The 115,343-nt window shown below is 62.6% G+C and carries 97 protein-coding genes, 3 tRNA genes and 2 riboswitches (1 of these 102 running past the window's edge); of the genes, 55 read left to right on the plus strand and 45 right to left on the minus strand.

What is annotated here, in order from left to right; genetic code table 11:
• Positions 1-219 precede the first annotated feature (219 nt).
• The 6 genes from CAG34_RS21140 to CAG34_RS21165 form a co-directional block, all read right to left on the minus strand.
• Positions 220-1,392: an MFS transporter gene (locus CAG34_RS21140; RefSeq protein WP_085592195.1), complete on the minus strand. Its 1,173-nt coding sequence runs from the start codon at positions 1,390-1,392 to the stop codon at positions 220-222.
• Positions 1,389-1,733, minus strand: coding sequence for an adenylate cyclase (locus CAG34_RS21145; RefSeq protein ID WP_085592197.1), 345 nt, complete (start codon positions 1,731-1,733; stop codon positions 1,389-1,391). Before CAG34_RS21145 ends, CAG34_RS21140 begins: the two co-directional genes overlap by 4 nt.
• Entirely contained in the window at positions 1,730-2,683 is a 954-nt protein-coding gene (locus CAG34_RS21150; protein WP_085592199.1) for a TIGR03571 family LLM class oxidoreductase, read from the minus strand. Before CAG34_RS21150 ends, CAG34_RS21145 begins: the two co-directional genes overlap by 4 nt.
• 4 nt (positions 2,684-2,687) lie before the next feature.
• The gene (gene dkgB, locus CAG34_RS21155) at positions 2,688-3,491 is read right to left on the minus strand and encodes a 2,5-didehydrogluconate reductase DkgB (RefSeq protein WP_085592201.1); all 804 of its coding nucleotides are present in this window, start codon (positions 3,489-3,491) and stop codon (positions 2,688-2,690) included.
• 354 nt (positions 3,492-3,845) lie between these two features.
• On the minus strand, positions 3,846-4,340 hold the full coding sequence (locus CAG34_RS21160; RefSeq protein ID WP_075044637.1) for a DUF934 domain-containing protein: 495 nt from the start codon (positions 4,338-4,340) through the stop codon (positions 3,846-3,848).
• The gene (locus CAG34_RS21165; RefSeq protein ID WP_025338481.1) at positions 4,324-5,976 is read right to left on the minus strand and encodes a nitrite/sulfite reductase; all 1,653 of its coding nucleotides are present in this window, start codon (positions 5,974-5,976) and stop codon (positions 4,324-4,326) included. The genes CAG34_RS21160 and CAG34_RS21165 overlap by 17 nt, the downstream gene beginning before the upstream one ends.
• A gap of 213 nt (positions 5,977-6,189) precedes the next feature.
• Between CAG34_RS21165 and CAG34_RS21170 the strand changes: the two genes are divergently transcribed.
• Positions 6,190-7,266, plus strand: coding sequence for an ABC transporter substrate-binding protein (locus CAG34_RS21170; RefSeq protein WP_085592203.1), 1,077 nt, complete (start codon positions 6,190-6,192; stop codon positions 7,264-7,266).
• A gap of 263 nt (positions 7,267-7,529) precedes the next feature.
• On the opposite strand, the gene CAG34_RS21175 is transcribed toward CAG34_RS21170, so the two are convergent.
• Positions 7,530-7,745, minus strand: coding sequence for a DUF2970 domain-containing protein (locus CAG34_RS21175; RefSeq protein WP_003256398.1), 216 nt, complete (start codon positions 7,743-7,745; stop codon positions 7,530-7,532).
• 171 nt (positions 7,746-7,916) lie between these two features.
• The gene (gene metH / locus CAG34_RS21180; RefSeq protein ID WP_085592205.1) at positions 7,917-11,624 is read right to left on the minus strand and encodes a methionine synthase; all 3,708 of its coding nucleotides are present in this window, start codon (positions 11,622-11,624) and stop codon (positions 7,917-7,919) included.
• A 183-nt stretch (positions 11,625-11,807) separates the two neighbouring features.
• On the opposite strand from metH, the gene CAG34_RS21190 reads away from it, so the two are divergent.
• The 5 genes from CAG34_RS21190 to CAG34_RS21210 all read left to right on the plus strand — a co-directional run bounded on the left by CAG34_RS21190 (position 11,808) and on the right by CAG34_RS21210 (position 17,426).
• Positions 11,808-14,108, plus strand: coding sequence for a fatty acid cis/trans isomerase (locus CAG34_RS21190; protein ID WP_085592207.1), 2,301 nt, complete (start codon positions 11,808-11,810; stop codon positions 14,106-14,108).
• A gap of 208 nt (positions 14,109-14,316) precedes the next feature.
• Positions 14,317-15,351, plus strand: a complete 1,035-nt coding sequence (locus tag CAG34_RS21195; RefSeq protein WP_085592209.1) for an acyltransferase — start codon at positions 14,317-14,319, stop codon at positions 15,349-15,351.
• Between the two features lie 58 nt (positions 15,352-15,409).
• On the plus strand, positions 15,410-15,994 hold the full coding sequence (gene nfuA / locus CAG34_RS21200) for a Fe-S biogenesis protein NfuA (protein ID WP_003250416.1): 585 nt from the start codon (positions 15,410-15,412) through the stop codon (positions 15,992-15,994).
• Between the two features lie 340 nt (positions 15,995-16,334).
• Positions 16,335-16,943, plus strand: coding sequence for an SCO family protein (locus CAG34_RS21205; RefSeq protein WP_024086651.1), 609 nt, complete (start codon positions 16,335-16,337; stop codon positions 16,941-16,943).
• Positions 16,944-17,426, plus strand: coding sequence for a copper chaperone PCu(A)C (locus tag CAG34_RS21210; protein ID WP_085592211.1), 483 nt, complete (start codon positions 16,944-16,946; stop codon positions 17,424-17,426).
• Positions 17,427-17,553: 127 nt separating this feature from the next.
• Here CAG34_RS21210 and CAG34_RS21215 read toward each other — a convergent pair whose 3' ends face one another.
• The 8 genes from CAG34_RS21215 to CAG34_RS21250 form a co-directional block, all read right to left on the minus strand.
• On the minus strand, positions 17,554-17,781 hold the full coding sequence (locus tag CAG34_RS21215) for a hypothetical protein (protein WP_003260451.1): 228 nt from the start codon (positions 17,779-17,781) through the stop codon (positions 17,554-17,556).
• 72 nt (positions 17,782-17,853) lie between these two features.
• Complete coding sequence (locus CAG34_RS21220; protein ID WP_025338486.1) at positions 17,854-18,687, minus strand: AraC family transcriptional regulator; 834 nt, start codon at positions 18,685-18,687, stop codon at positions 17,854-17,856.
• Complete coding sequence (locus CAG34_RS21225; RefSeq protein WP_046615691.1) at positions 18,684-18,998, minus strand: AzlD domain-containing protein; 315 nt, start codon at positions 18,996-18,998, stop codon at positions 18,684-18,686. The genes CAG34_RS21220 and CAG34_RS21225 overlap by 4 nt, the downstream gene beginning before the upstream one ends.
• Positions 18,995-19,687: an AzlC family ABC transporter permease gene (locus CAG34_RS21230; RefSeq protein WP_025338488.1), complete on the minus strand. Its 693-nt coding sequence runs from the start codon at positions 19,685-19,687 to the stop codon at positions 18,995-18,997. Before CAG34_RS21230 ends, CAG34_RS21225 begins: the two co-directional genes overlap by 4 nt.
• Positions 19,688-19,996: 309 nt before the next feature.
• The gene (locus tag CAG34_RS21235; protein WP_075044645.1) at positions 19,997-20,692 is read right to left on the minus strand and encodes a sel1 repeat family protein; all 696 of its coding nucleotides are present in this window, start codon (positions 20,690-20,692) and stop codon (positions 19,997-19,999) included.
• A gap of 138 nt (positions 20,693-20,830) precedes the next feature.
• Positions 20,831-21,913: a hypothetical protein gene (locus CAG34_RS21240; protein ID WP_085592213.1), complete on the minus strand. Its 1,083-nt coding sequence runs from the start codon at positions 21,911-21,913 to the stop codon at positions 20,831-20,833.
• 39 nt (positions 21,914-21,952) lie between these two features.
• Entirely contained in the window at positions 21,953-22,579 is a 627-nt protein-coding gene (locus tag CAG34_RS21245; protein WP_025338491.1) for a LysE family translocator, read from the minus strand.
• Between the two features lie 2 nt (positions 22,580-22,581).
• Entirely contained in the window at positions 22,582-23,370 is a 789-nt protein-coding gene (locus tag CAG34_RS21250; RefSeq protein WP_025338492.1) for a YqcI/YcgG family protein, read from the minus strand.
• A gap of 159 nt (positions 23,371-23,529) precedes the next feature.
• Here CAG34_RS21250 and CAG34_RS21255 point away from each other — a divergent pair, with 159 nt between their 5' ends.
• The 7 genes from CAG34_RS21255 (at position 23,530) to CAG34_RS21285 (ending at position 34,558) form a co-directional block, all read left to right on the plus strand.
• The gene (locus CAG34_RS21255; protein ID WP_085592215.1) at positions 23,530-24,450 is read left to right on the plus strand and encodes a LysR substrate-binding domain-containing protein; all 921 of its coding nucleotides are present in this window, start codon (positions 23,530-23,532) and stop codon (positions 24,448-24,450) included.
• 153 nt (positions 24,451-24,603) lie between these two features.
• Positions 24,604-26,964 (plus strand): DNA polymerase II, encoded by a 2,361-nt coding sequence (locus CAG34_RS21260; RefSeq protein ID WP_085592217.1) that lies wholly within the window; start codon positions 24,604-24,606, stop codon positions 26,962-26,964.
• 81 nt (positions 26,965-27,045) lie between these two features.
• Positions 27,046-31,533 carry an NEL-type E3 ubiquitin ligase domain-containing protein gene (locus CAG34_RS21265; protein WP_085592219.1) on the plus strand — a complete coding sequence of 1,496 codons (4,488 nt, stop codon included), beginning with the start codon at positions 27,046-27,048 and terminating at the stop codon, positions 31,531-31,533.
• A 199-nt stretch (positions 31,534-31,732) separates the two neighbouring features.
• On the plus strand, positions 31,733-32,287 hold the full coding sequence (locus CAG34_RS21270) for a DUF4174 domain-containing protein (RefSeq protein WP_085592221.1): 555 nt from the start codon (positions 31,733-31,735) through the stop codon (positions 32,285-32,287).
• Positions 32,288-32,450: 163 nt separating this feature from the next.
• Complete coding sequence (locus CAG34_RS21275) at positions 32,451-32,942, plus strand: hypothetical protein (protein WP_013971966.1); 492 nt, start codon at positions 32,451-32,453, stop codon at positions 32,940-32,942.
• Between the two features lie 76 nt (positions 32,943-33,018).
• Positions 33,019-33,867, plus strand: coding sequence for a DUF692 domain-containing protein (locus CAG34_RS21280; protein WP_085592223.1), 849 nt, complete (start codon positions 33,019-33,021; stop codon positions 33,865-33,867).
• Positions 33,860-34,558 (plus strand): DUF2063 domain-containing protein, encoded by a 699-nt coding sequence (locus CAG34_RS21285; protein WP_085592225.1) that lies wholly within the window; start codon positions 33,860-33,862, stop codon positions 34,556-34,558. The genes CAG34_RS21280 and CAG34_RS21285 overlap by 8 nt, the downstream gene beginning before the upstream one ends.
• 165 nt (positions 34,559-34,723) lie before the next feature.
• Here the strand turns inward: CAG34_RS21285 and CAG34_RS21290 are convergent, their stop codons facing one another.
• From CAG34_RS21290 to CAG34_RS21305, 4 genes are all read right to left on the minus strand, one after another.
• Positions 34,724-35,212: a DoxX family protein gene (locus CAG34_RS21290; protein ID WP_085592227.1), complete on the minus strand. Its 489-nt coding sequence runs from the start codon at positions 35,210-35,212 to the stop codon at positions 34,724-34,726.
• Between the two features lie 14 nt (positions 35,213-35,226).
• Positions 35,227-35,844 carry a ferric reductase-like transmembrane domain-containing protein gene (locus CAG34_RS21295; RefSeq protein WP_085592229.1) on the minus strand — a complete coding sequence of 206 codons (618 nt, stop codon included), beginning with the start codon at positions 35,842-35,844 and terminating at the stop codon, positions 35,227-35,229.
• Positions 35,845-36,083: 239 nt separating this feature from the next.
• Positions 36,084-37,370, minus strand: a complete 1,287-nt coding sequence (locus tag CAG34_RS21300; RefSeq protein WP_085592231.1) for a HAMP domain-containing sensor histidine kinase — start codon at positions 37,368-37,370, stop codon at positions 36,084-36,086.
• Complete coding sequence (locus tag CAG34_RS21305) at positions 37,367-38,107, minus strand: response regulator (protein ID WP_003250463.1); 741 nt, start codon at positions 38,105-38,107, stop codon at positions 37,367-37,369. The genes CAG34_RS21300 and CAG34_RS21305 overlap by 4 nt, the downstream gene beginning before the upstream one ends.
• 220 nt (positions 38,108-38,327) lie before the next feature.
• Here CAG34_RS21305 and CAG34_RS21310 point away from each other — a divergent pair, with 220 nt between their 5' ends.
• Both CAG34_RS21310 and CAG34_RS21315 read left to right on the plus strand, forming a co-directional pair.
• A complete protein-coding gene (locus CAG34_RS21310) occupies positions 38,328-38,603 on the plus strand; it encodes a DUF2790 domain-containing protein (protein WP_025338502.1) in 276 nt (91 codons plus the stop codon).
• Positions 38,593-39,129, plus strand: coding sequence for a thioredoxin family protein (locus CAG34_RS21315; protein WP_256573570.1), 537 nt, complete (start codon positions 38,593-38,595; stop codon positions 39,127-39,129). Before CAG34_RS21310 ends, CAG34_RS21315 begins: the two co-directional genes overlap by 11 nt.
• 119 nt (positions 39,130-39,248) lie before the next feature.
• Here CAG34_RS21315 and CAG34_RS21320 read toward each other — a convergent pair whose 3' ends face one another.
• Both CAG34_RS21320 and aroQ read right to left on the minus strand, forming a co-directional pair.
• The gene (locus CAG34_RS21320) at positions 39,249-40,097 is read right to left on the minus strand and encodes a shikimate dehydrogenase (protein WP_025338504.1); all 849 of its coding nucleotides are present in this window, start codon (positions 40,095-40,097) and stop codon (positions 39,249-39,251) included.
• Positions 40,094-40,543, minus strand: a complete 450-nt coding sequence (gene aroQ / locus CAG34_RS21325; RefSeq protein WP_085592233.1) for a type II 3-dehydroquinate dehydratase — start codon at positions 40,541-40,543, stop codon at positions 40,094-40,096. Before aroQ ends, CAG34_RS21320 begins: the two co-directional genes overlap by 4 nt.
• 282 nt (positions 40,544-40,825) lie before the next feature.
• Here aroQ and CAG34_RS21330 point away from each other — a divergent pair, with 282 nt between their 5' ends.
• Genes CAG34_RS21330 through CAG34_RS21340 form a run of 3 tightly spaced genes read left to right on the plus strand, consistent with a single transcriptional unit; the run spans position 40,826 to position 46,419 of the window.
• Entirely contained in the window at positions 40,826-42,079 is a 1,254-nt protein-coding gene (locus CAG34_RS21330; protein WP_085592235.1) for a TolC family protein, read from the plus strand.
• Positions 42,072-43,271 (plus strand): efflux RND transporter periplasmic adaptor subunit, encoded by a 1,200-nt coding sequence (locus tag CAG34_RS21335; protein ID WP_085592237.1) that lies wholly within the window; start codon positions 42,072-42,074, stop codon positions 43,269-43,271. The genes CAG34_RS21330 and CAG34_RS21335 overlap by 8 nt, the downstream gene beginning before the upstream one ends.
• A 16-nt stretch (positions 43,272-43,287) precedes the next feature.
• Positions 43,288-46,419, plus strand: a complete 3,132-nt coding sequence (locus CAG34_RS21340) for an efflux RND transporter permease subunit (protein ID WP_085592239.1) — start codon at positions 43,288-43,290, stop codon at positions 46,417-46,419.
• On the opposite strand, the gene CAG34_RS21345 is transcribed toward CAG34_RS21340, so the two are convergent.
• The 13 genes from CAG34_RS21345 to nhaR form a co-directional block, all read right to left on the minus strand.
• Complete coding sequence (locus CAG34_RS21345) at positions 46,416-47,753, minus strand: MFS transporter (RefSeq protein ID WP_085592241.1); 1,338 nt, start codon at positions 47,751-47,753, stop codon at positions 46,416-46,418. The genes CAG34_RS21340 and CAG34_RS21345 overlap by 4 nt on opposite strands.
• Before the next feature lie 263 nt (positions 47,754-48,016).
• The gene (locus CAG34_RS21350) at positions 48,017-50,167 is read right to left on the minus strand and encodes a TonB-dependent siderophore receptor (RefSeq protein ID WP_085592243.1); all 2,151 of its coding nucleotides are present in this window, start codon (positions 50,165-50,167) and stop codon (positions 48,017-48,019) included.
• Between the two features lie 70 nt (positions 50,168-50,237).
• Positions 50,238-50,648, minus strand: coding sequence for a DUF2946 family protein (locus CAG34_RS21355; RefSeq protein ID WP_085592246.1), 411 nt, complete (start codon positions 50,646-50,648; stop codon positions 50,238-50,240).
• Positions 50,649-50,782: 134 nt separating this feature from the next.
• Positions 50,783-51,559, minus strand: coding sequence for a ParA family protein (locus CAG34_RS21360; RefSeq protein WP_085592248.1), 777 nt, complete (start codon positions 51,557-51,559; stop codon positions 50,783-50,785).
• A 228-nt stretch (positions 51,560-51,787) separates the two neighbouring features.
• Positions 51,788-53,359 (minus strand): sensor domain-containing diguanylate cyclase, encoded by a 1,572-nt coding sequence (locus tag CAG34_RS21365; RefSeq protein WP_085592250.1) that lies wholly within the window; start codon positions 53,357-53,359, stop codon positions 51,788-51,790.
• 78 nt (positions 53,360-53,437) lie between these two features.
• On the minus strand, positions 53,438-53,917 hold the full coding sequence (locus tag CAG34_RS21370) for a hypothetical protein (protein WP_085592252.1): 480 nt from the start codon (positions 53,915-53,917) through the stop codon (positions 53,438-53,440).
• Positions 53,918-54,125: 208 nt separating this feature from the next.
• A complete protein-coding gene (locus CAG34_RS21375; protein WP_085592254.1) occupies positions 54,126-55,466 on the minus strand; it encodes an OprD family porin in 1,341 nt (446 codons plus the stop codon).
• A 16-nt stretch (positions 55,467-55,482) separates the two neighbouring features.
• Positions 55,483-56,271: an ABC transporter ATP-binding protein gene (locus tag CAG34_RS21380; protein WP_085592256.1), complete on the minus strand. Its 789-nt coding sequence runs from the start codon at positions 56,269-56,271 to the stop codon at positions 55,483-55,485.
• Complete coding sequence (locus CAG34_RS21385) at positions 56,268-57,284, minus strand: iron ABC transporter permease (RefSeq protein ID WP_085592258.1); 1,017 nt, start codon at positions 57,282-57,284, stop codon at positions 56,268-56,270. The genes CAG34_RS21380 and CAG34_RS21385 overlap by 4 nt, the downstream gene beginning before the upstream one ends.
• The gene (locus tag CAG34_RS21390; protein ID WP_085592260.1) at positions 57,284-58,294 is read right to left on the minus strand and encodes an ABC transporter substrate-binding protein; all 1,011 of its coding nucleotides are present in this window, start codon (positions 58,292-58,294) and stop codon (positions 57,284-57,286) included. Before CAG34_RS21390 ends, CAG34_RS21385 begins: the two co-directional genes overlap by 1 nt.
• Before the next feature lie 110 nt (positions 58,295-58,404).
• A riboswitch (cobalamin riboswitch) is annotated at positions 58,405-58,603 on the minus strand.
• Positions 58,604-58,631: 28 nt separating this feature from the next.
• Positions 58,632-59,798, minus strand: coding sequence for a DUF1624 domain-containing protein (locus CAG34_RS21395; protein WP_085592262.1), 1,167 nt, complete (start codon positions 59,796-59,798; stop codon positions 58,632-58,634).
• Positions 59,799-60,001: 203 nt separating this feature from the next.
• Positions 60,002-62,128: a TonB-dependent siderophore receptor gene (locus CAG34_RS21405; RefSeq protein WP_085592264.1), complete on the minus strand. Its 2,127-nt coding sequence runs from the start codon at positions 62,126-62,128 to the stop codon at positions 60,002-60,004.
• Positions 62,129-62,236: 108 nt separating this feature from the next.
• A riboswitch (cobalamin riboswitch) is annotated at positions 62,237-62,445 on the minus strand.
• 34 nt (positions 62,446-62,479) lie between these two features.
• A complete protein-coding gene (gene nhaR, locus CAG34_RS21410) occupies positions 62,480-63,373 on the minus strand; it encodes a transcriptional activator NhaR (protein ID WP_085592266.1) in 894 nt (297 codons plus the stop codon).
• 135 nt (positions 63,374-63,508) lie between these two features.
• Between nhaR and CAG34_RS21415 the strand changes: the two genes are divergently transcribed.
• Both CAG34_RS21415 and CAG34_RS21420 read left to right on the plus strand, forming a co-directional pair.
• The gene (locus tag CAG34_RS21415) at positions 63,509-63,748 is read left to right on the plus strand and encodes a hypothetical protein (protein WP_025338519.1); all 240 of its coding nucleotides are present in this window, start codon (positions 63,509-63,511) and stop codon (positions 63,746-63,748) included.
• Between the two features lie 29 nt (positions 63,749-63,777).
• Positions 63,778-64,530 (plus strand): TerC family protein, encoded by a 753-nt coding sequence (locus CAG34_RS21420; protein WP_003260907.1) that lies wholly within the window; start codon positions 63,778-63,780, stop codon positions 64,528-64,530.
• A 132-nt stretch (positions 64,531-64,662) separates the two neighbouring features.
• Here the strand turns inward: CAG34_RS21420 and CAG34_RS29040 are convergent, their stop codons facing one another.
• Entirely contained in the window at positions 64,663-64,839 is a 177-nt protein-coding gene (locus CAG34_RS29040; RefSeq protein WP_167506588.1) for a hypothetical protein, read from the minus strand.
• Positions 64,840-65,004: 165 nt separating this feature from the next.
• On the opposite strand from CAG34_RS29040, the gene CAG34_RS21425 reads away from it, so the two are divergent.
• Positions 65,005-65,739, plus strand: a complete 735-nt coding sequence (locus tag CAG34_RS21425; RefSeq protein WP_025338520.1) for a peptidase C39 family protein — start codon at positions 65,005-65,007, stop codon at positions 65,737-65,739.
• Positions 65,740-65,850: 111 nt separating this feature from the next.
• Here the strand turns inward: CAG34_RS21425 and CAG34_RS21430 are convergent, their stop codons facing one another.
• Entirely contained in the window at positions 65,851-67,134 is a 1,284-nt protein-coding gene (locus tag CAG34_RS21430; RefSeq protein WP_025338521.1) for an FAD-binding oxidoreductase, read from the minus strand.
• A 203-nt stretch (positions 67,135-67,337) separates the two neighbouring features.
• Between CAG34_RS21430 and CAG34_RS21435 the strand changes: the two genes are divergently transcribed.
• From CAG34_RS21435 to CAG34_RS21465, 7 genes are all read left to right on the plus strand, one after another.
• Positions 67,338-67,414: transfer RNA gene (locus tag CAG34_RS21435), tRNA-Val, on the plus strand.
• A gap of 202 nt (positions 67,415-67,616) precedes the next feature.
• Positions 67,617-67,693 (plus strand) — tRNA-Val (locus tag CAG34_RS21440).
• 168 nt (positions 67,694-67,861) lie between these two features.
• On the plus strand, positions 67,862-69,232 hold the full coding sequence (locus CAG34_RS21445) for an oligosaccharide flippase family protein (RefSeq protein ID WP_085592269.1): 1,371 nt from the start codon (positions 67,862-67,864) through the stop codon (positions 69,230-69,232).
• Positions 69,233-69,588: 356 nt separating this feature from the next.
• A complete protein-coding gene (locus tag CAG34_RS21450; protein WP_085592271.1) occupies positions 69,589-70,731 on the plus strand; it encodes a hypothetical protein in 1,143 nt (380 codons plus the stop codon).
• A gap of 33 nt (positions 70,732-70,764) precedes the next feature.
• Positions 70,765-71,880 carry a glycosyltransferase 61 family protein gene (locus CAG34_RS21455; protein ID WP_085592273.1) on the plus strand — a complete coding sequence of 372 codons (1,116 nt, stop codon included), beginning with the start codon at positions 70,765-70,767 and terminating at the stop codon, positions 71,878-71,880.
• Between the two features lie 126 nt (positions 71,881-72,006).
• Complete coding sequence (locus CAG34_RS21460; RefSeq protein ID WP_025338525.1) at positions 72,007-72,576, plus strand: SPOR domain-containing protein; 570 nt, start codon at positions 72,007-72,009, stop codon at positions 72,574-72,576.
• Positions 72,577-72,833: 257 nt separating this feature from the next.
• Entirely contained in the window at positions 72,834-73,259 is a 426-nt protein-coding gene (locus tag CAG34_RS21465) for an HD domain-containing protein (RefSeq protein WP_085592275.1), read from the plus strand.
• A gap of 14 nt (positions 73,260-73,273) precedes the next feature.
• On the opposite strand, the gene CAG34_RS21470 is transcribed toward CAG34_RS21465, so the two are convergent.
• Both CAG34_RS21470 and CAG34_RS21475 read right to left on the minus strand, forming a co-directional pair.
• Positions 73,274-73,516, minus strand: coding sequence for a DUF1654 domain-containing protein (locus tag CAG34_RS21470; RefSeq protein ID WP_075044724.1), 243 nt, complete (start codon positions 73,514-73,516; stop codon positions 73,274-73,276).
• Positions 73,517-73,600: 84 nt separating this feature from the next.
• Positions 73,601-74,518: a LysR substrate-binding domain-containing protein gene (locus CAG34_RS21475; protein WP_075044725.1), complete on the minus strand. Its 918-nt coding sequence runs from the start codon at positions 74,516-74,518 to the stop codon at positions 73,601-73,603.
• Positions 74,519-74,744: 226 nt separating this feature from the next.
• Here CAG34_RS21475 and CAG34_RS21480 point away from each other — a divergent pair, with 226 nt between their 5' ends.
• The 5 genes from CAG34_RS21480 to CAG34_RS21505 all read left to right on the plus strand — a co-directional run bounded on the left by CAG34_RS21480 (position 74,745) and on the right by CAG34_RS21505 (position 81,403).
• The gene (locus CAG34_RS21480; protein WP_025338528.1) at positions 74,745-76,031 is read left to right on the plus strand and encodes a dicarboxylate/amino acid:cation symporter; all 1,287 of its coding nucleotides are present in this window, start codon (positions 74,745-74,747) and stop codon (positions 76,029-76,031) included.
• A gap of 11 nt (positions 76,032-76,042) precedes the next feature.
• Positions 76,043-77,509, plus strand: coding sequence for an aspartate/glutamate racemase family protein (locus CAG34_RS21485; protein WP_085592277.1), 1,467 nt, complete (start codon positions 76,043-76,045; stop codon positions 77,507-77,509).
• Positions 77,510-77,967: 458 nt separating this feature from the next.
• Positions 77,968-79,350, plus strand: a complete 1,383-nt coding sequence (locus tag CAG34_RS21495; RefSeq protein WP_085592281.1) for an FAD-binding oxidoreductase — start codon at positions 77,968-77,970, stop codon at positions 79,348-79,350.
• 13 nt (positions 79,351-79,363) lie between these two features.
• On the plus strand, positions 79,364-79,714 hold the full coding sequence (locus CAG34_RS21500) for a cupin domain-containing protein (RefSeq protein WP_025338531.1): 351 nt from the start codon (positions 79,364-79,366) through the stop codon (positions 79,712-79,714).
• 177 nt (positions 79,715-79,891) lie between these two features.
• The gene (locus CAG34_RS21505; protein WP_085592283.1) at positions 79,892-81,403 is read left to right on the plus strand and encodes a CoA-acylating methylmalonate-semialdehyde dehydrogenase; all 1,512 of its coding nucleotides are present in this window, start codon (positions 79,892-79,894) and stop codon (positions 81,401-81,403) included.
• A gap of 74 nt (positions 81,404-81,477) precedes the next feature.
• Here CAG34_RS21505 and CAG34_RS21510 read toward each other — a convergent pair whose 3' ends face one another.
• On the minus strand, positions 81,478-82,566 hold the full coding sequence (locus CAG34_RS21510) for an asparaginase (protein WP_085592285.1): 1,089 nt from the start codon (positions 82,564-82,566) through the stop codon (positions 81,478-81,480).
• 406 nt (positions 82,567-82,972) lie between these two features.
• Between CAG34_RS21510 and CAG34_RS21520 the strand changes: the two genes are divergently transcribed.
• The 7 genes from CAG34_RS21520 (at position 82,973) to CAG34_RS21550 (ending at position 90,000) form a co-directional block, all read left to right on the plus strand.
• Positions 82,973-83,929 (plus strand): sugar ABC transporter substrate-binding protein, encoded by a 957-nt coding sequence (locus tag CAG34_RS21520; protein ID WP_085592289.1) that lies wholly within the window; start codon positions 82,973-82,975, stop codon positions 83,927-83,929.
• Between the two features lie 21 nt (positions 83,930-83,950).
• On the plus strand, positions 83,951-85,504 hold the full coding sequence (locus CAG34_RS21525) for a sugar ABC transporter ATP-binding protein (protein WP_025338535.1): 1,554 nt from the start codon (positions 83,951-83,953) through the stop codon (positions 85,502-85,504).
• On the plus strand, positions 85,501-86,496 hold the full coding sequence (locus tag CAG34_RS21530; RefSeq protein WP_015269786.1) for an ABC transporter permease: 996 nt from the start codon (positions 85,501-85,503) through the stop codon (positions 86,494-86,496). Before CAG34_RS21525 ends, CAG34_RS21530 begins: the two co-directional genes overlap by 4 nt.
• 4 nt (positions 86,497-86,500) lie before the next feature.
• On the plus strand, positions 86,501-87,523 hold the full coding sequence (locus CAG34_RS21535; RefSeq protein WP_085592291.1) for a LacI family DNA-binding transcriptional regulator: 1,023 nt from the start codon (positions 86,501-86,503) through the stop codon (positions 87,521-87,523).
• Positions 87,524-87,538: 15 nt separating this feature from the next.
• Complete coding sequence (rbsK, locus tag CAG34_RS21540) at positions 87,539-88,447, plus strand: ribokinase (RefSeq protein WP_085592293.1); 909 nt, start codon at positions 87,539-87,541, stop codon at positions 88,445-88,447.
• Positions 88,444-88,842 (plus strand): D-ribose pyranase, encoded by a 399-nt coding sequence (gene rbsD / locus CAG34_RS21545; protein ID WP_085592295.1) that lies wholly within the window; start codon positions 88,444-88,446, stop codon positions 88,840-88,842. Before rbsK ends, rbsD begins: the two co-directional genes overlap by 4 nt.
• 156 nt (positions 88,843-88,998) lie before the next feature.
• The gene (locus tag CAG34_RS21550) at positions 88,999-90,000 is read left to right on the plus strand and encodes a nucleoside hydrolase (RefSeq protein WP_085592297.1); all 1,002 of its coding nucleotides are present in this window, start codon (positions 88,999-89,001) and stop codon (positions 89,998-90,000) included.
• Here the strand turns inward: CAG34_RS21550 and CAG34_RS21555 are convergent.
• The gene (locus CAG34_RS21555) at positions 89,972-90,184 is read right to left on the minus strand and encodes a hypothetical protein (protein WP_003260960.1); all 213 of its coding nucleotides are present in this window, start codon (positions 90,182-90,184) and stop codon (positions 89,972-89,974) included. The two genes, CAG34_RS21550 and CAG34_RS21555, sit on opposite strands and share 29 nt — an antisense overlap.
• Before the next feature lie 276 nt (positions 90,185-90,460).
• Here CAG34_RS21555 and CAG34_RS21560 point away from each other — a divergent pair, with 276 nt between their 5' ends.
• Positions 90,461-90,781 (plus strand): I78 family peptidase inhibitor, encoded by a 321-nt coding sequence (locus CAG34_RS21560; protein ID WP_003260961.1) that lies wholly within the window; start codon positions 90,461-90,463, stop codon positions 90,779-90,781.
• Positions 90,782-90,947: 166 nt separating this feature from the next.
• On the opposite strand, the gene CAG34_RS21565 is transcribed toward CAG34_RS21560, so the two are convergent.
• On the minus strand, positions 90,948-91,160 hold the full coding sequence (locus tag CAG34_RS21565; protein WP_003250656.1) for a cold-shock protein: 213 nt from the start codon (positions 91,158-91,160) through the stop codon (positions 90,948-90,950).
• 162 nt (positions 91,161-91,322) lie between these two features.
• Positions 91,323-91,628, minus strand: coding sequence for a hypothetical protein (locus tag CAG34_RS21570; protein ID WP_025338540.1), 306 nt, complete (start codon positions 91,626-91,628; stop codon positions 91,323-91,325).
• Between the two features lie 338 nt (positions 91,629-91,966).
• On the opposite strand from CAG34_RS21570, the gene thrS reads away from it, so the two are divergent.
• From thrS to CAG34_RS21645, 14 genes are all read left to right on the plus strand, one after another.
• Entirely contained in the window at positions 91,967-93,889 is a 1,923-nt protein-coding gene (gene thrS / locus CAG34_RS21580; protein WP_013972004.1) for a threonine--tRNA ligase, read from the plus strand.
• Positions 93,889-94,440, plus strand: a complete 552-nt coding sequence (gene infC, locus CAG34_RS21585) for a translation initiation factor IF-3 (RefSeq protein WP_013972005.1) — start codon at positions 93,889-93,891, stop codon at positions 94,438-94,440. The genes thrS and infC overlap by 1 nt, the downstream gene beginning before the upstream one ends.
• A gap of 61 nt (positions 94,441-94,501) precedes the next feature.
• The gene (rpmI, locus tag CAG34_RS21590) at positions 94,502-94,696 is read left to right on the plus strand and encodes a 50S ribosomal protein L35 (protein WP_003250667.1); all 195 of its coding nucleotides are present in this window, start codon (positions 94,502-94,504) and stop codon (positions 94,694-94,696) included.
• Between the two features lie 27 nt (positions 94,697-94,723).
• The gene (gene rplT / locus CAG34_RS21595) at positions 94,724-95,080 is read left to right on the plus strand and encodes a 50S ribosomal protein L20 (protein ID WP_003250671.1); all 357 of its coding nucleotides are present in this window, start codon (positions 94,724-94,726) and stop codon (positions 95,078-95,080) included.
• A 109-nt stretch (positions 95,081-95,189) separates the two neighbouring features.
• Entirely contained in the window at positions 95,190-96,206 is a 1,017-nt protein-coding gene (gene pheS, locus CAG34_RS21600) for a phenylalanine--tRNA ligase subunit alpha (protein ID WP_013972006.1), read from the plus strand.
• 31 nt (positions 96,207-96,237) lie between these two features.
• Entirely contained in the window at positions 96,238-98,631 is a 2,394-nt protein-coding gene (gene pheT / locus CAG34_RS21605) for a phenylalanine--tRNA ligase subunit beta (protein ID WP_085592299.1), read from the plus strand.
• 4 nt (positions 98,632-98,635) lie between these two features.
• The gene (gene ihfA, locus CAG34_RS21610) at positions 98,636-98,938 is read left to right on the plus strand and encodes an integration host factor subunit alpha (protein WP_003250679.1); all 303 of its coding nucleotides are present in this window, start codon (positions 98,636-98,638) and stop codon (positions 98,936-98,938) included.
• Positions 98,919-99,275 carry a MerR family transcriptional regulator gene (locus CAG34_RS21615; RefSeq protein ID WP_003250681.1) on the plus strand — a complete coding sequence of 119 codons (357 nt, stop codon included), beginning with the start codon at positions 98,919-98,921 and terminating at the stop codon, positions 99,273-99,275. The genes ihfA and CAG34_RS21615 overlap by 20 nt, the downstream gene beginning before the upstream one ends.
• A gap of 114 nt (positions 99,276-99,389) precedes the next feature.
• Positions 99,390-99,466 (plus strand) — tRNA-Pro (locus CAG34_RS21620).
• Between the two features lie 721 nt (positions 99,467-100,187).
• Positions 100,188-103,721, plus strand: coding sequence for a helicase-related protein (locus CAG34_RS21625; RefSeq protein WP_085592301.1), 3,534 nt, complete (start codon positions 100,188-100,190; stop codon positions 103,719-103,721).
• A 192-nt stretch (positions 103,722-103,913) separates the two neighbouring features.
• Complete coding sequence (locus CAG34_RS21630) at positions 103,914-106,808, plus strand: DUF1156 domain-containing protein (RefSeq protein ID WP_085592303.1); 2,895 nt, start codon at positions 103,914-103,916, stop codon at positions 106,806-106,808.
• Between the two features lie 12 nt (positions 106,809-106,820).
• Positions 106,821-107,858 carry an ATP/GTP-binding protein gene (locus tag CAG34_RS21635; protein ID WP_085592305.1) on the plus strand — a complete coding sequence of 346 codons (1,038 nt, stop codon included), beginning with the start codon at positions 106,821-106,823 and terminating at the stop codon, positions 107,856-107,858.
• A gap of 3 nt (positions 107,859-107,861) precedes the next feature.
• Positions 107,862-108,383 carry a hypothetical protein gene (locus tag CAG34_RS21640; protein ID WP_256573571.1) on the plus strand — a complete coding sequence of 174 codons (522 nt, stop codon included), beginning with the start codon at positions 107,862-107,864 and terminating at the stop codon, positions 108,381-108,383.
• Between the two features lie 7 nt (positions 108,384-108,390).
• The gene (locus CAG34_RS21645) at positions 108,391-111,216 is read left to right on the plus strand and encodes an ATP-binding protein (protein WP_085592307.1); all 2,826 of its coding nucleotides are present in this window, start codon (positions 108,391-108,393) and stop codon (positions 111,214-111,216) included.
• 37 nt (positions 111,217-111,253) lie between these two features.
• Here the strand turns inward: CAG34_RS21645 and CAG34_RS21650 are convergent, their stop codons facing one another.
• Positions 111,254-111,556 carry a hypothetical protein gene (locus tag CAG34_RS21650; RefSeq protein WP_085592309.1) on the minus strand — a complete coding sequence of 101 codons (303 nt, stop codon included), beginning with the start codon at positions 111,554-111,556 and terminating at the stop codon, positions 111,254-111,256.
• A gap of 491 nt (positions 111,557-112,047) precedes the next feature.
• On the minus strand, positions 112,048-115,343 hold the 3' portion of the coding sequence (locus CAG34_RS21655) for an AAA domain-containing protein (RefSeq protein ID WP_085592312.1). Its footprint extends 949 nt past the window's final position; only the last 3,296 of its 4,245 coding nucleotides appear in the window; its start codon lies beyond the right edge, outside the window; its stop codon occupies positions 112,048-112,050.

Raw genomic sequence — 115,343 nt, forward strand, 5'->3', positions numbered from 1 at the left:
TTTGTGTTCTTTCGAATAAGATTTTCGCACTGATTTTGCCTCCAATTGGGCGCCATCATAGCGCCCGAAGAAGGTGTCCAAAATCATTAGGCCAGTTCACCTTGTGTCGCGAAAGGGCTGCATCGCAGCCCCGGCAACCTATGCATCACAGCTGAAATCCCGGGGCCGCGTTGCGGCCCTTTCGCGACACAAGGCCGCTCCCCACAGGGGGAGGCTCTATCAGGCTGCGTCGGCTGCGGTTTTCCCGGCAGCCTTGCTACGCCCGCCCAGCCACACCAGCAGCAGCCCGGCAGCCGCCAGCACGCCACCTGCCATCGGCACTGCCGCATAGCCCAGGTCCAGGCTGATCACCGCACCACCCAGCGCCGCGCCCACGGCATTGCCCAGGTTGAACGCGCCGACGTTGATCGACGAGGCCAGCCCCGGTGCTTCGATGGCGGCGATCATCACCCGCATCTGCAGCGGCGGTACCACGGCAAAGGTGAACATGCCCCACACCAGCAAGGCGATGGCGGCGCCGATGTGGCTGCCCAGCACCAGCGGCATCAGCAGCATGATCACCGCCAGTGCCGCGAGGAAGATCCGCGCCGCCCCATCCAGCGACCAGTCGGCCAGGCGGCCACCCAGGCTGTTGCCCAGGGTGAAGCCCACACCGATCAGCACCAGGCCGAGGGTGACGAAGCTGTCCGAGGCGCCGGTCAGTTCGGCCAGTACCGGTGCCACGTAGGTGTACAAGGTGAACATGGCGCCGGCACCGAGCACGGTGGTGGCCATTGCCAGCAGCACGCTGGGGCGGGCGATGACCGCCAGCTCCTTGCGCACGTGCGGCACGCTGCCGCGTTCACCCTTGGGCAGGGCATACCACAGCGCGGCCATGGCCAGCAGGCCCAGCACGGCGGTACCGGCAAAGGCCATGCGCCAGCCGACCTGCTGGCCGATCCAGGTGGCGGCCGGCACGCCGCCGATGTTGGCGATGGTCAGGCCCATGAACATGGTGGCCACGGCACTGGCCTGTTTCTCCTTGGGCACCACGCTGGCGGCCACTACCGCGCCAAGGCCGAAGAACGCGCCGTGGTTGAGGCTGGTGACCAGGCGCGAGGCGAGCAGGGTGTAGTAGTCCGGTGACAGCGACGACAGCAGGTTGCCGAGGGTGAAGATGGCCATCAGCGCCATCAGCGCGGCGCGCTTGCCGAAACGGCTGAAAAGCAAGGTCATGATCGGCGCACCGACCATCACCCCGATGGCATAGGCGGTAATCAGCATGCCAGCGCTGGGGATGCTGACATCGACACCTTGGGCGATCACCGGCAGCAGGCCCATCGGGGTGAACTCGGTGGTGCCGATGCCGAAGGCGCCGATGGCCAGGGCAAACAGGACGTGCCCGGCTTTCATTGCGCAGGCTCCTGCGTGTCCAGTTCGGTCAATGGCCCTTGCATACGGTAGAAGGTCAGGTCGCTGGCGGTGAAGAAGGCCTGCGAATGGCCGTTGGCGAAGTCATCGACATGCACCACGGTGGCGCCGTCGGCTTCCTGCCAGGAGATCACGTAGACCCCTTCGGCAATCTGCCGCCACTGGCATTCGGCTTCGCCGCTGGCGCCAGCGTAAGGGCCGGAAACGATGGCGTAGCTTACGCGGCGGCCATCGGCGGAATAGATGTTGTGCGCGGCCAGGCCGGGGTATTCGACCTGGAAGCTGCGGCCTGCGAAGGCCGGCAGTGGGGTTGGGGTGCTCATGGGGTGGCCTCCGTCAGTTGGGCTTTTGTCTCATGGAATTGTGGCAATACGTATTCGGCGATTTCGCGCAGGGTTTCGTCCAGCGGCCGCACGTTACGCCGCAGGTGCAGGCCGATATGGTCGACGCCCGCCGCACGCAGGGCGCCGAGCTCGGCCGCCAGCGCCTTGCGGCCGCCGCGGAAACCGAAGCGCCAGCGTTGCAGCGGTTCGTCGGGGTTGTCCGCCAGGTCCAGGTGGATGAAGCTGCTGTAGGGCTTGTTACCCGCCACCGCGCGCCAGGCGGCGACCCGCTGCCGGTGGTCGTCCGCTGTGCCGGGGTAGGCCAGGCAGCCGTCCAGGTTGCTGCCGATCCATGCCGGGCTCTGCTGGGCCAGGCCGGCTACCAGCAACGGTAGCGGCGAAGCGGTGCTGGGTAGCACGGCCATCCCTTCGGGCAGGTGGCCGTTGGCACCATCACGCAACAGCGCGACCTGTTCGCGGAAGGTGTTGCCACGCCCCTCGAAATCCCGACCGAACAGTGGGTACTCCACCGGCCGGTCACCACTGGCCACGCCCAGCAGCAGGCGGTTGCCACTGAGGTGCTGCACGCTGTTGGCCGATTTCAGGGTCAGCAGCGGTTCGCGAATCGGCAGTACCACGGCAGCCGTGCCAAGCAGGATGTCGCGGGTTACCCCGGCCAGGTAGCCGAGGTAGGCAAACACCTCGAACACCTGGGCGGCGTCGCCGAACGACGGGTCGTACAGCGGCACATCGCGGACCCACAGGGCGCGGTAGCCCAGGCGGTCGGCCAGTTGTGCCAGTTCTGCGTGGCGGGCCAGGTCCGGCTCGCCGAACTGGCGGCCATCGCGGCGCCGCGCCTGGTCGCCGGCGGGCGTCCAGTCGTGGTCCAGCGGTGCTTCCAGGCCGATGCTGAAGCCGCCAGCGGTCAGGCGTTCGAGGGGCGTGGTCATGGTATCAATCCCAGATTGGCGCCAGGCCGTCAGGGCTGACTTCGCGGCCATTGCGTTCGAGCTTGGCGATGCGTGCCATGTCGTCGGCGTCCAGCTTCAGGTCACGGGCGAGCAGGTTGCTGGCCAGGTTTTCGCGCTTGGTCGACGACGGGATCACCGCGTAGCCCAGCTGCAGGGCCCAGGCCAGGGCAACCTGGGCGACGGTGGCCTTGTGCTTGGCGGCGATGTCGGCCAGAACCGGGTCCTTCAGCACCTTGCCGTAGGCCAGGGTCATGTACGAGGTGACGGTGACGCCTTGTTCCTTGAGGAACGCGGTCAGCTTGCTGTTCTGCAGGTACGGGCTGAGTTCGATCTGGTTGGTGGCGATTTCGCCTTTGCCGACCACTTCGATGGCCTGGCGGGTCAGTTCGATGTTGAAGTTGGACACACCGATCTGGCGGGTCAGGCCCAGCTTCTTGGCTTCGGCCAGGGCGGCCATGTACTCGGGCAGCTCAACGCCGTTGCCTGGGGCAGGCCAGTGGATCAGCAGCAGGTCGACGTAGTCGGTGCGCAGTTTCTGCAGGCTGTCGCGCAGGCTGGGGATCAGCTTGTCGGCGGCGTAGTTTTCGACCCAGATCTTGGTGGTGATGAACAGCTCGTCGCGCTTGACGCCGCTTTCGGCGATGGCCTGGCCGACGTCGGCTTCGTTCTGGTAGATCTGCGCGGTGTCGATGACCCGGTAGCCCAGTTCCAGGGCCGACTTGACCGAATCGATGACGGCTTGGCCGGTGAGGCGGAAGGTGCCGAGGCCGAAGGATGGAATGCTCATGGATCTGCTCCTGGTGAGTGAGGGGTGAGCCGAATCGAGCCTGGTCGCTCGGGTTCGATCGCTCTTCGTGTGGGGAGCAGTGTGCGGCTTTGAGGGGGATTGATTAAGGTGGGGCGGGGCCAAGGTCATTTGATTCACAGTCAAGAATCAGCGGCAAAGTCGTGACTGTGTTGCTGGAATAGCAGATTCTTCCTGTACCGGCCTCTTCGCGGGCTTGCCCGCTCCCACAGGAATGCCACAGTCCTTGAAGCCTGCGGTGTACCTGTGGGAGCGGGCAAGCCCGCGAAGAGGCCGGTACAGGAAAACGAAACGGCCCGCCATATAGGCGGGCCGTCTGGCATTGCAAGGTGACGATCAGCGGCGGCGGAACAGCGGCAGCGGCTCGTCGGTGGCGGCCTGGTAGGTCACCGAGAAGTCCTTCAGGCTTTGCAGCGCGTCTTCCGGGTCCTTGTCGGCACGGATGGCGAACGCGTCAAAACCGCAACGGGCCATGAAGAACAGCTGGTCGCGCAGCACGTCGCCAATGGCGCGCAGCTCGCCCTTGAACTTGTAGCGGTCACGCAGCAGGCGCGCATTGGAGTAGTTGCGCCCGTCGGTGAACGCCGGGAAGTTCAGTGCGATGACCTGGAAGTGCTGCACGTCCTCGCCGATTTCTTCCGCTTGCTCGTCGCTGTCCAGCCACACGCCCAGGCCGCCGTCGCGGGCCTTGAGTACGTGGGCATGGTCGCGCCACATCTGCAGCGGGACGATGTAGTCGTCGCAGTTGGTCAGCTCGTCAAAGGACGTTTCCTTGGGCAGCAGATGCCAGGTTTCGTCGACGATCTGGTTGTTCTTAATGATTCGCTGCATAGACGCGTTCCTTGAAGGGGTCGATGCCGATACGCTGGTAGGTGTCGATGAAACGCTCTTCCTCGGTACGTTGCTCGACGTACACGGCGATCAGCTTCTCGATCACATCGGCCATGTCATCCTGTGCGAAGGACGGGCCGAGGATCTTGCCCAGGCTCGCGCCACGCGCGGCATTGCCGCCCAGCGACACCTGGTAGAACTCCTCGCCCTTCTTGTCCACGCCGAGGATGCCGATGTGGCCCACGTGGTGGTGGCCGCAGGCATTCATGCAGCCGGAGATGTTCAGGTCGATCTCGCCGATGTCGAACAGGTAGTCCAGGTCGTCGAAGCGGCGCTGGATGGATTCGGCGATCGGGATCGACTTGGCGTTGGCCAGCGAGCAGTAGTCACCACCCGGGCAGCAGATGATGTCGGTCAGCAGGCCGATGTTCGGGGTGGCGAAGCCGCTTTCGCGCAGTTCCAGCCACAGGGCGTGCAGCTGGCGCTGCTCGACGTCGGCGAGGATGATGTTCTGCTCGTGCGAGGTGCGCAGGAAGCCGAAGCTGTAGCGCTCGGCCAGGTCGGCCACGGCGTCCAGCTGCTTGTCGGTCAGGTCGCCCGGGGCAACGCCGGTGGGCTTCAGCGACAGGGTCACGGCCACGTAGCCAGGGCGCTTGTGGGCGCGGGTGTTGCGCGAGCGCCAGCGGGCGAAGCCTGGGTACTCGGCGTCCTGGGCGGCGTAGTCGACGTTGTCCAGGGCCAGGTAGGCCGGGTCGACGAAGTGGCGCGATACACGCTGCACTTCGGCTTCGGTCAGCGTGGTGCTGCCGCCACGCAGGTGGACCATTTCGGCCTCGACCTTCTCGGCGAACACTTCCGGGGTAAGGGCCTTGACCAGGATCTTGATCCGCGCCTTGTACTTGTTGTCACGGCGACCGTAACGGTTGTACACGCGCAGGATGGCGTCGAGGTAGCTGATCAGGTCCTGCCACGGCAGGAACTCGTTGATGAACGAGCCCACCACCGGGGTACGGCCCAGGCCGCCACCGACCAGCACACGGAAGCCCAGCTCGCCAGCGGCATTGCGCACCGGCTCCAGGCCGATGTCGTGCACTTCGATGGCGGCGCGGTCTTCCTGCGAGCCGTTGATGGCAATCTTGAACTTGCGCGGCAGGTAGGCGAATTCCGGGTGGAAGGTGGTCCACTGGCGGACGATTTCGCACCACGGGCGCGGGTCGACGATTTCGTCTGCGGCTACACCGGCGAACTGGTCGGTGGTGGTGTTGCGCAGGCAGTTGCCGCTGGTCTGGATCGCGTGCATCTGCACGGTGGCCAGTTCGGCGAGGATGTCCGGGATGTCTTCCAGTGCCGGCCAGTTGTACTGCACGTTCTGGCGGGTGGAGATGTGGGCGTAGCCCTTGTCGTAGTCGCGGGCGATCCTGGCCAGGGTGCGGACCTGGGTGGCGTTCAGCTGGCCGTACGGCACGGCGACGCGCAGCATCGGTGCGAAACGTTGGATGTAAAGGCCGTTCTGCAGGCGCAGAGGGCGGAATTCTTCTTCGCTCAGCTCACCGGCCAGATAGCGGCGGGTCTGATCACGGAACTGCTTGACGCGGTCCTCGATGATCCGCTGATCGTACTCGTCGTATACGTACATAAAAGTCCTGTCTCAGGCATGCAGCTATTCGCGCGCACGGCCGCGCACTCCGCTTCGGAGCCGGGGAACGATAGCAGGTTGCGTTTATGCGCTAAAGTGATGTTTTTGCATATGAAAAGAACCAAATGGACTATGTGAGACTGACTGCCATTTGTGCGTTGGGCGTGGCCTGGCGTTTATAATCCGATGTTTGCTTCGCAGGGATGTCAGCCCATGCTCAAGGCATTGTGCCAAAGCTTGTGTCTTGCCTTGCCGCTGGCGGCGAGCGCGCAGCCGGCTTCGGTGGTTTTCCTCAATCCGGGGCTGTCCACCGAGACGTTCTGGACCAGTTATACGCGCTTCATGCAGGCCGCCGCGGACGAGCTGGGCATGACCCTGCGCGTGGAGTACGGCGAACGCCGCGCCGACCTGGCGCTGACCCAGGCCAGGGCGATCCTGGGCGGGGCGCAGCGCCCGGATTACCTGGTACTGGTCAACGAGCAGTACGTGGCGCCGGAGATCATCCGCCTGTCGCGCGGCAGCGGGGTCAAGCTGTTCCTGGTCAACAACGGCCTGACTGCCAGCCAGGCCCGCAGCATCGAGGCCCAGCCCGACAAGTATGCCGAGCTGCTGGGCACCTTGACGGCCAACGACGAGCAGGCGGGCTTCCAGATGTTGCACCAGATGGTCGCGCAATTGCCCCGTGACAGCGGGCCGGTGGACCTGCTGGCGTTTGCCGGGGTCAAGACCACCCCGGCCTCGCAACTGCGCGAGGAAGGCATGCGCCGGGCCCTGGCCGACTTCCCCCAGGTGCGCCTGCGCCAGGTGGTATATGGCGGCTGGAGCCGCCAGCGCGCCTACGAGCAGGCGCAGCAACTGCTGGAGCGCTACCCGGCCACCCGCCTGGTGTGGTCGGCCAACGACGAAATGGCCTTTGGTGCCATGCAGGCGTTCGAGGAGGCGGGGCGCAAGCCGGGGCGCGATGTGCTGTTCAGCGCCATCAACAGCTCGCCAGAGGCCCTGCACGCACGTATCGACGGGCGCCTGAGCGTGCTGATGGGCGGGCATTTCACCCTCGGCGGCTGGGCCATGGTGATGCTGCACGATGATGCCCAGGGGCTGGCGGTGAACCGTGACGGCCTGCGCGAGCATCGCGTGCCGGTGTTGCAGCCGATCGACCAGGCCAAGGCAACCCGTTGGCTGAAACTGCTGGAACGGCCGGACTACGGCATCGATTTCCAGCATTACAGTGCCGAAGGGCGGCCGCCCGACTACCAGTACCCGTTTCTGACATCACCGATCAATTATTGAAAGACCCTGCTTGAGGGAAGGGCATTGCTCGTCTTAACTGCTGGTGGTGAAGTGCATTCCCATAACCACTACAAGAGGCAATGCAATGGGAAACTCAACCAAGGTCCGCAAAGCTGACAGCAGCGTCGATGCCTGGGCGATCCTCTGCCTGATCGTTCTGGTGGTGGTCACTGCCGTGTATTGGGTCAGCCACCAGTAGACTTGTATTCAAGACCGTGATGCAGCCAGAGCGCCTGCGGGAGGGAGTCCCGCAGGCGTTTTTGCTAGCGCGCAAGGTGCAGGGCCAACTGCACCAGGCCGATCAGCACGGCAATGAAAACCAGGGTGAACAGCGTCCCCAGCGCAATGAAATGGCTGGCCTTGCCGTGTGTGAAGTCGCGGGCGCGGTTCTTGCCGCTTTGCACGCCGAAGGCGGCAGCGAGGATGCTGTGCAACATCTGCCAGAAGGTAGGGGGCTTGCCCTGGCTGGAATCGTCCATGGTGGCTCCTGAGGAAATCAGAGGCAATCAGGGACAGTGTAGGCAATGAGGCTGAGGTTGGCCTTGCCGGCCTCTTCGCGGGCTTGCCCGCTCCCACAGATACTGCGCAACCCGGAAGAGCAGTGCGGTCCCTGTGGGAGCGGGCGAGCCCGCGAAGACGCCAACGCCGATTTAGCTGTCGTAACCCAGGTTAGGCGCCAACCAGCGCTCGCTGACACTCACATCCTGGCCCTTGCGCGCGCTGTAGCGCTCGATCTGGTCCTTGTCGACCTTGCCCACGGCAAAGTACTGCGCCTGTGGGTGGGCAAAGTACCAGCCGCTGACCGCCGCCGCCGGGAACATCGCGAAGTGATCGGTGAGGAACACGCCGCTCGGCCCGGTCTCGCCGATGGCAGTGCCGTCAAGCAGGCGGAACAGGGTTTCCTTCTCGGTGTGGTCCGGGCAGGCCGGGTAGCCGGGGGCCGGGCGAATGCCGCGGTACTGCTCCTTGATCAGCGCCTCGTTGTCCAGGTGTTCGTCGCGGGCATAACCCCAGTGTTCTTTACGCACCTGCTCGTGCAACCATTCGGCACAGGCCTCGGCCAGGCGGTCGGCCAGGGCCTTGACCATGATCGAGCTGTAGTCGTCGCCCTTGTCCTGGTAGGCCTTGGCCACTTCCTCGGCACCGATGCCGGCGGTGGTGATGAAACCGCCCACGTAGTCGGTAACGCCACTGGCCTTCGGCGCGACGAAGTCGGCCAGCGACCAGTTGGGCTTGCCGTCCGGCTTGATGGTCTGCTGGCGCAGGTGGTGCAGGGTAGCCAGGGCCTGGCCGTCCTCGCCGTACACCTCGATATCGTCATCGGCCACCTGGTTGGCCGGCCAGAAGCCGAACACCGCGCGGGCGCTGATGAGCTTTTCGTCGATCAGCTTGTCGAGCATCTCGCGGGCATCCTTGTACAGCGCCGTGGCCGCCTCGCCGACCACTTCGTCGGTGAGGATGCGCGGGAACTTGCCGGCCAGGTCCCAGGAAATGAAGAACGGGGTCCAGTCGATGTACTCGGCCAAGGTGCGCAGGTCGATGTCTTCCAGCACCTTGACGCCGGTGAAGGAGGGCACCGCTGGCTGGTAGCCAGCCCAGTCGTACTGCGGCTTGGCGGCGATAGCCTGGGCATAGCTCAGGCGCTCGGTGCGGGCACTGCGGTTGGCGGTGCGCTCGCGTACTTCTTCGTATTCCTGGCGGGTCTTCTCGACGAAGCCGGCTTTCAGCTCCTTGGACAGCAACTGGGTGGCAACGCCCACCGCGCGCGAGGCGTCGGTGACGTAGACCACGGCGTCGTTGCTGTACTTGGGCTCGATCTTGACCGCGGTATGCGCCTTGGAGGTGGTGGCGCCGCCGATCATCAGCGGCAACTGGAAGCCCTGGCGCTGCATTTCGCGGGCAACGTGGACCATCTCGTCCAGCGACGGCGTGATCAGGCCGGACAGGCCAATGATGTCGCACTTCTCGTCGCGGGCGGTTTGCAGGATCTTCTCGGCCGGCACCATCACGCCGAGGTCGACGATGTCGTAGCCGTTGCAGCCCAGCACCACGCCGACGATGTTCTTGCCGATGTCGTGCACGTCGCCTTTTACCGTGGCCATCAGGATCTTGCCCTTGGCTTCCGGCTTGTCGCCTTTCTCGGCTTCGATGAACGGGATCAGGTGTGCTACCGCCTGTTTCATCACGCGGGCCGACTTGACTACTTGGGGCAGGAACATCTTGCCCGCGCCGAACAGGTCGCCGACCACGTTCATGCCATTCATCAGCGGGCCTTCGATCACTTCGATCGGGCGTGCGCACTGCTGGCGGCATTCTTCGGTGTCTTCGACGATGAACGCGGTGATGCCCTTGACCAGCGCGTGCTCCAGGCGTTTTTCCACCGGCAGCGAGCGCCACTCTTCGTTTTCCACTTCCTTGGTTGCGCCGCCGCCCTTGTAGTCGTCGGCGATGGCCAGCAGGGCGTCGGTGCCATGCGGGGTACGGTTGAGCACCACGTCCTCGACCTTTTCACGCAGGGCAGCCGGGATCTCGTCATAGATCTCCAGCTGGCCGGCGTTGACGATACCCATGGTCAGGCCGTTCTGGATCGCGTGGTACAGGAACACCGAGTGGATGGCTTCACGCACCGGGTTGTTGCCACGGAACGAGAACGACACGTTGGACACACCGCCCGAACTCAGGGCGTGCGGCAGGTGGTCGCGGATGTAGGCACAGGCCTCGATGAAATCGACGGCGTAGTTGTTGTGCTCTTCGATGCCGGTGGCGACGGCGAAGATGTTCGGGTCGAAGATGATGTCTTCCGGCGGGAAGCCCACTTCATTGACCAGGATGTCGTAGCTGCGCTGGCAGATTTCCTTCTTGCGCGCGGCAGTGTCGGCCTGGCCGACTTCGTCGAAGGCCATCACCACCACGGCAGCGCCATAGCGCTTGCACAGGCGGGCGTGGTGCTTGAACTGCTCGACGCCTTCCTTCATGGAAATGGAGTTGACGATGCCCTTGCCCTGGATGCACTTGAGGCCCGCTTCGATCACTTCCCACTTGGACGAGTCGATCATGATCGGCACGCGCGAGATGTCCGGCTCGCCGGCGATCAGGTTGAGGAAGCGGACCATGGCGGCCTGGGAGTCGAGCATCCCTTCGTCCATGTTGATGTCGATCACCTGGGCGCCGGCCTCGACCTGCTGCAGGGCGACTTCCAGGGCTTCGGTGTAGTTCTCTTCACGGATCAGCCGGGCGAACTTGGCGGAGCCGGTGATGTTGGTGCGCTCGCCGACGTTGACGAACAGCGACTGGCGGTCGATGGTGAACGGCTCCAGGCCCGAAAGGCGGCAGGCCTTGGCGATTTCCGGAATCTCGCGCGGCTTGTACTTGGCCACGGCCTCGGCGATGGCCTGGATGTGGCCCGGGGTGGTGCCGCAGCAGCCGCCGATGATGTTGAGGAAGCCGCTGGCGGCGAATTCCTCGACCACCACGGCCATTTCCGCCGGGGTTTCGTCGTATTCACCAAAGGCGTTCGGCAGGCCGGCGTTGGGGTGGGCCGAGACATGGGTGTCGGCCTTGGTCGCCAGCTCTTCCAGGTAGGGGCGCAGGTCCTTGGCGCCGAGGGCGCAGTTCAGGCCCACGGAAATCGGCTTGGCGTGGCGTACCGAGTTCCAGAACGCTTCGGTGGTCTGGCCCGACAGGGTACGGCCCGAGGCGTCGGTGATGGTGCCGGAGATCATGATCGGCAGTTCGATGCCGTCTTCCTCGAACACCTGCTGCACGGCGAAGATCGCCGCCTTGGCGTTGAGGGTGTCGAAGATGGTCTCGATCAGCAGCAGGTCGGCGCCGCCCTCGATCAGGCCGCGGGTGGCCTCGATGTAGTTCGTTACCAGCTCATCGAAAGTGACGTTGCGGTAGCCGGGGTCGTTGACGTCCGGGGAAATCGAGCAGGTGCGGCTGGTAGGGCCGAGCACGCCGGCGACGAAGCGCGGCTTGTGCGGGGTTTCCAGGGTCTTGGCATCGGCCACCTGGCGGGCGATGCGCGCGCCCTCGACGTTCAGCTCGTAGACCAGCGACTCCATGCCGTAGTCGGCCTGGGAAATCTGCGTGGCGTTGAAGGTGTTGGTTTCGAGGATATCGGCGCCGGCATCCAGGTAGGCCTTTTCGATGGCGGCGATCACATCCGGGCGGCTGAGCAGCAACAGGTCGTTGTTACCCTTGACATCGCTTGGCCAATCGGCGAAACGCGTGCCACGATAGTCGTGTTCCTCGAGCCGGTAGCTTTGGATCATAGTACCCATGCCGCCGTCGAGGATCAGGATGCGCTCTTTGAGTGCGTTCTGGAGTGCTTGGAGACGAGCGCTGCGGTCGGACATAGGAACTACCTGGTCGGGCAAATTTCAGAAGGTGCAGAATCATAACAAAGCTGCGCGGTTTTTAGGCGCATCGCCCATTTGCATGAAAATGGCTCATGTTGGGCGGGCGTCGGCGAAGCAGGGCACCCAAGGACGACCAGGCAACAAATCGTGATGGCTTTCAATACCCAGGACTTTCCGCACATGGTGCATCGTATTCTTGCCGGCGTTTTCGCCCTGCTCATCAGCAGTGTGGCGTTCGGGCAAGCCCCCCAGTCGAGCCCGGCTATTTCCTACACCCGGGACATTCAACCGATCTTCACCGAGAAATGCGTGGCCTGCCACGCCTGCAACGACGCCGCCTGCCAGCTGAAGCTGGAAAGCCCCGAAGGTGCGGTGCGCGGCGCCACCAAGGTTCCGGTGTACCAGGGCGAGCGCAGCAAGGCAGTGCCCACCACGCGGCTGTTCTACGACGCCCACAGCGAGGGCGAGTGGCGCAAGAAGGGCTTCTACTCCGTGCTCGACAACCAGGGCAGCCAGGCTGCGTTGATGGCGCGCATGCTCGAGCTGGGGCACAAGACCCCGCTCACGCCCAACGCCAAGCTGCCCGAGGAAATCGTCCTGGGCCTGAACCGCAACAACATGTGCCCGTTGCCGCATGAGTTCGATGCCTATGCCGGCGCCCACCCCAAGGAAGGCATGCCACTGGCGGTGACCGGCCTGACCGACAAGGAATACGACACCATGCGCCGCTGGCTGGCCGCCGGTGCGCCAGTCGAGTACCAGCCGATCAAGCCAAGCGCGGCCGAAGCCAAGCAGATTGCCGACTGGGAAGAGCTGCTCAACCGCCCGGGTTCCACCGAGGCGCTGGTCGGCCGCTGGCTGTACGAGCACCTGTTCCTGGCGCACATCTACTTCGTCGGTGGCGAGCAGGGCCACTTCTTCCAGTGGGTACGTTCGCGTACACCGAGCGGCCAGCCGGTCGACCTGATCGCCACGCGCCGCCCCAACGACCCGCCGGGCACCGACTTCTACTACCGGTTGATCCCGGTGCAGGGCGTGATCGTGCACAAGACGCACATCACCTACCCGATGGGGCCGCAGAAGCTCAAGCGGGTCAAGCAACTGTTCTACGCCGGCGACTGGCATGCCACTGCGCTGCCAGGCTACGGCCCGCGCCACCGGGCGAACCCGTTCGAAACCTTCGAAGCGATCCCGGCAGTGGCGCGCTACCAGTTCATGCTGGATAACGCCGAGTACTTCGTGCGCACCTTCATCCGTGGCCCGGTATGCCGTGGGCAGATTGCCACCGACGTGATCCGCGACAACTTCTGGGCGTTGTTCCAGGAGCCGGCCCACGACCGCTACGTCACCGATGCCAAGTACCGTGGCGAGGCCACGCCGCTGCTGGCCATGCCTGGGCAGATCGATGACGTGGGCAGCGTGCTGAGCCTGTGGCACGCCTACCGTGACAAGCGCAACGAGTACGAAAAACTGCGCCGCGAAGCCTATGCCGAAATGCCGGCCCCGGGCTGGGCGACGCTGTGGGCCGGTAACGACAACGCGTTGCTGAGCATTTTCCGCCACTTCGACAGCGCCTCGGTGACCAAGGGCCTGATCGGTGATGTGCCGCTGACGGTGTGGCTGTTCGACTACCCGTTGTTCGAGCGCACCTATTACCAGCTGGCGGTCAACTTCGATGTGTTCGGCAACGTCTCGCACCAGTTGCAGACGCGCCTGTACTTCGACCTGATCCGCAACGGCGCCGAGGTCAACTTCCTGCGCCTGATGCCGGCCGACCAGCGCAAGGCGATCCTCGGCGACTGGTACCAGAACAGCGGCAAGGTGAAGATGTGGATGGATTATGAAGACATCGACACCGACACCCCGAGCGGCATCCAGCTCGACCCGCGCAACCCCAAGCGCGACTTCGGCCTGAAGCTGTTGCAGCGTACCGGCAGCCTGAATGCCGCGCCTGACCCGATCAACCGCTGCCAGGGCGCATTCTGCTCGCGACCGCAGGTGAGCGAAGAGTTCCGCAATGCCGAGCAGTCGCTCAGCCGCCTGGTGTCGCGCCCGGCTGCCGGGTTGAGGGTGATCAACCAGCTGCCCGAAGCGACCATGCTGCGCATCGAAGGGCAGGGCGGCCAGCGCCAGGTGTACAGCCTGCTGCGCAACCGCGCGCACAGCAACGTGGCGTTCCTGCTGGGCGAGGCGTACCGCTACCAGCCGGGGCTGGATACCCTGACGCTGTACCCGGGCGTGCTCAGCAGCTACCCCAACTTCATCTTCAACATCCCGACCAAGGATGTGCCGGAGTTCGTCGAGGACATGGAGTATGCGAAAGATGACCCGGCCAGGTTCGAGCGCATCGTCATGCGTTGGGGTGTGCGTCGCAGTCACCCAGAGTTCTGGCGCTATTTCCATGACCTGAACAGCTTCATCAAGGAGACCGAACCGGTCGAGGCGGGCGTGCTGGACATGAACCGCTACGAGAACCTCTGATCGGTTGGGCTGACCTTTCCGATTACCCTGTGGTCGGACTTGCTGGGTGGTCCGGGGGCTGCTTTGCAGCCCAATCGCCGGCAAGCCAGCTCCCACAGGGGCCGCACATGCCTGAAGGCTGCGCAGTACTTGTGGGAGCTGGCTTGCCGGCGATGGAGCGCAACGCGCTCCCAAAGGCCTCAATGCACCGGCAATTGCAGGGTTCTCCATGCTGTATTCGCTTCAGGCACTGCGGGCGTTCGCCGCCTGGGTGGTGGTCTGCCACCATTTCATGCAGATCTTCTTCGACTTCCAAGCCTCCGGCCCCATCGGCCAACTGCTCACCGACCGCGGCGCCGCAGGCGTCGACATCTTCTTCGTCATCAGCGGGCTGGTCATCTACCTGTCGACTTGCGACAAGGCCATCGAGCCTCGCCAGTTCCTGCTCAACCGGGCGCTGCGTATCGTCCCGGCCTATTGGTTCTACACGGCGCTGATGGCAACCCTGCTGCTGGCCTTCAGCCAATGGATGCCGCACCAGGCATTCACCTGGCACCACCTGCTGCTGTCGATGCTGTTCATTCCGGCGGAAAACCCCGGTGGCTACGGCCTGTACCCGACCCTGAACGTGGGCTGGACGCTGAACTTCGAGATGTTCTTCTACCTGCTGTTCGGCCTGGCCTTCCTGGTGCGCCAGCGTCATCACCAGTTGCTGGTCACCGCCGCGCTGCTGCTGGCCAGCGAGATACTGGGCCGGCTGGGTGTGCTCAGCCGCTTCTACAGCAACGACATCATCTACGAATTCCTGCTCGGCATCGGCCTGGGCGTGCTGCACCGTCGCGGGCTGATCCACCAGGGCCGCTGGCTGCCGTTGGCGTTGCTGGCGGTGGCAGGCCTTGCCATCTACCACCTGGACGCTTCCCGGCGCTTGCTGCACTGGGGCGTGCCGAGCGCAATGATCGTGCTGGCCTTCGTCGCCCTGGAGCCGGTGTTCCGCGGCAACCGGCTGCTCAAGGCGCTGGGCGACTGTTCGTATTCGGTGTACCTGGTCCATGTGCTGGTGCTGTACGCAGGCTGGTTCGCCAGCCAGCGCCTGCAGTTGAACCCGTACCTGGTGTTCGCCCTGTGCGTGCCGTCCATTGGACTAATGTCGTGGTTCAGCTACCAGTGGCTGGAGCGCGGCCTGTACCGGCGCATGCAGGCCTGGCTGGCGGCGCCACGGGGGCAGGCCCCTGAATATGCGCTTTCCCGAGTCAAATACTAGGACTTTGTTCGAAGGCCGGGTTGGCGTACACTTGGCCGCAAGTCTGTGAGGAACCTACATGAGCGCTATAACCATTACCGACGCCGCCCATGACTACCTGGCCGATCTGCTCTCCAAGCAGAACACGCCTGGCATCGGCATTCGCATTTTCATCACCCAGCCGGGCACCCAGTACGCCGAAACCTGCATCGCCTACTGCAAGCCGGGCGAAGAAAAGCCTGACGACACCGCCGTGGGTCTGAAGAGCTTCACCGCTTACCTGGACGCGGTCAGCGTGCCGTTCCTGGAAGACGCACTGGTCGACTATGCCACCGACCGCATGGGTGGCCAGCTGACCATCAAGGCGCCGAATGCCAAGGTGCCGATGGTCAACGAAGACAGCCCGATCAACGAGCGCATCAACTATTACCTGCAGACCGAGATCAACCCCGGCCTGGCCAGCCACGGCGGCCAGGTGAGCCTGGTGGATGTGGTCGACGACGGTATTGCCGTGCTGCAGTTCGGTGGTGGTTGCCAAGGCTGTGGCCAGGCCGACGTGACCCTGAAGGAAGGCATCGAGCGTACCCTGCTCGAGCGTATTCCCGAGCTGAAGGGCGTGCGTGACGTGACTGACCACAGCCAGAAAGAGAACGCCTACTACTGAGGCTGACGCGCTCTGTCGAGTGTAGGAGCGGCCTTGCGTCGCGAAAGGGCTGCGGAGCGGCCCCGGGATATTGGCGGCGAAGCTGATATTGCCGGGGCCGCCTCGCGGCCCTTTCGCGACACAAGGCCGCTCCTACAGGGATCGCGTTGAACCCGCTTCCTTAGCAACAAAGTGTTACTGTTTCAACCCCTGCGACAACAGGCCGCAGCCCGTATTCAAAGGGCTGCAGCCGATCCTTGCCTTCGTCGGGTAGAACCCCTCGGGGTGTCGTGCCAGAATGCCCCGGTTTTTCGACCGGCCCGTCCCGAGGGCCGGCACCTTCCCTGTAAAGGATGGTTTCATGAATGATCTATATACCCGGCGCGCAGTTGTCGCCGGGATGGGCGTTCTCGGGCTTGGCCTGCTCGCAGGCTGCAGCCCGGCCCGGGGGCTCGAGTTCAAGTACGGCAAGAACATGAGCAACGAAATCCTTGGGCGCAAGTTCAGCCTCAAGGACACCCAAGGCAATGTGCGCACCCTGTCGAGCTTCTACGGCAGCATGCCGATGATCTTCTTCGGCTTCACCCAGTGCCCGGCCGTGTGCCCGACCACCCTGGCGCGCGCCGCGCAAATCCGCAAGCTGCTGCGCGGCCGCGATCGCGACCTGTTCCAGGTGGTGTTGATTACCCTGGACCCGGAGCGCGACACCCCCGAAGTGCTCGATGCCTACGTGAAGGCGTTCGACCCGTCGTTCACCGCGCTGACCGGCACCCCTGAGGAAATCGCCGCGGTGGCCAAGGAATTCAAGGTGTTCTACGAGAAAGTCCCGGCCGGTGATACCTATACCGTCTCTCACTCGTCCACCAGCTACGTCTACGATACGCGTGGCACCCTGCGCCTGAGCCTGGGCCATTCCCTGACCGCCCAGGAATGCGCCGAAGACCTGGTCACCCTGATGGAGATCTGCTGAATGTCGATGCAACCGATCAAGCAGGGCCTGGCTGCCCTGGTCCTGATGGGCCTGGCGCTGCCGGCCCTGGCCCAGACCACCGTGAGCGACGCCTGGGTGCGGGCGACCGTGCCGCACCAGCAGTCCACCGGTGCCTTCATGACCCTGACCGCCAGCAGCGACAGCAAGCTGGTGGGCGTGGCTTCGCCTGTGGCCAAGACCGTGCAGGTGCACGAGATGACCATGAACGGTGATGTGATGGGCATGCGTGAAGTCAAGGCGGTCGAGTTGCCGGCCGGCAAGGCCGTGACTCTCGACCCGAACAGCCTGCATGTGATGCTGATGGGCCTGAACAATCAGGTGAAGGAAGGCGAGAAAGTGCCGCTGACCCTGACCATCGAAGATGCCAAGGGGGCCAAGGAAACCCTGGACGTACAGGCCGAAGTGCGTGCGCTCAACGCGGAGGCGGGCGGTGGGCATGATCACATGCACATGAAGCACTGATCAGGCTGAACCCTTTGGGGGCGCTTTGCGCCCCATCGCGACACAAGGCCGCTCCCACAGGAGAACGCGTATCCCCTGTGGGAACGGCCTTGTGTCGCGATGGGCTGCCAGGCAGCCCCCGGTTCAATCAGCTGCGAAACTTGGGCAGCGGCCTGTCGAGGGTCAGCGAGGTCAAGGTCTTGCGGACCTGGGCCTCATCGGCCTCCAGGGCCTTGAGACTTGCGCGGATCTTGCCGGCGGCGGGCACGTCGCCCTGCCGGTCGATCCAGTCGGCTATCTCCTTGCAGGCACTGCTCAGGCAGGCCTGGCGCTGGTTCATCAGCGACAGGAGGGTGGTGAGCTCTCTTTCGGACATGGCAGGATCCTCCATTCAGCCTTGTCAGTGTAGCAGTGGCTGGCCGGCCTGCCTGAGGCCGGCTGTCGCAGCTCAGCCTTGCAGGCAGGCGCTGCGATAAGCCCCTGGCGTTACCCCATAGGCCTGCTTGAACTGCCGGCTCAAATGGCTCTGGTCGGCAAAGCCCAGGTCGAACGCCACCTCCGAGGCAGCCCAGCCACGCTTGAGCATTTCCCGCGCACGGGCCAGGCGCCGCTGCTTCAACCAGGCATGTGGCGGCAGGCCGGTGGCCTGGCGGAACACCCGGGCGAAATGGAATGGTGACAAGTTGACCGCCGCCGCCAGGGCCTCGAGCGAGGGCGGGTCGGCCAGTTGGCTTTCCAGCAGCTCACGGGCGCGGGCCACTGCCAGCGGTTCGTGGCCAGGCGCGGCTGGTTCGGCGCATTGCCCGTGCCGTTGCACCAGGGCCAGCACCGCCTGGCGCCAGGCGGTCTGCTGCTGCAGGGCGCTGGCGCCGGCTTCGGACAGCTGGTGCAACTGGCTGAAGGCAAGCGCCAGGGCCGGGTCGTGGATCACGCTGTCCTTGAAGCTGGGCATGCCGTGGCGGCCCAGTTCCAGTTCGTCGAGCACCCCGGTTACCCGTTCATGTTCCGGGTAGAACCCTCGGTAGCGCCAGCCCGCTTCGTGGGCGGTGGCCCCGGTGTGCAGTTCGTCGGGGTTGATCAACACCATGCTGCCGACCGGCGCCAGGTGCTCGCTGCCGCGATGCCAGAAGCGCTGGGCGCCCGACTCGATCACGGTGAACACATAGCCTTCATGCACATGCGGGGCGAAACGCTGCTGGAAATAGCGCGCGTGCAGCATCTCGACGTCGCCCAGTGCCGGCGCCTGCCAAAGGTGTGTCTGCTCGCGCAGAGGCGTGCTCATGCCAGCCAGCTGCGCAGGAGGAAGAAGATCAACATGCTCACCAGCATGCTCAGCAACACGCTGCGGGTCAACAGCACCAGGGCGATGGCCACCAGCGAACCCAGCAGGTAGGGGTTGAGCAGGCTCAGGTTCAACTGGTGCTCGGGCATGAAGATGATCGGGCCGCAGATTGCGGTGAGCATGCCCGGCACGGCAAAGCCGAGGAACTGCCGGGCGTTGGAGCTCAGGCGCAAGGGCAGGCGCGGCTCCAGGAACGCATAGCGGTTGAGGAACACGATGGCGCCCATGGCAAGAATCAGGACCCAGGTCATGCGCGGGCTCCGGTGAATTTCTGGCAGACGAAACCGGCGCTCATGCCCAGCAGGCCTGCGGCCACCAGGGCGGTTTCCCAGTGCCAGTAGCTGAACAGCACCGAACAGAACAGCGACACCGCCACGCACACCAGCGTGGCCAGGTTGCGCACCAGCGGCGCGATCAGGGCGACGAAGGTGGCGACAATGGAAAAGTCCAGGCCGAGCTGGTCCAGGTGCGGAATGTTCTGCCCCAGCAGGATGCCGGCCAGGGTGAACAGGTTCCAGGCGACGTAGAAGGTCAGGCCCACGCCCAGGGCGTACCAGCGGTTGAACTGCTGCTGGTCGTACTGGCTGGTCAGGGCGAAGAACTCGTCAGTGAGCAGGAAGCCCAGGCCCAGGCGCCAGCGCAGCGGCTGGCTGGACAGCACCGGGCGCATCGTCAGGCCATACAGCAGGTGCTGCGAGGTCAGCAGCAGGGTGGTCAGCAGGATCGACGCCAGGTTGGCGCCGCCCTTGAGCATGCCGATCGCCACCAGTTGCGCGGCACCGGCGAAGACGATGGCCGACAGCCCTTGTCCCTCCCAGGCGCTGAGGTTGGCCTCGATGGCCATGGAACCGGCCAGCAGGCCCCAGGGGGCGACGGCCAGGGACAACGGGAGAATGGCGATGGCGCCGTGGAGAAAGGCTTGGCGGGCGATGTGGGGCATGGTGGCTGCAGTGCGTGTACGTTGGCAGGCCAGCATGCCAGACAGGGCGGGGGATGGCTTGAACGATCTTGCTGGTCTCCACCTTGTGGGGGCAACTGTCTTGCTCAAAATTTCAAGGCACACGCGGTCACTGTGGGAGCGGGCATGCCCGCGAACACCGGCGCAGCCGGTGCCATGCACCGCGTTGGATGCTTCGCGGGCACGCCCGCTCCCACACAGGCCGCGTCGCGCTTGCGAATTGAGTTCTCTACGCGCCAGCGCAGCCCAAAGGCTGGGCCATCTCCCACAAAGGATCGCGACTGCTGATGGTCAGGGACGGCTGGTCAGGTGCTGCTGCGCTGTCACGCAGCCGTTGGTATCCACGGCCTTCTGCAGCAGGCTCTGGCGGTGCTGCGGGTCGAGGTCGCCGAGCAGGCGGTATACCTCGGCCTGGTAGTCACGCTGGCGCCCCCACTGCATTTCCAGGCCTTGTGGCCGGTTGCGGTTGCAGGCCAGGCGCGTGGCCGGTTGCGGGTAGTAGGGCGCATACACGGTGGCCATGTTGGGGATGGCCTCCAGCGCAGTACGGTACTCGCTGCTGACGTTATAGGGCGGGCACCAGGTGGCGATGGCCGGCGCCGGTGCGGCAAAGCCCTGTCTGAGGCTGGCTTCGAGCAGCGGGCAGGCGGCATCCGGGATTTGCGCGGCGGGCAGGTAGGTCATGTAGTACAGCGCCAGGCGGTACTGTGCGACCGGGTGGCCCAGCTCCACGGACTTTTTCAGCAAGGCGACGGCTGTCGGCAGGGTGTGGGCCATGGCCTGGCCCTGGCGGCTGAGCTCCGGGTCGCCGCCGATGGCCGTGCGCAGCGTGCTGGCGCCGTCATCCTGGCTGTCGGCCTGCTCCAGCAGGGGCAAGGCCTGGCGGTAGAGCAGGTCGGCATGAGGGTCGATGCGCACTTCCAGCGCGTGCGCGGCCAGCGGCATCAGGGCGATCAGCAGTGGGGGCAAGCGAAGCATGCGGCTCACAGGCAAGCCCCATGGGGTGCCAGGTACTGATGGATGGCTTCGATGTTCATGGCGGTCAAGCGTGCGCCTCGGGCAGATCGGAACGACGGCCTATTCTAGCCACCCAAGGGGCCTGGCCGGAAGACCACCTGGCAACTGTCAGACGAGCTTGATCGGCGTGACCTTGCGCTGGGCATGTTTTTCCTGGGCCAGGCCAAGCTTGGCGGTAATGACCTTGGCCAGGGCATTGTTGCCCAGGTCGTTCAGGTGCAGGCGATCGATGAACAGGTCGGCGCCGAACACCGGCGAGCTGCTGAGCATGCAGTTCATGTCATAGCAGGGCACCGGGTCGGCCTGGCTCTTGATGCGACGGAAGAAGGCCGAGTGCAACTGGCTGTCGAACGCGCCGTCCAGCAGCCGGTCGAAATTCGCCGGTCGTCGCTGCAGCGCCTCCAGCATGGCCTGCTCGCCAGCGGGCAGGCTATCCCGGCACCAGGGCAGCAATGGCTGCAGGATGAAGGTGAGGGTGGAATGGCTGTCTGCCAGCAGCCGGTCCCATTGGCGCAAGGTCCGGCCAATGCTATCGGCGGCACGGGCCAGGCGCTTTTCCGGGGGTGACAGCGGCCAGGTGGCAGGTGTTGCGACCGAGGGCGTGGCCAACGCCTGGCCGATGCGCCGCCACAGCGATTGCCGGCGGGGAGCCGCCGTGGGCTGCATGCCTTCGCTGAAACTGTTGAGAAAATCCTGGTAGGCCTTGGCGTGCCGCGGGTCGCTCAGGCTGGCGAGGACTTCGCAGAGGGCTTCGTGGGCCAGGGTGTTGAGGCCGCTGAGCACCACCACATGGCCGAGCTGGCCAAGGCGGTGCTGGTGGGTCAGGAACATCAGCAGCTCCTGGCTGGCATTGAGCCCGCAGCCAGCCAGGCTCAGCCAGACTTCGCCAGTCAGCATCGACAGGTGCGAGGCCACCGTGTGTTCGTCGGAGCTGGCACCGATGCCCAAGGCGGTGGAGCCGCCGACCAGCAAGTTGATGCGTGACGCACCACCGCGCTCGGCTGCCGAAAAGCGCTTGCCGGCAAAATGGCTGTAGCGCAGGCCCAGGGCATCGGTGTTGATGGTGCCGGAGCGGTAGCCGGTTTCGTGCACATGCACGGTGTGCGGGGCACGCCGGCTGCCCAGCAGCAGAAAGCGCTGGTAGTCCTGTTGCAACGGCGAAGGCGACGGGGTCGTGTCAGTCGCAGTCATGGGTTCTCCTTCTGTTGCAGCGGGCACCTTGCGTCACGTTCAGGCCGCCAGCTCCTTGACGTTGTACAGCAGGCCGCCGGCGGCGATCAGCAGCAGGGCGACCCCCGAGGCCAGGCTGATCATGCGGTTGCTGCGCTGCGAGGCGATCTTGCCGATGGCGAAGATGTACAGGCTGAGCACGGCAAAATCGATGGCCACCCACAGCATCGACAGCACCACCATGCTCTTGCCGAACGACTCGGTGATCTGGATGAACTGCGGGAAGAAGGCGATGAAGAAGATGATGTCCTTCGGGTTGGAAATGCCCACCATGAAACCTTGCAGCAGCCCGCCGCGGCCAGGCTTGGCGAGCTCGCCCGGTGCCTCGGCTGCTGGCGCCTGCAGGGCGTCCCGCAGCGTGCCGACGGCAATGTAGCCGATGAACAGGCAACCCAGCAGGCTCATGGCGCTGAGCCAGGCCTTGTCGATGGCGGCGCTGGTGAGGATGATCCAGGCCGCCGCGCCGATCAGCACCAGTGATGCCCAGTTGGTGCCCACAGCCGTGAACATGGCCTTGCGTGAGCCGGAGGCGGCCGCGGTGTTGACGATCAGTGCCACCACCGGGCCGGGGGTGGCGATCAGTAGCAGGACAGTAAGGGCGTAGGTAGCGGTGAGTGCGGTATTCACGGTCAGGTCTCGATCAGTATGTCGGGTGTTGCCGGCTGTACGGCATGGGCGTGGAACGGGCAGCGGGACGGGTTGAGCGACCCTGCCTCCTGCAGTTGGTACTGCTTCCACTCGTAGTTGTCGGCATCGCCGAAGAAGCCAAGGGTGTCGGGCATGACGCCGTCGTTGTAGTGGTGCACGCGCTCGCGGATGCGTTCGCGGATACGATGGCCGCTTTCGGTGTTGACGTTGGCCACTTCGTCGAAGTTCGCCCGCGGGTTGATGACGAAGGTGATGTGTGGCCCCAGGTTGCGGCTTTTCATCTGCTGGTGGCCGGGGAAGTTCATGTTGATGAACAGCGGCATGCCGGCAAAGCAGAACGACCAGGCGTTGTCGTCGGGGTCGGTCGGGATGCCCTGCGGCCAGGGATGCGGGTCGCGCGCGTGCACGCCACGCAACACCTTCCAGGCCAGCGCCTGTTGCTCGGCCAGGGTGTAGTCGGCGGCAGTTTCGAGAAACACCACCAGTGGGCTGCCGATACGCTGCTTGGGTGGGATAGGTGTGACGGTGCGCACGTAGTCGGCCAGGCCCATGGCGATGTCATCGGCCAGCTGCCCGGCGCGGGCGAAGAGGATGTGGCAGGTTGCGCCGTTTACCGCCTTGCGGCCGAACAGGCAGGGAAACTCGGGGTTGGCGAGGACACTGCGAAAATGTTCTACGGCTTTGTAGGTCCAATGTCGCGCGTTGCGCACATGGTCAGCGGCCAGCTCTAGCGCATCCAGGCGATAGCAAGTTCCATAACCCGTCGACATGATTTCCCCAGGCGTAAATTTGATGAACGTTCAAGTCACATGCAGGCAGGATCTTGGTTATGTTTATTATTTACCCGCATTTTCCGAGACGTCCTTGGCGTTGTAAAACGCGTGGAACTATGACCTACTATTAGTCTTACTCATGCTCAGGGCGTCGCCATGTCGGAACGGATTCAGGCTTTGCACGCGCTGCGTGCCTTCGAGGTGGCCTCTCGCTATGGCTCATTTACCCGTGCCGCGGAAGAGCTGGCCCTGACCCAGGGCGCCGTCAGCCACCACATCAAGACCCTCGAAGCCATGTTCGGCTGCGACCTGTTCGAACGCCGCGGGCCGAAGCTGGCCCTGACCGAGCACGGCCGCCTGCTGGCGCAGGAGCTCAAGGTTGGCTTCAAGATCATCGAAAATGCCTGCGCCCTGCTGCGTCAGGACCGCTACGGCCTGCGTCTGAAGGCGCCGTCCACGCTCACCGTGCGTTGGCTGCTGCGGGCGCTGGATGCGTTCAAGAAGGTCGAGGACAACTGCAGCGTGCAGCTGTCCAGCGTGTGGATGGACATCGACAGCGTGGACTTCTACTCCGAGCCCTACGACTGTGCGATCCTCCTGGCCAACGGGCGTTTTCCCGCCGATATCGAGAGTTTCAAGCTGTTCGATGAATGGCTGATCCCTGTGTGCCACCCGGATTACATGGCCCAGGCACAACCGGTCCTTGCCGACCTGGCCCAGTGCGAATTCCTGCACCCGTCCCCTGACCGACGAGACTGGCGGCGCTGGTTGGCTCGCATGGATGCGCTGGACATCAGCATCGATCACGGGCAAGTGTTCGATACCCTCGACCAGGGCATCTCGGCCGCACAGCAAGGCCTGGGTATTTCGGTGGTCGACCTGGTGCTGGCCAGCGCCGACCTGTTGGCGGGGCGCCTGGTAACGCCGTTCAAGCACGCGGTGGCCACCGGCGACGGCTATTACATGACCTGGCTCAAGGCCAGCCCCAAGGCGCGGCAGATGCACAAGCTGCGCGAGTTCCTGCTGGGCCAGGTGCCACCGCTGGCCTGCAAGGACATCAATTACCTGTACGGTTGAACACGCGTTCGAGCAAACGCCCGGCCGCGGGCAAGCGCCCGGCGCTGAAAATATTTCGGCAAACACCTGCTGGCCCCAACAAAATGCGCTGCGACGGTGCGTCAGCGGTAGAATCCCGCAATCAGCACAACAAACGATTCAGAGGTCGACGCGGTGGAGTTGCAGCAGGGCTTTGTCCTGACCCGACATTGGCATGACACGCCCGAAGGCACCTGCGTGGAATTCTGGCTGGCCACCGACCAGGGGCCACGACAACTGCGCCTGGCGCCGCAGGTATCGGTGGCATTCATCCCCCAGGCGCAGGAAGCGCACGCGCGGGTGCTGCTGGCCAACGAAGCCGGTGTCGAGTTGCGGCCGCTGCAGCTGAAGGACTTTGACCAGCGCCCGGTGCTGGGCCTGTACTGCCGCCAGCACCGGCAACTGATGCAGCTGGAGCAACGCCTGCGCACGGCCGGTATCGAGGTGTTCGAAGCCGATATTCGCCCGCCCGAGCGCTACCTGATGGAGCGCTTCATCACCGCCCCGGTGCAGTTCACCGGCCAACCGGATGCCCAAGGCGTGCTCTGCGATGCCCAGCTCAAGCCCCTGCCAGGTTATCGCCCGCCGCTGCGCCTGGTGTCGCTGGACATCGAGACCAGCGAGCGGGGCGAGCTGTACAGCATTGCCCTGGAAGGTTGTGGCCAGCGCCAGGTGTACATGCTCGGGCCGGCCAACGGCACGGCTGATGACCTCGACTTCGACCTGCACTACTGCGCCGACCGCGCCGACATACTGGCCTGCCTCAACCAGTGGATGGCCGAGCACGACCCGGATGCAATCATCGGCTGGAACCTGATCCAGTTCGACCTGCGCCTGCTGCACGAGCACGCCAAGCTGCTGCTGGTACCGCTGGCACTGGGGCGCAATGGCACGCCGATGACCTTGCGCAGCCATGCCGGTGGTGGCCACGTGTTCGCCGATGCCCCGGGGCGGCTGCTGATCGACGGCATCGAGGCGCTGCGCTCGGCGACCTGGAGCTTCCCGTCGTTCAGCCTCGAAAGTGTCGCCCAGACCTTGCTCGGTGAAGGCAAGGCCATCGACACGCCGTACCAGCGCATGGATGAAATCAACCGCCGCTTCGCCGAGGACAAGCCGGCGTTGGCGCGCTACAACCTCAAGGATTGCGAGCTGGTGACGCGCATTTTCGCCCACACCCGCCTGCTCGAATTCCTGCTGGAGCGGTCTTCGGTGACCGGCCTTGCGGTGGACCGCAGCGGTGGTTCGGTGGCCGCGTTCTGCCACTTGTACATCCCGCAGATGCACCGCCTGGGCTTCGTCGCCCCCAACCTCGGCAGCCGCCCCGACGAAGCCAGCCCCGGTGGCTTCGTCATGGATTCGCGCCCGGGCCTGTACGACTCGGTGTTGGTGCTGGACTACAAGAGCCTGTACCCGTCGATCATTCGTACCTTCCTGATCGACCCGGTGGGGCTGGTCGAAGGCTTGCGCCTGCCCGACGATGAACACTCGGTGGAAGGCTTCCGGGGTGGGCGTTTTTCCCGTAGCGAGCATTGCCTGCCGGCCATCGTCGAGCGTGTATGGCAGGGCCGGGAAGCGGCCAAGCGCGAGGGCAACGCGCCGCTGTCGCAAGCGCTGAAGATAATCATGAATGCCTTCTACGGGGTGTTGGGCTCGAGCGGCTGCCGCTTCTTCGACCCGCGCCTGGCTTCGTCGATCACCATGCGCGGGCACCAGATCATGCGCCAGACCCGTGCGCTGATCGAAGCCAGGGGCTACGAGGTGATCTACGGCGATACCGACTCCACCTTCGTCTGGCTCAAGGGCGCCCACGGCGAGGAGGCTGCAGCACGCATCGGCCGTGAGCTGGTGGCCCAGGTCAACCAGTGGTGGCGCGAACACCTGCGCGAGCGGATGAACCTGGAAAGCGCGCTGGAGCTGCAGTTCGAGGTGCATTACCGGCGCTTCCTGATGCCCACCATCCGCGGCACGGACGAAGGCAGCAAGAAGCGCTACGCCGGGCTGGTGCAGCGGGCCGATGGCAGCGAGCAGATGGTCTACAAAGGCCTGGAGTCGGTGCGTACCGACTGGTCGCCGCTGGCCCGGGAGTTCCAGCAGGAGCTTTATGGCCGGATATTCCGCGGGGAGCCCTACCAGGCGTATGTGCGTGATTATGTACGGCGCACCCTGGCGGGCGAGCTGAATGAGCTGATGGTGTACCGCAAGCGTTTGCGCCGGCCGCTAGCCGATTACCAGCGCAATGTGCCACCGCACGTGCGTGCGGCCCGGCTGGCCGATGACTACAACCGCCGCCTTGGCCGCCCGTTGCAATACCAGCGCGGCGGCTGGATCAGCTATCTGATCACCCTGGCGGGCCCAGAACCCCTGGAAAACCTGCAAGCACCGGTGGACTACGAGCATTACCTGACGCGGCAGCTGCAGCCGGTGGCTGATGCCATCCTGCCTTTCGTTGGCGACAGTTTCGAAGGGCTGACCGGCCAGCAGCTGGCGCTGTTCTGAAGAGGTGGTAGCTATCTAGCCAATCGCTTGGCAAGCCTGCGTCTAGTGTCGGGCCTTTGGATCAGCCAGAGGCGCAACAACGTGACTACACCCCGCCAGGAACTACCGCCAACCGCCGATACGCTGGCCATGGAGCAGGCCTATCAGGACAACCTCATCGTCAAACGACTGCCCAGATGGATTCGCCGGCTGCGTATCGTATCGCCGACCGAGCAGAACATCCCGGCCAACGGTCTGTATGAATCGCAGCATGCTGCTTTACGTAACGCATTGAAAGACAGCCTGGCCTGTCGACAGTGGCTGGAAAAGGAGCTTGCGCGCATCGAGGGCATCGACCGTTTCGTCAAGCCGCTGCTACAACACGCCATGCAGGAAGAATTCGTCACCAGGGAAAATGTCGATGGCCTGTATTTCAGGCGCTGGTACACCTACACCGCTCCCAGCCAGGGCACCGTGTGGGGGCGCTACCCGGTGGTGGAAAAGGACTATTTCGACGTACCGCTGATCGAGGCGGCACTGGACAACTTCACGCCGGGCGAGGGGCGGAACGAACAGCACAAGGACAACTGCATCGTCGACAGCCTGTCGCAACGCCTCGCGTCGCCAACCGCGCCTGCCTTCGCGCGCTTGTGCCGCAAGCTGGACCTGGGCAAGCGCTATCAACAGCACCTGGACTCCGTGCTCAAAGCGCCGAACAGCCAGGCCAGCGGCTGGCGCAGCATGGCTTCGACGCTTGCCCAGCTGTACAGCTCGGTCATGCTGATCGATGCGTGCAAGGCCAAGAGTGATGGCGTACTGAATGCCGCTGAACTGGAACTGGTGGTGGACCTGTGCAAGCACGGACGCCCCGGCACGCTCTACGAATCGAAAGTGGTGGCCCGGCAACTGAAGGCGTTCGGCTGCGACTTGCAACAGATCGTGATACTCGATGTATTTCATGACAAGGTCAGCCGCAAGATCATTGTCTATATTCCCGATGACCCCCACGGTCCCTGGACCGCAAGCCCCGACCTGGAAAGCTTCACCCGCAAGGTCCTGGGCCAGCGTCTGCGAGACAAGCGCTATCAGGATTTCTTCAAACGCTTCATACGCCGGCGCGACAGCCAGCAGTTCTTCTCCAGAGTTGCCAAGGACCTGGTAGGCGTCGCCGATTGGGCAACCCGGGAAATGGACCAGCACATGCGGGACTACCCGCTGCCGTTGTTCGAGCACCTTGCTTGCGCGCGCATCGATCACATCAAGGACGATGCTGCGGTGATTGCAACGCCGGTGTCAGACCTTGACCGCAAGGCCCAGGAAGCTCATCAACAAAGGTTGGTTGCCGAGGGTTGGACACTGGCCACGGTGGCGGGCGTGTTCATCCCTGCGCTCAATGCACTGCTGCTGGCGGTAATGGTCTGGGACCTGCTGGGCGAGCTGTTCCAGGCCGTCGAAGACTGGCGCGAGGGCGATACCAGTGCCGCGATGGAGCATGTGCTCAGCGTGACCAAAGACCTGGCCGTGATCGGTGTCACCGCTGTGGTATGGCGGGAAGCGAGCCGGGCCTGGGCCGCATTGGACCAGTGGGTGCCAGCGCGCCTGGAAGACGGCAGCGAGAAACTCTGGAATGGAGACCTGGTGCCGTTTCGCAGTGCTGCACCTCCCGCTGGTGAGGTAGCCGATGCTATGGGCATCTACCGTGCCCAGGACAGAAGCTGGATGATCATGGACGGCCACAACTACGAAATCGTGCAGCGCGCAGATGAAGAGTGGCAACTGGCACCACGAGGTGGCCATGGACCTTTGTTGCGTCACAATGACGCCGGTGCCTGGCGGCTATGGACCGAGCAACCGGCCAGCTGGACAGACAAGCACAGGATGTTCCGCCGCCTGGGTGAGCGTTTCGCTCGGCTGGATGATGAACAGATTGACCAGGCCATGGCTATCCATGCCCTGGAGGCAGATCATCTTCGGGCGTTACATGTGTACGGTCGTGCGCCTGAGGCCGAGCTGGTCGATACCGTAGAGCGCCTGCTGATCGACCGTCGGCTGCAAGCCTTGCTGGACGATTTGAAGCTTGGGCGGGTGCCGGAGGACGCACCGTTGCTGTCGAAGGCCCGGGCGTTGCCTGGCGTCACCGAGCACGACGGGCCGGCATTGGCGGCGCAGGTCTCTGCAAGGCGTCGCCAACTGTTTCAACAGGTGTATGACGGGCAGCAGGAGCCGGACGATGCGGCGGTGGCAACGTTGCGCAGGGCATTCCCGAGCCTGCATCGCCGAGCGGCGCGCGAGCTGCTGGCTGAGCTGTCGGCCGAAGGTGCGGAGTTTCAGGCACTGGTCAGCGGCACGGTGCCGTTTCGGCTGGTCGAAAGGTCCCGGCTGAGTGTACTGCGCATACGTGTTGCGCGTGCCTGCGAGGGGCTGTTCATCGAAACGCCCCAGACCCTGGATCAGGCCAAGGTCGCGCTGACGCTGCTGGAGACTCTGGATGTCAGGGAGGCCAGGCCGCGCTGGCGGCTGTACGATGGCGATAGCCCGCAGCCATTAATGACTACCGCTGGTAACGGGCAGAACTACAGGCTTGTACATGACAACGGGCAGTTCGAACTTGAGGACGCGCTAGGCCTGGAGCTGCGCGGCCCCGGCGAGTTGTTCGAGACCCTGGTGGAGGCGTTTGTCCCTGCCGATCATGCGGCACTCGGCATCACTGAACCCTATGCCGCGAGCTTGAGAGCAGTATTGGGACGGCAAATTGCCGGGCACAGCAGGGTGCTCGCCCAGGCGTTGGGCAAAAACCCTCGACAGCCATGGATGCTGACGCCAATGCGCCTGGAGGATGGCCGGGTCGGCTACCCGCTTGGTGGGGGCCTGGGACGCTTTGTCCGGCCTGCGTCTCGACCGCGCGCGTTCGAGGCGCGCCTGCGCAAACTCTACCCCGCGTACAGTGACGAGCAGATCGAAGCCTGGCTGGCCAGGCTGCATGCTTCGGGGCGCGATACCGAGGCTGAACTCAGGGTGCTCGAACAGCAAGAGGAGCTGTTGAAGGCCCACTTGAAAGGCTGGGAGCGGCAAGGCCTGATGACCGGTGAACGAACCGAGCGCAAGCGGTTTCGCAAAGCAATCATGAATTGCTGGCGGGCGCGGGTGCCTGGTCAGGTTGTCCCTGAGAACGAAAGGGAATCTGTGGCTTGGCAGTACAGCGGCTATGAGCTGCGCTCATTGCCTGTATTGGGGCCACAGTTCATCTTCCAGCATGTTACCGAGCTTTCCCTGCGCAGCCTGCAACTGACGGAAGTGCCAGAACAATTTCTTCTTTCATTCCCCAATCTTACGTCTCTGGAACTGAACTACAACCGGTTGGAGCGTCTGCCAGGCAGCCTGGCGTTGCTCAATGATCTGCGCATTCTCGACCTGTCCGCCAACCGCATCTCGCTGGACGTGCCTCAGGCTCAAGTGCTGGCGCTCTGCCGCCGGCTACGGTACCTGAACCTTTCGGACAACCGTTTGAACATGCCCTTTTCCGTGGTAGGGATGGAACAGTTGGCCGAACTGCGTTTACGTAATACCGGGTTGGCATCGTTGCCCGAGGGCATCACGAATTGTCGGGCGCTGTACATGCTCGATGCTTCCAACAACTTCATCACTACGTTGCCCCCTGGTTTCATCGAGTCCAATTTATGGCAGCGAGGTTACGTGGCGCTGGCAGGCAATCCTGTGTTGCTGCGTCAGGCTGAACGGGCGCAGCAGAACTGGAATATTCCAGAGTACAGCACGGTCCCTGAGAAGTTTCGCTGGGCGGACCGCCTGGATGGCGAGAGCCGTGAAGACCTGAGCAACTTGTGGATGACTATCGAGCAAATGGATGGGGCGACGAGTTTCATGCAGTTGCTCAAACAGCTCACGCACTCGCAAGATTTCACTCATCCTCGATTTGGGGAAATGCTGGCTTTACGGGTTTTGGCGATGATGGCAAAGATCGAGAAGGTTCCACAGCTGGCCAATGAGCTTTTCTCCCGTGCGGTGGTTGAGAACTGCGCCGACAACGCCACGGTGGTCTTCCAGGAACTTGAAATCCGATGCCTTGAATGGGACGCCGAGCAGGCTGCCCCTTCTGGTAGCCAGGAGCGAGTTCTGGTCGCGTTGGCGCGGCGGTTGTGGAGGCAGCGGGAGGTCGAGTTCATCGCCTTGCGTGAGGCTGAGGCTGCACGTCGCGGGAACGAGTCGATCGAATGGGCACTGGCCTACTCGATCCGCTTGCGCGAGGACCTGGACCTGCCTGGTAATGCGCAGAGCATGCTACACGCGGGCATCCCGAACCTGGATGACGCTTCGGTCATGCGCGCGCGTGAGGAAATAAGGCGTAACGAGACAGCCCAATCGGTGGCAGTGTGGATGGTCCAGCAATCGTTCTGGAGAAAATATCTCGAGAAACGCTACGTACGCGAACTCGAAGTGCCGCGAAGTTTTCAGAACCAGTTGGCTGAGGATGCCAATGCCGAGGACGCCGCCAGGTTGATGGCGGAAATCAGGCTATGGACCGAAAGGACCGAACTTCAACTGACCATCGAGGCTCTGCAACGTTGGGTATGACGAGGGCGCATTGGACTATGCTCAAGTTACAAGTGATAGAGGTACTTTTTCGGGCTCGCGACGAAGAGTGACCACGCTTGGTAACCGCCGGTTACTGTTCATTGAAACATGGAGGCCTCTGGGTGGTTTACGCTCGCCCGTCGGATCTTTCGCCCTGATCTGTAGTCTTCTGGTTTATCGAGAGAATAAGGAGATACGCATGCTCGTCCGGTCACTGACCCTCGCCACCTTGCTCGCGCTTGTCGCCCCTGTGTTTGCTGCCGACAGTGACGCGCCGCTGGCCAAGGAACTGGGCAAGGCCAGGCCCTTGGTCGTCATTGCACCCAGCAGCGCCGACCCAACGTTGCGTGGGTTGAACGAGGCCCTCAAGGACCCGGCCACCCAGGCCGCCTTCAAAGAGCGCAACCTGGTGGTGTACAGCGTTGCCAACATGATGGGCAAGCGTGAGGACAAGAACCTCGAGCAGCAGACCACCATGGCCTTGATCCGCGAGTTGAAGCTGGGTGCCAGCAAAGGCACCAAGGTGATCCTGGTGGGCAAGGACGGTGAGCGGCACATGCTCAAGGACGACGAAGAGGGAGGGGCCATCGACCCGCAGGTGATCCTCAAGGCGGTCGATGATCTGCCCGCCAGCGAAAAAGCCGTGTCGGCGCCGGAGCCTGTGGCAGCGGCGGCACCGGAACCCAAGGCCAAGGACAGCAAGCCGGCAAAGCCCGCCAAGCCGACCGCGCCACCCAAGCCGCTGGAAGACTGACCCTGCACGACGGCCCCGAGGCACCTTGGGGCCGTTGTGTATCCCACTGTATCTGCCCACGCCGCAGACCCATTCCCATACAAAACCGCACCCCGCGCGATACATCCACGACATACCGCAACGGCCTAATGGCTCCACATTCCAACCACAGTGGAGCGACACCATGACTCAAGTACGAAACACCCTCGGCCTGCTCGGCGCTGCCCTGATCGGCAGCATGGCATTGAGCAGCAGCGCCTTTGCCGTCGAGCCGTTGGCCCAGGGTTACCAGCTGGCTTCGGCCAAGGTGGCCGGCGAGGGCAAGTGTGGTGAAGGCAAATGTGGTGGCAGCGCCAAGGCCACCCAGGGCGAAGGCAAATGCGGAGAGGGCAAGTGCGGTGCCAGCGCCAAGGCCGGTGCCGAAGGCAAATGTGGCGAGGGCAAGTGTGGTGATGCCTCGTTCGCCAAGACCGACAGCAACCACGACGGCAAGGTCTCGCGCGATGAGTTCCTGGCGGTGGCCAAGGACCGTGCCGGCGACTTCGACAAGATCGACAGCAACCATGATGGCTTCATCTCCGAACAGGAGGCGGCGGATCACCTCAAGGCGATCTACCAGGCTAATGGCAAGGCCATGCCCGAAGGCTTGTTCAGCCACCTGACCGGCAAGTCCTGACCTTCTGCCCCATGAACCGCGCAACGCCCCTCCTGCTGGTCAGGCGGGGCGTTGTGCCTGTTGCGGAGACCTGTTCATGCACCCCACATCTTTGTCCCCTGTACCTTTACAGGCCGGGCTAGGCCTGCGCCGTGGCCTGCTGCCGGAACTGCTGGCCATGGAGGCTGGCGCCGTGGACTTTCTCGAATGCGCACCGGAAAACTGGGTTGCCGTGGGCGGTGCCTACGGCAAGGGCCTGGCGCAGTTGGCCGAGCGTTTTGCCATTACCTGCCACGGGCTGTCGTTGTCGCTGGGTGGCAGCGAGCCGCTGGACCGCCATTTCCTTGGCCAGACCCGCCAGTTTCTCGATCGCCACCAGGTGCGCCTGTACAGCGAGCACCTGAGCTACTGCAGTGATGACGGGCACCTGTATGACCTGATGCCCATTCCATTCACCGACGAAGCGGTGCGCCATGTGGCCGCGCGGATTCGCCAGGCCCAGGAATACCTGGAGCGGCGCATTGCCGTGGAAAACATCAGCTACTACGCCGCGCCGTACCAGGCGATGAGCGAACTCGACTTCATCCGCGCGGTACTCGATGAGGCCGACTGCGACCTGCTGCTGGACGTCAACAACGTCTTCGTCAATGCCTGCAATCACGGCTACGACGCCCGCGAATTCCTGGCGGGCTTGCCCCAGGCGCGGGTCTCCGGCATGCACGTGGCTGGCCATTACGATGAAGCGCCGGACCTCAAGGTAGACACCCACGGGGCTGCGGTGAAGGAAGATGTGTGGGCGCTGTACGCGGTCGCCTGTGCGCGCTTCGGTGTGCAACCCACCGTGCTCGAGCGTGATTTCAACTACCCGCCGCTTGCCGAACTGCTCGCCGAGGCGGCGCGCATCCGCACTGTGCAGCGTGCTGCGGGAGGGCATGCAAATGAATGAGACCTTGCGTGAGCAGCAGTACACCTTGGCCCGGCACCTGCGTGACCCGCAGCGCCATGCGCCGCCGCCGGGCGTGGAGGCCCGGCGCCTGAAGGTTTACCGCGAGCTGTTCTATGGTGCTATCGAAGGTTTGCTGGCCGGCAGTTTTCCGGTGATGCGCCAGGCGTTGGGCGAACCGCGCTGGCACGCCCGAGTGCGAGATTTCTATGCCAACTATCGCTGCCAGACACCGTTGTTCACCGAGATTGCCGAAGCGTTCGTCGATTACCTGCAAGGCATCGAGCTGGATGCGCCCTGGCAGCTGGAGCTGGCGCACTATGAGTGGGTCGAGGCGCAGTTGTATCTGAGCGATGCCGAGGACCCGGCCCATGACCCGGCAGGCGACCTGCTGGAAGGGGAGCCACTGTTGTCGTGTGTGGCGCGGGTGTTGGCCTATCGCTGGCCGGTGGAGCGGATCGGGGCGGATTACCAGCCAGCGGTCGCGCCAGAGGCGCCGACCTTGTTGCTGGTTTATCGCGATGCGGGGTTGAAGGTGCGCTTCGCGCGCCTGGCGCCGCTGGCGTACCGGTTGCTGGCGCTGGAACAGGGCAGTGGGCGGGCTCGGTTGCAGGCGTTGGGCGGTGCTGTGGAGGAGGGGTTGGCGTTGCTGGAGGGATTGCGCGAGCAGGGGGTTATCATCGGTACATGTTGAATCGTGGTATTGGGGCGCTTTGCGCCCCATCGCCGCGGTTCGTCGCCACGACAAGCCAGCTCCCACAGGTACAGCGCATGCCCAGAATCTTGCGCAGTACCTGTGGGAGCTGGCTTGCCGTGGCGACGAACCGCGGCGATGGGCTGCAAGGCAGCCCCGGCGATATCACCTGAAGAACCGCCCTCTGAGCCAATGATCCAGGCTCAACCGCCCAGCCCCTTTCAGCAGCAGTGGCAGCAACGCCACCAGGTAGATCAGCGGCAACTTGAAGTTGCCAAAGCCCTGGTCGGTAATTGCATACCCTTGGGCCAGCTCGGCCAGGTTCGACCAGTGCGCCGGCCAATGCACCGCGGCAATCGCCACCACGGTCACCACCATCAGCCCCAACGAGGCCAGCCGGGTACCCAGCCCCAGCAACAGCAGTAACGGCAGGATCAGCTCCGCCCACATCGACAGCTGCCAGTTCAGCTCTGCAGGCAGCAGGTTGAAGGGGAACGGGAAGTTAGCTTGCAGGTCGGCGAACCAGTTGCTGCCATTGAATTTCTCCCAGCCGGATTCGAAAAATTCCCAGGCCAGGAACAGCCGCAACGGCAGGTCGGCGCTCCAGTTACCGAAACGGTCGAAGGTGGTCAGGGTGCGGGTCAAGGTGGTCATGCTGGTTTCTCTCTTCAGGAAAGGGCACGGGCGTTACGGCGTTGCTGGCGCGCCAGCTTGGCGGTGAGCTTGACGGCGATGGCGCTGAACATCAGGGCGAACGCCAGCGGGTACCAGCCGCCCATGGGGATGCGTTTGTAGAACGACAGGCAGAACACTGCGGCCAGTACCCACATGCCGGTGCTGTGCAGGGCCTGCCAGGCACGGCCACCCAACAGGCGCATCGGGGCCTTGAACGAGGTGATGGTGAGCAGCAGCAGGAACAGGTAGCCGAGGGTGCCGGGCAGGCTGGAAGTGAGCGTGCGGCCGGCCCAGAACAGCTCGGGGAATTGCTGGGCATAGCGGTAGATCAGTACGCCGTGCACGGTGTGGGAAAAGGCGAATGCCAACCCCAGATAGCGCCGTTCCTGGAGGATGCGACGGCTGCTGGTGCCAGGCAGCAAGATCACCAGCGACGAGGCCAGGAAGGCCAGCAGGAATAGCGCGAAGGAGCTGCGCGCAGTGGCACGGATCGCGCTGCGCAGGCCGTCCGGATCAGGTTGGCTGGCCAGTACCACGGCGGTCATCGCCAAGGTCAGGCCGGCGAGCGTGACGAACAGCTTCCAGCCGGAGGGAAGGGTGAGGGGTTTCATCAGGGAGGCTCCCGGGGTGTGGTTGTGTGACCGGGAGTGTGTCGGGGTGGGGTATCTGCAGTGTGTCGGTGGTGGTGGGGTTGTGTATCGGAGTGTACTGATACGCCACCTGCTTTTTGTGGGAGCGGCCTTGCGTCGCGAAAGGGCCGCAAAGCGGCCCCGGCAATTCATGCGACGAAGCTGAAAACCTGGGGCTGCTGCGCAGCCCTATCGCGACGCAAGGCCGCTCCCACAAACTGTCATTTGAGCTCGATCTGCGCGCACAGCCCGCCGCTTGCGCGGTTGCTCAGGGTCAGTCGGCCGCCCATGGCCTGGATCAGCTGATGGGCAATCGCCAACCCCAGCCCTGTACCGCCGGTGCTGCGGTTGCGTGAACCTTCCACGCGATAGAACGGCTTGAGCACTTCATCCAGTTCGCCACCGGGTATGCCTGGCCCGTTGTCGAGCACGCGGATCAACGTCCAGTCGCCCTCGCGGCACACCTCCAGTTCGGCAGCACCGGCAAACTTGAGGGCGTTGTCCACCAGGTTCACCAGCACCCGGCGCAGGGCATGCGGGCGGGTTTCCAGCAGGCTGCCGCTGCTGCCGTGGCGCTCGACCTGGGCGCCACTGTCCTGGTAGTCGAACACCAGGCTGTCGAGAAAGGCATCGAGGTTGACCCGGCACGGGGCCTCGGTGCTGGTGTCCATGCTACGGGCATAGGCCACGCCTTCGCGCACCAGGTGTTCCATTTCACCCAGGTCGCTCCACAGCTTGTCCTTTTCCACCCCTTCGTCCATCACTTCGACACGCAGCTTCATGCGCGTGATCGGTGTTTGCAGGTCGTGGGAAATGGCCGCCAGCAACTGCATGCGTTCCTTGAGGTAGGCAGCGATGCGCGCCTGCAGGGCATTGAAGGCCACGGCGGCGTAGCGCACCTCGCGCGGGCCGCTTTCATCCAGCTGCACGCCAGGCTTGTCCGGGTCGAGGTTGTCCACCGCACGGGCCAGGCGGGTCAGCGGGCCGATCGCCAGGCGTACCGCCAGCCAGGTGCACAGCAACAGCACGGCCAACTGGATCAGCAACACCACGGGCAGCCAACGTGCCACCGGGACCGGCGATGGGGTGACGTCGATGGTCAGCGGTGCGCCATCGGCCAGGGTCAGGTGTGCCTGGAAGTGCGCGTTCGGGCCGGGGATTTCCTGGAAGGAAAGGCGATAGTCGGCGCCAATGGCCTTGACGATAGAGTCGGCGGCCATGGGCGGGTCGCTGGTCGGCATGGCTTCGCCCGCCAGGCCCTGGTCCAGCCGGTAGCGGTAGGTACGCCGCTCCAGGCGCGGCAGCCAGGCGGCGCGCTCGGCCGCGGGCAGGCGGTCGAGGATGGCCACCGAGGTGGCCACGTCCTGCTCCAGGGTGCTGAGCATCATCGAGCGGCTGCTGATGTAGCGCTCGTACGCTTGCAGGCCGAACGACAGGCCGTAGGCCAGCACCAGGCCGGTGAAGAAGATCAGTGCCAGGCGCGAGGCCAGGGTACGTGGCCACTTCATGATGGCGACTCGAGCAGTTGCACCGGCAGCGAGAACACGTAGCCCTCGCTGCGCACGGTCTTGATGCAGCTGGGTTCGCGGGCGTCGTCACCCAGGCGCTGGCGCAGGCGGCTGACCAGCAGGTCGATGGAGCGGTCGAAGATGTCGGCTTCGCGGCCCTGGGTCAGGTTGAGCAACTGCTCACGGCTGAGCACCCGCTGCGGGTGGTCGAGAAACACCCGCAGCAGGCGGTATTCGGCACCGCTCAGGGCTACCAGGGTGCCTTCGCTGTCGAGCAGGTGGCGCGCGGTGGTGTCCAGCCGCCACTGGCCGAAGCCGAGCAGGCGGCTGCTTTCGCTGATGGTCAGGTTGGGCGGCAGCATGCGCGTGCGGCGCAGCACGGCGTTGATACGGGCCAGCAGTTCGCGGGCCGAGAACGGCTTGGTCAGGTAATCGTCGGCGCCCATTTCCAGGCCGATGATGCGGTCGGTTTCGTCGTTGCGGGCGGTCAGCATCAGCACCGGGGTGTTGCGGTGCTTGCCGGCGCGCAGCTCGCGGCACAACAGCAGGCCGTCGTCGCCGGGCATCATGATGTCCAGGACGATCAGGTCGACGCTGTTGGCTTCTAGAAAGGCGCGCATCTGCCGGCCGTCGGCGACGATGCTGGTGCGCAGGCCGTTCTTCTTCAGGTAGTTGCCGACCAGTTCGCGGATTTCGCGGTCGTCGTCGACGATCAGGATGTGATCGACGTGTTCCATGCGCTGCGTTCCTGTGCAAGAGGGGATGGGCGCAGTGTACCGAGCGCATTCGCGCTTGCCTGCGGGGGTTTGTATTGCAGTGTATCTGGCATGTGTACAGACACAGGAGGAAGCACATCACAGCTTCGGGCGACACATACGGGATACCTGGCCGGCGTGAAATGGCTCTCGACCGGGGAGCACAACTCCCCACCCTCAAGCGTTACACAGGAGAGATGCCATGAACTTCATTACCTTCGCCCGTGCCAGCCTGTTCGCCGTGCTCAGCTTTGGCGCCATTGCCGCCCAGGCCTCCACGATGCCGATGGACGATACCGGGGTCATGCAGTACCGCTACGGTGACCACCTGGATGTGAAGAAAGTGCTGTCGATACAGGATGACCAGAGCGACGCCTGCGGCCTGGTGAACACCCGCATGGACTACCTCGACTCCAAGGGCCAGCAGCAGAGCGTGCAGTACCGCACCTACGCCACCGGCGGTTGCCATGAGAATTGATCGCCGCTTGTTGTTGAAGGTTGGCGGCATTGCCCTGGCGCTGGCCGGCCTGGGCCTGGCCGGGCACCTGATGGCCCGCGACAGCTACGGTGCCATGCCGTCGCTGTCCGGCGCCAGCCAGTGGCTGAACTCGGCGCCGCTGGATGGCCCCGGGCTCAAGGGCAAGGTGGTGCTGGTGGACTTCTGGACCTGGGACTGCATCAACTGCCGGCGCAGCCTGCCGCACGTGAACGAATGGGCGCGGCGCTATGCCGACCAGGGCCTGGTGGTGGTCGGCGTGCACACCCCGGAGTACGACTACGAGCACGATGTAGGCACCTTGCGTGACAAGGTAGCCAGCCTGGGGATCGCTTACCCGGTGGCGGTGGATAACGACTACAAGGTGTGGAACGCCTGGGGCAACCAGTTCTGGCCGGCGCATTACTTTGTCGACCGCAAGGGGCAGGTGCGCCATGTGCACTTTGGCGAGGGGGATTATGGTGGGCAGGAGCAGGTGATACAGGCGTTGCTGGATGAGAAAGGGTGAGTTGTCTGTGCCGGCCTCTTCGCGGGCTTGCCCGCTCCCACAGGGATTTGCGTAATCAGTGAAATTTGCGCAGCACCTGTGGGAGCGGGCAAGCCCGCGAAGAAGCCGACACTTGTCTGTCAGGTGAAACTGGCAAAGTGCGCCTGCATCCGCGCCGCATCCGCCTGGCGCCCGCTGAACAGCTCGAACGCCTTCACCGCCTGGAACACGGCCATGTTGCTGCCATCCAGGGTGCGGCAGCCTAGCGCCCGGGCGGCGCGCAGCAGTTCGGTCTCCAGCGGGAAGTAGATGATCTCCGCCACCCACAGGCGCGCATGCAGCAACTCCACCGGCAGCGGTGTGCCCGGCAGCTTGGCCATGCCCACCGGTGTGGTGTTGACCAGCCCGTCCGCCTCGGCCAGGGCCGTGGCCAGGTCGTTGCCGACCACGGCGCGCCCGGCACCGAAGTGGGCATTCAGGTTGTCCACCAGTGCCTGTGCACGGGCCGCGTCCACTTCGAACAGCACCAGCCGCTCGACCCCTTCACCCAGCAGGGCATGGGCCACGGCCGAACCGGCACCACCGGCACCCATCTGCACCACCTGGCGCCGTGCCACATCAGGCAGGCCACGGCGCAAGCCTTCGGCAAAGCCCAGGCAGTCGGTGTTGTGGCCGACCCGCTTGCCGTCCTTGAGCACCACGGTGTTCACCGCGCCGATGCCGCGGGCTTCGTCCGACAGTTCGTCGAGCAGTGGCAGGATCGCCTGCTTGAACGGATAGGTGATGTTGAGCCCGGTGAAACCGGTGTGCTGGGCGGCGTCGAGCAGGCCGGGCAGGGCGCTGTCGTCCAGTTGCAGCTGGTCGGCATCGATCAGCCGATACAGGTAGCGCAGCGCCTGGGCATCACCTTCGTGTTCGTGCAGGGCAGGGGTGCGCGACAGCTGGATGCCGCGGCCGATCAGGCCGGCGAGGATGGCTTGCTGGCTCATGCGTTGTGCTCCTGCAACATTTCGGCGAAGTGGCTGATGGCCATGCGGTAGCCATGGCTGCCCAGGCCGCAGATGACCCCGACGGCGATGGATGATACGAACGACAGGTGACGGAACGGTTCGCGCTTGTGCACGTTGGACAGGTGCACCTCTATTACCGGCACTTCGCTGGCCACCAGGGCATCGCGGATGGCCACCGAGGTATGGGTCCAGGCACCGGGGTTGATCACGATGCCGGCGCAGCGGCCACGGGCGGCATGGATCCAGTCGATCAGTTCGCCTTCGTGGTTGGTTTGGCGGAATTCGATTTCCAGGCCGTGGGCATGGGCGGTATCGGCACAGCCCTGGGCCAGGTCGGCGAGGGTTTCGTGGCCATATTGGGCAGGCTCGCGGGTGCCCAGCATGTTCAGGTTGGGGCCGTTGAGCACGAGAATGAGGGGCTTCATGACGGGCATCGCTTTGTTGTTGTTGGATGCGTCTAGTTTTGTACCGACTGGTTAGTTTAGTCAATTGGACTAAACTGCTGTACCGGGAAAGTGGGCGATTATCGAACTTGATATCGCCTGTACCGGCCCTATCGCCGGCAAGCCAGCTCCCACAGGAACTCCATAGGGCTCCAGCTTTGTCGCCTGCAGCTTGATTACAAAATTGTAATTTTCCCGCCACCGCCCCGATAAGCGCGGCTTTCTACAGTCCCTCGCCAAAGCTCGCCGACGAGGATCTGTTTCGTGCCCATCCCCCGCAAGACCGCCTTGCTCTGCCTGTTGCTGGCTGTTGCCGCCAGCGCCCAGGCCAGCCAGAGCCTGAGCCTGCCCCAGGCGCTTGACGCCGCCTTTGCCCAGAACCCGGAGCTGGCCGCGGCCGGCCGGGAAATCGGCATTGCCGATGGCGAGCGGCGCCAGGCCGGGCTGATCCCCAACCCGGAGCTGTCCTGGGAGGTCGAGGACACCCGCCGTGACACCAGCACCACCACTGTCACCCTCAGCCAACCGCTGGAGCTGGGCGGCAAGCGCGGTGCACGCATCGCCGTGGCCGGTGCCGGCCAGACCATTGCCCAGCTGGACCTGGAGCGCCAGCGCAACGGCTTGCGCGCCGATGTGGTGCAGGCGTTCCACGCGGCCCTGCGCGCGCAGACCGCGCTGGAGCTGGCGCAGCAATCGCAGGCGTTGACCGAGCGTGGGCTGCGAGTGGTGCAGGGGCGGGTGACCGCTGGCCAGTCATCGCCAGTGGAGGCCACCCGGGCCCAGGTGCAGTTGGCCCAGGCCCAGGCCGAAGTGCGCCGTGCGCAAACCCAGCGCAGTGTGGCTTACCAGGCCCTGGCACGGTTGACCGGCAGCCCGCTGGCAAGCTTCGACCAGTTGCAGGCCGCCAACCTGTCCCCCGGTGATGCGCCCAGCGCCGACGCTCTGCTCGACCAGGTCGAGCAAACGGCTGAATGGCGCCTGGCCGCCGCCCAGGTCGAGCGCGGCGAAGCGTCCCTGGGTTCGGAAAAGGCCCTGCGCATTCCCAACCTCACCGTCAGCCTTGGCAGCCAGTACAGCCGCGAAGACCGCGAGCGGGTCAATGTGGTGGGCCTGTCGATGCCCTTGCCGCTGTTCGACCGCAACCAGGGCAACGTGCTGGCCGCGGCCCGCCGTGCCGACCAGGCGCGTGACCTGCGCAACGCCGTGGAGCTGCGCCTGCGCAGTGAAACCCGCAGCGCCGTCAGCCAGTGGGCCACGGCCATGCAGGAAGTGCAGGCCTATGACCGCACCATCCTGCCCTCTGCCCAGCAGGCCGTGGACACCGCCACACGCGGTTTCGAAATGGGCAAGTTCGCCTTTCTCGATGTGCTCGACGCCCAGCGCACGCTGATCGAGGCGCGCGGGCTGTACCTCGAGGCGCTGGCCTCGGCGACCGACGCGCGGGCGCAGGTCGAGCGGATCTATGGCGACCTCGATGGGCTGAGCAACAAATTGAACAGCAGGAGCAACAATGACTAATCCACGCAAGATAGCCCTTCTGGCTGCCGCCATTGCCGCGCTTGGCCTGGGTGGCCTGGCCTGGACCGGCAACCTCGGCAACGCGTCAGGCACTGAAGCCCGGCACGACGACCACGGCGAAGACAGCCACGGCCACGGCGAGGAACAGGCCGGCGAAGGCCACGAAGAAGAGGAGGGCAAGCTGCACCTGTCCATCGCCCAGATCGAAGCTGCCGGTGTGCAACTGGTTGATGCCGGCCCTCGTGAACTGGGCACCGCCATCAGCTTCCCGGGTGAAATCCGCTTCGACGAGGACCGTACCGCCCACGTCGTGCCACGCGTGCCCGGTGTGGTCGAGTCGGTGCAAGCCGAGCTGGGCCAGGCGGTCAAGCGTGGTCAGGTGCTGGCGGTAATCGCCAGCCAGCAGATTTCCGACCTGCGCAGCGAACAACAGGCTGCCCAGCGCCGCCTGGAACTGGCGCGCCTGACCTTCCAGCGCGAACAGCAGCTGTGGCAGGAACGCATCAGTGCCGAGCAGGATTACCTGCAGGCCCGTCAGGCGTTGCAGGAAGCCGAGATTGCCTTGGCCAACGCCCGGCAGAAAGTCGCCGCCGTGGGCCCGGCCGGCGCCGGCAACCGCTATGAACTGCGCGCGCCGTTCGATGCAGTGGTGGTGGAAAAGCACCTGACCGTGGGCGAGGTGGTCGATGAGACCAGCAATGCCTTCACCCTGTCTGACCTGAGCCGGGTCTGGGCCACCTTCGCCGTCGCCCCGCGCGACCTGGACAAGGTGACCACCGGCCGCAATGTCACGGTCAGCGCGCCGGACCTGGGCGCCCAGGTCGAGGGCAAGGTCAATTATGTCGGCAGCCTGCTCGGCGAGCAGAACCGTGCCGCCACTGTCCGCGCCACGCTTGCCAACCCCAACGGTGCCTGGCGCCCCGGGCTGTTCGTCAATGTCGCGGTCAGCGTCGAACGCTTCAACGCCGCCGTGGTGGTACCGCAAAGCGCCCTGCAAACCTGGGAGGAGCAGACCGTGGTGTTTGCCCGTACCGAGGAAGGCTTCGAGGCCCGCCCGGTGAAGACCGGCCGCCGCGACGCCGGCCAGGTGGAAATCACCACCGGCCTTGCCGCCGGAACCCAGGTGGCCGCTGCCGGCAGCTTTGTCCTCAAGTCCGAACTGGGCAAAGGCTCGGCCGAGCACAGCCATTGATCACGGGGACGCTTGCATGTTCGAACGCCTGATCCAATTCGCCATCGAGCAGCGCCTGGTGGTGATGCTGGCCGTGGTCCTGATGGCCGCGGTGGGTATCCACAGCTACCAGAAACTGCCGATCGACGCTGTACCGGACATCACCAACGTCCAGGTGCAGATCAATACCGCCGCACCCGGCTATTCGCCGCTGGAGACCGAGCAGCGCATCACCTTCGCCATCGAGACCGCCATGGCCGGCCTGCCCGGGCTCAAGCAGACCCGCTCGCTGTCGCGTTCGGGCCTGTCGCAGGTCACGGTCATTTTCGACGACGGCACCGACCTGTTCTTCGCCCGCCAACTGGTCAACGAGCGCCTGCAAGTGGCGCGTGAGCAGTTGCCCGACGGCATCGAAGCGGGCATGGGGCCGATTTCCACCGGGCTGGGTGAAATCTTCCTGTGGACGGTGGAAGCCGAGCAGGGCGCGCTGAAGGAAGACGGCACGCCCTACACCCCGACCGACTTGCGGGTGATTCAGGACTGGATCATCAAGCCGCAGCTGCGCAACGTGCCCGGGGTGGCCGAGGTCAACAGCATCGGCGGCCATGCCAAGCAGTACCTGATTGCGCCGGAGCCCAAGCGCCTGGCGGCCTACAAACTCACCCTCAACGACCTGATCGCGGCGCTGGAGCGCAACAACGCCAACGTCGGCGCCGGTTACATCGAGCGCAATGGCGAGCAGTTGCTGATTCGCGCGCCAGGCCAGGTGGCGTCGGCCGAGGACATCGCCAACATCGTCATCTCCAGTGTCGATGGCACGCCAATCCGCGTCAGCCATGTTGCCCAGGTCGGCCTGGGCGAAGAGCTGCGCTCGGGCGCGGCCACCGAAAACGGCCGGGAAGTGGTGCTGGGCACGGTGTTCATGCTGATTGGCGAGAACAGCCGCACGGTGTCACAGGCGGTTGCCGCCAAGCTGGTCGAGATCAACCGCAACCTGCCCAAGGGCGTGGTCGCGGTGACGGTGTACGACCGCACCAACCTGGTGGAGAAGGCCATCGCCACGGTGAAGAAGAACCTGGTCGAAGGTGCCATCCTGGTCATCGCCGTGTTGTTCCTGTTCCTGGGCAACATCCGCGCTGCGCTGATCACCGCCATGGTCATTCCGTTGTCGATGCTGTTCACCTTCACCGGCATGTTCAGCAACAAGGTCAGCGCCAACCTGATGAGCCTGGGCGCACTGGACTTCGGCATCATCGTCGACGGCGCGGTGGTGATCGTGGAGAACGCCATCCGCCGCCTGGCCCACGCCCAGCAACGCCATGGCCGCATGCTGACCCGCACCGAGCGCTTCCATGAAGTGTTCGCTGCCGCCCGTGAGGCGCGTCGGCCGCTGATCTATGGCCAGCTGATCATCATGGTGGTGTACCTGCCGATCTTTGCCCTGACCGGGGTGGAGGGCAAGATGTTCCACCCTATGGCCTTTACCGTGGTCATCGCCCTGCTTGGTGCCATGATCCTCTCGGTTACCTTCGTGCCGGCGGCCATTGCCCTGTTCGTCACCGGCAAGGTCAAGGAAGAGGAAGGCCTGGTAATGCGCACGGCGCGTCAGCGCTATGCCCCGGTGCTGGCCTGGGTGCTGGGCCGGCGCAAGCTGGCGTTCGCTGGCGCCGCTACCCTGGTGTTGTTGTCCGGGGTTATGGCCAGCCGCATGGGCAGCGAGTTCATCCCCAGCCTCAGCGAAGGCGACTTCGCCCTGCAGGCCCTGCGGGTGCCGGGTACCAGCCTGTCGCAGTCGGTCGACATGCAGCAGCGCCTGGAGCAGGCGATCATCGCCCAGGTGCCGGAAGTGCAGCGGGTGTTCGCCCGCACCGGCACCGCCGAGATCGCCTCCGACCCGATGCCGCCGAACATTTCCGACGCCTATGTGATGCTGCGTCCGCGTGAGCAATGGGGCGACCCGGGCAAGCCGCGTGATGAGCTGATCGCCGAGGTACAACGTGCCGCCGCCAGCGTGCCGGGCAGCAACCACGAGCTGTCGCAGCCGATCCAGCTGCGCTTCAACGAGCTGATTTCCGGGGTGCGCAGCGATGTGGCGGTGAAGCTGTTCGGTGATGACATGGATGTGCTCAACCGCACAGCCGCGCAGATCGCCAGCAGCCTGCAAGGCGTGCCGGGCGCGTCCGAGGTAAAGGTCGAACAGACTACCGGCCTGCCGGTGCTGACCATCGATATCGACCGCGACAAGGCGGCCCGCCATGGCCTCAACGTGGGTGATGTGCAGGACGCCATTGCCATTGCCGTGGGTGGCCGCACGGCCGGCACGTTGTACGAAGGTGACCGCCGTTTCGACATGGTGGTGCGCCTGTCGGAAACCCTGCGCACCGATGTCGACGGGCTGGGCAGCCTGCTGATTCCGGTGCCGGCCAGTGCTGCTGCGGGTGCCGGGCAAATAGGCTTCATCCCGCTGTCGCAGGTCGCCACGCTGAACCTGCAGCTGGGGCCGAACCAGGTCAGCCGCGAGGATGGCAAGCGGGTGGTGGTGGTCAGTGCCAACGTGCGTGGGCGCGACCTGGGTTCGTTCGTCGAGGAGGCCGAGCAGACGTTGATCGAGCAGGTGCAGATACCGCCGGGTTACTGGACCCGCTGGGGCGGCCAGTTCGAGCAGCTGCAGTCGGCGGCCGAGCGCCTGCAGGTGGTGGTGCCGGTGGCCTTGCTGCTGGTCATGGCGCTGTTGCTGATGATGTTCAACAACCTCAGGGATGGCCTGCTGGTGTTCACCGGCATCCCGTTCGCCCTTACCGGCGGGGTGCTGGCGCTGTGGTTGCGGGATATTCCGTTGTCCATTTCCGCTGGCGTGGGGTTCATTGCCTTGTCGGGGGTGGCGGTGCTCAACGGGCTGGTGATGATCGCCTTTATCCGTGGCCTGCGGGAGGAAGGGCGCACGCTGCGGGCAGCGGTCGAGGAGGGCGCGCTGACGCGCTTGCGGCCGGTGCTGATGACGGCACTGGTGGCGTCGCTGGGGTTCATCCCGATGGCCTTGGCGACCGGGACCGGGGCCGAGGTGCAAAGGCCGCTGGCGACCGTGGTGATTGGCGGGATTCTGTCGTCCACCGCACTGACCTTGCTGGTGTTGCCGGCGATGGGCCGCACAGCGGCCCCAAAATCCTAAACGGTACGACGAGCCCCAGTCCTTGCACCGTCGCCCCCAGCCTCATCATGCAACGAAATCCGCGAAGTCTCCGGCAACGCCAACCCACCCACCAACGCCACCAGTGCAATCACCACCAGGTAGAACGCCGGTGCCAGGCTGCTGCCGGTCTGCCCGATCAGCCAGGTCGCCACCAGCGGTGCGGTGCCGCCAAACAGTGTATAGGCCACGTTGTAGGTAATTGCCGAAGCGGTATAGCGGGTGCGGGTAGGGAAGCTTTCCGACAGCAATGCCGCCGTGACCACGCCACTGCACAACGCCCCCACCGCCAGCAGGATCACCCCCAGCAGCGCACCGGACATCGAGCCGGAACTGGCCAGCCAGTACGCCGGGAACACGCACAGCATCACCCACAGGCAGGTAAAGCCGATGGTCTTGCGCCGCCCGACGCGGTCCGAGAACGCCCCGGCCAGCGGGCAGCCGACCGCGGCGAACAGCAGGGCCACGGTGGTTACCAGCAGCGATTGCGCGCGGGTCAGGTTGCCGACCAGTTGCAGGTAGGTGGCGAAGTAGGTGGTGAACATGTAGAACGACAGCGCGGTCAGCGAGATGAAGGCCCCCAGGTTGCGGATCGCCCGGCCATGGTTGCGCAGGGTTTCCTTGAGCGGCGAATGTTCATGCTCCTTGCCCTGGGCGATGGCTTCGCGGAACGCCGGGGTTTCTTCCATGCGCCAGCGCAGGTACAGGCCGACCAGCCCCAGCGGCGCGGCGATCAAGAACGGGATGCGCCAGCCCCAGGCGTTCATCGCCTCGGCCGACAGGCTGGCTTCCAGGCCATAGGCGATCACTGCCGCGCAGGCAAAGGCGGAAAAGGTCGACACCGGCACGAAGCTGCCATAGAAGGCGCGCTTGTCGTTGGGCGCATGCTCCATCAGGTAGGCGCAGGCCCCGGCATACTCGCCACCGGCGGAAAAGCCCTGCAGGCAGCGCGCCAGGGTCAGCAGCGCGGGGGCTGCCAGGCCGATGCTGGCGTAGGTCGGCAGCAGGCCGATGAGGGTCGTGGAGCCGGCCATCAGCAGGATGGTCAGCGACAGGATGCGTTTGCGCCCCAGGCGGTCACCCAGCGCGCCGAACACGATGCCGCCCAGCGGGCGCAGGGCGAACGCCACGGCGAACACCGCAAAGGTCTTGAGCAAGGCCACGCTGGCGTCTTCGCTGGCGAAGAACTGGCTGGCGATCAGGGTAGCGAGAAAGCCGTAGACGGCGAAGTCGAACCATTCGACGAAATTGCCGATGGCCGAGGCGGCGATCACCCGGCGCAGGGTGGCGGGGGATACCTCGTGAGGTGTGGGCATGCGAGTGCTCTCCGGTTCCATTGGCAGGCATGATGAAAGTGGCGCGGTCGGGCCGCGCCATCATTGTTGTGCTTGCCAGTAGATCGCCGGGTGCTGGAGGACGCTTTGTCGAGGGCGACCTCGGGATACCTGATTCAACCGAACGTGATGGGCTGCCCCTGGTGGCCCTATCGCCGGCAAGCCAGCTCCCACAGAATTTGCACCGCACTCTAGGCTTGTGCAGTAACTGTTGGAGCTGGCTTGCCGGCGATAGGGCCATGCGCTCAGAAACGCATGTCCAGCGCCAGTTCGAAGGCACGCGGCGGCCCCATGTAGTACTGGCTGTTGTAGGCCTGCTTGGCATACACCTCGTCGGTCAGGTTGCGTACCCGCCCGGTGAGCGTGGTGTGTTCATCCAGCCGGTAGCGGGCGAACGCGCCGAACAGGGTGTACGCCGGGGCCTTGAGGCTGTTGGCGTTGTCGGCATACACCGAGCCCACGTAGCGACCGTCTGCCCCCACCGACCACGCCGGGGTCAGGCTGTAGCTCAGCCACAGGTTGGCGACGTTGGCCGGTACGTTCACCGGTGCGTTGCCCTTGCGCGATACCGACACGCCGTTGACCGCCTCGTTGAACTCGTCGTAGTGCGCATCGACATAGGCATAGTTGGCCTCGGCCAGCAGCTTCGGCGTCACCTGCAGGCGCCCGGACAACTCGACACCGCGTGAGGTCTGCTGCCCGGCCTGGACCGTGAGGTTGGCGTCGTTGGAGTCGCGCACGGCAAAGTCCTTGCGCACGATCTGGTACAGCGCCAGCGTGGCCGCGCCGCGCCCGTCGAGAAAGTCGAACTTGCTGCCCACTTCCCACTGCTCGCCCTTGGACAGGTCGAACAGCCCGACGTTGGAATAGGTCGCTGCCGCCAGCGAGCCGGCCGGCAAGTCGGCAGAGGTACTGTACTGCGCATAGACGCTGGCGGACGGGGTCAGCGCGTAGGTCAGGCCGATACGCCCGGAAAGCGGTTCCCAGCGCCGTTCGAAGAACGCCGGCGAGGTTGGCGTTACCGCGCCGTAGTTGGTCACCTGCATGTCCAGGTAGTCGTAGCGCAGGGCGGTCAGCAGGGCCAGGCGCTCGGTGAGTTGCAGGCGGTTTTCGGCAAACACCGCGCGGTTGGTCACCTCGTGGCGGCGTTGCTTGGTCAGGCCGGCATTCACTCCGGGGATGTCGTCGAAGCTGCCGGGGTCGAAGTGCTCGGCATCGACCACATCGCTCCAGCTGCTCGAGGTGGGGTAGAGGGTCTGGCGCATGCGCGAGTACTCCAGCCCCAGCGACCACTGGCTGGCCAGGCCGAACAGCTGGTTGTCGTGGCGCAGCTCGATGCGGTCGCCCAGCAGGTTCTGGTCGTGGCGCTGCAGGTAAGGGCTGCTGCGTCGTACCCTGCCATCGTCGGTGTAGCTGTAGCGTTCGAGGTTGCGGTAATCGCGCTGGGCGTTGTAGTGGTACAGCGTGTTCTGCACGCTGGTGCTGTCGCTGAGCTGGTAGTCGAGGATCGAGCGTAGCCAGCGTACCCGCTGCTCATAGCGGCCGTCGCCGACGTTGTAGTTTTCGAAGCGGCGGCTGTTGTCGATCTTCATCGTGCTGCGCCCGGGCAGGATCGGCGAGCCCCAGTAAGGGCTGTCTTCGCGGTCTTCCTGGTACTCCAGGGCCAGGGTGTGAGTGAGGTTGGGCGTGAGGTCGCTCAGCAACGAGAAGGCCAGGCTGTCGGTGTGCCGTTCGTTGCGGTCGATGTAGCCGTTGCCCTGCCCGCGGCTGAAGTCCAGGCGCATGAAGTGGCGGGCATCGGCGGGGTTGCTGGCCAGTGCCTGGTTGATGCCGAACGCCACTTCGCTGTCGTCGAAGCTGCCATGGCGGATACGGCCGTCGATGGTCTGCTGATCGCGGCTGGCCAACTTGGTGATGTAGTTGATCGAGCCGCCCACCGCGCCCGCACCATGCAGGAACGACGATGGCCCGCCGATCAGTTCGACGCGGTCGAGCACCCAGGCATCCACTGGCCGGGTGGCGCTGCTGTAGCCCAGGTTGATGCCGTTGTACAACTGGGTAACCTGGTTCTGGGTGAAGCCGCGGTAGGCGACGAAGCCGCCAAAGCCGGGGTTGGCCGAGGCATTGACGCCGGTCATGGCGTTGATCACATCCTGGCTGTCCTTGGCGCCGCGCTCCTCGATCAGGCGGCGGTCCGAGACACTGACCGAGGCCGGCGTTTCCCGCGCGGTGAGGCCCAGGCGCGAGCCGGTGCGGATCGGTTCGTCCAGTTGCACGCCGCTGGCGGCGTCGTGTTCACCGTTGATGGTGGTGGCGCTCAGTTCCACCGGGGCAGCATCCGCCCAGGCAAGGTTGCAGGTGCCCATGAGGAGCACCAGGGAGGTTTTGCGAAGCATGTTGGTGTGTCTTCCACGCAAAGGTCATGGCTGACCGCGAGCGCGCGCAGTCAGGCGCGCCCGGCTGAGGTCAGGCGAAATGAAGTACGGCTGCGGGGAAAGCGACGGGGGAGGCGCGGGGGTTGAGGGCGGGGCGTTGATAGCGCGGCGGCGGTTGCGCCCAGCTGCGCACCACGATGGGCGATGTGGCCACGGCTTGCGCCGGGGTGAACGACCAGCCGCTGCTGCTGAGCGGCACGGCCAGGCCGAACGAGGAGCACACCGGGCAGTCGAGCTGGGCCATGTGCTGGTCGCCGCCGGCGCCATCCAGGTCGATGGCAACGCCGTGTTCGCTGTTGATCGAGCAGAAACCGCCTTCCAGGCCGGCCAGGCGCAGGCCACCCATCTGGCCATGGTGCAGGCCGCACAGAACCAGGCTGAACAGGACACTGGCGTAGAGCGTCCAGGCGGTCAGCGTGCGGGTATGCCGGGTGGTTTTCATGGCGGCGAATCTACCATCCGGATGAAAGGTCGGGTAGTGCTTCGGGCTTGTTATTTTGGGGCTGCAATTGACGCGATCCCTTGTAGGAGCGGCCTTGCGTCGCGAAAGGGGCGCAAAGCGCCCCCAGGGTTCTGTCAGGCCGCACGCTCCAGTACATCCAGCAAATCAACAAACTCCAGCGCCAATTTGTGCCGCGGCGCCAGGTGCACCAGCGGCACCGAGGCCTGGTGCGATTCACGCATCTTGATCGAACTGCTCAGGTACACCGGCAGCACCGGCATGCCTTCGCCGCGCAATTGCTCGACCAGGGTCTGGTGCAGCGCGGTGCGCCCGGCGAACTGGTTGACCACCACACCTTCCACCTCCAACGCCGGGTTGTGGTCCTGGCGCAGTTCTTCGACCTCGGCCATGATGCAGTGCAGGGCCTGGCGCGAAAAGCTGTCGCAGTCGAACGGGATCAACAGCCGCTCGGCCGCCACCAGCGCGCTGAAGGTATAGAAGTTTAGCGCCGGCGGGGTGTCGATGTAGATCCGCTCGTAGTCCTCGCCCAGTTCCACCAGCAGCTTGCGCAGCTTGTTGATCTTGAACTTGCTCTCCAGCTTGCCTTGCAGGTCGCTGAGGTCGGGGCTGGCGGTCACCAGGTGCAGGTTTCTGTAGCGGGTTTCGGTGATCGCCACCCGGTGCTTCTTGCCGGCAGCGGTGACTGGCGACAAGGTCTGGCGGAAGAAATCGGCGATGCCGGAAGGAATGGCGTCATTGACCAGGCCGGTCAGGTAGTAGGTGGCATTGGCCTGCGGGTCGAGGTCGACCAGCAAGGTCCGGTAGCCTTCGGCGGCACTGGCGGCGGCAAGGTTGCAGGCGATGCTGGACTTTCCGACGCCACCTTTCTGATTGAAAACCACACGACGCATTAGACGCTCATCCATGAAGTGAAAATGTCAGGTTGGGGTCAATCCTATGACTGGAACAAGACAGTTTTATGACAAGGAATGTTACAGCCTGCGCATTCATTATTGTTTGTACCGGCCCTTTCGCGGGCATGCCCGCTCCCACAGGTCATGCGCCACCCTCAAGGGCAGCAGAGTTCCTGTGGGAGCGGGCGTGCCCGCGAAAGGGCCGGTACAGGCGAAGCAAGACGCTCAGGCAACAACCACCCGATTGCGCCCCTCCTGCTTGGCCCGGTAAAGCGCCCGGTCAGCCTCGCTCAACGCATCCCCCGGTTCGCTCTCGGTCTCGCCATCCCAATGCGCCACCCCCAGCGAAACGGTCACCGCCCCCACCGGCTCCACTGGCGTATCCTGCACCGTCACCCGCAGCCGCTCGGCCACCACTGCCGCAACGTCCAGGCCGGCCCCCGGCAGCAGCATCAGGAACTCCTCGCCGCCGGTGCGGCACAGCAGGTCACCCTCGCGGCAGCAGCGGCGCATCAGCTCCGCCAGCCGGCGCAGCACCTGGTCGCCCACCTCGTGCCCGTGGCAGTCGTTTACCCGCTTGAAATGGTCGACATCCAGCACGATGGCCGCAAATGCCCGGCCCTCGGCTTCCAGCAACGACAGGTTGAACTCCAGGCTGCGGCGGTTGCCCAGGCCGGTCAGCGGGTCGGTCTGGGCGTCGCGGTTGAGCCGGCCGATGCGTTCATGCAGCAGGTTCAGCCCGAACAGCAGCGCGCGCTTCAGCTCGGCCGCCTCGAAGTACCAGGCCGGTACCCGATGCAGGCGCTCGGCAGTGCCGGCCCGGTCCATCGAGCGGGCGCCGGCGGCCAGCTGCCACAGCGGCCGGGCGATGGTCATGGCCAGCCACCACAGCAGCACGCTGCCCACCAGCGCCAACGGTGCGGAGGTGCCGACCACGTTGAGGATCAGGTGGCTAAGCGGCGTCACTGTCTGGGTCAGCGGCTGCTGCGCCACCACGCCCCAACCGGCGCTGGGCACGGTGGCGTATCCGGCGAGCATTTCCACGCCGAGGCTGTTGGTCAATTGCCGGGTACCATTGCCCAGGCCCGCCAGCTGGTCGATCAATTCATTGCCTTCAACCACCGTCCCTACGCGCTGGCTGTCGGGGTGATACAGCAGACGGCGGTTGCGGTCGACCACGTACAGGTAGGAACCATCCTTGTAGAAATGCTCCCCCAGCAGGCTGTTGAGGATGTTGCGTTCACGCAGGTACAGGCTGCCGCCGACATACCCCAGGTAGCGGCCGTTGCTGTCGTAAATGGGTTGCGACAGCGCCACCACCAGGTTGTTGGCCGCCGAAATGTAGGGCGTCGACACCAGTGGGCGGCGCGCCTGTAGCGCCTCCTGGACCCCGGGCGAATGCATGTGGCTGCCGACCAGGTGCCGCAAAGGGGCGGGGGAAATCGCCAACAGCACCCCGTTGGCATCGATCACGAACGTGGAATTGAAGGCCATGCTCTGGCTCAGGACACGCTCGGTCTCCGCCTGCAGGGCGACAGCGTCACCCAGCTGGCGGCCTTGCACACCAGCGCTGAACGACAGCTGCTGCAAGGCGTTGTCGATAAAGGTCTCGGTGATGCTTGCCAGCTTCATCGCATACACCCGGTTGGCTTCCAGGGCATGGTCGATCAGCAGTTGGCGTTGCACCCGGTAGCTGGCGAAGTAGCTGGCGCACAGCATGACCACGGCGGTAAGGGCGCAAAGCACCAGAATGAGTGTGCGTAGATCCAGGCGCAGTCCGTGCTTGGCGTGTGGCAATCCTGACCTCGGGTGATCGAAAAACAGCTACGAAATGGGAACAACCTTACGCCTTATGAGCGCAGTGGGGAACCGCGTTCAGGAGCCTGCCTTTTCCAGCGCGTCCAGTTCGTCTTCCACCTGCTGCATGCGCTGCTCGGCCAGGGCCTGCACCTTCGCGTCGCGGGCCGATTCGCGCATCAGGGCGGTGAGCTTTTCGCTCAGGCGCTTGCCGGCCTCGGTGTCTTCCAGGGCACGGGCCTTGGCCGGGTCCTGGGTGGCCTCGACGATGGTAGCGAACTCGGCATCGCTGAAGTTCTTTTCGCTGTACAGGCGGAACAGGTCCTGGCGCTGGTCCTCGACGGTCAGGTGCTTGCGCAGCACGTCCTGGATGGTCGCCTGCGGCAGCTGCGGGTGCGTGCGGCCGAGCAGCGCGGCCATGCGCTCGATGTTGTGCGTGTAGGCATCCTGCAGCGGCAGCTGGGCCAGGATCTGTTCTTCACGGGAGGGTTTCTGGTCGCAGGCGGTGAGGGCTGCAGTCAGCAGCAGGGGCAGCAGCAACTTCTGGAGGCGAGGCATGGCGTGGCCTGGTTGGGCAGTGAGTGCTGCCGATTATACGGCAGTTGTGGTTGCCTGATGGATTTTGGGGGCCGCTGTGCGGCCCATCGCGACACAAGGCCGCTCCTACAGGGATCGCGCTTGGCCAGATCTGTATGCGAATCCCTTGTAGGAGCGGCCTTGTGTCGCGATGGGCTGCAAAGCAGCCCCATTCAGGCAACGCGGAGCATCAGAACCCACCCCCCAACGGCCATTCCACCGCCAACCGTATCTGGTCCCCATCCAGCTCCGCCTGTGCCGTATTGCCCCGATGCACGTTATGCCGCAGCGAAAACGCGGTGCCCTTGGCCTTGCCGCTCTGCACCACATACCGTGCCTCCAGGTCGCGCTCCCAATGCTTGCCCCCCTTGCCATACCCCAGGTACGCATACCCGCCCGCAGGGTCGACATGGCTGCCGTCGATATCGAACCCGCGCACGTACAACGCCGTCAGGTTCAACCCCGGTACGCCGTAGGCGCCCATGTTCAGGTCATAGCGCGCCTGCCACGATTTCTCGTTCGGTGCGTTGAAGTCCGACATCTGCACCGCGTTGGCAATGAAGATCGCCCCTCGCGTCACGTAGTCGAATGGCGTGTTGCCGTCTACCTGCTGCCAGCCCAGGCTGAAACCGTGCGGCCCGTGGTCGTAACGCGAGACCAGGCTCCAGGTGGTGTTGTCGATGTGCCCGGACAGCGCCTTGCCGGTGTCGGTGGTGCGGTACAGGTTGAGGTCGAGGGTGAGGCTGCGTCGCTCATCCAGGGCATGGTTGAGGGTGCTGCCCAGGTAATGCTGGTTCCAGCTGTCCTGGTAGCGTGAGGTGTACAGGCTGCCGCTGAAGGCGGCGCCGGGGTTCCACACCACGCCGGCCAAATCGAAGCTGTTGCCCTGGCGGCCATTGGAGTAGTTCACCACAAAGCCCTGGTCGTGGCTGGAAGCATTGCGGTCGGCGTTTTCGTTGAAGTGCCCGGCCACCAGCCTGAGGTGGTCGAACTCGGTGCTGTCGAGGAAGAACCCGGTCGCGGTCTCGGGTAGCAGGCGGCTGTCGGAGGAACTGAACACCGGGGTCTTGACCCGTTGCTCACCGTAGGACAGCACGGTATCGGACATGCGCAGTTTCAGCGCCGCGCCGGCACGGCTGTATTCGTTCTTCGGGTGCCCCTCGTTATCCACCCCGAGCAAGCGTGCCTTGCCCACGCGCCCGCCGCCGCTGTCGAGTTGCACGCCCAGGTAGGCGTGGGCGTCGACCCCGACACCAATCAGCCCCTGGGTGAAACCGGACCGGAAGGTGCCCATCAGGCCATAGGCCCATTCCTCGGCCTTGCCGCTACGTTCATCGCGCGGCTTGTAGGCGTTGCGCCCGGCACTGTTGCGCCCGCCATGCTTGTAGTCGCGCTGGTCGAATACGCTGCGGTTGAGCAGGCTCCAGCGGCCATCCTCGACAAAACCGTTGCTTTGCGACTGGGCGGAGTCGGCCAGCGCAGGGGGCGCGAGCAGGGCGCTGGCGAGCAGCAAAACGGCAGGGCGCGGCATGGGCAGAACTTCCTGTTCAGGGGGCGCGAAAACGCAGGATGCGCGCGCCGTCGAAGGGGTCGATGAGGTAATGGGCGTGCACGCCGAAGGTGTTCAGCAGGCGCTCGGGTGTAAGCACCTCGAGCGGTTTGCCGAGGGCGACCAGGCGGCCCTTGTCGAGCACCGCGACGCGGTCGCAGGTGAGCGCCTGATTCAGGTCGTGCAAGGCCACCAGGGTGGTCACCGGCAGGGCCTGCACCTGTTGCAACAGGCTCAGCTGGTGCTGGATATCCAGGTGGTTGGTCGGCTCGTCCAGCAGCAGCACCTGCGGCCGCTGTGCCAGGGCACGGGCGATGTGCACGCGCTGGCGCTCGCCACCGGACAGCGACCCCCACAGGCGGGTACGCAGGTGCAGGGCGTCGAGGTCGGCCAGGGCCTGCTCGACGATCGCGCGGTCCTCCCGGGAGAACGGCGCCAGCGCCGACAGCCAGGGGGTGCGGCCCAGGGCAACGGCATCGAACACGCTGATCGCATCGAGGGTGTCGGCCTGCTGTTCGACCAGCGCCAAGGCCTGGGCGACACGGCGTCGGGGCAACCGTGCCAGCGGTTCGCCCAGCAGTTGCACGCTGCCGCTGCCTGGCTTGCGCAGCCCGGCCAGCACCTTCAGCAGCGAGGATTTGCCGGAGCCGTTGGGGCCGACAATGCCCAGGGTTTCACCGGCGACAACGCTCAGTTCGATATCGCTGAGCACGGTGTTGCCGGCCAGTTGCAGCCCCAGGTTCTGGCAACTCAAGGGGGCCAGCTGTAGCGCCGTCATGACCGTCATGGGCGCCCCCGGCGGCTGACCAGGATCAGCGCGAAGACCGGTGCGCCGAGCAGCGCGGTGACCACGCCAACGGGGATCACCTGGCCAGGGATCAAGGTGCGCGACAGGATGTCGGCGGCAATCAGGAACAGTGCCCCGCCCAGTGCGCTGGCGGGCAGCAGGCGGCTGTGCCCGGGGCCGAGCAGCAGGCGCAGGGCATGGGGGATCACCAGCCCGACAAAACCGATGGCGCCGACGATGGAAACCATCACGGCGGTCACCAGCGCCGCGCAGCTGATCAGCAACAACTGGGTACGCCGCACCGGGATGCCCAGCGATGCCGCCGAGTCGGCGCCGAAGGTGAAGGCATCCAAGGCACGGCGATGCCACAGGCACACCAACAGCCCGAACAGTACAACTGGCACGGCCAGCCACACCGAAGGCCAACGCACGCCACTGAGGTTGCCCAGCAGCCAGAACAGGATGCCGCGCGCCTGCTCGGCGGTGGCCGACATGCTGATGAGGAAGGCGGTAAGGGCGTTGAACAGTTGCGAGCCGGCGATCCCGGCAAGGATCACCTGGGCATTGTTGCTGCTGGGGCCGGCTGCCCGGGCCAGCACCAGTACCAGGGCGAACGCTGCCAGGGCGCCGATGAAGGCGCCGCCGGACATGCTCAGCGCCAGGCTGCCGAAGCCCAGCAGGCCCACCAGCACCGCACCGGTCGAGGCGCCGGCAGACAGCCCCAGCAGGTAAGGTTCGGCCAATGGGTTGCGCAACAGTGCCTGGAGGATCACGCCGCAGGTGGCCAGGCCGGCGCCGCAGGCCGCAGCAACCAGGGTGCGGGGCAGGCGGTAGTTCCAGACGATGCCGGTGTCGATCGGGTCGACCGGATAGCCGGCCTGCCACAGGTGGTTGGCCAGCACCTGGCCGACCACGCCGGGCGACAGGTTGGTTTCGCCGATGGCGGTGCCGGCCAGCAGGGCCGCCAACAGAGCGGCCAGGGCAACGGCGATGCAGGGTAACAGGCGCATCATCACTGGGCTGCTTTGCCGCTGGCGAAGGCGGTGGCCAGTGTCTGCAGGCCGCTGAACAAGCGAATGCCGGCCTGCATGGCGTCGGCGTCGAGGATGATGATGCGATCGTGCTTCACCGCGTCCATGTTGCGCGTTACCGGGTCGCTACGCAGGAATGCCAGCTTCTTCTGGTAGTCGTCGGCGGGGTAGCGGCGGCGGTCCATGCGGGCAATGATCAGCCAGGTGGGGTTGGCCTTGGCCAGGGTTTCCCAGCCTACGGTCGGCCATTCTTCGCTGGACTCGACCACGTTGCGCACGCCAAGGGTGCGCAGCATGAAGTCGGCGACCCCCTGGCGGCCCGCCACGTAGGGGTCGATGTGCAGGTCGGCGCTGGAGAACCAGAACAGCGCCGAGGTGGCGGACAGGTCCTTGTCGGCCAGTTGTGCCTTGGCACTGTCCAGGCGGCCTCTGAGTTCGGCATTCAGGGCCGTGCCACGGTCCTGCACATCGAAGATTGCCGCCAGCTGGCTGACGCTCTTGTAGATAGTGTCGACCTGGAACGCCTGCAGGCGGGTGCCATCGGCGCCCACCAGGTTGTCCTTGCCTTCGCAGTCCGACGGCAGCAGGTAGGTGGGGATGCCCAGTTCATCGAACTGCTCGCGGGTGCCGACCACGCCCTGGGCACCGACCATCCATTCGAACTGCACCGTCACCAGTTGCGGGCGCTTGCCCACTACCGCCTCGAAGCTGGGTTCGTTGTTGGCCAGGCGCGGCACCTTGGCGTTCTGCACCTGGTACTCGGGCAGCACGTTGTTGAACCACAGCGAAGTGGCCGCCAGTTTGTCGCCCAGCCCCAGCGCGTAGAGCATCTCGGTACCGGCCTGGCCAATGGTGACCGTGCGTTGCGGCGCCTGGGCGAAGGTTTGCGGCTTGCCGCAGTTGTCGACCGTCAGCGGGTAATGGGTGGCAGCAGCCTGGGCCAGGCCGGTGAGGCCGAGGCCGGCGAGCAGAGTGGCAAAACGGGGCAGCATGCTGGGCGATCTCCTATCGGACAGTTCGGGTGAGGAACGCACGGACAGGCATCGCCGAGCCCCCGCTGGCGGCAGGGGCAACACTGATGGCCAATCCCGGACACCCCGCCGGTTGGTGAATGTAGGCCGGCAGGTCTCCTGACTGGTGCGTCATGGCCTGGCTCCGGCCTTCCCGGGTTCGTGGCCCAGTGGCATCGATGGAGCAGGCTCGGCACCTACAGTTGCGGGGGCAGTTCCGTTTGGCCCGAATTGGCGGGCCTGGGATTCCCTATTGATTCCGTGGTGGAAACCGGCGGCCGGCATGGTAGACCATCGTGCCGCCGGGTGAAAACGCTTTTCAGAAGTACTTCAGCCAGGTGATGTCGCGCCGCCGCGCCTTCAGGCGGGCGAACCAGCGCACCGGCAGGTACAGCGAAACCGCCAGCAGCACTGCCCCCAGCCACACCGCGGCGATGCCGTCGAAGCCGAAGTAGTCGCCATGGTTGCGGCCGAACAGCGCCACGCTGGCCAGGTACAGCAGCTTCAGCACATACAGGTGCAGCAGGTAGAAGAACATCGGTGCCGCGCCGAACACCGCCAGGGCACTGATCCAGCGGGCCTGGCCGGCGCGTTCGAAGGCGCGCAGCAACAGCAGGCCACAGCCCAGGGTCAGGGCCAGGAACAGCAGCGACGGCGGGTACTTGGTGATGTTGAAGAAGCTCATCAGGGTTTGCGTGACGGTCGGGTAAGCGCTCCACGGCGCCTCGCCGTAGCCGTTGACCAGGCGCAACACGACAAAGCCCAGCAGCGCGATCAGCCCGGCCAGCAGCAGGCGATGCTGGCGTTGGCCGGCCGCGCTGCCACGGGCGAACCACGGGCCCAGGCCGTAGCCCAGGGCGATGACACCGATCCACGGCAGCACCGGGTAGGAGGTGCGCAGGCGCAGGTTTTCGGAGAACTCCAGCCAACCCCGGTCATGCAGGATCGCCCATGGCACATGCAGGGCGGATTCGGCGCCGAAGTGCAGGCCGTCGAGCAGGTTGTGGCCGGCGATGATGATTGCGCCCAGGGTGATCAGGGCGGCACGTGGCAGCCAGATCAGCAGCGACAGGGCGATCATGCTCACGCCGATGGCCCAGATCACCTGCAGGTAGATGACGCTGGGCGGCAGCTGGAAGGTCCAGGCGAAGTTGACCAGGGTGAATTCCAGCACCACCAGGAACAGCCCGCGCTTGAACAGGAACGCCGAGACATCGCCGCGGCCCTGGTGTTTCTCGCCGTACAGCCAGGCCGACAGGCCGGTCAGCATGACGAACACCGGCGCGCACAGGTGGGCCAGGGTGCGGCTGAAGAACAGCGAAGGCTCGGTGGTATCGATCGCCATCGGGTCGCTGACCTGGCGGTGCAGGAAGAAGGTTTCGCGGACATGGTCCAGGAGCATGAACAGGATCACCAGGCCGCGCAGGGCATCGATGCTCTGCAGGCGCTGGGTGACCAGGGTGGGGGTGGCGCTGGCGCTTGTCATGGGAGGTCGCTGATAGGAATGGATGTCAACTGAAACGTTATCTTATAACTAAATGATGGTGAGTTGGTAACTGTTTTTGTGGGACCTGTACCGGCCCTTTCGCGGGCTTGCCCGCTCCCACAGGAATTTCACCCATTCTGAAATCTGTGCAGTACCTGTGGGAGCGGGCAAGCCCGCGAAGAGGCCGGTGCAGGCAGTTCAGGTCAGAAGCTGTAATCCACCGTCGCAAAGTACGACCGTGGCATCCCCATCAGCCACTGCTGGCCACTGAACGCCGACTGCACATACTCGCGGTCGAACAGGTTGTTCAACTGCAACCCCAGCCGCACATCCGGCAACACCTGCCAGCCGATGTCGGCATCGACCACGGTGTAGCCGGGGGCGCTCTGGGTGTTGGCGGTATTGGCATATCGTTCGTCCACATAGCGCGCGCCAATGCCGGCCTCCAGCCGCTGGCCGAAGCCTTTGCTCAGCCACAGGTTGGCGGTACGCCGCGGGACATTGGCCGGGCGATTGCCCGCACGGTCCTGCGCCGCGCCGCCGACCATTTCGTCGAAGTCGTCATACCTGGCGCGCACGATCGCCGCGTTGGCCGACACCTGCCACTGGTGCGCCAGCGCCAGTTCCAGGGTTGCCTCCAGGCCGTCGGACGTCTGCTGGCCAGCCTGCTGCTTCTCGTGGGTGACCGGGTCATCCACCAGCAACTTCTTCTTGACGATGTGGTAGGCCGCCAATGTCCATTCGCCACGCCCGTCCCAGAAGCGCTGCTTCAGGCCCACCTCGGTCTGCCTGGCCTCGGTCAGGTCGTAGTGCATCTGGTTGGCGCTGAGGCTGATGAGATTGTCGACCCCGTCCTCGCTGGTGGAGTACTGGCCATACAGCGACAGGTCGTCGCTGACCGCAAACACCAGCCCGGCACGCCAGTTGCCCCCTTGCAGGCTGCGGTCGCTGCGGCTGTCGGTGGTCAGTTTCTCCTGGACGATGTGGTTCTGGTCGCGGCGCACGCCGGTGACCAGGGACAGGCGATCGCTCAACTGCAGGCGGTTTTCGGCGAACAGGGCAAAGGTGTGGGTGGTGGACAGCGTTTGCGGGCGCAGCGGCGAGGCGCTGTGGAACCAACCCGGTTGTGGCTGCCACGGGTCGACGTAGTCACCGCCCACATCGTTGTAGGGCGCGTTGCTGTCGACGTTGAAGCGGACTTTGTTGTACTCGGCGCCGACCACGGTCTTGCTGGCCAGGCCGAACAGCGTGTGGTCGAGGGTGAAGGCCTGGCGATCGCCGAACTGTTCCTGGTTGTGCTTGATCTGCAGGTAGCTGCCGCGCAGCAGCTGCTGGCGCCCGGCATCCCAGCTGTACTCCTCGGCATTGCGCCAGTGACGGTGGCTCTTGATGTAGTACAGCTGGTTGCTGGCGCTGAGGTGGTCGCTCAACGTCCAGTCGGTGTTCAGGCGGGTCCATTCATCGACGTAGTGCTGCACATCGTCCTGCACGTTGTAGTTCTTCTTGCGCAGGCTGCTGCGGTAGTGGCCGTCGATCAGCGGGGTGCCGTAGTAGTTGGCAGGCTGCGCATCGCCGCGGTCGTGGGCGAGGGTGAAGCTGAGGTCGTCGCTGGCATCGAAGCGCAGCGCGGCGCTCAGCGCCAGGCTGCGTGACGGGGTGCGGTCGACCCAACCGTTACCGGTTTGCTGGTTCAGGGCCAGGCGGTAGCTCAGGCGCTCGCCGAGGCTGCCGCCGCTGTCCAGGCCGAGCTGCTGGCGGTCCCACGAACCGTAGCCCAGGCGCAGGTGGTTGCGTACCTCGCCGGCAAACGGCTTTTTCGGGACCACGTTGACCACCGCACCGGTGGCGCCTTCGCCATACAGCACCGAGGCCGGGCCGCGAATCACATCGATGCGCTCGACCATCCACGGGTCGACCGGGAACGTCTGGGTGCCGGCACCGGTGTACAGGCGTGCGCCGTCGAACAAGGTCATCACCGAGTTGTGCCCGGTAAAACCGCGGGCGGACAGACCCGTGCCGCCGTCGCCCGGGGAGCCGATGTAGCTGATGCCCGGTGAGCGGGTTACCGCGTCCTGCACGGTGAGGTTGTTGCGCTGCTGGATCTGCTCGGCGCTGATGCTGCTGGTGCTGGCCGGTGTCTCCAGGGCGCTGAGGCCCAGGCGCGAGCCCGCCTGGGTCGGTGTGGCCAGGTCGATGGCGTGGCTGCCTTGGGTGTCGGTGATGGCCGTGGAGGGCAGGGCCAGTGGCTGTCGGTCAAGGTCATCGGCCAGGGCCGGCAGGGATACGGCCAGGCAGGCCGCCAGGGGGTGAAGCTTGAAGATACGGGACATGTCGTTCCACTACTGCAGGAATGAATGGATCCCGGTGGAAAACACGCAAAGGCGCACCGTGCACGCAGGCGCACGCACGGATACCGGCCTGCGCCCGCCCACCGCGGGTTGCCAAGTGAAGCTCCAGGCCGGTCTCCGGGCTTGCGAGGGGCATGAAACCTTCACCTTCCCATGCATGTGCACAGTGGTATCTCGAAGGGTTCGCTCGCTTACCGTTGCGGGGGCAGCGCCGGACTTGTCGTGGGCAACACGACGCACCGGCTTCCCGTTTCACCCTGCGCGCGGCGGCGCAGGGCACCTGAAACTGGCGGGCATATGACCATTGAAACGCGGGGGCGTCAAATCTGCCTGCTACCAATGAAACAACTCTCGTCGCGCCCCCTCGGTAATCGCCACGATCCCCGGGTGCTTGACCTTGCGCTCCACCGAAATGGCATAGAACGACTCGTGCACCGCCTCGGTCTGCCCGATCAGCTCTACGCCGTACTGGCGGCACACTTCCTCGGCGATCACGCTGGGCGCGACGAAGATGCCGCTGCCCGACTGCCCGAACGCCTGCATCAAGGCACTGTCATCGAACTCGCCCACGATCCGTGGCTGCACCTGCTGCTCACCCAGCCAGCGCAGCAGGCGGCTGCGTACCACGGTTTCCTGCCCGGGGATAAGCAATGGCGCATCCTGCAGGCAGGCGGGGAAGGGGCCTTCCAGGCGTTGTGCCAGCGCCGGGGTGGCGAAGAAGCTCAACCCACACTCGCCCAGTTTCTGGCTATAGCCCTTGATGTCCAGGTGGCCGGGCATGGGGCTGTCGGAAATCACCAAGTCCAGACGCTGGATCGCCAGGTCGGCCAGCAGCCGTTCGAGCTTGTCCTCGCGGCAGTTGATACGCAGCACGTCGTCCAGCTCCATGGTCGGTGCCAGCAGGCGGTAGACGATGGACTTGGGCACCACGTCCGCCACGCCCACGCGGAACAGGATCTGCTCCTGCGGGCCGGCCCGCAGCATGGCCTCCAGCTCGTTACCCAGCTGGAACATCTGCTCGGCATAGATCAGCGTCTGGCGCCCTGTTTCGGTCAGTTCCAGTTGGCGCCCCACGCGCTGGAACAGCTCCAGGCCGTAGGTCTGTTCGAACAGGCTGATCTGCCCGCTGATGGTTTGCGGGGTCAGGTTCAACTGTTCGCTGGCGCGGGCGATGCTGCCGGTCTTGGCCACGGCCCAGAAGTAGTGCAACTGCCGATAGTTGAGCATCGGTATGTTTCCGGAATCGTAAAAAACGAAGTATAACCGCTGAAAATACGAATTTTCCGGATGTGTTGCGCTCTTTAGAATACGACTCCATCAGGCGCCGTGTGCGCCGCCGGAACATGAAAAAGCGAGGAACCCATGCTGCAACTCAAATCCATCGGCACGCCGCTGGTGCTGGCCTTGGCCCTGTTCACCCTGGCCGGTTGCGAGCAGGCCGAGAAATCCGCCCAGCAGATGCTCGACCAAGCCGCACAGTCGGCCAAGCAGGCCATCGACGACACCAACAAGGCCGCACAGCAGGCGTTGAGCGAGGCCATCGGCAGCGAAGGGCACAAGCCCAAGGACGCCGACAAGAAAGAAGACACCCAGGAAATCTGACCCCCAACCGCTGCTGCAGGATTTGAACAATGGAATACTTGCTGGAACTCGTCGCTAGCCCTACCGCCTGGGTTGCCCTGGCTACGCTGGTGGCCATGGAAGTCGTGCTGGGCATCGACAACCTGATCTTCATCTCCATCCTGACCAACAAGCTGCCGGTGGAGTACCGCTCCAAGGCGCGCCGTATCGGTATCAGCATGGCCCTGGTCATGCGCCTGGCCTTGCTCAGCACGGTGGCCTGGATCGTCCAGCTGACCGACCCGGTGTTCGAAGTGTTCGGCAATGCCTTCTCCTGGAAGGACGTGATCCTGATTGCCGGTGGCCTGTTCCTGCTGTGGAAGGCGACCAAGGAAATCCACGAGAACGTCGACCCGCACGGGGCCAAGGAAGAAGCCAAGGTGTCGTCGACGGTTACCCTGGGCTTTGCCGCGGCGATCTTCCAGATCCTGTTGCTGGACATCGTCTTCTCGGTCGACAGCATCATCACCGCCGTGGGCATGACCGAGCACCTGCCGATCATGATCATTGCCGTTATCACTGCCGTGATCGTCATGATGGTGGCCGCCGACCCGTTGGCCAACTTCATCAACGACAACCCGACCGTGGTGATGCTGGCCCTGGGCTTCCTGATCATGATCGGCATGACGCTGATCGCCGAAGGTTTCGGCGCCCATGTACCGAAGGGTTATGTGTACGCAGCCATGGCCTTCTCGACGGCGATCGAGATCCTCAACATCCTGGCCCGTCGGGCGCGGTTGAAGCGCGAAGCGGCTGAAGGTTGATGCAAGAAAAGCGGGGCGCTTGCGCCCCGTTCGCGGGCTTGCCCGCTCCCACAGGTGCCGCGTCAGCCGGATAGCTACGTGGTCCCTGTGGGAGCGGGCAAGCCCGCGAAGGGGAGTAGGGAAAATCTGTAGTCAGTGCACCCCGGCATGCCGCCGCGCCCGGCGCACAGGCTGTGGCTTGGCGGGGGCCTGCGGTGGCAGGTGGTGGTGGGAGTGACGCCGCACGATACGCAGTACACCCCATAGCATGGCGGCTGCAACGCTCAGCCACATGCCCACCAGCATGAGGATTGCCATGGTCAGGCTCATCTGTGCCTCCATCTCTACGGGCCGCGCTCGGTCGCCGACGCCGGCCTTCCAGACACTGCTTTAGTCTAGTCTCTCGCCTGTGACGTTCCATTGACCAAAGGTCTATTGCTTGGTCCGATTTGCTCCTAACCGGTGTCGGACTATACCCGCGCCGCTGTCCGACCTATGATCGGTGGCCAGAGCCGGGCGCTGCCTGCCCGGCGTTGGAGCAAGCGAGTGTCCATGCAGCAACCTTCCTTCAAGACCATCCCTCGTCGGCTGCTGGCGGCCTGCCTGGTAGCGGCCAGCCTGGCCGGTTGTGCCAGCGCACCCTCCGCCAACCTCAAGGGTTTGCCGCAGCGGGTCGAGATCAGCAGCGTGCCGTTCTACCGTGGCAACGCCAACCACAGCGGGGCCATGGCATTGGCGGCGGTGCTGTCGCAACAGGGGGCTCCGATCACACCGGGGCTGCTGGACAAGCCGCTGAACCTGCCCCAGGGCGCCGAGGCGCTGGACACCGGCATCCCCCGGGTGGCGCGCGACTACGGCATGGTGGTGTATCCGCTGGACAAGCAGCTGGACGCGCTGTTGACCCAGGTGGCGGCGGGCAACCCGGTGCTGCTGCGTTACGAGGATGGTTCGGCCTGGTGGAGCGAGCCACGCTATGCCGTGCTGATCGGCTACGACCGCTACAAGCAGCGGGTGCTGTTGCGCTCGGGCATGCACCGGCGGCAGCTGATGGCGTTCGATGACTTTGCCTCGGCGTGGGCGAAGCTTGGGAGTTGGGCGGTGCTGGTGCAGCCACCGCGGCAACTGCCGGCCCAGGTGGACCGCCAGCGCTGGTTGCAGGCTGCGGATGAACTGGCCCGGGCGGGGCAGGAGATTGCAGCGAAGCAGGCCGTGAGTAGCCTGAACAAATAGCTTTGTCTGTACCGGCGCTTTCGCGGGCACGCCCGCTCCCACAGGGGCCGTGCAACCAGCACAAATCCTGTGGGAGCGGGCGTGCCCGCGAAGAGGCCAGCCCTGGCTACATCAGAAGCCCAGGCGATCGCGCAGGCTGTAGTACCAGGCACCAATGGCGCTGAACGGCACACGCAGCATCTGGCCACCCGGGAACGGGTAGTGCGGCAGGCCGGCGAAGGCGTCGAAGCGCTCGGCCTGGCCGCGCATGGCCTCGGCCAGCACTTTGCCCGCCAGGTGGGTGTAGGTCACGCCGTGACCCGAGCAGCCCTGGGAGTAGTAGATGTTGTCGCCGATACGGCCAACCTGCGGCAGGCGCGACAGGGTCAGCAGGAAGTTGCCGGTCCAGGCGTAGTCGATCTTCACGTTCTGCAGCTGCGGGAAGGCCTTGAGCATCTTCGGACGGATGATCGCCTCGATGTTGGCCGGGTCACGCGCGCCGTACACCACGCCACCACCGAAGATCAGGCGCTTGTCGCTGGTCAGGCGGTAGTAGTCGAGCAGGTAGTTGCAGTCCTCGACGCAGTAGTCCTGCGGTAGCAGGGTGCGCGCCAGTTCGTCGCCCAGCGGCTCGGTGGTGATCACCTGGGTGCCGCATGGCATGGACTTGCTGGCCAGTTCCGGCACCAGGTTGCCCAGGTAGGCGTTGCCGGCGACGATGATGAACTTGGCGCGGACCTTGCCCTGCGGGGTATGCACCACCGGGTTGGCGCCACGCTCGATGCGTACGGCCGGGGTTTGTTCATAGATGATGCCGCCCAGCGACTCGACCGCGGCGGCTTCGCCCAGGGCCAGGTTCAGCGGGTGGATGTGGCCGCCGCTCATGTCCAGCATGCCGCCCACATAGTTGTCGCAGGCGACCACTTCGCGGATGCGCTTCTGGTCCATCAGCTCCAGCTGGTTGTGACCGAAGCGTTCCCACAGGCGCTTTTGCGACTCCAGGTGACCCATCTGCTTGCTGGTGAGGGCAGCGAACACGCCACCGTCCTTCAGGTCGCACTGGATGTTGTACTTGGCCACGCGCTCACGAATGATGCGCCCGCCTTCGAAGGCCATCTGGCCCAGCAGCTGGGCCTGCTTGGGGCCGACGGTGCGTTCGATGACGTCGATGTCGCGGCTGTAGCTGTTGACGATCTGGCCACCGTTGCGGCCCGATGCGCCGAAGCCGACCTTGGCCGCTTCGACGATGCTCACCTTGAAGCCGTTCTCCAGCAGGAACAGGGCGCTGGACAGGCCGGTGTAGCCGGCGCCGATGATGCACACATCGGTTTCCACCTCACCCTGCAGCGCCGGACGTGGCGGCACCGGGTTGGCCGAGGCGGCGTAGTAGGACTGGGGGTAGGGGGTGTTAGCCATGCTGCAGGAACCTCGTGTTTTATATTTTTAACGAATGTACCGATGCTATCAATAATAATAAACACCCGCTAGTCGTCCGTTGAAAATCCTTTACTCGGTCCCCGTCAGCGCGCCTTTCTATAAAGAGTTTAAGATTCAGTAGGTTAGCGCGAAAAAAAATGTTGACAGGGTTTTTGGAATGGGTAGAATGCGCACCACACGACAGGCACATAGCTCAGTTGGTTAGAGCACCACCTTGACATGGTGGGGGTCGTTGGTTCGAGTCCAATTGTGCCTACCAAATCGAAGAAGGGGTGATCCGAAAGGGTCACCCCTTTTTTCATTGTGATTTTATGCGGCCAGGGGCTGGTGCGCAGCCCATCCGACCAGTGCCGTGCTCCGGCAAGGCGGCCCCATGGGTGGAAAACTCGAAAGTTTTTGATTTTTCTCAAAAAAACGCTTTACAGGTACGCATTCGATCACTAATATGCGCACCACACGACAGGCACATAGCTCAGTTGGTTAGAGCACCACCTTGACATGGTGGGGGTCGTTGGTTCGAGTCCAATTGTGCCTACCAAACAAAAGTCCCGGTTTCCGGGCATCAAAAGGGCGACCCCAAGGGGTCGCCCTTTTGTTTTTGTCGTGCCCAACGAAGGGCGATTTCACGCGCTGCAGTCTCGTCGGATAACCGCATAGCGAATTGCGACTATAGTGAGTCTCTAGCGATGGGGTCAGAGATGCGGCTATGCCTTCGATTGATGTGTCGCTTCCGTTGAGCCTGCGCAAACGAGCCATGTTGGCCAGTGCGTTGAACCTTCTCGCTGTCTTTGCTTCCCAGGTCATGCGGCTGGGCGGCAATCTGGTTATCACCCGCTTGCTCGTGCCGGAAATGTTCGGCGTGATGGCCATTGCAACCACTGTTGCAGTGGTGCTGCAACTGCTTTCCGATGTTGGGCTGCGGCCGAACGTCATTCAGAGCTCGCGCGGCGACGAACCGCTGTTTCTCGATACCGTGTGGACGGTGCAAGTCATCCGTGGGTTTGTGCTGTTCCTTCTGACGTTGCTATTGGCCCTGGGGGCAAAATTCACGCAGTACATCGAACTGTGGCCGGCCCATTCCACCTACGCCGCTCCAGAGCTACCGATGGTGCTGGCTTTGTCTGGGTTCGCCGCGATCATCTATGGCTTCCAGTCGCCCAAGGTCGATGTGGCCATCCGTGTCTTCCAGCAGAAGAAGGTGGTGATCGCCGAACTGATTGCACAGTTTGTCGGTTTGATAGTGATGCTCGTGGCAGGCTATCTCACCCGCTCCATCTGGTCATTGGTGGCGGCGGGGCTGCTGAGCACACTGGTTTTCACCGTACTCAGTCACCTGGTCTTCCAGGGGCCGCGCAACCGCCTGCGATGGGACCCCGCCGCGCTGCAAGAGGTGTTCGATTACGGGCGCTGGATCTTGTTGTCGTCCTCCGTAGGGGTGCTGGCGATGCAGGGTGACCGGATCTGGTTCGGTGGAAGTATGTCGGTCGCGGAACTAGGGGTCTATTCCATCGCTGTCGCCATCCTCGGGGCCATTCAGTCGGTCCTGCTGCGGCTGGCGGGGGCAGTCGCCTTGCCGGCCTTCAGTGAGGCAACGAGAAGTGGCGACAAAGAGCGGGTGCGCAGCCTTTACTATCGTTCCAGGGTGCTGTTCGACCTGACCTCGCTGTTCGCTTGCGGTTTTTTGCTGACTGCCAGCCCGCTGTTGATCAGTTGGCTGTACGACGACCGTTATGCCGGCGCCGGCAATACCATGGCCATTCTCTCGCTCTCTCTTTTCACCTTGCGCTTCACACTGGCACACCAGCTCTGGTTGGCCCTGGGGCTGACCAAATACGTGGCGATGGACAACATCATCCGGGTCGTTTCGCTGTTTATCCTGCTGCCGGTCCTCATGGCCATCGGTGGCGTGAGCTATGCCATCTGGGGTGTGGCGCTGCATACCTTCTTCACGCTTTTCCTGATTTTTCCTGTCAACCGCAAACTGGGACTGCTGGACCTGAAGCGCGAGGTTGTAGTACTGCCTGCCCTGCTGATCGGCGTCTTTTTCGGTGAAATGATAACCAGCCTGTTCACCTGATTGGGTCGTGAAGGCGCAGGCAGTTGGGCGTGTGGTCGGTAGACACATGGGCCGCGAAAGGTTCCAGCGCCTGGGAGGGGAGGCTGCATCAGCCGGCCTCTGAGGCCGCATGGTCAGGTATGCCGTTGTTATCTTTCGCCATATCCACAAGTAGAAAAAATGGCGCCATAAAACATACAGTTTTCACTGGCTAATCATTGAATAATCAATGATTAAGCGTGTCTTGACAGATCTTTTTCGTAGATCTTTAATCTTTTGGTATATGGTGGCCCAAGGCGTTTAAGTGCCAAAGGTTATTGCGTGTTTATTTGGCATCGCTTATTACCTGTTAACTGGATAAGCTCCAAGGACATGAAATGAGAGAGCACATACGAAAGCTCATAACGCCGTCGATGCGCTTCGAAATAAGAAAGTTCTTGACTTGGGCCCAGGATATAATGGGGCGCGCGTGTTTGTGGCGCTGGGAAATTACCAGGTTTCGGCTGCAGGCAAGTAACGACTACGAAGTCTTATATGTGGGTCGAAAGAGCCGCAAGGAAATGGCCAAGCTGCTCATCGGCGGTAAACCCGAGGCCGACACCAAATCCGGTGATGGCACGCAACAGCCTGGCGCCGCGTCCCATAGGGTGTTGATCAGCGAGATGCCCAGTGCAGGTGCCCTGTACGTGCCCCATTATCTGAGTGCCATCATCCCCTTGGGGCGTCCGCTTGAAGAGATCATCGCCCGCTACGACGGTGAACTGCGCCGCAACATCCGCAAGTGTCGGCCACTGTACCGCATGCAGCAGGTGCTGACGGACGAGGAGATTGGCAAGGCCGACCGGGAAATGTTGCAGCCTTATGCCCAGGCGCGGCATGGCCTGTATGCCAAACAGTTCGATTCCCAGGACGTGTTGCGCATCGCCAAGACCGTTGGCCGGCTCGACCTCGTGATGAAAGGCGACGAGGTTGTAGCCTGTCATTTCGGTTGTGTAATAACCCGGGCCGGCAAGCGCTATTGGAGCACGCTTCGCTTTGGCTACCCGGAGGCCGTCTTCAACGACCCAAAACGACTGCGCGAGGTCAACTCGATCACTACATTCATGGCCCTGGAATGGGCCATCGAGCAGGGTTTCGATTATTACGATATCGGCCAATGTCTGGCACGTCCGGACGATGGGCTTTTGAAATGGAAGCGCCGGCGCGGCGGTGATGTGGATACCTTGGGCAACCAGGCTTATATGTTCGTCCGGCTGCCGAAGACCGGCATCGCCAAGTTTCTCTGGGAATTCCCGTTATTTGCCGTCGAGAACAGCAGGCTCACACTGCATCTGGGTTTGCCGGATGGGCCAAGTGACGACGAAGTTGTCGACCGCTATCGTGAAATGGTCTTCGGTGGATTATTCAAGATATACATTTACTGTGCGAAAGCGCCTGGCGAACTGCTGCTGGAGAACTTGCGTGATCGATATGCTCACTTCCAGTCCCCTCCCATTCTGGAAAAAGTAGTGTGCAACTGAGCGTGAAAGAAAGCCTTTCAATGAGAGCGCTGCATGATGAACGACATTTCGGATGTAGACACGAAGGGATCCGACCATAAAAGCTGGAGCTTGGCCGCATACAAGTACCTCGCAAGAAAGCGGCTGGTACGAAAGCCGTCGGAGAACCTGAAGAACCTTGCGGTCAGGACCTGGGATATCGCCCCGGTCGAGGTCACCCCAGCGCCTCCCGCTTTCTTTCTGCCGAATCAGTTGGAGCGAGTGACCGGCTGGGAAGCGAAACGTTTCTTTCCTTTCGAGCATCCGCGGCGGACCATGGAGGGGCTGGGCAGCGTCGCACAGGCCCCTACCAGGGGCTATCTGATCAAGGACGTCATTCTGATCGATGGCGCACTCTACAAGAACAATGCCAGCTTCTGGCTGTCTGACCGGCCCAACGGGTTGCCGCGAATCGTCGTGGAGCAAGAGATCGAGCGTGGGGCCGCTTATTGTTCACGTTACGGCAACCGCTGGTTTGGAACGTGGCTGGCCGAGGATTGCGTCACATATGCTTTGGCCCGTAACGAAGGCGTGCCGGTCACCACGGCACCCTCGGGCAGGTTCCCCCTTTTTTCCCAGGCTGCGCAGTACGAAGAATGGCTTGGCATGCATCCGCTTCGGCTGCACACGGCTTTTTTTCGAGAGTTGGTGCTGTTCGATGACTTCAGCCACAACACAAACCAGTCCGAGCGATACCGCGCCATGGGCCAAAAGTTGTTGTCGCGGGTAAATTACCAGTCCCACCCGGGGGTTTTCATCTTGCGGGGCGGTGATGGGGATCCGCGCCTGCTGCACAACGAACTGGAGATCGCCGAACATCTGCAAAAACATCGCGGCTTTCGCATCCTTGCCCCTTTGAAGTGCGACCTGGCAACCATCGTGGAAACCTGTGCCGGGGCGAGGGTAGTGGTGGGCGTCGAAGGCAGCCAGCTCATCCACGGTATGAATGTGCTGTCGCCCGGCGCTTCGGTGCTGACGCTGCAGCCACCTGATCGCTTTGTCTGCTTCTACAAGTACCTGACTGATCGCGATCAACAGCATTTCGGCTTTGTGGTCGGGATACCTGATGGCAGCGGCTTCCGCATCGACCTTGATGAGCTCGAACGGACCTTGGATCTGCTGCCGTCATGACAGGGCAAGGCATGCCATGACTGCCTGAGGTGCATGAGCACTGGTTGCACGGTGTAACGTATGGTCGCGGTCCTTGCCCGGGGAGGGCGTGCTAGAATCCGCGCCTTCGAATCTGGAGGTACACGCGTGCGCAAACTGGCTGTGGTAATGGCAGTGCTCGCCCTGGCGGGCTGTGAGAACGAGGTCGAAGGCGTGCACAAACAGGTGGCCGAACACCTGCACAACCCCAAGACCGCCAAGTTCGGCAACGTGCGGATCGACACCCAGGGCACCATCTGCGGCCAGGTCCGCGGCAAAGATGATGCCGGGCAGTACGAAGCCTACCGCAGCTACGTGGCGATCAAGCGCGATGGCCAATACGAAATCATCGTCGACGACAGCGGCAACAACCTGCGCATCCGCGAGATGTGTGGCGGCGCCGAGCTGCAACGTCGCGCCGAAGCCCTGGCTGGCCAGCCGGCCCCGCAAGGCTGGGATGTGGAAGTGATCCAGGGCGCCAACATGGGCGCGCTCAGCGACATGACCGCGCGCCTGATCGAAAAGGGCATCCCGTCCTCGGTGGAGTACCGCGACGGCAAGCCGGTGGTGCTGATGGGGCCGTTCCCCAGCCGTGAGGAAGCCGAAGCACGCAAGGCCGAGGTGATGGCCAAGCTGGGTACCGATTCGGTGGTGATCCAGCACGGCGCAGCGCGCTAAACCCGGTTTCTGCAGGCGCGGCCTTTTGTGGGAGCGGCCTTGTGTCGCGAAAGGGCTGCGCAGCGGCCCCAGAATCTTGAACCCTGCACAGATTGCCGGGGCCGCTATGCGGCCCTTTCGCGACACAAGGCCGCTCCCACACGGCTTCCACAAGGCCGCTTGTGCAAGGTCGGCGCGGCACAGTCAAACGCGCGCTAGACATTGTCCGCACAGTTTTGGCTATGCTTGGCAGGAAGAAGCCGAACGGGGAGGGCCTCATGTCTACACTGGAGCGGGCCATTGCCGTGGCCGCCAGGGCGCATGAAGGGCAATACGACAAGGGTGGGGCTGCTTATATCCTCCACCCGCTACGCGTGATGATGCGGGTTTCCACAACCGAACAACGGATTGTCGCGGTGCTTCACGATGTGATCGAAGACACCCCGCTGACCCTGTCCGACCTGGCGCGCGAGGGTTTCGCGCTGAAAATCCTTGCCGCCTTGCTGGCGCTCAGCCGCCGTGAGGGCGAGGCCTACCAGGACTTCGTGGTGCGCCTGGGCGGTGACCCGCTGGCGCGCACCGTCAAGCTGGCCGACCTGGCCGACAACAGCGACCTTTCGCGCATCCCCTGCCCAGGCCCCACCGACCTGGAGCGGCTGGCGCGTTACCGCGAAGCCAGCGCCTACCTGCAGGCGTTGGCCTGAGGTTGAATACGCGGTCAGTCTTCCTTCGGCACGGTCCAGAAAATCTGCACGCCGCCATCGTCGCGGTGGGCGAGGGTGACGTTATCGTTTTCGGCGATTTCCTCGAGCAGGGTTTCCCAGTCTTCCGGGGCTTCCTGTTCCAGGCGAAAGATCAGCGCCGCGCGGCTGCGCTGGGCAGTGGGGCTGTTGATGATCTTCTGGATGCGCATACCCAGTTGTTCATAGCTGCTCGGGGTGGCGGAGGCGGTGCTGGACACAAGTGTTTCCTTGTTTTTGCTGTATGCACATACAGTATTTCACTGTAAGTAATTTCGCAACAGCTTGTCAGGGGAAAACTGTGCTCAAGCCTGGGCCGATCCGTGCGCAGCGTTATCCAGGGTATTCCACAGGCTTCTCATCGTAGGGTTCTGATTCAACAGCGAGCAGTACGAGCGGATCTCCAGGCGAGTGCTCCATTCGGCGCCTCCAGCCTGCACGAGCAACCCTCTTTCCAGCTCGTCATTCACTGCACTGTGGGGCAGCCAGGCTACCCCATAGCCCTCGACAGCCATGCGAACCAGCAGCATCGCCATATCGGCCTCATAGCAGCGTTCCAGGGGGGCGACTTCAGGTGCGTTGCGAATGACGACGTCTGCCACTTTCCCCAAGAATGTCGTGGCCGTGTACGCCAGGTGCGGAATAGGCTTCTTGCCTGCGCAAAGCCGGAACATCGGCTTGCCCTGCGCGTCGGGCGCACACACGGGGATGAATGCATCATGGCCGAGTGCCAGGCTACCGAAGCGCTCAGGGTCCAGGGAGATGGGGGTAAGCGGATGATGGTAGACAATCATCAGGTCGCAGCTGCCTTCTTCAAGGGCGATGACGGCGTCATTGATGTTGGCCGCCACTACCCGGGCATTGAAGCGCTCGTTTTGCTGCTGGAACTGGCTGAGCCATTTCGGCAGGAACGTCATGGACAGGCTGTGGGCTGCCGTGATCTGGATCGAGCGCCCTGGCATCCGTTTCACGTCCCTCAGGTCGGCGCGCAGTGCCATCAAGGCGGCGAGCGCCTGGCGGGCTTCAGCGCAGAAGGTCTGGCCGGCGGGCGTGAGCTGTACCGGGTAGGTGGCACGATCAACCAGTTCGACACCCACCCACTCTTCGAGCGAGCGGATTCTCCTGGAGAGCGCGGACTGTGTAACGCATCGCACCTCGGCGGCGCGGGAAAAATTCTTCCACTCGGCGATCGCCATGAGGTCGTCCAGCCACTTGATTTGCATCGCTGATCTCCTTCGCCAGGCGCTCAGTGTAAGCGTGTTCGCACAAGCCTCGACAGCGATGCCTATAAACTATTCCGAAAACGCATAGGCTCAGCCCTATTACTCATCAACTTGTTTTTTCGTGGCGATAAACTTGTCTCCAGCACTCTCCTAGCGAGTTGCTGTTCCTGTCTTTATTCCAATCCTGCCAAGTAGAAAAAATAGAAAATAACTTGAGGAAAACATCGTGAAAAACAATAAGCTTCCGCGCCGAATTGCGATAGGTATCGCCTTGGGCGTAGTCGTCGGCTGGGCATGTCATCATTTCGCAGGCAGCGAACAGGACGCCAGGCAGATAGCAGCCTACTTCTCCATGGTGACGGACATCTTTCTGCGTCTGATCAAAATGATCATTGCGCCGCTGGTGTTCGCCACACTTGTCGGCGGGATCGCAAGCATGGGCAATTCACGTTCGGTCGGCCGCATCGGCTTTCGTGCCATGGCCTGGTTCGTCTGCGCTTCGGCCATTTCACTGGCGATCGGCATGGCGCTGGTCAACCTGTTCGAACCAGGCGCTGGCATCAACTTGCAGGTCGCGCAGCACGCTGATGCCGTTACAGCCCCGGTGAATACGGGGGACTTCAGCCTCAAGGTATTTATCAGTCATGTATTCCCTCGCAGTATTGCCGAGGCCATGGCTAATAATGAAATACTTCAAATTGTGGTCTTCTCTTTGTTCTTCGGCTTCGCTCTGGCTGGCGTCAACCGAGCTGGCCATACAAAGATTGTGGACTGCATCGATGAACTTGCGAAAGTGATGTTTCGCATCACTGACTATGTCATGGCATTTGCACCGATCGGGGTTTTTGCAGCGATCGCTTCGGCAATCACTACTCAAGGCCTGGGGCTGCTGGTCGACTATGGCAAGCTCATTGTCGAGTTCTACCTGGGCATCCTGCTGCTGTGGGCAGTGCTGTTCGGTGCGGGTTACTTGTGCCTGGGCAAGTCTGTTTTCACGCTCGGCAAACTGATTCGCGAGCCTGTGCTGCTGGCGTTCTCCACGGCCAGCAGCGAGGCGGCCTACCCGAAAACGATGGAAGCGCTCGAGAAGTTCGGTGCGCCGAAACGCGTGTCCAGCTTCGTCCTGCCGTTGGGCTACTCGTTCAACCTCGACGGTTCGATGATGTACCAGGCGTTCGCCATCATGTTCATCGCCCAGGCATACAACATCGACCTCAGTTTCACCCAGCAGGTGTTGATCCTTTTGACACTGATGATTACCAGCAAGGGCATGGCGGGCGTGGCGCGGGCGTCGGTGGTGGTGGTCGCTGCGACCTTGCCGATGTTCAACCTGCCTGAGGCTGGCCTGCTGTTGATCATCGGTATCGATCAGTTCCTCGACATGGCGCGTACCGCTACCAACGTCGTGGGCAACAGCATTGCCACGGCGGTGATCGCCAGATCAGAGCCACAGACCGAGCCGGAAGCGGCAAGCGGGGCGTCCACCCTCGACCGCCCGGTATCGGCCGCCTGAGGAGTTTGCTCATGAAGTCGAAGAAGGCAGCAGGTCCACAAGCTTTTGCCCACACGATCGGGATTGTCGGCGGGCTTGGTTCGCTCGCGGGGGGCGACCTTTTCTACAAGCTTGTGAAGTCGCGGGCGGTGCTGGAGGACCAGGGGCGTTTTCATTTCCTGCTCGAGCAACATCCCTTCAAGGATGTGCTGCTGCCTCTGGACGCAAGCGCAAGCATGACCTCGCGAAAGTTCTACGTTTTCGAGGTGTGCAGGTCATTCGAAGCGAGCGGTGTGGATGCGATCATGCTGCCTTGCTTTGCCAGCCAGACGTTCCGCGCACAGATCCAGGAAGAGCTGGGGATTCCGGTACTGGACATGATGGAAGCCTTGGTGCGACACATCCGTCAGGTCGCGGAGCCAGGCAGTACACTCGGTGTGCTTGCTTCGGATTATGTGCGCCATTCCGGGCTCTTCGAACAAGCGTTGGGCCGCCAGTACGATGTGGTGTACCCCGACGCGCAAGCGCAGGTCGCGCTGATGGAGGCCATGTATGGCGTCAACGGCATCAAGGATGGGCACCTGGATGGCATGCCTCTGGAGTCCGTGTACCAGGCATGCCTGTCAGTGCAGGCACAGGGTGCCACCTTGGTCGTGCCGGGTATGACCGAGCTTTCGCTGGTGTGCGCCGACCTGCAGCGCCGTGGCATTGCCGCACTGGATATCAATGAGCTCTACGCCACGTTTGCGACCCAAGGCTCAAGTGCGCCCCGTGAACTGCCTTTCAAGCTGGGTATCGTGGGTGGTGTCGGCCCTGCAGCGACGGTGGATTTCATGGGCAAGGTGGTTGCCGGTACGCCTGCGGGCCGGGATCAGGACCATATCAAGATGGTGGTCGAGCAGAACCCGCAAATTCCGGACCGCACGGCCAGCCTGCTGAATGATGAAACCGACCCGACGATGGCCATGTACGCGACCTGCAAGCGCCTGGAAAGCGCCGGTGCCAACGCAATTGCAATCCCGTGCAATACCGCTCACGCGTTTGTTGAACGCATCCAGGAGCACCTGCGCGTGCCAATCGTCAACATGCTCACCGAGACGATCGACTGGATAAGGCAAACATACGGCCGCGACAAGTCAGTCGGCCTGCTGGCGACGTCAGGCACCGTCGCCAGCCAGGTCTATCACCAGGCAGCGAGCCGCGCCGGGCTTGAGATTGTTGTGCCGGCGCCGGATTACCAGAAGCTGGTCATGGAGGCCATTTACGGTGAGCGGGGCATCAAGGCTGGCTTCACTGAAGGACTGTGTCGGGACCAGTTGCTGATTGCGGCCGAGCATCTCTCGGAAGTGGGGGCGACGGTGCTGATTCTGGGCTGTACGGAACTGCCGCTGGTGCTCAGCCACTGTGATGCTTATGAGCTGAGTGGCAGGACGGTTGCCCTGGTGGACCCCACCATGATTTTGGCACGCAGATGTGTCGCGTTGGCTGGGGGCAGGTAGTTAGCAGCATACTCATACGTTGCACATTCCCTGTGTGGGTTTCACCCGCGAATGGGTCGGTGCCGGGTGTCTGGCGGGTACCTGGGCTTTGTTGAAATCAAGCGGTAGCCGTGATTGAGCTCGAGGGCCTCTTCGCGGGTGAACCCGCTCCCACAGGTTCAGCGCCAACTCGAAGCCCTCGCCGTCCCTGTGGGAGCGGGCGCGCCCGCGAAGCAGGCGACGCGGTGGATGGCACCGGCTTTGCCGGTGTTCGCAGGCATGCCCGCTCCCACAGGTACCGCGCAACTGCAAATGCTGATGATCGTTCATACATTTGTATGGCTGATGGCTCCGTCTATTGAAAATGGTCGATACCACCCCCCGCCAACCCCGCATAACCTCAGGCCAACACGCACTGGTCAGTACTGACTAAACGAAGCCTCTACACCAGTCGCAAACGCCAACGGGAAGCCACCAGCATGTCAGCGAAATCCGATTTGTCCCTGTTACCCAACAAACCGCTATGGTTTGCCCCGAGCGCGCCACGGGCCCGGCTGGACGGCGTGGCCGATGCCGATGTGGTGATCGTCGGTGCCGGGTACACGGGGTTGTGGACCGCCTACTACCTGCTCAAGAGCGACCCGTCGCTGCGCGTGGTGCTGCTGGAAAAGAACGCCGTCGGCTTCGGCGCCTCAGGCCGCAACGGCGGTTGGGCCTCGGCGATCTTCCCGATTTCCCTGCGCCGGGTGGAGCAACTGTATTCCCACCATGCGGCCTTGCACCTGCAGGCTGCGATGAACGCAACGGTCGACGAGATCGGCCGGGTGCTGGCGCTGGAAGGGGTCGATGCCGACTATGCCAAGCAGGGCTTCCTCTCTCTGGCCCGCAGCGCCCCACAGATGGCGCGGGCGCGTGCGGCCGTGGAGGCCTCGGCGCGCTTCGGGCTGCCCGACCAGTGGCAAGTGCTGGAAGCAGCCGAAGCCCAGGCCCGGACCGGTGCCCAAGGCACCCTTGGCGGCCTCTACACCGAACACTGCGCGCTCATCCACCCCGGCAAGCTGGTGCGTGGCCTGGCCAAGCTGGTCGAAAGCCTGGGCGCGACAATCTACGAGCAGTCGGCGGTCACCCAGATGGCCCCGGGCGTGGTGCACACCGAACACGGTTCGGTACGTGCCGGCATGACCGTGCGGGCCACCGAGGCATTCACTTCGCAACAGCCGGGCAAGTCGCGTTTCGTCATCCCGCTGTATTCGCTGGTGCTGGCCACCGAGCCGTTGCCGCGTGAACTGCTGGCCCGGCTCAACCTCGACCACCGCCTGGCGTTCAACGACATGCGCCACCTGCGCGTATACGGCCAGGTCACCGCCGAAGGCCGGCTGGTGTTCGGTGGCCGGGGCGCGCCCTACAAATGGGGCTCGAGCATGCCCGAACAGGCTGACCTGGTGGACAGCATCCACGGCAAGATCCACGACACCCTGCTCGAATTCTTCCCGGCCCTGCGCGACGCCCGCATCACCCACCGCTGGGGTGGCGCGCTGGGTGTTTCCCGCGACTGGTGCCCGACCGTCAGCATCGACCGCAACCAGCGCATGGCCTGGGCCGGCAACTACGTCGGTGACGGCGTGGCCACCAGCAACCTGGCCGGGCGCATTCTGCGCAACCTGATTCTCGAGCGTGATGAAGACATCAACACGCTGCCCCTGGTCAACCACCGCTCGCCATCCTGGGAGCCAGAACCGCTGCGCTGGTTCGGCATCAACAGCGGCCTGGCTGCCGCGTCGCTCAGTGATCTGGAAGAGCGCTACACCCACAAACCTTCACGTACCGCGATGCTGCTGGAAAAGCTCACTGGCGCCCATTGAAAGGAGAAACCCCATGCCTTCGTTCACCATCATCAAGCACGCCGACATCAAGGCACTGCCACTGAACCCTGCCGGTCAGCGTGCCGGCGCCGACAAGGGGGACCCGCAGATCGCCATCAGCAAGCAGGCCCCGGAAGCGGTCGGCAACCTCGGCGTATGGGAATGCCAGCCCGGCGGCTGGCCGGTGGTCGACCGTCCTGACACCGAGTTCACCTACATCATCTCCGGCAAGGCGCTGCTCACCGACGACAGCACCCGGGAGGTGGTGGAAGTGACCGGCGGCGACCTGATCATCCTGCCGCCAGGCTGGACCGGCCGCTGGGACGTGCTGGAAACCGTGCGCAAGGTCTACGCCATCTACTGACGCAACACTGGCCCTTTGTACCTTACTCGGCATTTGAAAGCTGGCGCGATCCCTGTGGGAGCGGGCTTGCCCGCGAACACGGGCGAAGCCCGTGCCATCCACCGCGGTGCCTGATTCGCGGGCACGCCCGCTCCCACAGGGGCAGGCGCTCTACCAATGAATTACGGGAAAAATACAATGACCCAAACCATCATGAACTGGATCTCCGGCGCTCAGGCCGAGACCACCAGCGGCCAGCAACTGCCGGTCTACAACCCGGCCACCGGCGTGGTCACCGGCCAGGTGCAGCTTTCTGCGCAAAAGGACGTGGACGCCGCCGTCGCGTCGGCCAAGGCCGCTTTCCCGGCCTGGAGCAACCTCTCGCCACTGCGCCGTTCGCGGGTGCTGAACAAGTTCCTGGCGTTGCTCAACGAGCACCGCGACGACCTGGCCCGCATGATTACCGCCGAGCACGGCAAGGTGTTCACCGATGCCCAGGGCGAGGTGATGCGCGGCATCGAGATCGTCGAGTTCGCCTGCGGCGCGCCGCAACTGCTGAAAACCGACTTCACCGACCAGGTCAGCACCAACATCGACAACTGGACCCTGCGCCAGCCACTGGGCGTGGTCACCGGCATCACCCCGTTCAACTTCCCGGTGATGGTGCCGATGTGGATGTTCCCGGTCGCCCTGGCCACCGGCAACACCTTCGTGCTCAAGCCCAGCCCGCTGGACCCGAGCCCGAGCCTGTTCATCGCCGAGCTGCTGAAGCAGGCCGGCCTGCCGGACGGCGTGTTCAACGTGGTGCAGGGCGACAAGGACGCGGTCAACGCGCTGATCGAGCACCCGGATGTGCAGGCGGTGTCGTTCGTCGGCTCCACGCCGATCGCCAACCACATCTACGAAACCGGTGCCCGCCACGGCAAGCGCGTGCAGGCGCTGGGCGGGGCGAAGAACCACCTGGTGGTGATGCCCGACGCCGACATCGATCAGGTGGTCGATGCCCTGATCGGTGCCGCCTATGGCTCGGCTGGCGAGCGTTGCATGGCTATCAGCGTGGCGGTGTTTGTCGGTGACGATACTGCCGAGAAGGTCATGCCCAAGCTGATCGAGCGTACCCGCGAGTTGAAAGTGCTGAACGGTACCAACCTCGAAGCCGAGATGGGCCCGATCGTCACCCGCGCGGCGCTGGAGCGCATCACCGGCTACATCGAGCAAGGCGTGAAGGAGGGCGCGAAGCTGCTGGTCGATGGCCGCAACTTCAACGGCCAGACGGCTGGCGAAGGTTGTGGTGACGGTTTCTGGCTGGGCGGCACGCTGTTCGACAACGTCACCCCGGACATGCGCATCTACAAGGAAGAGATCTTCGGCCCGGTACTGGCCTGCCTGCGGGTGAAGGACTTTGCCGAAGCGGTCGACCTGATCAACGCCCACGAGTTTGGCAATGGCGTGAGCCTGTACACCCGCGACGGTCATATCGCCCGCGAGTTCGGCCGCCGTATTCAGGTGGGCATGGTCGGTATCAACGTGCCGATCCCGGTGCCGATGGCCTGGCATGGCTTTGGTGGCTGGAAGAAGAGCCTGTTCGGTGACATGCATGCCTACGGTGAGGAAGGGGTGCGCTTCTACACCAAGCAGAAAAGCATCATGCAGCGCTGGCCGCAGGCGATTGCCAAGGGGGCGGAGTTCGCGATGCCGACCAGCCACTGAGGCATTCGGCTAGCTGACAGCAAACGGCCCCGCCCACGCAGCGGGGCTGTTTGCATTTCAGGGGGTACTAGCGATCAGTACTCCCAGAAGATCCGCTGCAGCTCCTTGCTGTCCTGGGTCCTGGTCATCGCCACCATCGCCAGGATCCGCGCCTTTTGTGGGTTCAGGTCATGGGCCACGACCCAGTCGTTCTTGTCATCCGGCTGTTCGGCGTTGCGCAGCACGAAACCACCTTGGTTGACGTGCGACGAGCGAATGATCTGCACGCCGTTCTTGCGCAGTTCCTGCAGCGCCGGCACTACCCGCGACGACACCGAACCGTTGCCGGTACCGGCATGGATCAGTGCCTTGGCCCCATTCTGCGCCAGCGCCTTGTAGGCGGTGTCGGTGACGTTGCCATAGCCATAGGCGATGTCCACCTGCGGCAGGCTGCTGATCTGCTTGATGTCGAACTCGGAGTTGACCGTGTGGCGCTTGGCCGGCAGGCGGAACCAGTAGGACTTGCCTTCCACCACCATGCCCATCGGGCCCCAGGCGCTCTTGAAGGCTTCGGTCTTGATGTTGAGTGCCTTGCTCACATCACGGCCGGACTGGATCTCGTCATTCATGGTCACCAGCACGCCCTTGCCGCGCGACTGCTTGTCGCTGGCCACGGCCACGGCGTTGTACAGGTTGAGCATGCCGTCGGCGGACATGGCGGTGCCCGGGCGCATCGAACCGACGACCACGATCGGCTTGTCGGTCTTTTCCACCAGGTTGAGGAAGTAGGCGGTTTCTTCCAGGGTGTCGGTGCCGTGGGTGATGACGATACCGTCCACGTCCTTGCTTTCGGCAAGTTCGGCAACGCGTTTGCCCAACTTGAGCAGGTCGTCGTTGGAGATGCTCTCAGAGGCGATCTGCATGACCTGCTCGCCGCGTACGTTGGCCACGTTGGCCAGTTCCGGTACGCCGGCGATCAGCTTGTCGACGCCCACCTTGGCGGCCTGGTAGGTGGCGCTGTTAGCGGCGCTGGCGCCGGCACCGGCAATGGTGCCGCCGGTGGCAAGAATGACCACGTTGGCCAGCTTCTGCTGGGTTTCGGCTTCTTTGGCCGAGGCGGTGGTTGGCAGCACCAGCAGCAGGGCGAGTGCGCTGGGGGCGAAGGTTTTCAGTGCGGCATTCATCGTTATTGTTCTCTCTCTTCCTAATGAGATGGTTGTTTTGTCGCACAGGGTGCAAGGCAGGTTTCGTACCAGTTGCGCGCACGGGCCTTGTGGGAGCGGCCTTGTGTCGCGAAAGGGGCGCGCAGCGGCCCCGGATCCCGGCGCAACAACACACACTGCCGGGGCCGCCTTGCGGCCCTTTCGCGACACAAGGCCGCTCCCACATGCGGGGGTGTGTCATTCGAGATTCCGAACAAACGTAGGAAAAGACGTTCGGCTTTTCGGAAAAAATCCGGATAAACTGCCCCAGGCTCGACTTGACCTCCCACAGCCAAACGGATTTGACAAACCCCGGTCCTGTTTCCATAGTTAGGCAACGCAAACGTTTGCGATCCGACAAAAAACACAAGATCCGGAGTCATCGTCCATGAAACTGCCGTTCCCCGGTCGTCTGCTGGCCCTCGCGGTCATTTCCTCGCTGTCCCTGGCCCTGCCGTTTTCGGCCGCCCACGCCGAAGACAAGCCCAAGGTCGCCCTGGTCATGAAGTCGCTGGCCAACGAGTTCTTCCGCACCATGGAAGACGGCGCCAAGGACTACCAGAAAGCCCACGCCGATGAATTCGAGCTGATCGCCAACGGCATCAAGAACGAGACCGACACCGGCGAGCAGATCCGCATCGTCGAGCAGATGGTCAACGCGGGCGCCAAGGCTCTGGTCATTGCCCCGGCCGACTCCAAGGCGCTGGTATCGGCGGTGAAGAAGGCCATGGACCAGGGCGTGGTGGTGATCAACATCGACAACCGCCTGGACCCTGAACTGCTCAAGAGCAAAGGCATCAGCGTACCCTTCGTGGGCCCCGACAACCGCAAGGGCGCGCGCCTGGTTGGCGACTACCTGGCCAACGAGAAGCTCAAGGCCGGCGACCAGGTCGGCATCATCGAAGGCGTGCCGACCACCACCAACGCCCAGCAGCGTACCGCCGGCTTCAAGGACGCCATGGAGGCCGCGCAGATCAAGATTGTCTCGGTGCAGAGCGGCAATTGGGAAATCGACAAAGGCAACGCCGTCGCCGCCTCCATGCTCAACGAATACCCCGACCTGAAAGCCTTGCTGGCCGGTAACGACAGCATGGCCCTGGGCGCCGTGTCGGCCGTGCGTGCTGCTGGCAAAGCCGGCCAGGTGCAAGTGGTGGGCTACGACAACATCAACGCCATCAAGCCGATGCTCGCCGATGGCCGCGTGCTCGCCACCCTCGACCAGGCGGCCAGCCAGCAGGCGGTGTATGGCATCCAGGCGGCGCTGAAAATGGTCAAGGGCGAGAAGCCTGACGTGGATGCCGACAACGTCATCCAGACCCCGGTCCAACTCATCACCAAGCCCTGATCGCTGGCAGGAGAAACGGCCATGCCTGCATCGGCCAATGAAGTGGTGCTCGCCGCCAGCGGCCTGGGCAAGACCTACGCCCAGCCCGTGCTCGGCGAGGTCAGCCTGAACCTGCGGGCCGGCGAAGTGCTGGCGCTGACCGGTGAGAACGGCGCCGGCAAGAGCACCCTGTCCAAGCTCATCAGTGGCCTGGAAACGCCCACCACCGGGCACATGCACTACCGCGGCCAGGCCTACGCGCCTGGCAGCCGCAGCGAGGCCGAGCGCCTCGGCGTGCGCATGGTCATGCAGGAGCTGAACCTGCTGCCCACGCTGACCGTGGCGGAAAACCTGTTCCTCGACAACCTGCCCGGCCGCTTTGGCTGGATCAGCCAAAAGCGCCTGCGCCAACTGGCCACGGCCGCCATGGCCCAGGTCGGCCTCGACGCCATCGACCCGGACACCCCGGTCGGCGAGCTGGGCATCGGCCACCAGCAGATGGTCGAAATCGCCCGCAACCTGATCGGCGATTGTCATGTGCTGATCTTCGACGAGCCCACCGCCATGCTCACCGCGCGCGAGGTGGAGCTGCTGTTCACCCAGATCGAGCGCCTGCGCCAACGTGGCGTGGCCATCGTCTACATCTCCCATCGCCTGGAAGAACTGCAGCGCGTGGCCCAGCGCATCGTCGTGCTGCGCGACGGCAAGCTGGTGTGCGACGAGCCGATCCAGCGCTACAGCAGCGCCGAGCTGGTCAACCTGATGGTCGGCCGCGAGCTGGGCGAGCATATCGACCTGGGCCGCCGGCAGATCGGCGCGCCGCTGCTCAAGGTCGACAAGCTCAGCCGTGCCGACAAGGTGCGTGAAGTGTCATTCGAGGTCAGGGCAGGGGAGATCTTCGGCATCTCCGGCCTGATCGGTGCCGGCCGTACCGAACTGTTGCGCCTGATCTACGGCGCCGACCGTGCCGACAGCGGCAGCATTGCCCTCGGCCAGCCACCGCAGGTGGTCACCATCGACTCGCCCAAGGCTGCCGTGCAGGCCGGTATCGCCCTGATCACCGAAGACCGCAAAGGCGAGGGCCTGCTGCTGACGCAGTCGATCAGCGCCAATATCGCCCTGGGCAACCTCGGCGCGGTATCACGGGCCGGTGTGCTCGATGGCGAGGCCGAAGCGGCCTTGGCCGAGCGCCAGATCCAGGCCATGCGCATTCGCAGTGCCGGCCCGCAGCAAGTGGTGGGCGAGCTGTCTGGCGGCAACCAGCAGAAGGTGGTGATCGGCCGCTGGCTGGAGCGCGATTGCCAGGTGCTGCTGTTCGACGAGCCCACCCGTGGCATCGACGTCGGCGCCAAGTTCGACATCTATGGCCTGCTGGCCGAGCTGGCGCGCCAGGGCAAGGCCCTGGTGGTGGTGTCCAGCGACCTGCGCGAGCTGATGCTGATCTGCGACCGCATCGCCGTGCTGTCGGCCGGTCGCCTGATCGACACCTTCGAGCGTGACCATTGGAGCCAGGACCAGCTGCTGGCCGCGGCCTTTGCCGGTTATCAGAAACGTGACGCACTGCTGCATGACGCAGCTCCCAGGATGGATGCATGAAAACCACCCCGCTCGACAGCCAAGGCGCCGCACCGGTGCGCCGCAGTGGCACCTATCTTGGCCTGGGTACCTACCTGGGCCTGGCCGGCGCCTTGCTGGCGATGATCGTGCTGTTCTCGTTCCTCAGCAGCCACTTCTGGTCGTACAACACCTTCAGTACCCTGGCCAACCAGATCCCCGACCTGATGGTGCTGGCGGTGGGCATGACCTTCGTACTGATCATTGGCGGCATCGACCTGTCGGTGGGCTCGGTGTTGGCGCTGGCAGCCTCGACGGTCAGCGTGGCGATTCTCGGCTGGGGTTGGGGCGTGCTGCCTTCGGCCCTGCTGGGCATGGCCGTGGCCGCGCTGGCTGGCAGCATCACCGGCGGCGTCACTGTGGCCTGGCGCATTCCGTCGTTTATCGTTTCGCTCGGGGTGCTGGAAATGGCCCGCGGCCTGGCCTACCAGTTCACCGACTCGCGCACCGCCTATATCGGCGATGCCTATGCCTGGTTCTCCAACCCCATCGCATTCGGCATCTCGCCGGCGTTCATCATCGCCTTGCTGGTGATCGTGCTGGCCCAGTTGGTGCTGACCCGCACGGTGTTCGGCCGCTACCTGATCGGCATCGGCACCAACGAAGAGGCCGTGCGCCTGGCCGGTATCGACCCGCGCCCGTACAAGGTGCTGGTGTTCGCCCTGATGGGCTTGCTTGCCGGCCTGGCCGCGCTGTTCCAGATCTCGCGCCTGGAGGCCGCCGACCCCAATGCCGGCTCCGGCCTGGAGCTGCAGGTGATCGCCGCCGTGGTGATTGGCGGCACCAGCCTGATGGGCGGGCGTGGCTCGGTCATCAGCACCTTCTTTGGTGTGCTGATCATTTCGGTGCTGGCTGCAGGGCTGGCGCAGATCGGTGCCAGCGAACCGACCAAACGCATCATCACCGGGGCGGTGATCGTCATCGCCGTGGTGCTCGACACTTACCGTAGCCGGCGTGCAGGCCGGCGGAACTGAAAACATGGCAACCATCAAAGACGTCGCGGCACTGGCGGGCATTTCCTACACCACTGTGTCCCATGTGCTGAACAAGACCCGGCCGGTCAGCGAGCAGGTGCGGCTGAAAGTCGAAGCCGCCATCGCTGAGCTCGACTACGTGCCCAGCGCCGTGGCCCGCTCGCTGAAGGCGCGCAGCACGGCCACCATCGGCTTGCTGGTGCCCAACAGCGTCAACCCGTACTTCGCCGAACTGGCGCGGGGCATCGAAGACGCCTGCGAGCGCAACGGCTACTGCGTGATCCTGTGCAACTCCGACGACAACCCGCAGAAACAGCGCAGCTACCTGCGTGTACTGCTGGAAAAACGCATCGACGGCCTGGTGGTGGCTTCGGTAGGCCAGGACAGCGACCTGCTGCAAAGCCTGACTGGCGTGCGCACGCCCATGGTTATCGTCGACCGCGAACTGGATGGCGTCGATGCCGACCTGGTGCGCATCGACCACGAGCAGGGCGCCTACCTGGCCACCCGTCACCTGCTGGAGCTTGGCCACCGCGACATCGCCTACATCGGCGGCCCCGCCGAGACCGGGGTCACCCAGCTGCGCCTGAGCGGCTTCCGTCGCGCCATGGCCGAGGCCGGCGCAGCGGTGCTGGGCGACCGCGTGCTGCACTGCGACTTCACCAGCCCGGGGGGCCATGCGGTGGCAACCCGGTTGCTGGACGGCAAGCGGCCCACGGCGATCTTCGCCGGCAACGACATGATCGGCTTCGGCGTGCTGCGTGCCGCGGCCGAACGCAATATCAACGTGCCTGGCGAGCTGTCGGTGATCGGCTTCGACGACATCGAACTCAGCCGCTATGTGTACCCACCGTTGACCACGGTGGGCCAGTCGATCCGCGAGTTGGGCGAGAGCGCCGCGTCGCTGTTGCTGGCGCGTATCGGCACACCCCGGCAGGGCGCGGCGGAGCAACGCATCGTCGCCCCGCGCATCGTGTTGCGCGAGTCCACCGGGCCGCGCCCGGACCTGTTCAACGATTACCGCTAACGCTAAGGAAATGTCATGAGTGCCAAGGTCGTGGTAGTCGGTAGCCTCAACATGGACCTGGTGGCCCGCGCCCAGCGCCTGCCCCGGGCCGGCGAAACACTCCCCGGCGAAAGCTTTTTCACCGTGCCGGGCGGCAAGGGGGCCAACCAGGCGGTGGCCGTGGCGCGCCTGGGCGGCAGCGTGGCGATGATCGGCAACGTCGGAGACGATGATTATGGCCGGCAACTGCACCGGGCCTTGTATGTGGAAGGCATCGACTGCCAGGGCGTCAGCACCTGCCAGGGCGTGTCCAGCGGTGTGGCGCTGATCACCGTGGATGCCGCCAGCCAGAACTGCATCGTCATCATCCCCGGTGGCAACGGCCTGCTGACGCCGCAGTCGGTGCAGCGGTTCGATGCGCTGCTGCAGGCGGCCGAGGTGATCATCTGCCAGCTGGAAGTACCGGCCGACACCGTGGCCTGGACCCTGGCCCGGGGGCATGAACTGGGCAAGCGGGTGATCCTGAACCCGGCGCCGGCGACCGGCCCCTTGCCGGCGGGCTGGTTCGCCCACATCGACTACCTGACGCCCAACGAAAGCGAGGCCGAAGCCCTGACCGGCGTGGCGGTGGCTGATCTGGACAGTGCCCGGCGCGCCGGCGAGCGCTTGCTGCAACTGGGCGCGGGCAAAGTGATCATTACCCTGGGCGCGCAAGGGGCCTTGCTGGTCACTCGTCAGGGCCATCAGCACTTCCCCGCGCCGGTGGTGCAGCCGCTGGACACCACGGCAGCCGGCGATACCTTCATCGGCGGCTTTGCCGCTGGCCTGGTGCGCGGCCTGGAGGAGGGCGAAGCCATCGCCTTCGGCCAGCGCGCCGCGGCCCTGTCGGTTACCCGCGCCGGCGCCCAGCCGTCGATTCCCTACCTGGCGGAGCTTGCGCCATGAAGAAAACCCCACTGCTGAACGTCGCCCTGTCGCGGACCATTGCCGGCATGGGGCATGGCGACATCCTGGTGATCGGCGATGCCGGGCTGCCGGTGCCGCCGGGTGTCGAACTGATCGACTTGGCCGTCATGCCCGGCCTGCCGGATTTCGCCAGCGTGTTGCGGGGTGTGCTGAGCGAATTGCAGGTAGAGCGCCACGTGCTGGCCGAAGAGATGCAGAAAGTAGTGCCACCGGCGCTGGTCGAGATCGAGCGGCTGAAGGGCAAGCTGGGCAAGCGCGAATGGCTGAGCCATGAAGATTTCAAGGAGTTGTCACGCAGTGCCCGTGCGGTAGTGCGCACCGGCGAGTGCCAGCCCTACAGCAACATCGCGCTGATTTCCGGCGTGACTTTCTGAAGGTGGGGGCTGCGCCCCCGAATCGCCGGCAAGCCAGCTCCCACAGGTACTGCGCAATGCTTGAGGCCGATGCAGTACCTGTGGGAGCTGGCTTGCCGGCGATTGGGCCGCAAAGCGGCCCCAGAAACCACCACCCAGGCAACAGGAGTGCCACCCATGCTCAAACCCCTGCTACAAGGAATCGCCCTCATGGCCGCAGCCACCACCCTCCAGGCCGCCCCCATCGACCTGATCATCGACACCGACCCCGGCGCCGACGACGTGGTCGCGCTGTTCCTGGCCATGGCCTCGCCCGACGAGCTCAACATCCGCGCCATCACCACCGTGGCCGGCAACGTGCGCCTGGAAAAAACCTCGCGCAACGCCCGCCTGGCCCGCGAATGGGCCGGCCGCGAAGACATCCCGGTGTATGCCGGCGCCGCTCGCCCGCTGGTGCGCAAGCCGATCTACGCCGCCGACGTGCACGGCGAAGAAGGCCTTACCGGCATCCAGGTCCACGAACCGAAAGCGCCGCTGGCCCAGGGCAATGCCGTGCAATACCTGGTCGACACTCTGGGCGCCGCCAAGCCCCACAGCATCACCATCGCCATGCTCGGCCCACAAACCAACCTGGCCCTGGCGCTGATCCAGCGCCCGGACATCGCCAAAGGCATCAAGCAAGTGGTGGTCATGGGCGGTGCCCATTTCAACGGCGGCAACATCACCCCGGCGGCGGAATTCAACCTCTATGCCGACCCACATGCCGCCGAAGTGGTGCTGGCCAGCGGCGTGCAACTGACCTACCTGCCGCTGGACGTCACCCACAAACTGCTGACCAGCGACGCCCGCCTCAAGCAACTGGCGGCGGTGAACAACCAGGCCAGCAAACGGGTGGTGGATATCCTCAACGCCTACATCACCCACGACATGGACCTGTACGGCATGCCCGGCGGCCCGGTGCACGACGCCAGCGTCATCGCCTACCTGCTCAAGCCCGAGCTGTTCAGCGGCCGGCGCATCCATATGAGCATCGACAGCCGCGAAGGCCCCAGCTTCGGCCAGACCCTTGCCGACTGGTACGGCGTGCTAAAGCAGCCAGCCAACGTGATGTGGGTGGAGGAGGGCGATGCCCAGGGCCTGTTCGACCTGCTCAGCGCCCGTTTGGCGCGATTGGAATAGCCGTGTGCGGCGCGTAGCGCTCGAACACCTGGTCGAAGAAGCTGCGTGCCGCCTCGGCGCCGCGATCGCGCACCAGCAGGTCGATGGCAATCAGCAGCAACTCCTCCGGCGTGCCAGGGCTGTACGCGCTCTGGCCTTCGGCCCATTTGACCTTGATATCGGCTTCGATGCTGTGGCTGCTCATGAAAGGCTCTCGCTTGGGGCCCGGGACGAAGGGGCGAACACCTGACCCTGGTGTTCGATGGAGGCGGGGTGCGCTCCACTTCTTGCACTAAATCATGACTTTGCGTCAGTGACCTTGCGGCTTAAGCATATGGCAAACGCAGCAGGTTGTGCAAAATCCGGTCACGATTGCGTTTTCGCCTCGGCTGCCGAGTTCAGGCAGACTTGACCGGTTTTGCAACAAAAGATGAGCGGAACTGTCGGATCAGACAGTTCCCGGACCGATTTAGGAGGCTTCATGTTCCGTACCCGTGCTTACCTGGCAACCCTGGCGGTGGCTGCTGTCCTGGCTGGTTGCAGCACTGGTGGCAATTCTGCTGGTGGCGCTGCGCCAGCCACGCCGGCAGGCAACGATGGCCGCTGCGAAGCCAGCGGCGCCGATTTCGCCATTGGCAAGCCCGCCAGCGCCGAGCTGCTGGAGCAGGCGCGCAAGGCCAGTGGCTCGCAGATGGCCCGCATTCTCAAGCCGCACGACGTGGTTACCCTGGAGTACCGCTCCGAGCGCTTGAACCTGAACGTGGACGAGCAGGGCAAGGTGGTTCGCGTCAATTGCGGTTGACCTTACTGGCCTCATCGCTGGCAAGCCAGCTCCCACAGGTGCGACGCCGCTGGTGAGGCCTGTGCTGGACCTGTGGGAGCTGGCTTGCCGGCGATGAGGCCGGTAAAGGCAACAGATGCCATAAAAAAACCCGCCACAAGGGCGGGTTTTTTTACAGCTATCCGAATTACTCCGGACGAACCTGTGCAGCCTGCATGCCCTTCTGGCCGCGCTCGGCGACGAAGGAAACAGTCTGGCCTTCTTTCAGGCTCTTGAAGCCGTCAGATTCGATGGCCTTGAAGTGAACGAACAGGTCGTCGCCGCCGCCTGCTGGGGTGATGAAGCCGTAGCCTTTCTCATCATTGAACCATTTGACGGTGCCTTGTTGGCGATTGGACATGGGTGAATCTCCAGAACATTTAGTTTTTTCAGTGGTGCAATGCGGCCGAGGCTACGGAGCACGGGACACATCATAGTCTAATTCTGCGCATCTAGCGCCTTTTACCTTCGCAGGATATTGATCCAGCTCAAAGAATGGCTGGTCTGCTCTGGCTTTAAGGTTTCAGCTCTTCGGTGCGCAGGCCTGTTTCACGACCGTCTGGGCCTTCTGCATCAGCTTGGCGTCCACGCCATCGTTGCTGTCGAGGTCGGCAATCTCCGCGTCGGTGAAATTCTTTTTGATGGTTTGCGCGCCACAGTCGCAGTGTTTTTTCGCGGTCGCAGCGTCAACGCCTTGGCCTTGTGCCACTTGCGTGCACTGGCTCATGTAGGCGGCTTCCTTCCCGGCCGGGAAGTTGCCGGCGTTCGCAGCCATGGGCAGCAGCAGGGCCCCAGCGGCCGCCAGGGCCAGAAGAGACGGAACTCGCATAACCAGTTACTCCTTGGGTTAAGGTCTCATCAAGAGTAGGTTGCTTCCCAAGGTCTGATAGGAATTTTTCCGCGTTAGTTCACCGCTGCGGCGTAATTTCCAAATATTTCTGCCTGGCATGCAACCCGCGTGCTAGCATGCCCGGCTTGCAGCTGACAACTTGCAGCCTGCAGCTATCTTTTTTCTTTCCAGTCACTCTGGTTCGTCCCTGGCAAGCCGAAAGGCTTCTGCCACTGTGAGGCAGGCTTCCCGTTGCGGGAAGGCAGGTCGGATCTTGTACTGGCTCATCCCAACCCACGTGACCTTTGGTAGGGGTCACCACTAGGAGAGGAGGCGCCATGCCCGTTATTACTCTTCCCGATGGCAGTCAACGTTCGTTCGATCATGCCGTATCCGTAGCCGAAGTCGCCGCTTCCATCGGCGCCGGCCTGGCCAAGGCCACCGTGGCCGGCAAGGTCGACGGCAAACTGGTCGATGCCTGCGACCTGATCAGCAACGACGCCACCCTGCAGATCATCACCCCTAAAGATGAAGAGGGACTGGAGATCATCCGTCACTCGTGCGCCCACCTGGTCGGCCACGCGGTGAAGCAGCTGTACCCGACCGCCAAGATGGTGATCGGCCCGGTCATCGACGAAGGCTTCTACTACGACATCGCCTACGAGCGCCCCTTCACCCCTGAAGACATGGCCGCCATCGAAAAGCGCATGATGGAGCTGATCGACAAGGACTACGACGTCATCAAGAAGGTGACCCCGCGCGCCGAAGTCATCGACGTGTTCAAGGCCCGTGGCGAAGACTACAAGCTGCGCCTGGTCGAAGACATGCCGGACGAGCAGGCCATGGGCCTGTACTACCACGAAGAATACGTCGACATGTGCCGCGGCCCGCACGTGCCGAACACCCGCTTCCTCAAGGCATTCAAGCTGACCAAGCTGTCCGGCGCCTACTGGCGCGGCGATGCCAAGAACGAGCAGCTGCAACGCGTGTACGGCACCGCCTGGGCCGACAAGAAGCAGCTGGCTGCGTACATCCAGCGCATCGAAGAAGCCGAAAAACGCGACCACCGCAAGATCGGCAAGCAGCTCGACCTGTTCCACCTGCAGGAAGAAGCCCCGGGCATGGTGTTCTGGCACGCCAACGGCTGGACCGTGTACCAGGTACTCGAGCAGTACATGCGCCAGGTCCAGCGCGTCAACGGCTACCAGGAAATCAAGACCCCGCAGGTTGTCGACCGCATTCTCTGGGAGCGTTCCGGCCACTGGTCCAACTACGCCGAGAACATGTTCACCACTTCGTCGGAAAGCCGTGACTACGCGGTCAAGCCGATGAACTGCCCATGCCACGTGCAGGTGTTCAACCAGGGCCTGAAGAGCTACCGCGACTTACCGCTGCGCCTGGCCGAGTTCGGTGCCTGCCACCGTAACGAGCCGTCCGGCGCCCTGCACGGCATCATGCGCGTGCGTGGCTTCGTGCAGGACGACGCGCACATCTTCTGCACCGAAGAACAGGTGAAGAAAGAAGCCGCCGACTTCATCAAGCTGACCCTGGACGTGTACAAGGACTTCGGCTTCACCGACATCGCCATGAAGCTGTCGACCCGCCCGGCCAAGCGCGTGGGTTCCGAAGAGCTATGGGACCGTGCCGAAGGCGCACTGGCCGACGCCTTGAACGAATCGGGCCTGGAGTGGGAATACCAGCCGGGCGAGGGCGCCTTCTACGGCCCGAAGATCGAGTTCACCCTGCGCGACTGCCTCGGCCGTAACTGGCAGTGCGGTACCCTGCAGTACGACCCGAACCTGCCAGAACGCCTGGATGCCAGCTATATCGCCGAAGATAACAGCCGAGTTCGCCCGGTCATGCTGCACCGCGCCATCCTCGGTTCGTTCGAGCGCTTCATCGGCATGCTGATCGAGCACTACGCTGGTGTGTTCCCGGCCTGGTTGGCACCCACCCAGGCCGTGATCATGAACATCACCGACAAGCAGGCCGATTTCGCCCTCGAGGTGGAAAATACCCTGAACGGTAGCGGTTTCCGTGCCAAGTCGGACTTGAGAAATGAGAAGATCGGCTTTAAAATCCGCGAGCATACTTTGCTCAAGGTCCCGTACCTTTTGGTTATAGGGGATCGCGAAGTCGAAACGCAGACCGTCGCCGTACGCACCCGTGAAGGCAAAGACCTCGGCTCCATGCCGGTGGCTGAATTCACGCAGCTGCTCAACAGCGCTGTTGCCCAGCGCGGTCGCCTAGAATCGGAGTAATGACTATTAAGCGTGAAATGAGAAACGATAAACGAACTGCACCGAAAGCCCCGATCAACGAGAATATCTCGGCACGCGAGGTTCGGTTAATTGGCGCTGACGGCGAGCAGATTGGCATCGTCTCGATTGATGAAGCGCTTCGTATCGCTGATGAAGCGAAGCTGGATCTGGTGGAAATCTCCGCCGACGCGCAACCGCCCGTCTGCAAGGTGATGGACTACGGCAAGCACCTCTTCGAGAAGAAGAAGCAGGCCAACGAAGCCAAGAAAAACCAGAAGCAGATCCAGATCAAAGAAATCAAGTTTCGTCCAGGGACGGAAGAAGGGGATTACCAGGTAAAACTACGCAACCTGGTACGTTTCCTTACCGATGGGGACAAGGCCAAGATCTCTCTGAGATTCCGCGGCCGTGAGATGGCCCACCAGGAGCTGGGCATGGAGCTGTTGAAGCGGGTCGAAGCCGACCTCGCCGAATACGGCTCCGTTGAGCAGCATCCGAAGATGGAAGGACGCCAGCTTATGATGGTCATCGCCCCCAAAAAGAAGAAGTAATCTCCCGGGCACGGCAGGCCTGATGATTATTGTGTAATTTTATCGAATGCGGAGTTCCAACATGCCAAAAATGAAAACCAAGAGCGGTGCTGCGAAGCGCTTCCTGAAGACCGCTTCCGGCTTCAAGCACAAGCACGCTTTCAAGAGCCACATCCTGACCAAAATGTCGACCAAGCGTAAGCGTCAACTGCGCGGTGCCAGCCTGCTGCACCCGTCTGACGTGGCAAAAGTCGAGCGCATGCTGCGCGTACGTTAATTCTGGTTTAGATAGAGGAAGTTACTCATGGCTCGTGTTAAGCGTGGCGTCATCGCTCGTAAGCGTCACAAGAAAATTCTGAAACTGGCTAAAGGCTACTACGGTGCACGCTCGCGCGTATTCCGCGTTGCCAAGCAGGCTGTCATCAAGGCAGGTCAATATGCCTACCGTGACCGTCGTCAGAAGAAGCGTCAGTTCCGCGCACTGTGGATCGCTCGTATCAACGCCGGTGCCCGCACCAACGGTCTGTCCTACAGCCGTCTGATTGCTGGCCTGAAAAAGGCTTCGATCGAAATCGACCGTAAGGTTCTGGCCGATCTGGCAGTGAACGAAAAAGCGGCGTTTGCTGCGATTGTCGAGAAAGCTAAAGCCGTTCTGGCTTAAGTACCCGCGACAATCACCCGGCGGCGCTAGCGCCGTCGGGCATTGAACGTCATCGATAGGGGAAGAGCCTTCAAAGCTCTTCCCCTATTTTCGTATCTGGAGTCTGTACATGGAAAACCTGGATGCGTTGGTCTCCCAAGCCCTAGAGGCCGTGGAGCGCGCTGAAGACATCAATACCCTGGAACAGATCCGGGTGAATTATCTCGGCAAGAAAGGCGAGCTGACCCAGGTGATGAAGACCCTGGGCAACCTGCCAGCCGAAGAGCGGCCGAAAGTCGGCGCGCTGATCAACGACGCCAAAGAGCGCGTCACCGTTGTGCTCAATGCCCGCAAGGCCGCCTTCGAAGAAGCCGAGCTCAGCGCTCGCCTGGCTGCCGAATGCATTGACGTCACCCTGCCAGGCCGCGGCCAGGCCACCGGTGGCCTGCACCCGATCACCCGTACACTCGAGCGCATCGAGCAGTTCTTCACCCACATCGGCTACGGCATTGCCGAAGGCCCAGAGGTGGAAGACGACTACCACAACTTCGAAGCGCTCAACATCCCAGGCCACCACCCGGCCCGGGCGATGCACGACACCTTCTACTTCAATGCCAACATGCTGCTGCGCACCCACACCTCGCCGGTGCAGGTGCGGACCATGGAGTCCACCCAGCCGCCAATCCGCATTGTCTGCCCGGGCCGCGTATACCGCTGCGACTCGGATATCACCCACTCGCCGATGTTCCACCAGGTCGAAGGCCTGCTGATCGATCGCGATATCAACTTCGCCGACCTCAAGGGCACCATCGAAGAATTCCTGCGCGTGTTCTTCGAAAAAGAACTGGCGGTACGTTTCCGCCCATCGTTCTTCCCCTTCACCGAGCCGTCCGCCGAAGTCGACATCCAGTGCGTGATGTGTTCCGGCAAAGGCTGCCGCGTGTGCAAGCAGACCGGCTGGCTGGAAGTGATGGGCTGCGGCATGGTGCACCCGAACGTGCTGCGCATGTCCGGCATCGACCCTGAAGAGTTCCAGGGCTTTGCCTTCGGCATGGGCGCCGAGCGCCTGGCCATGCTGCGCTACGGCGTCAACGATTTGCGTCTGTTCTTCGATAACGACCTGCGGTTCCTTGCCCAATTCCGCTAGGCCCAATCGACGCACATTCTAGGAGAACAGCATGAAATTCAGTGAACAGTGGCTGCGCGGTTGGGTAAACCCGCAAGTCTCCCGTGACGAACTGGTCGCCCGCCTGTCCATGGCCGGCCTCGAAGTCGACAGCGTTATCCCCGCTGCCGGCCAGTTCAGCGGCATCGTCGTGGGCGAAATCCTCGCCACCGAACAACACCCGGACGCCGACAAGCTGCGCGTGTGCCAGGTAAGCAACGGCCAGGAAACCTTCCAGGTCGTGTGCGGCGCCCCTAACGCCCGCCCAGGCATCAAGATCCCGTTCGCCATGATCGGCGCCGAACTGCCAGGCGACTTCAAGATCAAGAAGGCCAAGCTGCGCGGCGTCGAGTCCTTCGGCATGCTGTGCTCGGCTGCCGAGCTGCAGATCAGCGAAGAGAACGACGGCCTGCTGGAACTGGCTGCCGACGCCCCGGTTGGCGAAGACATTCGCCAGTACCTGAGCCTGGACGACGCCAGTATCGAAATCGGCCTCACCCCCAACCGCGGCGACTGCCTGTCCATCGCCGGCCTGGCCCGCGACGTCAGCGCCCTGTACGACACCCCGGTCACCCGCCCGGTAGTGCCAGCCGTACCGGCTGCCCACGACGAAGTGCGCCCGGTCGAAGTCAGCGCCCCGGCTGCCTGCCCACGCTACCTGGGCCGCGTCATCCGCAACGTCGACCTGAGCAAGCCGACCCCGCTGTGGATGGTCGAACGCCTGCGCCGCAGCGACGTGCGCAGCATCGACGCCGCCGTCGACATTACCAACTACGTGATGCTCGAACTCGGCCAGCCGATGCACGCCTTCGACCTGGCAGAAATCAACGGCGGCATCCGCGTACGCATGGCCGAAGAGGGCGAGAAGCTCGTCCTGCTCGACGGCCAGGAAGTTGCCCTGCGCGCCGACACCCTGGTAATCGCCGACCACACCCGCGCCCTGGCCATTGCCGGCGTCATGGGTGGCGAGCACAGCGGTGTGAACACCGAAAAAACCCGCGACCTGTTCCTCGAAAGCGCCTTCTTCGAGCCGATCTCCGTCGCCGGTAAAGCCCGTTCCTACGGCCTGCACACCGACGCCTCGCACCGCTACGAGCGCGGCGTAGACTCGCAGCTGGCCCGCGAAGCCATGGAGCGCGCCACCCAGCTGCTGCTGGACATCGTCGGCGGCGAAGCCGGCCCGGTCGTCGAAGCCGTCAGCGAACAGCACCTGCCGCAAGTGGCCCCGGTTACCCTGCGCGCCGAACGCATCACCCAGATGCTCGGCATGGAAATGGACCCAGCCCAGGTCGAGCAACTGCTCAATGCCCTGGAACTGACCACCACCAAGAGTGGCGGCTCCGAAGGTGTAGCGCAGTGGACCGTCAATGTCCCAAGCCACCGCTTCGACATCAGCCTGGAAGTGGACCTGATCGAAGAGCTGGCCCGCCTGTACGGCTACAACAACCTGCCGGTTCGCTACCCGCAAGCCCGCCTGGCCCCCCAGGGCAAGCCGGAAACCCGCGGTGACCTGCCGACCCTGCGCCGCCTGCTGGTTGCCCGCGGCTACCAGGAAGCCATCACCTACAGCTTCATCGATCCGAAACTGTTCGAACTGTTCAGCCCGGGCGTAGAGCCGCTGCTGCTGGCCAACCCCATCTCCAGCGACATGGCCGCCATGCGCGCGTCCCTGTGGCCGGGCCTGGTCAAGGCACTGCAGCACAACCTGAACCGCCAGCAAGACCGCGTGCGCCTGTTCGAAAGCGGCCTGCGCTTCGTCGGCCAGCTCGGCGACCTGAAGCAGCAGCCGATGATCGCCGGCGTTGTCACCGGCAGCCGCCTGCCAGAAGGCTGGGCCAACGGCCGCGACGGCGTCGACTTCTTCGATGTGAAGGCCGACGTGGAAGCCCTGCTGGGCTACTCCGGCGCCCTGAGCGACTTCACCTTCAGCGCCGGCAAGCACCCAGCCCTGCACCCAGGCCAGACCGCCGCCATCGAGCGTGACGGCAAGCTGGTCGGCTACCTCGGCGCCATCCACCCAGAGCTGGCAAAAGCCCTGGACCTGGACCGCCCGGTGTTCCTGTTCGAGCTGGTGCTGGGCGACGTGGTCGAAGGCCGCCTGCCGAAATTCAGCGAGCTGTCCAAGTTCCCGGAAACCCGCCGTGACCTGGCTTTGATCGCAGGACGTGATGTAGCTTCTAGCTCGGTGCTTGAAGTAATTCGTGACAATGCAGGCGAATGGCTCACAGACCTCAGGCTGTTTGATGTCTACCAAGGTAAAGGCATTGATCCTGATAGAAAAAGCCTTGCCGTCGGCTTGACCTGGCAGCATCCATCGCGCACTCTTAACGACGATGAGGTGAACACTACCCTGCAAAACATCCTCACCTCGCTCGAACAAAGGTTGAACACCACGTTAAGGAAATAACGGCATGGGTGCTCTGACGAAAGCTGAGATGGCCGAAAGGCTGTACGAGGAGCTGGGGCTTAACAAGCGTGAGGCCAAGGAGCTGGTCGAGCTGTTTTTTGAAGAAATTCGGCACGCACTTGAAGAGAACGAGCAGGTCAAGCTGTCCGGTTTCGGCAACTTCGACCTTCGCGACAAACGCCAGCGGCCGGGCCGCAACCCCAAGACAGGGGAAGAAATCCCGATCACCGCACGGCGCGTCGTCACCTTTCGTCCAGGGCAGAAGTTGAAGGCCCGGGTTGAGGCCTATGCTGGAACCAAGCCATAACGACGAACTGCCCCCCATACCGGGCAAAAGGTACTTCACCATTGGTGAGGTGAGTGAGCTTTGTGCGGTAAAACCGCACGTGCTGCGGTATTGGGAGCAGGAGTTCGATCAGCTCAATCCCGTGAAGCGGCGGGGGAACCGGCGGTATTATCAGCGGCAGGATGTGCTGATGATTCGCCAGATTCGTGCGCTGCTTTATGACCAGGGGTTCACCATTGGCGGGGCTCGGTTGAGGCTCTCCAGTGATGAGGCCAAGGATGAGTCGAGCCAGTACAAGCAGCTGATTCGGCAGATGATTGTCGAGTTGGAGGATGTGTTGGTGGTGTTGAAGAAGTGACCTGGGTTGCTGGTGAATGGAAAATTTTTTGAGAAAAAGCTTTCATTTATCAGGAGGTTAGGGTAAATTCTTCAACGTTCTCGGTAGCATTGAGAGCATGCTTCAAAGCCGAGTCGGGGCGTAGCGCAGCCCGGTAGCGCACTTGCATGGGGTGCAAGGGGTCGAGTGTTCGAATCACTCCGTCCCGACCATTATTTAAACGACTAAGCCACCTTCGGGTGGCTTTGTTGTTTTTGGAGTTTTTGGTCTTTTAGAGGCTTCGCTTGTTTCATTAATCAATCTTGTGATTCGGTAAGGCAAGATAGCTGTGCGCACCGTTTCGCGAACCTCGTAATAGAGCAGGCGTTTCGTAAAGGGGTGGGCTACCCTGGTTCAATCCGCTGTCCAGTTACGATGCTCCCTGCGCTAAGCGATGAGGGCCGGTGTGGGCGAATAGATTTGCGGGCTGAACTTCTTGTGTTGGACCGTAAGCAGCTTTTCACTGGTCGCGCTACGGAGTGCGCGACCCATGCCTCGAGAGCGCCGGGGTGATCTGAAACGGTGTTAAACGTTGCTGATTTATAAGCTGTTTCTGTAATTTTGTATTTTGGTGGAATACCCTTTGGAATGCAGCGTCGGTGAAAAAGCGAACGGCTACGTTATAGGTCGCTGGAAATCCGTTCATGGAAATCGGATTTTCTTTTCACCTTTCGGTTGTAATGCTAGTTCCACATTGGAAACCCATTCCCTCCTGACCCTGCAGCACAGGGGGCGTCTGGACGCGCCTCGCCTTCGCAACTATCAACATGGTGATCGCATTTAGGAAAACGTGAGCGCCAGCGCTTTCCTGGGCGCCCTGTGGCCCTAGAAACTGGTGTCACTTTCAGCGTATCCACGTAAACTCTCGGATTTCTCAAACGCTGGAAGCTTTCGATGCTCAAGCTGGAAGACATCAAAAAAGACGCCCAGATTCGTGGCCTGCATGGCGACGAGATGGTCAAGATTGTCAGTGTCGACAAGGTCGGTGACTCGGCGATCAGCGTCGTCTACCAGAAGAGTGCGGGCGGCTACGGTGATCAGATGCTGTTTCGCAGCGACGAATCCCGTCTTGAACTGGCCCAAGCCGGTAGAGCTTGGGCGTTTGATGCCCCAGGTAGCGATTTCAAGCTGGCCTTGGAGGCCTGGCGAATCCAGCTGGCCCATCTGTTCGATCCGATGATGGCAGTGCACACCTCCAATGTAGATCCGCTGCCGCACCAGATTTCCGCCGTCTATGAGTCCATGCTGCCACGTCAGCCGTTGCGGTTTGTGTTGGCCGATGACCCTGGCGCCGGTAAGACCATCATGGCCGGTCTGCTAATCCGCGAGTTGCTGATGCGAGCCGATGCTCGGCGCATCCTCGTGGTATCGCCAGGTTCGCTTACTGAGCAATGGCAGGACGAACTGTTGGAAAAGTTCGGCATCAAGTTCGAGGTGTTCAGCCGTGAGAAACAGGAGCAGTGCGCCACAGGCAATTACTTCGAGGAGCAAAACCTGCTGATCTGCCGTCTCGATCAGCTGTCGCGCAACGAGGACTACCAGCTCAAGCTCAAAAATACCGACTGGGATCTGATCATCGTCGACGAAGCTCACAAGCTGTCGGCCAACTACTTCGGTAACAAGGTTAACAAGACTAAGCGTTTCGAGTTAGGTGAGCTGCTCGGTTCGATTACTCGTCACTTCCTGCTGATGACGGCTACCCCACATAATGGCAAGGAAGAAGACTTCCAAATCTGGCTGTCGCTGCTCGATGGCGACCGCTTCTACGGCAAATTCCGCGAGGGTGCCCACAAGGTCGACGTATCTGACCTCATGCGACGAATGGTCAAAGAAGAGCTGCTTAAGTTCGATGGCACCAGGCTATTCCCGGAACGGCGCGCCTACACAGCCAACTACTCTCTGTCTAAGCAGGAAGCGACGCTTTATCACGACGTAACAGAGTACGTGCGCAACCAGATGAACTTGGCTGATCGCCTCGATGGTCAGCGCAAGAACAACGTCGGCTTTGCGCTTACTCAACTGCAGCGCCGTCTGGCTTCCAGCCCTGAAGCCATTTATCAGTCGCTGCGCAATCGTCGCAAGCGACTGGAAAATCGTATTGAGGAAGAAAAGCTTCACTTGCGCGGTGGCGGTGTCGCCAGTGTGTTGGGCGCATACCTGGAGAAAAAGCGCATCGAGGTGCCAGACAACCTCGACGAGATGGAAGACGAGCTCAGCGCCGATGAATACGAGCTCTTCGCTGACCAATTAGTAGACCAGGCGAGCGCTGCCGAAACTATCGCTGAGATGGAAACTGAAATCTGCTTGTTGCAAGGCTTGGAGCTACAAGCGCAGCGCCTGGTGGCTTCCGGCAGTGACCGCAAATGGGAAGAGTTGTCCTGCCTACTGCAAGACTCCCCACAGATGTACAACGGAGAGAACCGCCGCAAACTGATTATCTTCACCGAGCATCGCGCCACTCTGGATTATCTGGTCAAGCGCATCGCCGACATGCTGGGTGATTCGCAGGCCATCGTCACCATTCATGGCGGTACCAACCGCGATGAGCGGCGCAAGGTGCAGGAAGAGTTTCGTCACAACCCGCGGGTGTTGGTGCTGATTGCTACCGATGCGGCCGGCGAGGGCGTCAACCTGCAGAACGCCAATCTTATGGTCAATTATGACTTGCCCTGGAACCCCAACCGCCTGGAGCAGCGTTTCGGCCGTATCCACCGTATTGGTCAGGATCAAGTCTGCCATCTGTGGAACATTGTCGCCAACGAAACCCGTGAAGGTGAGGTATTCCAGAAGCTGTTCGAAAAGCTAGAGATTGAGAAGCAGGCGCTGGGCGGCAAAGTATTCGACATCCTTGGCGAGGCCTTCGACAACGTCTCACTCAAGGATCTGCTGATCGAAGCTATTCGCTATGGCGACTCGCCTGAAGTGCGTGAGCGGCAAAACCAGGTCATCCAAGGGGCGCTGGACACAGAACATCTGCGTGCAATCCTCCGTCGCAACGCTCTGGTCGAGCAGCATATGAGCCTCGACCAGCTTTATGCAGTCAAAGAAGAAATGGAGAAGGCCGAAGCCCGTAAGTTGCAGCCCTATTTCATCCGTTCCTTCTTCAATGAGGCTTTTACTAGCGTTGGCGGAGAGCTGCGTAATCGGGAGCCTGCGCGTTATGAAATCCGTCACGTGCCGGCTGCTCTGCGCGAGCGTGACCGAGTAATCGGGGAAACCCGTACGCCTGTGCTCAAACAGTACGAGCGCATCTGCTTCGAGAAACAGCAGGTACGCGTGCCCGGCAAGCCTATGGCCGACCTTATCCACCCAGGCCATCCGCTGATGCAGGCGCTAACCGACATCACTCTCTGCGCTCATCGCGGCAAGCTCAAGCAGGGCTCGGTGCTGGTCGATCCCAATGACGACAGCCTGATCCCCAAAGTGCTGTTCATGCTCGATCACAGTGTGCGTGAGAGTGCCAGCTACATAACTGAACAACCTAAGATCGTCTCGCGCCGCCTGCAGTTTGTGGAAATCGACCCGCAGGGCAAAAGCAGCAATGCCGGTTGGGCTCCGCATCTGGATCTATTGCCGATCAAACAGTATGAGCTTGCCCTAGTGCAGGACGTGCTGAGTGCCTCCTGGCTGCAGCAGAACCTGGAAAGCTTTGCACTACAGCATGCCTCGCAGCAACTGGTGCCCGAGCATTACAGCGAAGTGAGTACTCGCATTCAGCGCCAGGCCGAGCGTGTGCTGGCCGCTGTGCATGAGCGCTTGGTCAAGGAAATCAACTACTGGTCTGATCGTTATCTTAAACTCAGTGACGACGTGGCTACTGGCAAGCAGCCGCGTATGCAGCCGGAGAATGCCCGCCGCCGCTATGAAGAGCTGACTGCCCGACTAGAGCAGCGCACCCGTGAGCTGCAATCCATGCAACAGGTCAGCTCTGCAACGCCAGTAGTGATTGGCGGAGCGCTGGTGATTCCTTCCGGGCTATTGGCTCAGCGCCAAGGCGATACAGCTTTCTGCACGGATGCAGAAGCACGCTCTCGTATCGAATGGGCTGCCATGCATGCCGTCATTGCGGCCGAGCGGGCTCTGGGACACAGCGTCAAGGATGTATCCGCCGAGAAGTGCGGTTGGGATATCACTGCGCGCCCGGCGGTAGCTGCCGATGGCAGTATCAAGAACGATCGTCATATTGAAGTCAAGGGGCGCGTCAAGGGCGCAACCACTGTTACCGTCACCAAGAACGAGATTTTCTCCAGCTACAACCAAGGCGAGAAATACATTCTTGCTATCGTGCTTGTGGATGGTGAGGATGTCGACGGCCCTTACTACATCAAGCACCCATTCAAGAGCGAGCCTGAGTTCGGCATTGCCAGCGTCAATTATGACCTGCAAGAGCTACTGGGGCGTGCGATCAAACCGGATCAAAGCCTGTGAGGCTCCCCAGGCTGCGCCTCAACAGCTATCTGGCAAGACGATCTGTATTTTTGTGCCAGTTGCTTCGACCTCTCTGACCACATTGAACCGTGTCAGTAGCGCAACGAAAATAGCACTGGCGATATGGAACACAGTTACTTAACAGGCTGTAGCCATTGCGATGGCAGGGCAGGCTGGGAGAATGACGATTAAATGAATATCAAAACCCCGAAAAAACTCATCGAAGTTGCTTTGCCGCTGGATGCGATCAACGCAGCCGCTGCTCGTGAAAAGTCCATCCGCCACGGCCACCCTAGCACCTTGCACCTCTGGTGGGCGCGGCGGCCGTTGGCGGCGGCGCGGGCGGTTATTTTTGCACAGATGGTCAATGACCCTGGCTACGAGCGTCATCTGGGGCGTGGGGTGAACAAGGAAAAGGCCGCAGCAGAGCGCGAACGCCTGTTCAAAATCATCGAAGACCTGGTTGTTTGGGAAAATAGTAACAACGAAGAGGTGCTGGCGCGGGCGCGGGCGGAGATATGGAAAAGCTGGCGGGAGACTTGTGAGCTGAACAAGGGCCATCCGCAGGCTGACGAACTGTTCAATCCGGAAAAGCTGCCGGGCTTCCATGATCCATTTGCCGGCGGTGGTGCGCTACCGCTGGAGGCGCAGCGCCTTGGGCTGGAAAGCTACGCATCCGACCTCAACCCTGTACCGGTTACTATCAATAAGGCGATGATCGAGATCCCGCCTAAGTTCGCTGGGAACGCGCCGGTCGGGCCGGAAATCGCTGCAGATAAAGCCAGCAAGAAGCAGGTGACTCGCGATGCTTTCGAGGACTGGTCGGGCGCCAAGGGGCTGGCCGAAGATGTGCGTCGTTACGGCGCTTGGATGCGTGAGGAAGCAGAAAGACGCATTGGCCATTTGTACCCGCAGATTGAAGTAACCGCCGAAATGGTTGCCGAGCGCCCGGATCTGGCGCAATACCAAGGCGAGCAATTGACGGTGATCGCTTGGCTTTGGGCGCGTACTGTCAAAAGCCCCAACCCGGCGTTCAGCCATGCTGAGGTGCCGTTAGCCAGCACTTTTATCCTGTCCAGCAGGGACGGCAAGGAAAGCTATGTTGATCCGGTGATCGATGGCGACAGCTACCGTTTCACGGTCAAAGTGAGTACGCCGCCTTCTTCGGCAAAGAATGGTACCAAGCTGTCACGCGGGGCGAACTTTCAATGTCTGCTGTCTGGGACACCGATTGAACCGAAGTACATCAAGGCTGAAGGGGTTGAGGGGCGTATTGGTCAGCGGCTGATGGCAATTGTCGCTGAAGGTAAGCGGGGCCGTGTCTACCTATCGCCAACACCTGACCAGGAGTTTGCCACTCAACAGGCTGAGCCCACGTGGCGCCCCGATGTGACCATATCTGGCAGTACGCAATACCTTGGTGTCAAGCCATACGGGTTTACACGCTTTGATCAGCTATTCACTGCCCGTCAACTGACTGCACTCAACACTTTTTCTGATCTCGTGCAAGAAGCTATCGCGCGCGTGCGCGAAGATGCGCTGACCATGGGCATGACTGATGACGAGCGTGGCCTGGACCAGGGGGGGGAGGGCGCGACTGCTTATGCGCAGGCTGTGGGGATATTTCTGGCCTTCGCAATCAGCAAGGTCAGCAATATCGGCTCAACTGTAGCTTCATGGATGAATGATCGTGGGGCCTTTAGAGAGACCTTTGCACGGCAAGCAATCCCCATGGTCTGGGATTTCGCTGAAGCAAATCCGTTTGCAAATGCCGGTGGGAGTTTTGCCACAGCGATTGATAAGGGGGTGATGGCCATCAGAGATTTGCCAAAAACTGGAAGAGGCTTCGTTTATCAACAAGATGCCCAGACCCAAGAAATCAGCCATCAAAAGCTAATCTCAACTGATCCGCCGTACTACGACAACATTCCTTACGCCGATTTATCCGATTTCTTTTATGTCTGGCTACGCCGCTCGCTGCGAACTATTTTTCCTGGACTATTTGCCACTATGGCAGTGCCTAAGGCAGAGGAGCTTGTTGCTGCCTCTCACCGTCAAGGTGGGCGAGATATGGCGGAAAAATTCTTTCTCGACGGCATGACAGCCGCCATGCACAACCTCTCCGAGCTCGCGCATCCGGCGTTTCCGGTGACTATCTATTACGCCTTCAAGCAGGCGGAAACCAATGAGAGCGCCGGTACCTCTAGTACTGGTTGGGAAACATTCCTTGCTGCCGTGCTCAAGGCAGGCTTCGCTCTGACCGGCACTTGGCCGATGCGTACAGAAGGTGCAGGTAGAATGCGGGGCCAAGGAGCAAATGCCTTGGCGTCTAGCATCGTGCTGGTCTGCCGCCCGCGTGCTGCCGATGCGCCTAGCATTTCGCGCCGAGAATTTATTCGTGAACTCAACGTAACTCTGCCGGACGCGCTGACCGAGATGACCCGCGGCGGCATCAATTCGCCGGTGGCTCCGGTGGATCTCTCTCAGGCAATCATCGGCCCCGGCATGGAGGTGTTCAGTAAGTACAGCGCTGTGTTGGAGGCTGACGGCTCGCCTATGAGCGTGCGCAGCGCGCTTCAACTGATCAACCGCTTTGTCGGCGAAGACGACTTTGACCACGACACTCAGTTCTGCCTCGCCTGGTTCGAGCAGCACGGTTGGGCTGAGGGCAAGTACGGTGATGCCGATGTATTGGCCCGCGCCAAAGGTACCAGTGTGAATGGTCTGGTGGACGCCGGTGTAGTGGAGAGTGCGAGCGGCAACCTGCGTCTGCTTAAGTGGGCAGAAATGCCCCGCGACTGGTCGCCGGAAAACGACATCCGCCTGCCTGTGTGGGAAGCCCTGCACCAGTTGATCCGCGCCCTCAACCAGGACGGCGAAACCGCCGCCGGCCAACTGCTGGCGCGCATGCCTGACAAAACAGCCGGCCTCACCGCACTGACCTATCGCCTCTACACCCTCTGCGAGCGCCAAGGCTGGACCAACGAAGCTCGTGCCTACAACGAGCTGCAAGGCGCCTGGCTTGGCATCGAACAAGCCAGCCAGGAAGCTGGCCATATCGGCACCCAGGCTGCATTGGACATCTAAGGGGATATCGCCATGCTCCAAAGCGCAACTATCAAAAACTTCGGCCCGCTGCCCAGCGGCGAGTACAAGTTCGCTCCTGGCCTGAATGTGGTGGTTGGCGAAAATGGCAGCGGTAAGAGCCAGTTGCTCAAGCTGCTGTATTCCTTGCTCAAGTTGCAGGCGGACAGCAAAGAGCTGAACAAGACAACTCTGCAGAAGGAATGTGCTGACAAGCTGGTGGGGGTATTCCGCGCGGATGCCCTTGGCCGGTTGGTCACTCGCCGCCAGGGGCATGATCGCTGTGAGGTTGCCCTCTCCATGCAGGAGCAAAAGCAGGATTTGGCAATCAGCTTGTCCACCCGCAGCAGCAGCAGCGTACAGATTGACGTGCTGCCGACGGCGAAACTTGAGCTGTCGCCGGTCTACCTACCGACCCGTGAGCTGCTCACCCTGTGCCCCTGGTTCGTGCCGCTGTACGACAACCACCATGTGCCCTTCGAGGAAAGCTGGCGCGACACCGTTTCGCTGTTGGGCAAGCCGGCGCTGAAAGGCAAGCGCGAGGCGGTGGCCGCCGGCCTGCTGCAACCGTTGGAAGAGGTGATGGGCGGCAAGGTCGTGGTGGATACGCCCAGCGGGCGTTTCTACTTGCAGGTACCCGGCGGGGGCAAGATGGAAATGCCGCTGGTTGCCGAGGGCTTGCGCAAAGTGGCCATGCTGGCTCGCTTGATCGCTACCGGAACCCTGTTGGAGCAGGGTTATCTCTTTTGGGACGAGCCGGAAACCAATCTGAACCCGAAGTTGATTCGAGTGATTGCCCGCTGCATCATGCTGTTGTGTCAGCAAGGCATTCAGGTGTTTGTCGCCACGCATTCGCTGTTTCTTCTGCGTGAGCTGGAAATGCTCAGTGAGAAAGCAGAGCTCCGCAAAGTGAAGCAGCGCTTCTTCGCTTTGGCCGCCAATTCCGAGGGTGTCCAGTTGGAGCAAGGCGACGCAGTCGATGACCTGCAGACTTTAGTATTGCTGGACGAGGAGTTGCGTCAGTCCGACCGCTTTATGGGGTTGGAGGGCTGAGGCATGCCGGTTATCGAGCAGGTAATTACCGAAGATCGATTGACCTTCACCTTCCCGGCTGGCGCCATGGCCACGAAGTACGATGGTTGGACACATTACCGTCGGCAGTTCAACTCTGCCTTTGGTGGCACCAAAGCAATTGACCTGCTGTATGCCGAGGATCGTGTGGGCTGGCTGGTCGAGATCAAGGACTATCGTCTACACGTTCGTACTAAGCCTACGGATATTGCTGACGAGGTGGCGCACAAAGTACGCGATACGCTGGCTGGTCTGGTTTCTGCTCAGCACCATGCTACAGACACTGATGAAAGACGATTTGCCCGAAAAATATTGCGTTGTCAGCGGCTGCGGGTAGTGCTGCATCTTGAGCAGCCACGAAAGACCAGTAGGTTGCGACCAAGAGCAATCGATCCCGCAGCGGTGCAGATTCGGCTGCGGGTACTGTTAAAAGCCATAGACCCACACGTTTGTGTGGTCGACCAGCATGCTCTCAAGGCAGAGATGAACTGGACAGTAATAGGATGACTCAGGAATGACGTTGAAACCCTGGCGTTTGATCGCCGAACCCCATGAAGACGTGCGCAGCGGCACCTTTGTTCAGGCGGAGTTCGCTGCCGATATCACTCGCGTCCACAACGGCACGGCGGCGGCGGAGTATCAGGATCCGAAGCTGTTCTTCCAGCGCACGTTTATCACTGAGGGGATGCGCCTGTTACTGGACTCAGTGGTCAAGCGGCTGTCCGGCAAGGGCGGCGATCCGGTCATTCAGCTGCAGACGGCTTTCGGCGGCGGCAAGACCCACACCATGCTGGCGGTTTATCACCTGGCGCAGGGCAAGGTGCTGGCCAGTGAGATGCCGGGTGTTGGGACCATCCTGAACAAGGCCGGTGTTACCGAGCTGGCGCCAGCGCGGGTAGCGGTGTTGGATGGCATCAAGTCCTCCCCCAATCAGCCGGTACAGCACGGGAACTGTAGGGTACGCACGCTGTGGGGCGAGTTGGCCTGGCAGTTGGGTGGCGACGAAGGCTATGGGCTAGTCGCCGATGCTGACTTGTCGGGCACGTCGCCGGGCAAGGATGTGCTGGTTACGCTGCTGAGCCGCTATGCCCCGTGCGTCATCCTGGTGGACGAATTGGTGGCTTATATCCGTCAGTTCGAGGAAAGCGTTTCACTGGCCGGTGGAACCTTCGACTCCAACCTGACTTTTATCCAAGCGTTAACCGAGGCGCTCAAGGCTGTGCCGACGGCGGTCATGTTGGCCTCGCTGCCTGAGTCCGAAAAAGAAGCTGGAAGCCAGCGTGGCGTGCGCGCTTTGGAGGCACTTTCGCATTACTTCGGTCGTGTGCAGGCGCTATGGAGACCGGTGGCGACGGAGGAGGCATTCGAAATCGTTCGTCGTCGCTTGTTCAGCCGAATCAATGACCAATTGGCTGCTGAAAAGGTGTGCCGTCAGTTCGCGGATTTCTACATTGCCCATAGCGGCAAGTTTCCGTCTGAAACCCAGGAAAGTCATTACTACGAGCGGCTGAAGCAGGCTTATCCCATTCATCCTGAAGTGTTTGACCGACTCTATGACGACTGGTCGAGCCTGGATAATTTCCAACGCACCCGTGGTGTACTGAAGATGATGGCCAAGATCATCTATAGCCTATGGAAAGACGGAAATAACGATCCATTGATTATGGCCGGTAGCCTACCGTTCGCGGATACCGACACCCGCAACGAGTTCACCAATTACCTGCCTGCAGGCTGGGATCCAGTAGTGGATCGGGATATCGACGGGCCGCGCGCCGAGACCGTCTCCATCGAGAACCACGATGCACGACTTGGCGCTGTGCATGCATGCCGTCGGACGGCACGTACCATTTTCCTCGGTAGTGCGCCGACAACCTCCAGCCAGCTGGTTCGCGGTATCGAGCTCGAGCGCGTTTTGCTGGGCAGCGCTCAGCCGGAGCAGCAACTGGGCCTGTATGAGGATGCGCTGCGCCGCTTGGGTGACAAGCTGCATTACTTGAACAGTGCCAACAGCCGTTACTGGTTTGATACTCGCCCGAACCTACGTCGTGAGATGGAGGAGCGCAAGAAGCGCTTCAAGGATCGTGAGGATGTGTTCCCGACCTTGCGCCAGCGCCTCAACAACCTGGGGGGCTGTTTTGGTGGCGTGCACGTTTTTACCGGCGGTGCAGATGTGCCTGATGACTGGACGTTGCGCCTAGTGGTGCTGGCGCCTGATTCCCCTTACAGCAAAACGGGCCCGAACGCGGCGCTGAACAAGGCGTTGGAGATCCTTAAAAGTCGAGGCGAGCAGCCGCGTCAAAAGCAGAACCGGCTGGTTTTCCTGGCTGCAGATGCCGACAACGTTAGTCGGTTGAAGGATCACGCGCGTTCAGTACTGGCTTGGGAGTCCATCGTCAGCGATTACAAGGACAACCGCCTGACGCTAGATAACCTAATGGCCAAAAATGCATCAGCCAGCTTGGAGCAGGCCCGCGAGACGCTGAATCGTACCCTTCGCGAAACGTGGAAATGGCTGCTTGCGCCTGTGCAGCATGCCAGTAATTTGACTGAGATTGTCTGGGAGCCTTATGCCATTAATCCAGGCACTTCAAGTCTGTCTCAGGAGATCGAAAAAGTTCTGCGGGAAAACGAACTGCTGATCACTGAGTGGGCGCCGATCCATCTTTCCAACATGCTCAAAAGATGGTTCTGGAAGGACGGCGTGGCTGAGGCTGGCGCACTGGATGTGTGGCAGAAGACTTGCTGTTACCTGTATTTGCCGCGCCTGCGTGACGATCAGGTGTACGCGCGCACGCTGAACCAAGGTGTGCAGAGCAAGGACTTCTTCGGCGTTGGACAAGGTAAGGAAGGCGAACGCTATCAGGGCTTTGTGTACGGCAAGCCAACCTCAGTCATTCTCGATGGCTCTTGTCTGCTAATCGAACCAAGTGCGGCATCGGAGTATGCTGAGGCGCTCCGAGCCAAAGAGGCAGCGGCCAGCGCGGAGTCCACAGTGAAGCCGCCTGCTGGGGAGCATGGCATACCCTCTGGAAGCTCTGGCGGAACAGCTAGTGGTGTTGTGTCTGGCGGCAGTTCTTCTGATTCGAACGATTTGCCGGTGGTCAAGGCATTGCCAACACAGTTTTATGCCAGCGCCGAGCTGGATCCGGTCAAAGCCAAAATGCAGTTTGCAACGCTGGTTGATGAAGTGATTCAGCAGTTCACCGCCAAGCATGGAGTGAATGTGACCATTTCTATCGATATCCAGGCCAGCAGCACTGGCGGTTTTGACGACTCGGTGCAGCGCTCGGTAAAGGAGAACTGTAGCGTTTTGAAGGTGACTACATACGAGTTTGAGTAGAGTGTGCCAGGGCGGGCGTCCCAGTAGACGCCCGCTACTATTGCCAGTGAATTGGGATTTCGATGCTGTAGTTCTTGGCGACAGTTTTTAGTGTGGCGAGGATCTCAGTATGTCGTGCCTGATCGGTCGGCTGCCAGGTCGTACGGCGATCAAGGAGGTATTTCAGTTCGCCCAGGTTGTACATACCGAGACGATGGAAATTGCCCCAACTCGGTATGCCGAACAGGTTGTAGATCACTACGGTGGCGTCGCGTTCGCTGGCAAGGCGCTTTGCCCCGCTGAGCTTTTCGGCAGCGTCTTCGGCTTCGTCTCGGTCGTCGTAAGTGTTCAATAGTTTCATTAGTGTTCGGCTGCATTTTGAATCGGCAGCGTATTTTGCCTGACAGGGAAAGAAAACACATCCCAGAATTTTTGAAGATAAGCGCACAGGGATTAACCCTTGCACTGGCCAGCCCGGCATCTACTGATGTGGTAAAAGATGCTTTCAGGAACCTATCACACATCTACAATTCTGTGTGAGCGAAACGGTCCTGACCACTCGTTGGCAGAAGATGCCGCTTTGGGCGCGCTGGTTAATATGGGCAGCCACCTGATGATCGACGAGGCTCATCACGTCGCCTTTGCACTATGGATCTGAATAGTCATGCAAGTAAATAATTTTATAAAAATGATTTTTTTACTAATCACACTATCTATTAAAGTATCTCAGTTACTCTTCGGATTTCTTCAGCCGCGTTGCTGACTGGGTAGCCATGTTTGCGGTTGTGGCCGGTATCGGCTAGGGACGGTTGCTCTCGAATGAAAGCTAACGCCCTAGCCAATGGCCAGGAGTCAGGATCTGTAGCGGATCTGGACGCCGCGGTTGCCCAAGGGAGATTGCAATATGTCGTCTACACGCTGATTGCAAAAATCCTCCACAAAATCCTTGATGGCGAAGGCTGTTTCAAGCGCTCGCTTGTCCTCTGGCACATGAGTAGCAAGTGCTCGTGGCATGACGACGATACACTTTGCCATCGCGCGGGAGATTGCGACGTTGGTACGCTCTAACTGCATTAAGAACGTTTCTTCTCCGCTAATGACGTCAACATCTGCGACGCCGAAGGTCACTATGATGGTATGACGCTCCCCCCCTTGGAACCGTTCAACGGTGTCGACCGCGTCCGAAATATGGTCCGCCTCAGTGGGCCATATTTCAGTTAATGCCTGTACTACCAAAGCCCGCTGCGCGCGGTGGGGGGTCACGATGCCCACGCACTCAGACCAGAACTCTAGAGCGCCCGGTGTGAAGTGGGATTGGGGATGGAGGCCCCAATTGTCGAGCGCACCGCTTACTGAGTGTCTCAGGCCACAAACTAAATTAGCTACAATTTGTGCCTCGTACCTGTTTCCTTGCGATGAGATATCATCTTCGTGCAAAACGGTGGCAACTCTTGTATTAGGGTGCAGTACGCGGTCGAATACCTGTGCCCATGGAAAGCTAGGCCAGTAGTTAGGGCGTAATGCGGGCGGCTGTATCATATGAAGGCGGCAGTTGCCGTAGGCGGCTGTAAGACTCTGCGGATAGCCGATGGTGCGCGCGAAATCTACGATGTGGTCGGCAGAACGATAGTTGGTATCCAGCACGCATTTTTGCACGCGAACCGCAAAAGGACGATCTAGCAAATAAGTCTGAATGCTCCCGACCAAGTAAGCAGCATCTTTAGGCGCCTCGATTGAAGAGATTGGGGGCATTTGCAGATGGTCCCCTGCTATTATCACCCGTGCATCGTCTCGCAGCCCGCTGAATGCAGCAATCGCCTTAGGCACTGGAACTTGGGAGCTTTCATCTACAACTACTACATCAAACACTGGATGAAGCGGGCTTGGGCCAAGTGCTTTTGCGAACTGACGGCTCTGCATAACCTGGCAGCCGACGATAGTCACCCCTGAGCCACCTGCAAGAAGCTGAGTGCAATTTTGCCACTCAGCGTTGCCTACCTCAAACACCATGCTGTCATAGGTAATGTGTGAAGCAATACCTTGAGGCGCAGATCCCAGCGCCCTCCCTTTAGAATAACCGACGAACATTGCGCATCTTGCAATAGGGTCCTGAGACAAAAACTTAGCAGCGCGGTGAATCACCTCTTCAACCGCCTTGTAAGTTGGCCCTGTTACTAGAATCCGCAAAGGCGTACTAGATGTAACTGCCTGCACCGTCATGGCGTGGAGCATCGCAGCAAGAGTATTTGTCTTACCGGTGCCAGGTGGTCCCCAGATAACGGTCAGCTGCCTTTCCAATGCATGCACGATTGCGTCGCGTTGTGAGTTGTTCAGAGAGTGAGAGATCTGAACGGCGTTGGCAAGTGCGCCAGCAGTAGCTCCCGTCAAAACAACCTGCTGCTGAAGGACTCCGGGAGCCCAGAGAACCCTCGCTGCAGGGGATTCTATATCGTATGTGCGGCGGGCAGGGGGCGCTACGCCGATCGCTCGTACTGCGTTGGGATCCGGTGTCGCGATACGAGGGTTACCAATGGCCTGAAGAATTGGCTGGCTAAATTCTGCCCAGTTAAACATTTTTGGCTTCTTGGCTTCGACGAGGAATATGTCGTTCAAAAGCGAGAAGCAACTGTGCTGCATTAGGTACGGCACGAGGCTGGCGTCCCTGCGGCAAATAATTTCAACTTGCGCGGTAAGACGCACGCGGTCGAATGCAACTAGGCGAGCCTCTACTGCAGACCAAAGAGGCATTTGTAGCACCTCGGGCGTACCATGAAACGGAGGTGCGCTAGAATCAACAATGCTGCCAACCCGTTGAAGTGGCATCCCCGGCGTGCCTATCTTGCCAATAGTCAGCCGCGAGTCCTCTTTAAACTTTGCCTCAGACGAGCTTGGGGCGACGTTGAACTGGTAGAGATCACCGCTGAGGTGCATACCAGTATGTAGAACGATGGCTTCATATACTGCCTCCCGCCTCTCGCCATCCATCGAAAGCCCGATATGAGCGTCGAGTTGCGAGGTGTTGAAATCCAGATCGTCCCACCACAGCCAAAGCTTGGCGTCAAAGGCTACACTCGAGGCCCCGCGAGGGACCGAGACAGGAATGCGTGCCTCCTTAGCTCGAAACTGGCCGCGGTAGTCCTCACGTAGCTTCTCGCATACGCTTTCTAGAGCAGATGACTGTCGCTCCAACGCGTCTGAGTACTGGGCGATGAGAGTATTGCGGGGAATGGTAGTAGCACCACGCTTCACCTGCGGGGTGTGCGCCCATAGCTCGTAGATTCGCTCACGTGGGATACCGTTGCTCAGATATTCACGGTAGTAGGAATCCGTGATTGCGGGCGAGTATTGGCTGCGTCGGTAGCGTTCGACAGTATCGAACAATGTGATGACATGTCGGCTTGGCGCGAAAACTAGCCGTCTAACAATGTCCTCGACAGTTACAATGGTTGCCGCTTCAACCGAGTCGGCGCGCTCAAGCATTTCATCGCCCGCGAAAACCCATGCAAGCGCCTTTGCCCGTCGGGCAGACAACGCAAGGACTCGAGGTAAATGCCTTCCCATTGCGTTGCAAAGCTCTTGGAACTGCCGCTCTTCCCAGAAATGGATTTGTCCTGTAATAGACGTCCCCCCCTTCATTTGCTCGGCTGTTTCAATCCACGTGGCAATTTGGGTCAGGAATCCTTCCAGTGCGACCCATTCCGCTACCAATGACTTATCGTCAACAATGAAGGGGATTGGTCGGAAGCGGCGTGGTGACTGCCCAGCTGTGAAGGTGGTTGCAACACCGCTGAGCGCGAGACCTGTTAAGAATCCTGAGCTGGAGTCAAAGTTGATGCTCGCGTAGAGCAAGATGTTTGCGGCACGGACCAACGAAGCAATAGCACCTGTGATGTCTCTGGAAACATTGCCGGAGTTGATGGCTGCTGACCGTGCGGGAAAAGCCTTAGCCTCTTTTTTCAAGAGAGTGTGTAACTGCAAAGCAGGATGACCCAATGCGCCGGCAAGCGCTGCGGTGTCAGCCACGGTATTCTGATGGAGGACTTTTTTGGCTCCTCGCGTGATACCGGGAACTAAGCAAAGGTGACCTGTAGACTCTGCTAGAGGCATGCAGTAGTGCCCTGGGTTTACGTCTACGACATTTCGATGGG

It is taken from the genome of Pseudomonas sp. B14(2017) (genome assembly GCF_002113255.1).
GTDB classification, from domain to species: domain Bacteria; phylum Pseudomonadota; class Gammaproteobacteria; order Pseudomonadales; family Pseudomonadaceae; genus Aquipseudomonas; species Aquipseudomonas putida_Z.

Coding starts and splice junctions, on each gene's coding strand:
- CAG34_RS21550 (WP_085592297.1), top strand. CDS start 88,999: ATGCTCAAACCCCTGCTACAAGGAATCGCCCTCATGGCCGCAGCCACC.
- CAG34_RS21375 (WP_085592254.1), bottom strand. CDS start 55,466: ATGCCGCGCCCTGCCGTTTTGCTGCTCGCCAGCGCCCTGCTCGCGCCC.
- CAG34_RS21485 (WP_085592277.1), top strand. CDS start 76,043: ATGAAGTCGAAGAAGGCAGCAGGTCCACAAGCTTTTGCCCACACGATC.
- CAG34_RS21635 (WP_085592305.1), top strand. CDS start 106,821: ATGCTCCAAAGCGCAACTATCAAAAACTTCGGCCCGCTGCCCAGCGGC.
- CAG34_RS21340 (WP_085592239.1), top strand. CDS start 43,288: ATGTTCGAACGCCTGATCCAATTCGCCATCGAGCAGCGCCTGGTGGTG.
- CAG34_RS21560 (WP_003260961.1), top strand. CDS start 90,461: ATGTTCCGTACCCGTGCTTACCTGGCAACCCTGGCGGTGGCTGCTGTC.
- rplT (WP_003250671.1), top strand. CDS start 94,724: ATGGCTCGTGTTAAGCGTGGCGTCATCGCTCGTAAGCGTCACAAGAAA.
- nfuA (WP_003250416.1), top strand. CDS start 15,410: ATGAGCGCTATAACCATTACCGACGCCGCCCATGACTACCTGGCCGAT.
- CAG34_RS21175 (WP_003256398.1), bottom strand. CDS start 7,745: ATGGACGATTCCAGCCAGGGCAAGCCCCCTACCTTCTGGCAGATGTTG.
- CAG34_RS21215 (WP_003260451.1), bottom strand. CDS start 17,781: ATGTCCGAAAGAGAGCTCACCACCCTCCTGTCGCTGATGAACCAGCGC.
- CAG34_RS21445 (WP_085592269.1), top strand. CDS start 67,862: ATGCCTTCGATTGATGTGTCGCTTCCGTTGAGCCTGCGCAAACGAGCC.
- CAG34_RS21385 (WP_085592258.1), bottom strand. CDS start 57,284: ATGATGCGCCTGTTACCCTGCATCGCCGTTGCCCTGGCCGCTCTGTTG.
- CAG34_RS21395 (WP_085592262.1), bottom strand. CDS start 59,798: ATGACAAGCGCCAGCGCCACCCCCACCCTGGTCACCCAGCGCCTGCAG.
- CAG34_RS21370 (WP_085592252.1), bottom strand. CDS start 53,917: ATGCCTCGCCTCCAGAAGTTGCTGCTGCCCCTGCTGCTGACTGCAGCC.
- CAG34_RS21455 (WP_085592273.1), top strand. CDS start 70,765: ATGATGAACGACATTTCGGATGTAGACACGAAGGGATCCGACCATAAA.
- CAG34_RS21425 (WP_025338520.1), top strand. CDS start 65,005: ATGATCGGTGGCCAGAGCCGGGCGCTGCCTGCCCGGCGTTGGAGCAAG.
- CAG34_RS21225 (WP_046615691.1), bottom strand. CDS start 18,998: ATGACCTGGGTCCTGATTCTTGCCATGGGCGCCATCGTGTTCCTCAAC.
- dkgB (WP_085592201.1), bottom strand. CDS start 3,491: ATGAGCATTCCATCCTTCGGCCTCGGCACCTTCCGCCTCACCGGCCAA.
- CAG34_RS21645 (WP_085592307.1), top strand. CDS start 108,391: ATGACGTTGAAACCCTGGCGTTTGATCGCCGAACCCCATGAAGACGTG.
- CAG34_RS21360 (WP_085592248.1), bottom strand. CDS start 51,559: ATGCGTCGTGTGGTTTTCAATCAGAAAGGTGGCGTCGGAAAGTCCAGC.
- CAG34_RS21390 (WP_085592260.1), bottom strand. CDS start 58,294: ATGCTGCCCCGTTTTGCCACTCTGCTCGCCGGCCTCGGCCTCACCGGC.
- CAG34_RS21350 (WP_085592243.1), bottom strand. CDS start 50,167: ATGCTTCGCAAAACCTCCCTGGTGCTCCTCATGGGCACCTGCAACCTT.
- CAG34_RS21640 (WP_256573571.1), top strand. CDS start 107,862: ATGCCGGTTATCGAGCAGGTAATTACCGAAGATCGATTGACCTTCACC.
- CAG34_RS21240 (WP_085592213.1), bottom strand. CDS start 21,913: ATGACTGCGACTGACACGACCCCGTCGCCTTCGCCGTTGCAACAGGAC.
- CAG34_RS21170 (WP_085592203.1), top strand. CDS start 6,190: ATGCTCAAGGCATTGTGCCAAAGCTTGTGTCTTGCCTTGCCGCTGGCG.
- CAG34_RS21230 (WP_025338488.1), bottom strand. CDS start 19,687: ATGCCCCACATCGCCCGCCAAGCCTTTCTCCACGGCGCCATCGCCATT.
- ihfA (WP_003250679.1), top strand. CDS start 98,636: ATGGGTGCTCTGACGAAAGCTGAGATGGCCGAAAGGCTGTACGAGGAG.
- CAG34_RS21195 (WP_085592209.1), top strand. CDS start 14,317: ATGCTGTATTCGCTTCAGGCACTGCGGGCGTTCGCCGCCTGGGTGGTG.
- CAG34_RS21530 (WP_015269786.1), top strand. CDS start 85,501: ATGAAAACCACCCCGCTCGACAGCCAAGGCGCCGCACCGGTGCGCCGC.
- CAG34_RS21420 (WP_003260907.1), top strand. CDS start 63,778: ATGGAATACTTGCTGGAACTCGTCGCTAGCCCTACCGCCTGGGTTGCC.
- CAG34_RS21450 (WP_085592271.1), top strand. CDS start 69,589: ATGAGAGAGCACATACGAAAGCTCATAACGCCGTCGATGCGCTTCGAA.
- CAG34_RS21415 (WP_025338519.1), top strand. CDS start 63,509: ATGCTGCAACTCAAATCCATCGGCACGCCGCTGGTGCTGGCCTTGGCC.
- CAG34_RS21380 (WP_085592256.1), bottom strand. CDS start 56,271: ATGACGGTCATGACGGCGCTACAGCTGGCCCCCTTGAGTTGCCAGAAC.
- CAG34_RS21250 (WP_025338492.1), bottom strand. CDS start 23,370: ATGTCGACGGGTTATGGAACTTGCTATCGCCTGGATGCGCTAGAGCTG.
- CAG34_RS21190 (WP_085592207.1), top strand. CDS start 11,808: ATGGTGCATCGTATTCTTGCCGGCGTTTTCGCCCTGCTCATCAGCAGT.
- CAG34_RS21630 (WP_085592303.1), top strand. CDS start 103,914: ATGAATATCAAAACCCCGAAAAAACTCATCGAAGTTGCTTTGCCGCTG.
- infC (WP_013972005.1), top strand. CDS start 93,889: ATGACTATTAAGCGTGAAATGAGAAACGATAAACGAACTGCACCGAAA.
- aroQ (WP_085592233.1), bottom strand. CDS start 40,543: ATGAAGCCCCTCATTCTCGTGCTCAACGGCCCCAACCTGAACATGCTG.
- CAG34_RS21555 (WP_003260960.1), bottom strand. CDS start 90,184: ATGAGCAGCCACAGCATCGAAGCCGATATCAAGGTCAAATGGGCCGAA.
- CAG34_RS21405 (WP_085592264.1), bottom strand. CDS start 62,128: ATGTCCCGTATCTTCAAGCTTCACCCCCTGGCGGCCTGCCTGGCCGTA.
- CAG34_RS21285 (WP_085592225.1), top strand. CDS start 33,860: ATGAATGAGACCTTGCGTGAGCAGCAGTACACCTTGGCCCGGCACCTG.
- CAG34_RS21290 (WP_085592227.1), bottom strand. CDS start 35,212: ATGACCACCTTGACCCGCACCCTGACCACCTTCGACCGTTTCGGTAAC.
- CAG34_RS21570 (WP_025338540.1), bottom strand. CDS start 91,628: ATGCGAGTTCCGTCTCTTCTGGCCCTGGCGGCCGCTGGGGCCCTGCTG.
- CAG34_RS21275 (WP_013971966.1), top strand. CDS start 32,451: ATGACTCAAGTACGAAACACCCTCGGCCTGCTCGGCGCTGCCCTGATC.
- CAG34_RS21300 (WP_085592231.1), bottom strand. CDS start 37,370: ATGAAGTGGCCACGTACCCTGGCCTCGCGCCTGGCACTGATCTTCTTC.
- pheS (WP_013972006.1), top strand. CDS start 95,190: ATGGAAAACCTGGATGCGTTGGTCTCCCAAGCCCTAGAGGCCGTGGAG.
- CAG34_RS21270 (WP_085592221.1), top strand. CDS start 31,733: ATGCTCGTCCGGTCACTGACCCTCGCCACCTTGCTCGCGCTTGTCGCC.
- CAG34_RS21310 (WP_025338502.1), top strand. CDS start 38,328: ATGAACTTCATTACCTTCGCCCGTGCCAGCCTGTTCGCCGTGCTCAGC.
- CAG34_RS21525 (WP_025338535.1), top strand. CDS start 83,951: ATGCCTGCATCGGCCAATGAAGTGGTGCTCGCCGCCAGCGGCCTGGGC.
- CAG34_RS21145 (WP_085592197.1), bottom strand. CDS start 1,733: ATGAGCACCCCAACCCCACTGCCGGCCTTCGCAGGCCGCAGCTTCCAG.
- CAG34_RS21280 (WP_085592223.1), top strand. CDS start 33,019: ATGCACCCCACATCTTTGTCCCCTGTACCTTTACAGGCCGGGCTAGGC.
- CAG34_RS29040 (WP_167506588.1), bottom strand. CDS start 64,839: ATGAGCCTGACCATGGCAATCCTCATGCTGGTGGGCATGTGGCTGAGC.
- CAG34_RS21140 (WP_085592195.1), bottom strand. CDS start 1,392: ATGAAAGCCGGGCACGTCCTGTTTGCCCTGGCCATCGGCGCCTTCGGC.
- CAG34_RS21505 (WP_085592283.1), top strand. CDS start 79,892: ATGACCCAAACCATCATGAACTGGATCTCCGGCGCTCAGGCCGAGACC.
- CAG34_RS21355 (WP_085592246.1), bottom strand. CDS start 50,648: ATGAAAACCACCCGGCATACCCGCACGCTGACCGCCTGGACGCTCTAC.
- metH (WP_085592205.1), bottom strand. CDS start 11,624: ATGTCCGACCGCAGCGCTCGTCTCCAAGCACTCCAGAACGCACTCAAA.
- nhaR (WP_085592266.1), bottom strand. CDS start 63,373: ATGCTCAACTATCGGCAGTTGCACTACTTCTGGGCCGTGGCCAAGACC.
- CAG34_RS21465 (WP_085592275.1), top strand. CDS start 72,834: ATGTCTACACTGGAGCGGGCCATTGCCGTGGCCGCCAGGGCGCATGAA.
- CAG34_RS21520 (WP_085592289.1), top strand. CDS start 82,973: ATGAAACTGCCGTTCCCCGGTCGTCTGCTGGCCCTCGCGGTCATTTCC.
- CAG34_RS21475 (WP_075044725.1), bottom strand. CDS start 74,518: ATGCAAATCAAGTGGCTGGACGACCTCATGGCGATCGCCGAGTGGAAG.
- CAG34_RS21615 (WP_003250681.1), top strand. CDS start 98,919: ATGCTGGAACCAAGCCATAACGACGAACTGCCCCCCATACCGGGCAAA.
- CAG34_RS21335 (WP_085592237.1), top strand. CDS start 42,072: ATGACTAATCCACGCAAGATAGCCCTTCTGGCTGCCGCCATTGCCGCG.
- CAG34_RS21625 (WP_085592301.1), top strand. CDS start 100,188: ATGCTCAAGCTGGAAGACATCAAAAAAGACGCCCAGATTCGTGGCCTG.
- CAG34_RS21165 (WP_025338481.1), bottom strand. CDS start 5,976: ATGTACGTATACGACGAGTACGATCAGCGGATCATCGAGGACCGCGTC.
- CAG34_RS21150 (WP_085592199.1), bottom strand. CDS start 2,683: ATGACCACGCCCCTCGAACGCCTGACCGCTGGCGGCTTCAGCATCGGC.
- rpmI (WP_003250667.1), top strand. CDS start 94,502: ATGCCAAAAATGAAAACCAAGAGCGGTGCTGCGAAGCGCTTCCTGAAG.
- CAG34_RS21295 (WP_085592229.1), bottom strand. CDS start 35,844: ATGAAACCCCTCACCCTTCCCTCCGGCTGGAAGCTGTTCGTCACGCTC.
- CAG34_RS21345 (WP_085592241.1), bottom strand. CDS start 47,753: ATGCCCACACCTCACGAGGTATCCCCCGCCACCCTGCGCCGGGTGATC.
- CAG34_RS21430 (WP_025338521.1), bottom strand. CDS start 67,134: ATGGCTAACACCCCCTACCCCCAGTCCTACTACGCCGCCTCGGCCAAC.
- pheT (WP_085592299.1), top strand. CDS start 96,238: ATGAAATTCAGTGAACAGTGGCTGCGCGGTTGGGTAAACCCGCAAGTC.
- CAG34_RS21535 (WP_085592291.1), top strand. CDS start 86,501: ATGGCAACCATCAAAGACGTCGCGGCACTGGCGGGCATTTCCTACACC.
- CAG34_RS21255 (WP_085592215.1), top strand. CDS start 23,530: ATGTCGGAACGGATTCAGGCTTTGCACGCGCTGCGTGCCTTCGAGGTG.
- thrS (WP_013972004.1), top strand. CDS start 91,967: ATGCCCGTTATTACTCTTCCCGATGGCAGTCAACGTTCGTTCGATCAT.
- CAG34_RS21315 (WP_256573570.1), top strand. CDS start 38,593: ATGAGAATTGATCGCCGCTTGTTGTTGAAGGTTGGCGGCATTGCCCTG.
- CAG34_RS21205 (WP_024086651.1), top strand. CDS start 16,335: ATGAATGATCTATATACCCGGCGCGCAGTTGTCGCCGGGATGGGCGTT.
- CAG34_RS21160 (WP_075044637.1), bottom strand. CDS start 4,340: ATGCAGCGAATCATTAAGAACAACCAGATCGTCGACGAAACCTGGCAT.
- CAG34_RS21650 (WP_085592309.1), bottom strand. CDS start 111,556: ATGAAACTATTGAACACTTACGACGACCGAGACGAAGCCGAAGACGCT.
- CAG34_RS21495 (WP_085592281.1), top strand. CDS start 77,968: ATGTCAGCGAAATCCGATTTGTCCCTGTTACCCAACAAACCGCTATGG.
- rbsD (WP_085592295.1), top strand. CDS start 88,444: ATGAAGAAAACCCCACTGCTGAACGTCGCCCTGTCGCGGACCATTGCC.
- CAG34_RS21500 (WP_025338531.1), top strand. CDS start 79,364: ATGCCTTCGTTCACCATCATCAAGCACGCCGACATCAAGGCACTGCCA.
- CAG34_RS21320 (WP_025338504.1), bottom strand. CDS start 40,097: ATGAGCCAGCAAGCCATCCTCGCCGGCCTGATCGGCCGCGGCATCCAG.
- CAG34_RS21210 (WP_085592211.1), top strand. CDS start 16,944: ATGTCGATGCAACCGATCAAGCAGGGCCTGGCTGCCCTGGTCCTGATG.
- rbsK (WP_085592293.1), top strand. CDS start 87,539: ATGAGTGCCAAGGTCGTGGTAGTCGGTAGCCTCAACATGGACCTGGTG.
- CAG34_RS21565 (WP_003250656.1), bottom strand. CDS start 91,160: ATGTCCAATCGCCAACAAGGCACCGTCAAATGGTTCAATGATGAGAAA.
- CAG34_RS21510 (WP_085592285.1), bottom strand. CDS start 82,566: ATGAATGCCGCACTGAAAACCTTCGCCCCCAGCGCACTCGCCCTGCTG.
- CAG34_RS21220 (WP_025338486.1), bottom strand. CDS start 18,687: ATGAGCACGCCTCTGCGCGAGCAGACACACCTTTGGCAGGCGCCGGCA.
- CAG34_RS21305 (WP_003250463.1), bottom strand. CDS start 38,107: ATGGAACACGTCGATCACATCCTGATCGTCGACGACGACCGCGAAATC.